The following is a 100191-nucleotide window of genomic DNA, read 5'->3' as shown; positions in this document are numbered from 1 at the left end:
TTCGCCGGCTAGCAGCTCCACTGCGCGCCGGCGAACGCTGTTCAGCTCGCGAATCGGCAGGATGACGTCGCCGCCCAGCTCCGTCTCCAGCTGCTCGAGCTGGAACAGCGTGCCGCCGAGACGGCCCAGTTGCTCCTCCAGGAGCGCCTGGTCCATCGGCCGTTTCTGTGCGACCTCGAGCAGTAGCTCCGAGTCGACCTGCACCGTCGTGCCCTTCTGCACATCCGTCCAGAAGGTCTTGAGCGGCTCGCCAGCTACACCGATGACGCGGACATGAACCGGGAATACCCGGTAAGGCTTGTCCGTCTCGAACGTCTGCCGCAGCCGCTTGTCCAGCGCCGGATCATTTGTCTTCCAGATCCGGTCCCCGACATGAACACGGCGCAGATCGATATCATTCCGCCCCGGCACAATATCAACGATCCAGCTCTCACCGGCTTCCCCTTCGATCTTCACACCCTTACGGCGCAAATCGTAGACACGTCCGCCCTCTTCCTTCTTGGTCGGATCACCGGCGTCGAAGACGATTCCGTCGCCGCGCTTCAGAGGTGCCTCCAGACGACAGACGACACCGTCACGTAGAATCCGCTCAACCCGTCCTAGATACACACCACGGCTCTTCGGAAAAGTTCCGTCCACCAGCTTCTTATTGTTCGTCCCTTCCAGGAAGCCATGGGTAAAGCCGCGGGAGAAGCTCTGCTGCAGCTCGCGCATTTCCTCCTTGGATGGAGTGCTATTATCCCCGTCAAAATACCGGTCAATCGCTTTCCGGTACTTGCTGACTACATTCGCTACATATTCTGGGCTCTTTAGTCGCCCTTCAATTTTAAAGGAAGTAACTCCTGCTTCAATCAGTTCAGGCATCAAATCAATCGCTGCCAAGTCTTTAGGAGAGAGCAAGTAAGCCACATCTCCCATCGGCTTCTGAACCCCGTCCACAATCAGGTCATACGGCAAACGGCAGGCTTGCGCGCATTCGCCGCGGTTGGCCGAGCGGCCGCCCCACATTTCCGAGGTCAGACATTGACCGGAATAGGACACACATAGTGCCCCGTGAACGAACACCTCCATCGGCAGCTTCGCCTGCTCGCCGATCTTCTGAATCTGCTGCAGATTGTTCTCGCGGCCTAGCACGACCCGCTCCAGGCCCCAAGGCTTTGTGAACTCTACCGCTTCCGGTGAAGTGATCGTCATTTGAGTAGACCCATGAATCGGAAAATCCGGCGACAGCTCGCGGATCATCTTCACCAAGCCCAAATCCTGTACAATCACCGCATCAACCCCAGCGTTGATACAGGCTTCAATCAATTCATGGGCATCTGCTAGCTCATTCTCGAATACTAGAATATTGAAGGTTAAGAACCCCTTCACCCCATAGCTATGCAGAAACGCCATAATCTCCGGTAATTCATCCATCCGGAAATTGTCCGCCCGCGCACGAGCATTAAATTTCTCCACTCCGAAGAAAATCGCATCCGCGCCGTTCGCAACGGCCGACCGCATGCAATCCCAGTCGCCGGCTGGTGCCAGCAGTTCTACATCCTGTCTTGTGATCGCTATCTTGCTCATTTATATCCTCCCGCATGAATCCTATTGACTCATCGCCATATGATTAATCCATCTATTCTTTAAATTTGAGATATCTAGAAGTGGATGTTCAAAAAGGGCAGTTTTTTCAGTGTACTTTTTGAACTACCTCTACAACCTAATTATTTTAACAGACTTCAACATAATACACTACCAACAATCCATTCCATCTACAGAGAAAAGAAAGATTCGTAATAGCTCCTACTGAAAAAAAGTACAGTTACATACAACTTTCACTTTTACGCTGCATTAGCAGCGGAAAGTACACTTTAATGAATGATCTTACCGCACCTGAAAAATCCATACCCGATATGAAATTCGGCGCCTATCCCCTCAACACGATTCTCGTTATATTTAGGGTAGCAGCATATGAAATCGTTTTACATTGTTACAGAACTAGAAGTTTCTTTCCTATCAGTTTATCCATGTTAACCCCAGTTGAAATCATGTGGAGGTGTCACCCGATGTATGCTAATGACGGAGAAGTAATTGGATATCTACGAGCCGATGGTCAGCGTCTGGCCAATGGACAAGGCGAGGAAATTCTGCTTCGTGGCGTAGGACTCGGCAATTGGCTGCTGCCAGAGGGATATATGTGGAAGTTCCCGCCGGACAATGCGGATCGGCCAAGACGGATCGAGAAATTGATCCGTGATCTGATCGGTGAAGAGGAGGCTGCCAGCTTCTGGACGGAATTCCGAGAGTGTTATATTACGGAGCAAGATGTAGCCCGTATGGCTGAGGAAGGGCTTAATTCTGTCCGGCTGCCGATCAATGCTCGCTTCCTGCTTGAAGAGGGCGAACCGGTTCGCTTCAAAGAGAGCTCGATCAGGCTCATCGACCAATTTATAGAATGGTGCAAGCAGTATAAGCTTTACGTCATTTTAGATCTGCACGGAGCCCCTGGAGGACAGACAGGCACGAATATCGATGACTGTGAGAACGACCAGCCGGAACTGTTCATTCAGGAGTCCTACCGCAGACAGACCGTTCAACTATGGAGAGAATTGGCCGACTGTTACAAGGATGAGTGGATCGTAGGGGGTTACGATCTGCTGAATGAGCCTTTGCCGAACTTTTTTAATCAATATAACGATATGCTCATGCCGCTCTATCAAGAGATTACCGCAGCGATCCGCGAAGTCGATCAGAAGCATCTCATTATTCTGGAAGGGGCACATTGGGCCACAGATTGGTCTGTATTTACGGAAATGTTCGATCGCAATATTCTGTTGCAATTCCATAAATATTGGAGCAGCATCGACACAGAGAGTATTGCGCCTTATCTGGATAAACGCCGTGAGTTCAACGTGCCAATCTATATGGGTGAAGGCGGTGAAAATACGTTAAGCTGGTATACTGGCGCGTTCGGATTGTATGAGGATCACCAGATTTCATGGAACTTCTGGACATGGAAGAAGCTCGATACCTTTAACTCGCCTTGCTCGATCAATAAACCGCAAGACTGGGAACTGATCCTCGACTACTTGCGTGGAGGCGAAAAACCGGACCGAGATAAGGCTAGGGTAATCCTCCGTGAATATCTAGACAACATCCGTTTCGATCACTGCCGATATCAGCCTCAGGTTCTTGGTGCGGTACAGCGCAAGCTGCCCCTGCGAATTCCTGCCGAATATTACGGCAACCAAGGCGAAGGCACTAGCTATACAGCTCCACAGCTTAAGCGGCCGAATGATAATCCATTCCGCCCTAACGACAAGATCCCTATTTCCTTCATTCAAAAAAGAGAAGGTTCGCCGAATTTTCATTTGAAGCCGGAGGAGGAATGGAAGGATGAAGAGCGACTGTGCATCGAGTTGATCGCTGGAGCTTCAGTGAGCTACCCGCTGCACTGCGATCGCCCTGGCGAATATGCCCTCTTCATTCGGAGCGCAATCCCGGAAGGAGCCGCTTCTTTGGACTTGCAGATTAATCAGGAGACTGGCATCTCCCTGTCATTTGCCCCATCAGGCTGGAAAGTCCATTCTTTGGAACAATCGATTCACGTTACAGAAGGCGATCTCACGCTTAAGCTGTATGCCTCTCATGGAACAATTCAGATCGACTGGATCGAATTCAGCATGAAATAACCTTTTTTCATCTGGATCATTACTTTTGGGCAACCCTCCTCCATCCAGATGCATTTAGAAACTCATGGACAAAATAAAGAAGCAAGGGCCCCCTTCCGGTTCCCCTGCTTCTTCTCATTTCACATCTGTCATGCCACATTGCCGTATGTACCTTAACTGAACCAAGCCTTGATCATAATTGCATCGGAGGCTAAAAAGACGAGCAAGCTGACAATCCCAAAGCCTATGGCGAATAAGTTCTTCTTCGGACGTTCCCGGAGCAACCGGATTACACCGATCAGAATAATCAGCGTGAACAATATCATAAAAATATCAAAACCGTTAAAGGTCGTTGTCGTCTCCCCCGCAGCTGCGAGTAACATAGCGTACCCTCCTCTGATCAATTCGCTTTTTTCCATCTCCTTATATGTTATCTTCCTCCTCGACTGGATGCAAGAGGAAAGACAAAAAAATGTTAAATTTTCCTGCTAAAATAGCTTGAAAATCGAGGAATTCGACCTCACTATATATCAAAGTTACTTGACAATCATTATTTTCTGCCTTTTATTCACTTAGTTATTTATGTTATTAACTATTCTTTATATAAAAGCGAGCAGGAGCGCTTCAAGCGCCGGGAATCGTCCCGGCGCTTGCGCATGTCTAACTATTGTAAGAAATCTTTCTTGTTCAGTGCATGATCGACGATACGAATTTCACTGATCCATCCGTTAAATACGCCGTCCAGCTTATTGGCATATTGGCTCGCGCCGATGATCCACGGTTTGCCAATCGTGGCGATGCCCTGCGGCTTCGTGTCGGGATTGCGCAATACTTCCACGCCGTCGATATACATCTTCGTCGATTGCCCGTTGTTTACCAGCGCGATATGGTGCCATCTGTCGTCTATTTCCCACGACCAACTCGTTTGCTCGCTTCCGTAATTGAGCGGGAAGGACGCCCATTGAATTTCCCGTAAGCTTGACACAGCTAACGTGGCTAGCGGAGCGTCGGCGTCGCCTCCTTTCTTCCCGACGTCTTGTCCGGTGCCGTACCGGCCCAGAATGCCCATCCAGGAATGCTTGTCGGCGTCAAAGTCAGGCCCAAGCTTCACGACCGCTTCAATCGTATATCCGTTCGGGAATGTCATTGCATTGATAGGTGCTTGATCGGATGTTTTCAAATACGAGCCTTTCTTTTGTGACTTGTTATTGAAGAAGCGAATGCCCGAATTGCTTTGCGGATTTTGCGCATTTCCTTTGTACCAGATCAGATCGCCTGGCTTGGCGTCGCCTTCGTCGATACGGTACAAGTCGTTGCCTTTGCCGGAAAGATCTTTGACCGCTGCCCCCTTGCCTGCCACAGCTTGCCCTTCAGCGGCCGAACGGTTCTCCATTTGCCAGTAAGCGACCGTACCTTCTACTTTTGGCACTTCTTTTTTGACGGAAATGATGGGCTGAAATCCGGAGAACCGTTCTTCAAAATCCATCGCGACTGTAAAATCGTTAAAATCGTCTACTAATTTCTCCTCATCAAACGCGGTTCTTTGTTTCTCCGGCATTCCCATGACCCATGGGGAGAAGGAGGATGTATGAATGCGGTTTTTCTCCATATCGAATTCAAGTGTTCGTAACAATCCGTTGCCGCCGTGAAAGGCGCTCTGATAATCAACGACCATCATAACGACGTCGTGACCTTTGTTGTTTTTCTTGACCGTATGAGCATAGCCATGATGATGACCGTTTACGGTGAGGAAGATTTGATCGTTCTTCGCGATCAGTTTGTCCCATAGAAATTGCCCGTGATCTGTCATAACGGCTGATTTTTTGTCATTGGAAATGTTCAGCAGTTGGTGAGTGAACACCATGACCGGGTACGTAGGATGTTTGTCGATTGCTTTTTGCGCCCACTTCAACGTCTCTTCGGATGCTCTCCAATCCAGGAAGAGTGCCATGTACTTTTTCCCGGACCCTTCAAAGACATAGTAGGAATTAAATCCGTTCTCCGAATGGCCGGTAAAACCCGGGATGTTCTTCATCCGATCTGTCGAAAAATAGTTCAAAAACGGTTCCTTGGCCAAATCCCGTTCGTTGTCGTATTGCTGCGAGTTGAGCACATCATGGTTTCCTGCCAAAAAACCGTATGGAAGCTTGGCTTTATCGAGTACTTTCATCGCCTCGTCGGCGTTGCGCCATTCGTATTCTTCATCGACACGATCGACCAAATCGCCTAAATGTGCGGTGAACACAATATTTTCTTTTTCCGCGTTCTTTGCGATCCAATTCGTTTGCGACAGCCAAAGCTCGTTTTTGTAGCGCGCATACTTTTGCGTATCCGGCAGTATGGCCATTTTGAAGCTATCTTCGCGATTTGACGAAGTGGCCGGACTTGCGGACGCTTGGAAGCCTGACAGCAGTCCCGCAATCATCGTCGCTGGCAACAGCAGCGAGAGCAATTTCTTGAATTTCTTTTTCATTCTGTCATATCCCTTCATCGATGTAATGTGATATGGACATTGTACGGAATGTATATTACCGGGATGTTAGGAGAGAAACGGATTTGTGTAAAGTATGGAGAATGCCTAACACTAGAAAAAGGGATCCTAGAACGATCCAGAGAAGCCCACTGGATTTGATATATTGAACATAGTCCGAGCTTGGCTCAGGCTCGTGTTTTACCTGCCAACTCTTATATAACAACCCCATGTGGGTTTGCGTATCCTCAATAGACCACACCAAAAGGGCGAATACAAACCATTTCTACAATCCAAAATCCAAATAAATGGTGTGCGCTGTAATGGACGTGCTTAAACAACTCAGAGCAGAGCGAGAACAGGAAGGGGCAGTAAAAAGCCTGTCGAAGGCTATTCTCTCCCCTCGGCAGGCTTCTGTAAAGCTGGAATCTATTCTAGTGCAGCTGCTGCGATCAATTCCTTGGTTCGTTCGGTATCACGCTTAAGAACGGGTCCCAGATAACGACCTGTATAAGACTCTTCTGTCTTAACGATGTCCTCCGGTGTGCCAGTAGCAATGATCGTTCCACCGCCGCTGCCGCCCTCAGGACCGAGGTCGATTAAATAATCGGCAGTCTTGATGACATCAAGATTATGCTCAATGACGAGAACCGTCTCTCCCGAGTCGACCAGTCGATGCAGCACCTTAAGCAATCGATCGATATCATCAACATGCAGACCCGTCGTCGGCTCATCGAGGATATAGATCGTTCTGCCTGTACTGCGGCGGTATAGCTCGGAAGCCAACTTCACGCGCTGCGCCTCACCACCGGATAGAGTTGTCGCTGGTTGGCCCAGATTAATATAGCCAAGCCCTACATCCATCAAGGTTTGCAGCTTGCGGTGAATCTTCGGAATGTTCTGGAAGAATTCCGTTGCATCCTCTACCGTCATCTCTAACACTTCGGCAATACTCTTGTTCTTATATTTAACTTCTAGTGTCTCCCGATTGTATCGCTTGCCTTTGCAGATTTCACAAGGCACGTAGACATCTGGCAGGAAGTGCATTTCAATCTTGATAATCCCGTCTCCGCGGCAAGCCTCACAGCGTCCGCCCTTAATATTGAAGCTGAACCGCCCCTTCTTATAGCCGCGGATCTTCGCTTCATTCGTCTGTGCATACAGGTCGCGAATATCGTCAAATACTCCTGTGTAGGTTGCCGGGTTGGAACGCGGTGTACGTCCGATCGGCGACTGATCGATATCGACGACTTTGTCGATATGCTCCAAGCCTTTCATCTCGCGATATTCCCCTGGTCTAACCCTCGCCTTATTCAAATCGCGGGCTAATGTCTTGTACAGGATCTCATTCACCAAGGTTGATTTACCTGATCCAGATACTCCAGTAACCGCAGTAAAGACGCCAATCGGGAACTTGACATTGATATTCTTCAGATTGTTCTCCTTCGCACCCTTTACTTCGAGCCAGCGTCCATTCGGCTTGCGGCGTTCAGCCGGAACCGCAATGAACTTCTTGCCGCTCAAATATTGTCCGGTCAGCGATTTTGGATCCGCCATCACTTCCGTAGGCGTTCCTTGAGAGATGACCTGTCCGCCATGAATACCGGCTCCGGGTCCAATATCGATAATATAGTCAGCCGCCAGCATCGTGTCTTCATCATGCTCGACAACAATCAGCGTGTTTCCGATATCACGCATATGGGCCAGCGTCGAGATCAGCCGGTCATTATCCCGCTGATGCAGACCGATACTCGGTTCATCAAGGATATAGAGCACGCCCATCAGACTGGAACCAATCTGTGTGGCCAGCCTGATCCGCTGTGCTTCTCCACCAGATAGCGTACCTGCGGCGCGGCTCATCGTCAGATAATCCAGCCCCACATTCACCAGGAAGCCAAGACGGCTGTTAATCTCTTTCAGAATTAGGTGGGCAATGGTCTTCTCTTTCTCGCTTAATTGCAAGCCATCAAAGAACTTTCGTGCTTCCCCAATCGATAGCGAGGTTACATAGGCCATATTCTGATCATTAATCGTTACGGCCAGACTTTCCTTCTTCAAGCGATGTCCCTTACAGGTTCCACATGGCTTCGAGCCCATGAAGGCTTCAATAAATTCACGAATCCCCTCCGAGGCTGTATCACGATAACGACGCTCGAGATTCGGAATGATCCCTTCGAAGGTAACCATCGCATCCTTGCTCATGCCGAAATCATTCTCATAACGGAAGCGGACTTTAATGTCGCCAGTACCATAGAGCAGCTTGTCCATCTGATCCTTCGTCAGCTCCGTTACGGGCACATCCTGTGGAATTTTGAAATGCTCACATACCGAACGCAGAAACTGCGGGTAATAGTTCGAAGTTCCGCCCGCCCAAGCTTCAAAGGCACCGTCTTCAATGCTCTTGGAACGATCAGGCACTAGCAAATCCGGGTCGATAATCATCTTCACCCCGAGGCCGTCACACTCTGGACAAGCACCAAACGGGCTATTGAAAGAGAACATCCGTGGCGACAGCTCTTCCATGCTGAAGCCGCAGATCGGGCAGGCGAAGTTAGAGCTGAAGCGCAGCTCCTCCTGACCAATAATATCAACGAGGATTTGACCACCTGACATTTTGAGCGCCGTCTCGATCGAGTCGGCCAGTCGGCTCCGAACATCTTCTTTAACGACGACCCGGTCGACAATGACCTCGATAGAGTGCTTCTTGTTCTTCTCCAGTTCTATCGTCTCAGATAGATCACGCTGCTCTCCGTCAACGCGTACACGAACGAAGCCCTGCTTGGAGATTTCGCTGAACAGACTCTTATGCTCACCCTTCTTGCCTGACACGACCGGAGCAAGAATTTGCAGTTTCGTCCGCTCCGGATACTGCATAATCCGGTCAACCATTTGTTCAACCGTCTGCGACGTAATTTCGATGCCATGTTCCGGACAATGCGGATGCCCGACACGAGCATACAACAGACGCAAATAATCATAAATCTCCGTTACGGTCCCCACAGTAGAACGTGGGTTGCGGCTCGTTGTCTTCTGATCGATGGAAATCGCCGGTGACAGCCCCTCGATGGAATCTACATCCGGCTTCTCCATTTGCCCGAGAAATTGCCGAGCGTAGGCCGATAGCGATTCGACATATCTGCGCTGACCCTCGGCATAAATCGTATCGAATGCCAGTGAAGATTTGCCAGAGCCGCTAAGCCCGGTCAGTACGACAAAGCGATCGCGTGGGATCGTAATGTCGATATTTTTCAAATTGTGCGCGCGTGCGCCCTTGATTACGATATTCTCACTTGCCAATAGGTTTCATCTCCTTGAACCATCTATATAATAGAGGAAGTTCAAAAATTCCGCTTTTGATCACGAAGTCATTTCAAGAAGTATATTCGACATCGAATCTTGAATTCACCCGGGCCTTCCGATGCTCACGTACCAACTACGTACGCTGCGCTTCTCAGTCCTTAGCTTCATCCAACCTTCTCGGTGCTGAAAATCGGCCTTTTTGAACATTACTATATAACAGCTTGCTACTCCGCCTTAAGCTCCAAAATCGCATCGCGCAGCTCAGCAGCTCGTTCAAACTGCAAGTTCTTCGCTGCTTCCTTCATTTCGGCCTCAAGCCGCTTGATCATCGACTCGCGATCGCGTTTGGACATCTTACCTTTGGCATCCGCCAAGTAATCCGATTTGCTCTCCGCCACTTTCGTAGCTTCGATCACATCTCTGACCTTCTTTCGGATCGTCTGCGGCGTGATACCATGCTTCTCATTATAAGCGATCTGGATACTGCGACGACGCTCTGTCTCCTTAATAGCTCGATCCATGGATTCCGTAATATGATCTCCATACATCAACACACGCCCATCTGAGTTCCGCGCCGCCCGGCCAATCGTCTGGATCAACGAGCGCTCGGAGCGCAGGAAGCCCTCCTTATCCGCATCGAGAATAGCCACCAGCGATACCTCAGGAAGATCCAGTCCCTCCCGAAGCAGGTTAATCCCAATTAGCACATGGAAGGTACCAAGTCGCAGATCGCGAAGAATGCTCATCCGCTCCAATGTCTTAATATCTGAATGAAGATAGCGTACCTTGATCCCGACTTCCTTCAGATAGTCAGTAAGGTCCTCGGCCATCTTCTTGGTTAACGTCGTAACCAGAACCCGTTCATCCTTATCAATCCGATCATTGATCTCCCCGATCAGATCATCGATTTGGCCCTTGGTCGGACGCACCTCGATTACCGGATCAAGCAGACCCGTCGGCCGGATAATCTGCTGCGTCATTGTATCGCAATGCTCCAGCTCATATGGACCTGGAGTCGCTGATACAAAGATCATTTGCCCGGCCTTTTCCTCAAATTCCTCGAATCGGAGGGGACGGTTATCCAATGCAGAAGGAAGCCGGAAGCCGTGGTCAACCAGCACATTCTTACGCGCCTGGTCCCCGTTATACATCGCCCGGATTTGCGGTAGCGTAACGTGCGACTCATCGACAACAATCAGCATATCGTCAGGGAAGTAATCCATCAAAGTATATGGCGTTGCTCCCCTTTCGCGGAAGGTCAGCGGCCCCGAATAGTTCTCAATCCCTGAGCAGAAGCCGACCTCCTTCATCATCTCGATGTCATACCGGGTACGCTGTTCAAGCCGCTGAGCCTCCAGCAGCTTGCCCTGTGAGCGAAGCAGCTCTAGCCGCTCCTCCAGCTCACGTTCGATATTGACAAGCGCCGCCTTCATCGTCTCCTCTTGGGTTACGAAGTGAGACGCCGGGAAAATAGCAACATGGTCCCTCTCCCCGATCAGTTCACCGGTCAGTACGTCAATTTCCGTGATCCGGTCGATCTCATCGCCGAAGAACTCTACTCTAATCGCTTGCTCCCCTTTGGAAGCCGGAAAAATCTCCAGCACATCCCCGCGTACACGGAACGTCCCGCGCACGAAGTTGATATCATTCCGCTGGTATTGGATATCTACAAGCCTGCTCAGAATCTGATTACGCGGCTTCTCCATCCCAATCCGGAGCGACAGAACGAGATCGCGGTACTCCATCGGCGAACCGAGGCCATATATACACGATACGCTCGCTACAATAATGACATCACGCCGCTCGAACAATGAGCTTGTCGCCGAGTGCCTTAATTTATCAATTTCTTCATTAATGCTGGAGTCTTTTTCAATATAGGTATCTGAGGAAGGAATGTACGCCTCCGGCTGGTAATAGTCGTAATAACTGACGAAGTAATCTACAGAGTTGTGAGGGAAAAATTCTTTGAATTCGCTCGCGAGCTGTGCCGCCAGCGTCTTGTTGTGAGCGATCACCAGTGTCGGCCTGTTCAGCCTCGCAATCGTGTTCGCTATAGTAAAGGTTTTGCCGGTACCTGTTGCACCTAACAACGTCTGATACTTTTTGCCTATCTTTACGCCTTCAACCAATTCCTCAACGGCCGTCGGCTGGTCCCCCTGCAGCTTATACTCGGAGACAACTTCAAATTTATTATCATTGAAGACAATATCGCTCATTGTCCAACATCACCTTTATCGTTAAAATGAAATACTAGAGGTTATCATTAGACAGCTTGTGACATATTTCAACCTTCCATAACACAATTCATCCCTAAAAATGTAAAATAGGAATGGATGTTCCCATACATTATAACTTTTTTGTGAATCAGATGCAAACGATAAGTAAGAAGAGGAGTGGATAGCAGGAGATGGATATTTCAACAGTTATCGGTATCATTGTCGGACTTGCCGCGCTGATCGGCGGGTTCATTTGGGAAGGGGGAGAATTAGGAGGTCTCATGCAGCTTACAGCTGCTTGCATCGTATTCGGAGGAACGCTTGCTGCGGTGTTGGTCAGTTTTCCCTTATCCAGGCTGAAGACGGTTCCACGCGCTCTGGCTATCGCCTTTGCTGCTAGAGGTACTGATCTAGCTGGATTAATTGATGACATCACCAGCATGTCGCATACGGCGAGACGCGAAGGTGTACTAGCTCTGGAGAAGAAAGCAGCCGAATATCCCGATCCCTTCCTCCGCGAGGGAGTCCAGCTCGTCGTTGATGGCACCGACCGGGCAATGGTAGAGCAGATTATGGAGCTTGAGCTGCAGGCTACGCATCATAAATATGAAGGCTATGCCAAAATATTCGAATCTGCTGGCGGATTTGCCCCTACGATGGGGATTATCGGTACGGTCATGGGTCTCATTCATGTTCTTGGCAGCTTGACTGAACCAACGGCATTGGGGCCGTCCATCGCTCTGGCTTTTACAGCTACATTATATGGTGTGGCGAGCGCCAACCTGATCTTCCTGCCGATCGCTTCAAAGATCAAATCGCGGGGTGAGGATGAAATACAGCGAATGGAAATGATGCTCGAAGGAATCCTGTCCATTCAGAACGGAGATCACCCTGTGCTGGTTCGACGCAAGCTGGAATCGTTCAGCACAGATTCTATCGCACCCAAGCAAGAAATGCCCGAGTTCAAGGAGATTGAACTATGAGACAGAGTCAGCATGAACGGAGCCGCAGATGGAAGAAAAGTAGTCAGAGTAGCGACTCCAAGGATCGCTGGATGATTACATACGCTGACTTGATTACCTTGCTGCTTATTTTCTTCGTCATCATGTATGGAATGAGCCGTCTCGATGTTGAGAAATATGAACTCGTTACTCAATCCTTGCAGCACACGTTCAGCAGCGGGAACTCCATCATTTCCGGTGGCAATGGGATTCTAGATGGTTCGCAAAGCCCCGATATACATAAGGAGCCAGGCCCCGGTTCTGCCAAGGCAGACCAGAGCAAACAGAACAGTGAGGAACCATTAAGCGAGCGCGAACTCGCCTTCCGTAAACAGGAGGAAGAACTGCAGGATCTGATGAAACGGATTGAAGTTTATGTAAAGGACAATCATCTGCAGGATCAAATCCACGTCGCCGATCTGCCAAAAGGAATCTCGATCACCCTGAGCGACCGCTTCCTGTTCGATACTGGCAAAGCGGAATTGAAGCAAGGCTCTGCCAAAACCATGGCCAAGCTGGCCAGCCTGTTCAAACAACTAGACACCGTGATTAGCATCGAGGGGCATACTGATAATCAGCCTATTGTCCGTGCCTCCAAGTTCAAGGACAACTGGGAACTCTCCGGCGAAAGAGCCTTGTCGGTGCTGCGTTTCTTCCTGGATAAGGAGAAGCTTGATCCACAGCATTTTCAATACGCCGGCTACGCTGACACCCGTCCTGCCGGTGACAACACTACAGCCGAGGGCAGACAAAAGAACCGCCGCGTTGAAATTACAGTATTGAGACAGCTACAGCAATAAGAAGAAAGCTTGGTGATAAGCCAAGCTTTTTGTCTTGTAGATCAATTGTTGAATAATAAAATAGGGAAAATTATGCACTGCATCATTTTTATAGGTATGATATAAGTCTGGATATAATCTACATTGAATATGGTGGTGAGAACATGACAGAAAACCTAAGTACGGAAAAAAAGGAAAAGACGGCATTAGTTGTCGAAGGCGGCGGAATGAGGGGTATATTCTCTACAGGAATTCTCGATGCATTCATCAAACAGGATTTCTACCCATTTAACCTATGTATCGGCGTTTCCGCGGGTTCTTCGAATGTCGCTGCCTATTTAGGCAGAATGTATCAGCGCAATTATAAAGTATTCACAGACTATTCACTCCGTCCGGAGTTCATCAGTATGAAGAAATTTGTACGCGGTGGCCATCTGATGGATATCGACTGGCTATGGGACATAACCCTGCGGGATATGCCTGTAGATGTGGATACTCTGTTCTCAGGCTCCGCTGAGTTCATTATCGGAGCCACCGAAGTGAATACGGGCAACTCGGTGTATTTGCAGCCGACCCAGCATAATTTTGATCAGTTAATGAAAGCTTCGAGCGCTATCCCCGTCATATACCGCGGCTTCGTTGAGGTGGATGGGGTAAAATATGTCGATGGTGGGGTTACCGATTCGATCCCTGTCATCGAGGCTTATCGCCGTGGCGCCACCAAAATTATGGTGCTGCGTTCCAGACCCCATGCTTATATGATGAGTAGCAGTAAAAACAATATGTTAACCCGATGGCATCTGCGTAAATATCCGGACCTGCTGCAAGCACTCAACAACCGTGCACATACTTACCAGGAAGCGATCGACTTCATGCGCAATCCTCCGAGCGATGTACAGGTTATCGAAGTGAATCCACCGGATTCCTTCAAGACAGAGCGTATGACCAAGGAGCTGCCTATACTGGAGCAAGACTATCAACTCGGTTATGACATAGGCGTCCAGCTCGCGCAGGATTGGGACAAGCAATCCTCCTGATGCTGCACTTCAACACAAAAGGCTGCGGCCGCTAACGCGGTGCCGCAGCCCTTATTTTGTCTTTAGCCGGCCGATGGCGGCTGAGACGCCTTGTCCCCGCCCCGACCAGCCGGGCGGCGCTTGCCGCGCGCGTCAGCTTCGCTGCGCCGCGGCCTCAGCAGCTGCAGCAGCGACAGCGGCTGCAGCCTAACAGCAATCGGCGCCTTGTCGTCAGGCGCCAGGATCACGCCGAGCTGATGATGCTCGCCGGCGTAAATCGCGCGCTGGAGAAACTTGATCTCACCTTTGAGATTAAGAACCTCCAGCTTGCAGAAGGCCGGATTCATCCGCAGCGCCGCATGCATCTCTTCCTTCGTTGGAACCGGCACGCCATTGACCTTGCGGATGGTCTCCCCGACCAGGATGCCCATCTCCTGCGCCGGACTGTCCGGCAGTACTGCGAGCACCTTCAAGCCTCCTGTCGGATTAACGAACAGTGGGCTCGATTCCTGCTCCTCGAAGCGGCTGTACCACACAAGTCCTTCATGCAATAAGAAGGACACCAGCGCTGCTGGTAGAACGATCCAGCTCCACCAATGGGACAGTAGTGCCAGCGCAAGCACAGCCAAGCCATAGAACAGTAGTCGATTCGAAGTTAATCGAGCCTTGACCTGAGGCAGCATCCCGCTCGTCATCTCCGAAAATCCGATAATGATCGGCAGGGCAACGAGACCGAACCCGTCCTGCCAGGCATCTCCACCAAACAGTGGCGTCCAGGGCAATACCCCTCCCGTTGTATGAGCAGGAATGAGCAAGAGCAGTGGAACTGGCCATAAGCTCTGCATCTGATAACCCCCGACCAGCTTGCCGCGCTTGCCTTCGAAGAACAATGGCCCTGCAAAGGAAGCACCCTGCCAGCGGACAAGCAGCCCTTCCGCTAAGTGCAGCAATCCGACAAGGCATAGCAGTGCCGGTATATTCAGCTCCCTAACCGTATGAATCACTTCGGCTCCAAAGCCGCTGCCTACAAATGAAGGGAATCGATCCAGGATAAACTGGATAACTCCTAGCAGACCGACGGAGTATGCCAGACATAAATATCTAACACGAACGAGCAGTAATACAATCGTTACCGCCCATATACATAAAATCCCCTCTATCGTTAACGTCATGCCGATAAACGCTGCAACAAGCGATACGACAATCCCCGCCAGCAAGCCTCCAAGCACTGTACGCCAAGTCTGAGTGAGCCAATTGTTCATCCGTACATGGAACAATCTGCGCTCCAATATAACTTGCCTGCGATAGAGCAAGAGCACCATAATAATCGAGATATAATAAAATGGCTGCAGAAACAATTGTCCTACGGCCCCGGCCAAATTCCACAATCCTTCAAGCACAAGATCCAATCGATCATCAACCCCTAACCATCATCTCAAAAGCTTGTTCCACTTTTAACTATAACAGAAAAAAAGAAGGCTGAAACTCAGCCTTCTTACTCATTCGACGCCACTGAAGTGATTTCCTTCTGGGCCTCCTGAATCGCTTGATTCATTTGATTATCATTCTTCGGATCACGGATTTGATCAATCAGACTGCTCTCAAGCGCCTCTGCTGTCTTGGCGTCAAGCACACCATTCGCCTTCAAGCCTTTGGCTGCTTGGAATTTCTCCAGTGCTGCCTCCGTCTTCTTGTCAAAATATCCGTCCTTGCGGCCCGGATCGTAACCTATCCCGCTTAACATCGTCTGAGCGCTCTTAATGTCTTCGCCCAGCATGTCGAATTTATATGTTTTCTCCTTATTAATCGGAGCGACCGAGAAGTAATCCGGCTGTGATACCGGGATGTCTGGCTCGATCCCTTTCTTGTGGATCCACTCGCCATTTGGCGTCAGCCATTTAGCAACCGTAATCTTCACCAGACTGCCGTCGCCCATCTCTTTGGAGAAGCTAGACTGAACAGTTCCTTTGCCATACGTCGTTTCTCCAAGCGATTTTGCCCCTGCTGATTCTTTGAGGGCACCCGCCAGAATTTCCGAGGCACTGGCACTGCCCTTGTTCGTAATGATAATCACCGGATAATTTTTACTCTTGCCTTGGGCAGAATTCATCTTTCTACGATTTTTATTCTTATCCTCGATTTGAAGAATGGCCTTTCCTTTCGGAACAAATTGCTCTGCCATCTTCTCAACGACCTGAAGCACGCCGCCCGGATTATTCCGCACATCGATGACTAGCGCCTTCATTCCCTGTTTCTCCAATGAAGCCAGTTCTTGCGTAAAGCGATCCGCCGTATTCATGGAGAATTCCGTAACCTCAATCACGCCAATATTCCCTTGCTTCATGCTGGAATAGACTGTTTCCAACGCAATATCATCACGGACAATCGAGAATTCCAGTTCATTTGCAGTTCCTGGACGCTTGACCTTTACTTTAGCCTTGGTCCCTTTTGGACCGCGAATCTTAGCAACGGCTTCATTCAAGCCAAGCCCTTCAAAGGATTCACCGTTGACCGAGAGCAGAATATCCTTCGGCTTGATGCCCGCTTGCTCCGCGGGAGAGCCTTTAATGGGAGATACGACGACAACCTTGCCGTCCTCCATCGATACCTCAGCACCAATTCCGGTAAAAGAACCTTCGATTTGTTCGGAGAACTGCTGCGCAGTCTCCGGCGCCATATAAGAGGTAAACGGATCGCCAAGCGCGTTCAGCATACCACCGATCGCTCCGTCCACCAGTTTGTTCCGATCAACGCCCTCTACGTAATTTTTTTCAACAAGATCCATAGCCGTCTCGATCTTCTTGATTCCGCTCTTGTTGCCTCCAAAAGCATCAGCAAAAATCCCGCTACTTACTGCATTCGAACCCGCAAAGGTCCACTGACCTGTTAAGGTAAGAGTCAGAATACTGCTGAGCAGCATGGCGACCACAACCATTAGAGCCACTGTACGTCCTTTGAACATCTTCTCTTCTTCACCGCCTATGTATCTTGAATAGAGTAGGTATTACATCATTTCCTTCAGGGAAGCAGTCCGCCAAACCGCTGTCTATCTTTTAGTGAGTGTTCAAAAAGTCCGGTTTTCAGCACCGAGAAGGTTGGATGAAAACCTCTTTTATTATATGCTCGGCTTGTACAGATTATTTACACACCACATGCTTGCCGCTCAAGAAGGAAAAACGGATACGCAAAGGTATCCGTCTCTTTGATATAACCTATTTTATTACAAATAAGGTGTCGGGTCTACCGGATTACCGTTAATACGAACCTCGAAATGAACGTGTGGCCCAGTGGCAACACCGGTCTGACCGACCTCCGCTATCTTCTCACCTTTTTTCACCGTATCTCCGACCTGGACCTTAGTCCCGCCAGTACGGATATGACCGTAAAGCGTCCAGACATTGTTGCCATGATCGATGACAACCGTATTTCCGTAGCCGCTCCACCATTCTGCGACGATGACGACACCGCCCTCAGCTGCATGAATATCGGTTCCTTCCGAAACAGCGAGGTCTACCCCTGTATGTGACTTAACCTTCCCCGTTACCGGATGTACCCGTGTGCCGTACCCGGAGGAGAGACGCGCCCCGTTCACTGGAACCATCATTGAGCCGCCATTTCCTGTGAATCCACCTGATGCCGAATAGGACACCTTCTTAGTTGTCGTCTTAGCTTTAACGATTTGAGCCGCTTTGATCTTCTTCTTCTCATTTTCAAGAGCGGAGCGCTTGGTTGCTAGTTCAACAAGCAATTTATTTTGCTCCTCGGTAATTTCTTCCTGTTGATCGATCTGATCGCTATATTTCGCAATCAATTGCTGCTTTTCTCTTTCTTTCTCTTCGAGAATGCTTCTGCGGTCCTCCGCTTGAGCATACAATGTCTTCACTTTGGCGTAATCCTGTTCAAGCTGTTGCTGCTGATCCTGGAGAAGCTCTTTGTCATGCTTATGTTCGTCCAACAGGACTTTGTCCTGATTCATGATCGCCTGCAGGGAATCAGCCCGCTGTAGAAAATCCGAGAAGCTGGTGGAGGACAGCAATACATCCAAATAAGAGACAGCACCATCGGTATACATGATACGAACCCTCGTATCCAGCAAGCCGGAGCGTTCCTCAATCCGCTGCTTCGTCTCGTCCAGCTTGTTCGCGGTATCCCGCAGATTCGCCTTCGTGTCCTCAATATCCATTGCAATATTAACCAATTCATTACTAACTGTATCGATTTGCGCTAGTACCTGCTTCAAATACGCCTGGTTCTTGTTCACATAGTGCTGTGCTTCCTGCTTCTTGTCAGCAGCTTTCTCCTGCTGAATTTTTGCCTGCTTCGCCTGCTGTTGAAGCTTCTTCAGTTCAGCATCGATCTGGCTGATCGTCTTAGATTTGGCATAACCCTCTGTGGGGTTCAACATCGTAGCGGCTATAGTGATAACGGCAATCACGGATATCCATTTCTTCAACTTATTTTCCCCGTCCTTCTCACAAATTAGATTAGCCTCTTCCCAAGCTCTTTCTCTTCTACACCTTGCTACGTCTAAACTTTCAAAAATTTACGAATGGACATGAGACTTCCCCAGATGCCTATCAGCAACCCAAGTCCGATCAGTAAGCCGCTAATCTGAAACGCGACCTGGTTGATCGGAACGAGTCGGAAGGCAAGGGTCATATCATCGGCTACCGCTTGCTCCAGCTCCTGATACCCAAAGATTAATACGCCCACCGTAATAACAGAGCCTATCAAGCCAATCAGTGCTCCCTCAATAAAGAAAGGCCAGCGAATGAAGGCGTTGGTCGCCCCAACCAGCTTCATAATCCCGATCTCACGACGCCTGGCCAGAATCGTCACCCTGATCGTGTTGGAGATGAGGAACATGGCCATTAACGCCAGTCCGGCTACGAAGATAAACCCGATGTTGCGGATTCCCCGCGTAATCTTGAACAGTTTCTCTGTCGTCCCTTTGCCATAGTTCACTTTGTAGATCGGCTTATCAGGATTATTGTCGTTGAGCGCTGTTATTTTGCTGGCAACGAACGGTGCCGTCGTTGGTTCGATCAATTTGATCTTGAACGTATCAGGGATCGGGTTCGTCTCATCGGTATAGCCCTCAAGCAGATCCTTCCCTTCCGCGCCCAGCTTCTCCTTGAACTCCTTGAGTCCTTCGGACTTCGGAATCAGGGTCACTTCGCTGACTTCCGGCATCGCCTTGACCTCTGCCGCCAGCTTGTCCCGCATGGCATTATCCACATTTGATTCCAAGAACACACTAATCTGAACCTGACCATCCGCATCATCTGCGAAGGAATTTATGTTAACAACAAGCATTATAAATACGCCTAGAATAAATAGAGAAACGATAATTGAAGTAATGGATGCCACCGACATCCAACCATTGCGGAACACATTCCGCGCCCCTTCACGAAACTGTCTTAAGAGGGTACTAAAACTCATATCCGTATTCCCCTCTCATCTCATCACGAACGATGTTGCCATGCTCAATAGCGATGACGCGCTTGCGCATCGTATTCACAATATCCTTATTGTGGGTCGCCATAACAATCGTCGTACCGCGAAAATTAATCTCATCTAATAACTGCATAATTCCCCATGATGTCTCCGGATCAAGATTCCCGGTTGGTTCGTCAGCAATGATAACCGACGGGTTGTTCACAATCGCCCTGGCGATCGCCACCCGCTGCTGCTCTCCCCCCGATAATTGGGATGGATCACGAGTTGCCTTATTTTTCAGACCGACCAATTCCAGCACCTCAGGTACCCGCTTGCGAATCACTTTCTTCGGGGCTTCGACAACTTCCATTGCAAAAGCGACATTCTCATATACATTCAGCTTGGGCAGCAGCCTGAAATCTTGGAAAATAACGCCGATATTTCGTCTGACATAAGGAATTTTGCGCTGTTTGAGCCTTCCGATATTAAAACCGTTTACAGAGATCTGCCCTTTCGTAGGCACTTCTTCCCGATATATAAGCTTCATAAAAGTCGATTTCCCCGCACCAGAGGGACCGACCAAATATACAAATTCATTGCGGTCGATTTTGACCGAGATACCCTTCAAAGCATGGGTCCCGTTAGAATATGTCTTCCAAACATCCTGCATTTCTATCACTTCATCACGTCCTAAGCCTTGATTCATATCTAGTTAGTTTGTACGCATAGTCAACTACTACAATTTCGACATCTTCTAGCCAAATCCTTTATAAGTTGAGCCAAATTTCTTCAGTTCGATAATTATTGTAACAAATATGTTACCATTTGAGTACCCGAAAGTTTCCATTATTTCAGCATATATATCATTAACAAGGTTGTACTATAGGTTTTTCCAGTGATGAAAAGGAGCGAATAATGGATAGAAAACGATTCATATTCTTCGTGGCGCCGTTGTTAATACTCAGTTGCATAACACTGTTTCTGTTGTTCTCACTGCAGCATTATGCTTATAGGGATACGATTCCGCCCGGAGTAGAGGTCGCCGGGATTCCTATGGGAGGAATGTCAGCTCATGAGGCGATACAAGTACTGGATAGGAAGCTGGCGGAGCTGGAGTTGGAGAAAGTCACATATTCTTTTCGCGACATTTCCCGTTCTGAGGTTCTATCCTGGAAAAACAGCGGCGTCACCTTCGACATACCTGATTTCCGCGCCGAGTTGACCACCCTAACAAATGGGAGTCTCTGGGATCGAATCCAGATCCGCAGTCGATTTCCTAAGCAATGGAGGTTACAGGCCCGTTACGATTTACAGCCGTTAAAATTACAATTCGGTCCGGAATGGGAGAAAGCTCATTTGGGCGTACCGGTAAATGCGACAAGAACGATCGGAGCGGATGACAGCATCCGTTATACGGCTGGAAAATCCGTGTACCGAATCGATTGGACCGTCTTCATGACGCTGATTCAAGCTGCCCTTCCAACTACACTGCCTTTGGATAAAATGGCCGATGGAGCCGCTGCAGGGGATCTTCGCGAAGAGTCAACCGACACTACTGGACATGATACTACAGCACATCCACGACAGAACTCTCGAGTTCCGACTCATCCCGTCACGATCTCTGTTCCACTAAGTAAGCTCCAACCAAGCGTTACCCTAGATAGCCTCAAGTCGCAGGGCATCACACGCAAAATCGCTGAATTCTCCACCGATCTTACGACGAGCGGCGAGGGACGTTTGCACAATGTCGACGCTGCCGCCCGCAGTATCGACGGTATGCTGCTATCGCCTGGCGGTACTTTCGACTATGCTAAGGTGATCGAATCCGCCGAGCAGGAGTATGGCTTCCAGGAAGCACCGGTCATCTTCGGCGGCAAGCTCGTCCCCGGTGTAGGCGGAGGCATCTGCCAGGTGTCCAGCACTCTCTACAACGCTGCCCTCCGGGCTGGGCTAGAAATTGTAGAGCGACGCAATCACACCCTGCCTGTCAGCTATGTCCCGAAGGGACAGGATGCCACTTTCGCTCAAGGATACATCAACTTCCGCTTCAAGAACACGACAGGGAAGTACCTGTTGATTCGCGCCAAGGTCAGCAACGGTCAGCTTGTAATCAAACTGTTCGGTACGCTTGCTGAAAATGTGACGTACAGCATCCAATCGAGAACAACCCGAACAATCGCGCCCACCAACAAATATATCAAGAACCCTTCGCTTCCTGTGGGCAGCCAAGAGATCATGCTTGAGGGCAAGCCAGGCTATGTTGTGGAGACGTATCGTCTCAAGCAGGTCGACGGCGTTACCGTCAGCCGGACTCTGCTGTCACGTGACACCTACCCGGCCCAGCCAGCTGTCATTGCTGTCCACGATGGAACAGAGAGAAGCGGCGATCCCCCGTCACAAATCCTAGAGGATGGGGTAGAGGGGCCAAGATTCCCTTGATCACCTTTCCGATTCATTCCATACAATTCAAAAAACCCGCTTCTTTCCACTATAAGAAAGGAAGCGGGGCATTCTTTGCCACCTGGTTGCTGTGTTATATTCATAATCTGCCGCGAAAAATTTAAGGAGAGCAATGGATAAGACCAAGTGTCCACCAGTTTGTGGAGGTTCTAAATAGGCGTTAGCCCAATCCGAACAATTCATTCCTGCATACATTGCATTAGCCCATTTTAGATAAGGAGTGAACTCGAATGACGTTTATGCCTCCATTTGGACCACCATCTGGTCCTCCATTTAGTCCACCATTGGGTCCACCATTTGGACCTGCACCTGGACCGCCTGGAACAGTTGGACCACAGGGACCAACTCTACCTCCTCCAGCTTTTGAGCCGACGATAACTGCTTTTGCAGTGGATCCGCGAGCTATTTCCCGCTGCTTGTTTCGAAACACCTTTATTTGGCTTAATAATGGGAATCGCTTCTGGTTCTATCCAACTTTTGTCGGAAATGTATCGGTTGCAGGCTTTAGGTGGACCGGTAGGTTTTGGTTAATCTCCGGAATTAGTTTAAGAGAAATCAGTTCATTTTCTTGTTTTTAGCCATCATCATCGCTCCCCAGGCCGCATCGTGCTCAGGCAAGATACAGGATAACCCGGGGTAACTTTCGGCTATCCTTTCTCTCAAGGATGACTGAATAAAGCTATTATGCAGCAGCACACTTCCGGCCAGCGCCAGATTACCCGACTGCAAACCAAGGCGCTCGGCGACGGGAGTGAGCAATTCAAATAACGCCTTGGCACTGTGCCGAGCTATGTTCAAGGCCGCCATATCACCGACAGAGCAAGCCTCGGACAGAATCGGTGCCAGCGCTGCAATATCCTTCTTTGTCCGCTGAGGGTCATAGACAAAGCTGATGACCTCATTGAGCGAACCATTAGGCAGCTGCAGCGTCTCATAAATCCGTTCACTGACTACTGTCGGAGGAATCCTCCCGTCGCTGGCCTGAACGAGCGCCTCAAGCAGCTGCCTGCCGATACTATAGCCGCTCCCTTCATCGTCAATTAGATGGCCGAAACCGCCGGTGCGATGGGTGCAGCCTTGCTCATTCCGTCCGTAGCAAATCGAGCCTGTTCCCGCGATGAGGATGATACCGTGCGGCTGGCTGAGTGCGCCATAGAGCGCCGTTTCATGATCGCCAGCTAGTGTCAGGCCGCCACGATATCCGGCATTGCGAATCGCAGCAGTTAGCCGCTCTGTTACTCCCGCAGCACTGATCCCAGCAGCGCCGAGACAGATATGTGCACAATGCTCCAGACTGCCGCAGACCATTCCAATCCTCGTAACGATCTCCTCGATATTTCGCTCTACAACTCTCTCATCCTGTCCATTATAGTTGATCGGACCCGACGTGAAGGTCTCAACCATCTGACCGCTCTCATCGGCAATAGCAACCTTTGTCTTCGTGCCTCCACCATCTAGGCCTGCGGCAAATCTCATGATGAATCACGCCTTTCTCTTCTATAGAGGTAATTCAAAAAGTCCACTTTTGATAAGAAAACCAATCGACGCCAATTCATGAATGAGCGACCGCGATTCAAAGGTAGGTTTTCTTGCGATATAGAATTTCATCAGCCACGCTGATAACTTATAAATTCTATATCTAACACGAAGTGAACCAGGAAGTAACCAAGGCATCGAATCTTAAATTCACCCGGGCCTTCCGGTGCTCACGTACTTAAAACGTACGCTCCGCTTCTTAGTTCCTAGCTTCATCCAACTGAAGCGTTTTGTAAAAACGCACATCGGAAGCATAAGCTTCGGTGCTGAAAACCGGACCTTTTGAACATTCAACTGTCGAACTCTAACGAAACTGGATATCGTTATTTAGGCCAAAAATGGCAGCTAATTATTTTAACGAAACTGGGTATCGCTATTGAAGCAAATTAGTGGTTAAAAGTCTGGATTTGTCCCGAATAACGATATGGTGTTTCGTTAGATTTTATTTACCGTTGTTTTTGAAGAAATAACGATCTGTAGTTTCGTTAGACATTAATTTGCCTAAAATTCCACTCCACGCACGAACTCATGAATAAAGATGATACTTTTGTTTTTCCCTGGCAAAATCCCGGCTCTCCTCACGGAACTTCTCTAGCATTTCAGTGAGCCCGGTCTCTTCCCGGTAGAGCTTGTCACCGCATAGTAGATCGATGAATGGACGCGATCCCTCCTTAACCGGAGGCAAATAAGAGAACTCTTCATAGTTCCGCTTCATGGTGTACATCAACGTCACGCCTGTCTCAACCGACCGGTATGAAAGTGTATCGGTCACATAAATCTGTATACCTGCGCAGAGCTCGCCTTGGAACTTCGAAGTCGTCGGCTTGAAGTATACGGGTCGAAAACGCACGCCCGGCAAACCTCTACTATTCATTTCATCAGCCAGGCGCTCAGCATCGATAAATGGCGCTCCAATGATCTCGAACGGGAACGTCGTCCCGCGTCCCTCCGACAGATTCGTGCCCTCAAACAAGCAAGTACCGGCGTATACCAGAGCTGTCTCAAAGCGCGGAATCCCCAATGAGGGATGAACCCAAATCTGTCCGGTCTGCGGGAAGAGCATGTTCCGTTCCCATCCCGCGCAAGGGATCACATGGAGCATCGCATTCCAGCCCTTCTGCTCATTCGCCATTCTCGCTACTTCTCCCGCGGTCAGACCATACCGGACACACAGTGGATAATTTCCGACAAAGGATTCATAACCCGGCTTGAGTACATTTCCCTCCACCGTCAGTCCGTCAAGCGGGTTCACGCGGTCCAACACAACGAATTCCTTGCCTGCCTTGGCACAATCCTCCAGAGCATATAGCATCGTATAAATAAACGTATAATAACGCACGCCCACATCTTGAATATCGTAAACAACCATATCCACCTGATTGAGCATATCCGTAGACATCCGTTTGGAATCCTTGCGATATAAGCTGTATACCGGAACGCCGGTCAACGGATCGGTATACGTCTCTACCATGGCCCCTGCCGCCTGATCCCCACGTACGCCATGCTCCGGCGAGAATAGAGCGGCTAGATTGAAATTGTCATGCAAAATTTGAATCGTGGATACGAACTCTGAAGTGATACCAGTCGGCGTCGTGATTAAGCCAATCCGTTTACCCTGAAACAGATGGGAGTAGCTCAGTATGCGGTTAATTCCGTTCTTAACCATAGCCTCCGCTCCTTTCGGCATCGAATCTTGAATTCAGCCGGGCAGGCCTCACGTACCCACTACGTACGCTGCGCTCCTTAGTCCCCAGCTTCATTCAACCTCCTCGGTGCAGAAAATCGACCTTTTTGAACACGCACTCATAGTTCTGATTTGATGATGCGCAAAGACTCCTCCGGGATCGTAAATGTCTCTGCATAGGTCTTACGCGCCTCGATGCCACGAACCCGGGCTAGATGCTTGTAATACTCCAAATAAGGGAAAGACTTGCTCCCCGTCACGAACCAATGCTGGGATACCGCCTTCACCCATAGATCATAGGCATCCTGATCGAAATCGATATAAACATACGGTGTATAGCCGACGGCATCCTCCCAATTTTCCGCATAGTACAGTCGTGAGGCAAAATGGGCAGGCTCGTGCCGCTGCATGGAAGCGAGACCTGCGAAGAAACGGGCGTCGTTCACAATCAAATGTGTCGTTCTGTGATCCTTATGCATGCTGTTCTTGAAATGAGTGATGATAATGTCCGGTTTAACGCGACGAATCACATCGCAGACACGATAGCGCATGTCCTCACTGTCGCTCAGCTCCCCATCAGGGATGTCGAATACGATCGACTCCCCGCCCAGCATATCTGCGAAGACCTTCGCTTCCCGAACCTTTTGCTCCCGGTATTCTCCCATGTTCTGTCCAGCCGGGACACCGCGCTCCCCTGCCGTAAGTGCCAGGGTAACGATTCGATCCCCCTTTAATGAATGGCTGGCAAGCACGCCTCCCGCCGTAAGCTCCATATCCCCCACATGACCGCCGATCGCCAGAATCGTTAGTGTCTTCCTGCTCATTTTCAGAACTCCCTTCTCATAATTGCGAACCGTTTGACTGTCTGAAAACCTGCTTTTTCATAAATGCGTTTAGCCGGATTATTGCTTCCAGTAAATAGAGACATATAGTCGGCCCCGATCTGCTGAAAAGCCTCGCACATTTTAAAGAACAGAATGCTGCCAAGACCGTGTCCCTCATGCTGGGGATGCACGCCAATGCCGATGAAGAAAGCCCGTCCGCTCGGCTCGCGAATGATCGGTCCGGCGAATCCCGCCGCATTTCCTTGATAGGCCGCTATCATGACTGGAATTCCCTGCGCCGCATAGCGTGGAATCTGTTCACGCCATAACGGATTGTCCAGCCCATCCAGCATCTCCGTTAGTCCCCCATGCTTCGAGAGATCAAGCAGCTCGACCCGATATCCATCCCCTTCGGCCTTACTCTTCTTGGCCTGGATTTCCTCCGGAATTCTAAACTCGGCAAGCGGCATATACATCCCGCACTCCTGTGCCCGCTCCACATACCCGTAGTTCAGCAGAAAATCCTGTAGCGCACTTCCCTCCGGCACTCCAGGAGCATTGTTATGTTCATGACCATCGGTTCCCGGAATGCTCCAGGGCAGCATCATCGGATTAAAAAACAGGCAATCCGCCTGCTTCTTGCCAAGCTGTTGAAAACGGATCTCCAAGGCTTCGACCATAAATCTGTAAGATTCATCGTTCTGAACAGCTCCATCTAACACGATACAGGTAATATAGCCTGCCTCCTTACCCAAGGGCAGATCATCCCCCGTACAACCGCAGGCAAAGCCCTGAACATGCCCTTCCTCATCAAGCATGACAAAGGTGGCTTCCCGGTCAAAATAAGCGTTTGATAAAAATAGATCAACGAAACTAGCTTCGGTTAATCTTCTATATCCGTCCCGCACCGCTTCCCTATTCCATAACTCAACGGTCTCAGCTATGAATCGATCATCCCATGTTGTGATCATGTTCTGATCCCCTCCGCTTCCATTGGACTTAATACTCCTTATAAATTTACGTTCAAACTACCCCTAAAATGGATAACTGATCTTGCCCATTATGACCGGTCTGCTTGCTCCGGTTGCCGCAGGCAAATTGTTCGGCTGCCTAGCCAGGGTGTAATCCGCCAGCAGCGCGAAGGCTACCGCCTCCTTGGCATCACTGCTTAGTCCAAGCTGCTCCTGAGTAAGCACCTGAACCCCAAGCGGTTCCATATCCGCCTGCAAATAACGAAGCAATACCGGATTATAGCTGCCCCCGCCGCCAACAATCAGCATGTCGGCCGGATAGCGCTCATGGACGTACCTTCGATACGCCTCTCTAATCGAACGTGCTGTTAACATCGTTACCGTCGCAACCAGATCCTCATCTGAGAGGCTATACTCCTGCTGATAGGCTAGCAATCTAGCAATATAGGCTGAGCCGAACAACTCTCTTCCGGTAGATTTAGGCAAGCTCTGGCTGTAGTAAGGCTCCTGCATCAACAGGTCAAGCAGCCGTTCGTGCGGATGGCCTTGTGAGGCTATAGCTCCCCCTGAATCCATCTTGCTCTTCCCGCCGCTCATATGCGTGACCAGGCCATCGATGAGCATATTGCCCGGCCCGGTATCGAAGGCAAATACGTCCTCTGGCGGACAGCCCGCCGGAAGCACCGTCATATTGCCGATTCCCCCGATATTTTGCAGCAGCAGCGTCCTTTTCTCTTCCCCATACAGCAAATGCTCCGTAAATGGTACAAGCGGAGCCCCTTGGCCACCTACCGCCATATCAGCCGGGCGAAAATCAGATACACAAGTAATCCCCGTTCTGGCCGCGATCACCGAGCCCTCGCCAATTTGCACCGTATAACGAAGTGCGTATTCCCCAATAATCTCATCTGTCGGATGATGATACAGTGTCTGACCATGCGAGCCGATGTGGGATATATCCTCCGGCGCCAAACCGGATTTAGCAATGACAGATAGAGCCGCTTCCGCGAACAGTTCTCCAAGCCAAACATTAAGGCGACCTACCCGATCCAGCGTGGCCTTCTTGACGTCGAACAGAGTAAATATTTCGTCTCGAACCTGAGTGGAGAAGGGGGTATTTTCAAAACCTAGAAGCTTGACCTCCGGTCTCGTCCCCGCAGCACCTGTAATCCTCACCACCGCCGCGTCGATGCCATCGACCGAGGTACCTGACATAAGTCCAACCGCATAACGTGTTGCCGGGCTTATCGACTGGGCCTCACCCATCTGTCCCGCAGCAAGTTCCGTCATCCGCCCTGAAGCTTGTGTTCTGTCCATTAGCCCTTCACCGCTCCCACGGTTACACCCTCAAGGAAGTACTTCTGCAGGCTGAAGAACAGGATGAACATCGGCAACGCCGAGATCGTTGCTCCGGCCATCATCGGCGCGAAATACGTCGTATTGGCAAAACGGAAGTTCTTGAGCCCCACCTGGATCGTCTGCATATCCATCGTATTCGTGACCAGGAACGGCCAGAAGAAGGTATTCCAGCTATCCATGAAAGTAAGAATGGCCGTAACCGCCATGACTGTCTTCGACAGCGGCACGATCACCTTCAAGAAAATTTGAAACTGATTACAGCCCTCCACCTTGGCGCATTCGATAATCTCGTTAGGAATAGAGGACATAAATTGTTTGGTTAAAAATATGCTATAGACGGTGACCAGCCCAGGCATGATCAGCGCCCTGTAAGTATTCTCGATCTGAAATATATTCACGATTAGAATGTAAAGCGGTACCTGGGTCACTTGATATGGAATCATCATGGCGCAGAGCAGAATGGAGAACAGGACGGCCCGGCCTTTGAAACGAATCTTCGCGAAGGCATAGCCTGCCATCGTGGCGAAAATCACGTTAGATACCGTAACGCTTCCTGCCACAATCAATGAGTTCAGCAGCCAACGATAGGAATGTTCACTGTAATCAAAAAAGAATTTATAGGATTCAAGGGATACTTTGGCTGGCCATAGAGAATAGTCCATAGCCCCCGCCTCAACGGGATCCCCGAATGAAGAGATAATCATGAAATAAATTGGAAATAACGTTGCGAGAGCAAACAGTAAGAGAAGAATCATGATGGATGTATTCCTGGTGTATTTAACCGTTTGCTTGCCGGTATGTTTCTTGTACAGAGCCATGTGTCATTCTCCTCCCCTATTAGTACTCGATATTTTTACCGAAGAATTTGAATTGAATGAAGGAAATACTGGCAATAATCGCAGCCAGAATTAGAGATTGCGCAGCCGCCTTGCCGAACTCGAAGTATTTAAACGCATTGTTGAAAATAAGCAGACCCACCATGGTTGTCGCATTGTCCGGTCCGCCCCCTGTCATCAGGTAAGCATTCTGGAACACCTGGAAGGAACCAATAACGCCGGTAACGAGCAAGAATAAGGTTGTCGGTTTGAGAAAAGGAATAACGATATACCAGAGCTTCTTGAGGAAATTCGCTCCGTCCAGATCGGCGGCCTCATAGTAACTCTCGTCAATCCCGAGGAGAGCGGCCAAATAGATGATAATGCTGGTGCCATGACTCGACAGCCAGGCCATCAATACGAGCGAGAACATCGCTGTGGAGCTGGACCCCAGCCAATTCAGGTTAGAGATGCCAAAAAAGCCCAGTAGCTTGTTCAAAATACCGCTTGGCATCGGATCAAAGATCCACAGCCAGACGACAGACAAAGCTACCCCGGAAGCAACCGCCGGCAAATAATAGATTGCTTTGAAAGCAGTCTGCGTCCGTTTCTTCAAAGGAAGAATTAGAATCGCTACTCCAAAGGACAGGAACAAGGTGACGGGGACTGTGAGTACGGTATATACAATCGTATTTTTAATAGACTTCCAGAACAGGGAATCTGAAAATGTATTGATATAGTTCTCAAATCCTATGAACACGGAGCCCAGCGGGCGGTATTCCTGGAAGCTGATGATGAAAGCACTGACCACGGGATAAGCCGTAAACATCGCATAGACAACAAGTGCCACGGCAATAAAGGCATAACCCCAAGCATTGTCGCCTCTCCATTTTCGTTTTTTGGCCACTTTTGCTGTTGTCGGTACTTTTGCTAATTGGCTCATATCTCTTAGCTCCTTTTCCAACCGTTTTGCCAAAATGACCCGGGTAGCCATTTGAATAACGGCTACCCGAGCTAAAAGAGGTTGTTCAAAAAGTCCACTTTTGATCACGAAGTTAATCAGGAAGCTATCCGGCATCGAATCTTGAATTCAGCCGGGTCTAAGCAGATGCTTACGAAGTCATGTTTCCTACGGAAACATCTCAGGTGCTCACGTACCCAAAACGTACGCTCCGCTCCTCAGACCCTAGCTTTATCCAACCTTCTCGGTGCTGAAAACCGGTCTTTTTGAACACGCATTATAAAGAATTAATCCTTCACAATGCCATCTTCTCCGAAGGTCTTGATGGCTGCAGCCTTCACGGCTTCATACATATCTTCCGGAGTTATCTCGTTCGCAAGTAAAGCCTGTAGCTTAGGAACAATGACTTCATCTTCCATTTTGATCGCTTTGGCACCAAGATCAGATGGAATATCTGGACGCGGCGGATTAGCATGTGAGAGAAGCTTCTCTACAGCTGCTACGTTGTCCGGATTACGGTCAATTGGCATGCTCGCAGCGGCATCTCTGGCGCTCTTCGTAATATGAGCAGCGAACAGATCATTGTTCGTCATCGCAGCAACCTTGCCACTGGCAAGGAAATATGCAGCCTTAACTACGTTGGCTTTATGCTCATCGGTCGGCTCCTTCTTGCCGCGGAATGTGACATATCCGTCCACTACCGTGCTGGAAATCGGCTCTTCACCTAAGAATGTAGGAACTGGCAATACGATATATTCTACTGGGATACTGCCGCTGACAGCGCTTCCATCATTGGCTTTGATTTTCTCGTTATTTTGTCTAGCATTGTTCTCGAACGTAGCAAGACCTTTACCCGTAATCATGGTCTGTCCTGTCAGAAACATATTCCAGCGTTTCCCTGCATCTACCGAGCTGAGCTCCTTCGGCATAGAGCCGTCATCGATCATTAGACGAACGTCCTTCAGTACTTCCAGGAAGTTTTTGCTCGTTAAGGCGTATTTCAAATCCTTCGTAAATGGAGCAGGCATACCCGCATTTTTGATGAGAATGTTCAAGTAGTCCTTGCCTGTAACGCCCGCGGTAGCAAACACGAACCCATAACGCTTCGTTGTATCGCCTTCCTTGACGACACCCTTCTTGATCGCTTCACGGAACTCATCAAAGGTCCAGCCGTTCTGCTGTACGTTCTTCCAGTCTATGCCCGCCTGTTCAAGGTATTCCTTGTTTCCGCCCAAAGCATGCACTTCCATATAAGCTGGGAAGCCGTACAGTCCATCAGCTCTCTTCATATACTCCAGCGGAATCTTATCATAGTCATTGACCATATCTGGCGTCGCTAAATCCGTAATATCCATCAGCATATTCTGCTGCAGATACTTCGAGATTCCTTCCGAGCCGATAAAGGCGATATCCGGAGGGCTTCCCGCATTCACCTGCGTATCGAGCTTCTGTGTCATATCTTCCCAGCTGGCTGGCTCAATTTTAAGCGTCAAATTTGGATAGAGCTCATTGAAGTCTTTCTCCATCTGTTGGAACATATCTTGGAAATTGCCCGATACCGGCGGAAGCAGCGCCGTAATCGTATCTTTTGCCTCCGAGTTCGTGTTGTTATTAGATTTGCCGGAATTCTCCGTCTTGTTAGTATTGGCAGCTGTATTGTCTTTGCCGGAATTGCCTTTATTGGAAGAACCACAAGCCGTTAATGCAGTCAAGGACATGGTTAGTGCCAAGACTAATGCCAACACACGCATTTTTCTCATAACAAAAATCCTCCCCCTGGAATTTCATACTAAACTACGCGATTTGTAGTACGAATGGCTAACTTCAAACTTCCTTCGCATTCCTGCAGCACCTGCTTGCCCTTCTCGGCATCCAGGCCCGTCTTGATCATCAGGATAGCCAGCTTGCAATTCATTGAAGCCTTATGCAGGTATTCACCGGCCGTGTCATCATCGACTCCCGCCGCAATTTTGATGATGCGGATAGAGCGGTCATAAAGCTTCTTGTTGCTAGCCCTCAAGTCCACCATCAAATTGTCGTATGTCTTCCCCAGTTTGACCATCGTGCATGTCGTAAGCATATTGAGCACAAGCTTCTGAGCAGTACCGGCCTTCAATCGGGTCGAACCCATGATCACTTCAGGACCTACTACAGGCGCGATACAAACATCGCAGACTGCTTCCAATCTGGAGCCCTTATTATTAACTACTCCGATCGTCGCCGCCCCTAGTTCGGCTGCCCTCTTCAGACCGGCAATAACGAAGCTGGCCGAGCCGCTGGCCGAGATGCCAACGACAGTATCACGCGCGGTTACGCCAACCCGCTCGATTAAGGCAATCCCCTCCTCTGTACTATCTTCAAATCCTTCAACAGCCACCCTTAAAGCCATATCGCCTCCGGCAATATACCCTTGCACTAGCGTTGGGTCTACTCCGAAAGTAGGTGGACATTCTGAGGCATCCAATACTCCCAATCTCCCAGAAGTACCTGCGCCTATATAAAACATTCTTCCACCATTCTTAAGCGAATGGTATAGAATATCCACCGCCTTCATGATTTGAGGAATTTCCGCTGCCACGGCAGCTGGAACCTTGGCATCCTCCTGATTAAGCAGATGAAGCATTTCTTCGGTTGTACATTCATCAATCATCTGTGTGTGGGGGTTGACTCTCTCTGTGGTCAGTCCTGCAAAGTATTGTTCCATAGCTGATCCCTTCTCCTCACTGATGGTCTCAATCTCCATTTCCTAGAGGTAGTTCAAAAAGTCCGTCAGACCCTAGTTTCATCAGCTGAAAGCGTTTTAAAAAAACACAATCGAAAGCAGAAACTTAGGTGCAGGAAACTGACCCTTTGAACTCTTACTCTTAGCTTAAGCTTAAATGAGCCATTACCTATCCGTCAATAGTTTTTGGAATAAAATTTTATTGTGTAATATTATTTTGTATTTTTAATTCAATATTTCAACAAAAAAAGAGACCATTTCTTATTTTTCTCCATCCAGAAAATGCACCCCTGACAGGCAGCAGGTCTTTCACAGGCTTAAGTGCCTCTTTCGTATGTGATTGGTTAGTATTAAGAGACGTTCGCCTCCAGCCAAAGGTGTTTATACTGAGAAACTGGGTATCGCAACCAGGAATTTGACGAAGCAGAGTTTTGCAGCAGTGTATTTCATTGCGGCTCATGGTGCGGTTTGTGGGGCGGTTTGTGGGGCGGTTTGTGGGGCGCTTGGCGTTTTCGTGCTTTGTGAACACGGTTATCGTTAGCTCGACATTATCGCACTTTGTGGCTTATGTTCGAGCTTGGCCTGGTCTATCGGACATTATTGACCGTTAGAGCCGATCCTTGGATACTCCCCCTTCTTACGGACACTTTTGTCCGTAAGAAGGGGGAAATACCGCAAAAAGGCCTTCTTTTTCCTTCTAACGGTCATAAATGTCCATTAAGACAACAAAATGGCCTTTTTCTTGTTCTAACGGTCATTTTTGACCAACTGATAGGTACAATAGCGCTGTTGTCCATTGTGAATAAGCAACACTTCCATTTTTACGAGTTTGTCTAAAATACGTCTCGCCTGTCTGTCAGATCGGTTCAGGTGCAAGGCGAGCTCTTCGGATCGGAAAGGCCGGATAACCCCACGAGCAAAGCGCAGGGCCTCTGCTTCAATCCAGCTAAGTGAAGAACTCGCCTGCAAGGACACATACTTACCGACAAAAGATAGCGCCATCTGCTGGATGACCTCTGGTTCTTCCTCAATCGACAAATAGGCGACAGGCAGGAACAACCAATCGTCCAATACCAGGTAAGCTTGTTTCTTGCACAAATCCCTAAACCGCCATGCTTCAATATCTCTCGCGTGAGACCGATATCCATGGACTTCGATGCAGCCTTTGGCGCCGCCGGGCATATAGGCCAGATCCAGATAACGATAGCGGCCGCCATAATCCCGAACTTCCCACTCCGCATGCAGATGGTCAAAGTTTCCTATAGTCGGGTACCATATCTTCCTCAAAAATTCCTTCGTACCGTGTCCAATTTCCTTTTGAAGCATCTCGCTTCTTCTCGGATTTTTTTCTGCAGCGAGTTGATCATTAAGCCATTAGTTCATTTTTGTCTCAAAACCACTCATAGTACCTCTTCCTTTCATCTGAAAATAAATAATGCCGCTTCGATCACAAGAATCGCAAACGATTCCGAATCAAAGCGGCATGTGCTTCACGCCATTTTCAATTTTGTCTCACACGCTTCACGAGCTAAACTGGCTTAAGCCTGAATTGCTCCCAGCGACTGCCTATTTCCGACTGCGATGCTTGCTGGCCAATATGTTATGCGTCTTCGTCAAATATTTCTTCACATTTTTGTATTCAGCGCTAGCTACGCCGGCGAACAGAATATCGATAATCGTCAGCATCGCAATCCTCGAGCCCATCGCTCCGCTGCGCATCGTAATCTCGGGAGTCGTAATGCCGAGCAGAATATCGGCCTTGTCCGCAAGCTCGCTCTTGCTGTACCGGGTTATGGCGATGGTCGATACATTGTTCTTCTTGGCGATCTCTAGCGTATCCAGAATCTCCACCGTATCTCCCGAATTCGAGACAAAGATAGCGACATCTCCCTTGCCGAGCAAGGTTGCTGCAGTGAGCTGGCTATGCCCGTCCGTATAAGCATGGCTCATTTTGTTGATCCGTGAAAATTTCTGTTCCCCATCCATGCAGATCAAGCCGGAGGCACCGATCCCGAAGAAGACGATGCGGTTACTCGAGCGCAGCACCTTGACCGCCCGGGCTACCTCATTTCGGTCAATCACGCTCAGCGTATCCTCAATCGATTTGATATTATTATGCGAAATATTCGAAATAATCGTGAATAGGTCATCACCCGGCTGAATATCGGTATAGACATCCTTCTGCTCCTCATCGATCGATCCCAGAGCAGCGGAGATGCTGACGATGAAATTCCGGTATCCGCTATACCCCATCGTCTTACAGAAGCGAAGCACAGAGGCGTCGCTCGTCTTGCTGAGCTGGGCCAGACTCTTGATAGAGAGGTGCGGAATTTCCTCCGTATTAGCCAGGATATACTCGGCCACCATTCTCTCTACCGGAGTCAGATTGTCCTTCATCTCACGAATTTTGATCAGAATATTATCATTAATCGCCATGTAATACTCCCCACTTACCTTGATTAATTTATATAGGTGGTTCAATAAGTCTGACTTTTTGAACACGCACTTATATAATTCATTCCTTTGCACCAACAGGTGGCAATACTTGCACCTATCTTAAGCGCTTTTTGGCTAGAAAACAAGCAGATAGAGGTGAATAATTGGTAAATTCTTTAATTATGTTGAAATTTTATTTCAAAAACATAATACATTATAACATTTATTTGCGGAATATTATTGTCGGAATTAAGAACGGGTGCTATAATGACGGCGATGATAGCAGCTGGAGTTCTATTCCAAAAGCATAGGAGGAGTTCAAATGACTCAGAAGCTAAAGATCTCCATTATTGGTTCCGGAAGTACCTATACCCCTGAACTTATCGAAGGTATTATCAAACGTAAAAATGTACTGCCCGTCAGCGAGCTGGTGTTCATGGATATTGATGCCCGTAAACTGGACATTGTAGGTCAGCTGTGCAAGCGCATGATCGAGGCTGAGCAGCTCCCCTGCCGGATCACGATGACACAGGATTTGGATGAAGCACTTCGGGATGCTGACTTTGTACTAGGGCAAATTCGTGTTGGCAAACTTCCCGCCAGAGTTCTGGATGAGAAGATCCCGCTTAAATATCATTTGATCGGCCAAGAGACCTGTGGAATCGGCGGGTTCTTCAAGGCTATGCGCACGATCCCTGCAATGCTACATATTGCAGAACGGATGAAGGAGTTATGCCCTAATGCTTGGCTGATCAACTTCTCGAACCCGGCTGGAATTATTACAGAGGCACTGCTGAATCATAGCGAGATCAAAATGCTGGGCCTGTGCAATGTTCCTTTTAACATGTTCAAAAGCATTCGTGAGACACTCCATTTGGAGCACCCCGAGTTCACCTATATTGGATTGAATCATCTGAGCTGGATTACTTCGATCAGACAGAACGGTATGGATTATCTTGAAGCAGCGCTTGATATGGGGCTAAACAGCGAAGCGATGAAGAATATTCCGTCCAGTGGCTTCAGCAAAGAGCTAATCCAGACGGTTGGCGCGATTCCTTCCTCCTATCTTGAATACTACTATTTCAAGAACAAGAAACTCAAGACCGTTCAAGAGAGCGAACTGTCTCGAGGCGAGAAATGTATGCAGATCGAGGAGGAATTGCTGCAAATCTACGCCGATTCCAAGCTGCACACTAAGCCAGAGCTACTGTCCTCCCGGGGCGGAGCCAATTATTCTGAAGTGGCTATCAGTCTAGTGGATGCCATTTACAATGATAAACAAGAGGTTCATGTCGTCAACCTGCTGAATCAAGGCGCGCTCGATTTCATGGAGGATAACGATGCTGTTGAGGTATGTGCGGTTATCGGCAAAGACGGTGCCAAGCCAATTAAAATCGAAAACTTCACCAATCGTCATATTATCGATTACATGCGTATGGTTAAAGCCTATGAACGCGAGACTGTCGCTGCTGCGGTCAGCGGAAGCGAAGATGCCGCTATGCGCGCGCTGCTGATGAATCCGCTCGTCGGCGATTACGACGCTGCCTACCATTGCTTCCAGGAGCTTAAGCAGGCTCATCAAGCCTATCTGCCGCAATTCTTCAAGGAAGACAGCAGCAGATGAACCAGGTCAACAAATACATTATAGGCGTCGACGGAGGCAACAGTAAAACGGATTATTATCTGTTCGATCTTCAAGGCAATTATATTGATCATCTTCGTACTGGTACTTGCAGCCATGAGCGCTTCCCCGATGCCTATGCCAGCACCTTCCGAATCATACGTCAGCATCTAGAGGAATTGCTTACTCCTCACGATCTGGAAGCTAATCTGCTTGCAGCTGCTGCTTTTGGCCTTGCCGGGGCGGACATTCCTGCCCAGAAGGAACAGCTCGGCGATGTGATCAAGCGGCTTGGCTTCAGCAATTATGCCGTGGACAATGATTCCTTCCTCGGTATTAAGGCTGGCAGTGAGAAGGGCTACGGCATCTGCTCCATCAATGGTTCGGGCATGTCTACCGGCGGCATAAGCAAATCTGGAGAGCGCCTGCAGGTCGGCGGCGTCGGCAGCGAGCTGTCCGGAGACGAAGCTGGCGGCTTCTATCTAGCCCGTAAAGTGCTGCGTACTGTGTACGACTCCTTCTACCGGATGGGTGAAGATACGGCTATGACCAAGCCAGTCATGGATCTCCTTCGGGTCAGCGATAAATCGAAATTTATCGAAGCCATGGTCGAAGGTACTGTGAAGCGGAATCTCCCGAATACGGAGCTAATGCAAATTTTGTTCACAGCTGCAGATCAGGGCGATGCCTCGGCTATCAACGTCATTGATCAGACGGCTGAACAATTGGCTCGCTCCAGCGCAGGCTGCTTGAACAATCTCAATTTCTCAGGGGAGACTGAGGTCGATATTGTACTCGCCGGTTCCGTCTGGATCAAAGCCGAGAGCCCACTTCTATTCGAGAAATACCAACAATATATGTCTCGTTGGGCTCCCTGCAATTGCCGCTACATCTTTCTACAGGTCCCTCCTGCAGCCGGAGCTATCCTATGGGCACTGGAGCTGTTCCATGGCCAGCCCGTACATTCAGCACTCCGCCATAAGGTAATCAGCAGCATTGAACAAGTGCAGGCAGGACAGGGCGTTCCGATAGAGCCATAATATATATGAATATGAACTATATATATAAGAGCCATCCTTAAGCAAGTAATAAACTCCTTAAGGATGGCTCCTTTCTATTTTATAAGTTATATATTTAATACTGGATTTATAGTAAAATTAATCCAACGTATTATTTAGATCTGTCTAACATTCCCGGAAGGCTGGTGCACCTACGTGTCTACTATTCGTATATCCAGAATCGTCAAAGAGACTAAGGTAGAAGGACCTGGACTGCGTTATGCGCTCTGGGTTCAAGGATGCCCGATTCGATGCGAGGGCTGCTTTAACCCCCATACCTGGGATATGAATGGCGGAGAAATTCGTAATATCGATGATATAGTTTGTGAAATTGAGGCGGTGCTTGGAACATCCCCCGAACTGGAAGGAATCACGCTCCTCGGCGGTGAGCCCTTTAGTCAGGCCTATGAACTGAGTGTTCTTGCTCGCAAGGTCAAGGGAATGGGTCTGTCCGTCGTAACCTTCTCCGGTTATGACTATGAGACGATTCGCCAATCGGGACATAACGGCTGGAGACGCTTGCTGCAGGAAACCGACCTACTGATTGACGGTCCCTTTATTCAAAGCTTGCATGACTTAAGCCGCCCCTGGATCGGTTCACGAAATCAGCAGTACCGCTTCCTCACGAACCGCTATAAAGAACTGGAAGCAAGTCTAACTTCTATAGATAATAAGCTGGAAATACGGCTGCATCCAGATGGTACGATTACCGCAAATGGAATGGCTCGAATCTCTGATTTGGAGCTTCTGCGGGAATTAGGTTATCAATCTAAGGAGGTTAAGGAATGAGTGTTGAAATTGTGCTTATCCCCGTTGCGATTGCATTGACGAAGGAAATTGCCGAAGGGATCTCTCGCAAACTAGAGAATAAAGATAATAGCATCCTGATTCTAGAGACCAGAATGAAAGATGAACTTCTCTTGAAGCAAGCCTTGGAAGACTGGGATTGCTCCTTTCGCTCTATCGATCATATTGAGGAAATTCCCTTTCCATCACAAGAATATGATGAAGTTATTTTTCTGCTCAACTCTACAGGCCGTTACTCCCTCGTACTTCCTCAAACTGCTGATCAGACCGCCTATGAAGAATGGCTCTCCAACGTTGAACATACCTACACTAATCTGCTGCAACAACAAGTTTATCAAACTTTGATCGAAAGAGCCCCTAGAAACGGATTAATCTTGGAACAAGAAGAAAGGCTGGCGGATCGATCGATCCAACTGACTTACATATTGAATAAATAAAGGAGATTAGCATGATCAAGACATATACCGATCGCGGAAGAGCCTGGGAAACCGTCAACAGCTGGTGGGTGCTTTTAACCTTCGCTCCTTTCGGTCTGGGCAGCTTTCTTTCTTTTTTGTATATCGGATTTAGGGTAAAGCATTGGCCTTGGCTCATTTACGGACTCATTTATTTGGGAGCTACGATTGCCGCCTTTTCACTTTCTGGAGGAATTAGCACAGCTATCGCTGTTTCTTCATGGATTATAAGTATAATACATGCTTTTAAGACTCGTTCCTCTTTCCTAATTCAACTCGATGTGTACAAGGCAAATGAAAAAGTGAGAGAACAACATAAAATGGACCGATTGAGACAGGAAGCTCAAGCAAAGTTTCAAATACCAGACAGTACAACACAATTCAAGCCACCTGTCCCCAAAGTGAAATCAGAGTCGGATGTGCGAAACTTCGCGGTGGATGACACCCAAAAAGAAAATCGGCAAGCAGAATCCGCCACTTCCGATGCATCTGATGCTCCTCCAACGAATACAACTCAAACCGGCAATGGGCGCCGAGTCGATTTCTAATAAGAAGGAGTGAATAGAATGACTACGACGAACGCAACCGAAAAAACGAAAAAACATCTGGCCAATTTGTTCCGGGCGAGATTCCCGTATCTTTACATCCAAACCTGGGAGGAAGATCGGGTCTTGTCCTTAATTCGTGATGTTGCACAGGATGCGGAGCTTATTAAAACAACGCGGGAAGTTATCCTATGGCGGGTGACGACCGGATTGATCGACGGGAAGGGTCAGTCTATGGGGGATACAAAGCTGCCTCTGAAGGCACTCGAATATATTGAGAAATATGATAAACCAAGTATTTTCGTCCTGCAGGATTTCCATGTGTTTTTTGGCAGCGAGTGGCGAGTCCCGGATTATCAAGTCATACGAAAGCTAAGGGATATGTTAACGAGCATCAAACAGAGCGAGCACCCCATCAACGTCATTTTTACCTCTCCGTTTTTAATACTTCCGGATGATTTACAAAAGGATGTGACGATCGTTGATTTTGAATTACCCTCATTTGAAGAGATCAAGAACTTGCTTGAAGAAATGATTCAAGTCAACGAGCAAAGCAGCCGGATTCAGATCAATCTGGATAACGAAGGGAAAGAGCGTTTGGCCAAGGCTGCCCTCGGCTTAACGCTTTCGGAAGCGGAAAATGCATTTGCACGAGCTATGGTTGAGGACGGTAGGCTTGATATTCACGATGTGGAAGTTGTTTTACAAGAAAAAGAGCAGATCATTAAAAAAACTGAAATTTTAGAATTTGTGCGCAGCGATTTGAAAATGGCTGATGTTGGTGGTCTGGAGAATTTGAAGCGCTGGTTGTCCAAACGCAACAAATCCTGGCTGGACTCGGCTCGAAAATATGGGCTGCCGGCTCCAAAAGGCGTACTGATCACCGGAGTTCCAGGTTGCGGCAAAAGCTTGATCAGCAAATCCATCAGTTCCATGTGGCAACTGCCTCTGCTTCGACTTGATATGGGGAAAATATTTAGAGGTATCGTTGGAAGCAGTGAAGAAAATATGCGAAAAGCGATCCGGACCGCGGAGGCCATCTCCCCTTCTATCCTCTGGATCGATGAGATCGAGAAAGGCTTCAGCGGTTACTCCGGAGGTTCAGATAGCGGCACTTCGGCCAGAGTTTTCGGACAATTCTTGACCTGGATGCAGGAGAAAACAAGCCCTGTGTTTGTCATTGCCACAGCTAACAACATCTCCGCCCTGCCTGGCGAACTGATGCGCAAAGGCCGGTTTGATGAAATATTTTTTGTGGACCTGCCTACCCTGCGTGAAAGAAAGGAAATTATGAGAGTTCATATATCGAAGCGATTAACGGATCCGGAAGTTTCTGGTGAGTTCGAGCTGACGGATGAAAGCTTGGACCTTTTGTCCTCCAAATGCGAAGGCTTTGTTGGTGCGGAAATCGAACAAATGGTCATAGATGCCTTGTTCGAGGCCTATGCTGAAAATTCAGCAGTTCGACTGGACCATTTTGAACGTGCCATTGTCAATACCGTACCATTATCAGTGACACTGGCGGAACAGATTCGCGGGATAAGAGATTGGGCAAATATCCGCGCAGTAACAGCTACTCCTAGGGAAGATCGGAAAGAGTATACAGATGAGGGTCTCGCTGTGCCGCCTGGCGCAATTCTTTCGAATATGGGCGAGTATGATGATGTTCGTCTCAAGCGCGGCGGAAGAACGGTGGATTTTTAAAGGGGGAGCATTATGGCGGAGAAGATCCAAATCCGTATCTATCCGGACGGCCGCGTAGAGGCGGAAACATTCAACATTCAGGGAGAGGAATGCACGGATGTTATTTCGCTGCTTGAGCAATTGCTGAATGCAGAAGTTCTAGAGACGACGCTTAAACCGGAATATTATGAAATAAATGAGACCATCATTCGTGAAAAATTGAAGTTGGAGGAATGAGTCATGTATTCGTCGAGTGAGATCCGTTCTGCGGCCAGAAAGACTTCTCAGGGAGAGGCAGATTTGAAGAAGACAGAGAGACAGCTAAGCTCTGATATTCAGGAAGCGTCTTCCTGGTGGAAAGGGACAGCCGGCTCAGCGTTTAAGGATGACTTCACGAGGCAGACCAAGAGCGAAATCACCCGGTTGTATGCAGAAATCCGGGATATCGAATCTGGGCTTGAACGATTGGCCCGCGAGGTTCAAATCGCAGATGAACGACGTCGGGCCGAAGAGGCTAGGAAGGCATTGGAGCTGCAAAAACAGCAGAAAGGTAAGAGATAAACAAACAAGGAGAGCGAAAATAATGCTAAATGAGAAACAATATCTACTGTTATGTGAATTGGCTGATACCGGATTACTGAATGCGCAGCGCTCCGGAAGTGTGATGGCAATTACCCGGAGCTTGCTGCCCGCTCTAACCCTTCGTAAGCAGGCTGATTTGGCCAAGGCTATTCTAGAGTGTTCAAACTTTGCCGATCTAGAGTTAGTGGAACAATCTAGTGATCGGTGCCATTTGGATCGAGCTCTATTTCTCAACAAAGAGCAGCAGCAATGCGTAATAGTCATATTTCAGTCGAAAGAATCGGAAGAGCCAGATACATATTCGTTCCTATTAGATACTATGGTTCATACCCTTCAGGAGGAATTGCCGCTTGGAGTTAACACGGTATTGACCGGACTTGGTCAGAACGGCTGGCATGCCGCTTTGATGGCAGAAATACTCGATGAGGAAGCTGTTGTTTTTGGTGCGCCAACTATAGAGGAGCTCCCGGGAAAAGCAGTCAACTATGTCGGAGAAAATGACCCGGTGGGAGATCATACTGAGAAAGTTGTATTTGTAAAGGAAGCAGATGATCTGGAAGATGAGGAGATCGTCCCTCTTTTTAGAAAGCATGCTTTTGACGAAAGCGGGAGAGCAATCGTATCAGAACAAAGCGAGTTCTCCCGATTCGTTAGTTGGTTCTATAACACATCCGGAACCATAGAGCCGGTGATCTGGAATTTCTTCTTTCCTGGAACAGAAGAAGATGAAGCAACTGTCCTTGCGGACCTTGGCGTTTATTCCGTATTCTTGAAGGTTGGCGAGCTTAACAATGAGAGGGTTCTTAGATCCATCGGGGACATCATGCGATATGTTGCAGGAAAACTGGAGTCCAATCGCAATCAACTCGCAGCTGAATTGGATAAACTGCCCGATGACGATTATGATAATCAGGTTTCAGAAACTGCGAATAACTTTGCAAAGCAGGCCGAAGATTTCATCATGCGCACGTTCGAAAGTGTCCAGACTATGTTTATGGGCGTCGCTCTATTCACCTTGGGACAGGAGTCGTTTGATACGAATCCTCTCATTGATAATTTTCATAGGCAGCTCCATGAATTATTGGACCAGGAATTAGAACGTGTAACAGACTGCCTAGATCAAGCAATCGCCCGTCGATTGGATCGCTTTTTTCAGCTCCCTTCATTCCATTTTGAGTGGTGAATCTAATGAATCAATGGGTGGGACGAATATTGCTGGTTGTTTTAGTAGGAACGATTATTATCTTAGGAGTTAGTGGATGTATGAATAAGAATAAGGAACAACAAACAGAGGAAAATAAACCAACCCCGGAAGTCATTAAAGAATGGGTTCTCACCCATTTGCAGGAGAAGTACGGTGAAGAATTCGTGCCAGTGTCTTTTAGCGGCAGTAGTTTCGCATATCCCTATAATCAAATGTATTTGTATCCCAAGAACGGAGCCAAATCGGATCGTTTTGAAGCTCGTATCGTGATTAATAAGGATGGGACTTACAATATTAGCGACGGATATTTTGGGATTTTGATCGCTCCTGAATATGCAAAGGTCGTTTCCGGATTCATAGGAGAAATATATAAAGATTTTAAGTTTTCCGTCGATTTTGGCGAAGGTGTACTTCCGGACCGTTTAAACAAGAATACGAAATTGGAAGAAACTTATAGTGAAAACGAATATTTCAAAGCACAAATCACGGTTTTTGTAAAAGAAGATTCGGCCAATGGCATCGATACCATGGATAGTTTAAAAAAAATTGCCGGAAAAATGATAGAAAAGAAACTGGTTGGGAACGTAATGATTTATATAGTTAAGAATGGAATGTTTGATTCTATTACGATGGAAACTTTGAATGAAGTAAATTCAATAAATAAGGGAGAGTATTTTTTATACGACTACAAGATTATTATGATAGGCAAGGATCTTAAGGTTTTCCACATGGAATAGGAGGTGGAGATAATATGGCTGAACTAAGTGAAAGTCAACTAATTCTATTAGACAATTTAATTTATTTGGATGATGTTGCAAATCGAAATGGTAAGAAAGCCAGTACCATTGTATATGATCTTTTAAATGACGGGCTAGACAAAAGCCGTACCAAAAAACGTCGATTCGGACAAGAATGCCACTGTTGTCTTCCGGGGCTAAGACTTCGAGCTGCATGACAACAGAACGGGCGGAAGTTTTTTAATAGTGAGATTCAAAAAGGCTTTGAAGATAGAAAACTCCAAATTAAAATTGTTGGGAGGAAGCTGATGAATCAATGGGTGGGACGAATATTACTCGTTGTTTTAGTAGGAACGATTATTATCTTAGGAGTGAGCGGATGTATGAGTAAGAATAAGGAACAACAAACAGAGGAAAATAAACCAACCCCGGAAGTCATTAAAGAATGGGTTCTCACCCATTTGCAGGAGAAGTACGGTGAAGAATTCGTGCCCGTGTCTTTTAGCGGCAGCAGTTTCGCATATCCCTATAATCAAATGTATTTGTACCCCAAGAACGGAGCCAAATCGGACCGTTTTGAAGCTCGTATCGTGATTAATAAGGATGGGACTTACGATATAAGCGATGGATATTTTGGGGTTTTAATCGCTCCGGAATATGCGAAGGTCGTTTCCGGCTTTATAGGAGAAATATATAAAGATTTCAAGTTTTCCGTCGATTTTGGCGAAGGCGTATTTCCAGACCGATTGAACAGAAATGTGAAGTTGGAAGAAATCTACAATGAAAATGAATTCTTCAACTCCGATATTACGGTTTTTGTAAAAGATGAATCGACCAAGGGAATCGACACCATTGATAGTTTAAGTAAGGTCGCTACGAAAATGATAGAAAAGAAATTGGTCGGGGACGTCTCCATTTATATTGTCAAGGATGAAAAGTTTGATTCTATAACGATGGAAGCCTTAAACGCGGTAAATGAGGACGAATACTTTATTGGAGATTATAACATCGTAATGATTGGTAAGGATTTGAAAATTTTGAAAATAAGGTAGTGAGGAGGTAGGGATTTGTCTGAACTAAAGGATAACCAGTTAATTCTTTTGGATAATTTGATATATCTCGATGATGTAGCAAATCGAAATAATAAAAAGGTTGAAGATATTGTAGATCATCTTTTGAAAGGCGGGCTAGACAAAAGCCGTACCGAAAAGGATGGTATCGTCAGCTACCCGGGTCAAATGACCAGAGAAGAATGGGTTACTGTACTGGAAGCCATTAAAAAAGATCCCCAGTTAATGAATTTAACATTGAAACATGGCCAAGTCGGAAACGTATACGACAAAAAAGGAAACATCATCGTTGATCAGAGGGGAAAACCTTTGGAAGTCGGCGCTCGTATGGCTACCTTCGTCGATTCGGACAAGAATGCCACTGTTGTCTTCCGGGGGACTGCCGGAGACTTTGAATGGTATGACAACGGTACAGGCGGATATTTATCCGACACCGATATGCAGAAGCAAGCTTTGAAGTATATTGAAAGCTTGCCCTATAACAACATTACGGTTACCGGTCACTCCAAAGGCGGCAACAAGGCTCAGTACGTAGGGATTCTTTCCGATAAGGTGGATCGGGTCCTTTCACTGGATGGGCAGGGTTTCTCGAAAGAATTCGTTGATAAGTACCAAGACTTGATAGACAAGAATGGGCATAAAATCATTTCTATCTCCGCGGAAGGTGATTACGTAAACTGCCTGCTGATACCTGTAGCGGGAAAATTCATTTATATTGACACCGAGTATCAAAAGGACTTTCTCAGGAACCATAGCCCAGGCATCGTGTTGGATGGAAACGGACAGTTGCGAGACGATGCCGAACAAGGGGCTATTCCAAAGCTCATTAACGACTTAACGATCTATTTAAACGCTCATATGCAAGAGCCGGATCGAAGCTATGCGATGGACGGACTATTGGCTTTGCTGCAAAACGGAGACGAAGGGTTTCAAAAAGTGAGCCAGGACCAGACCAATCAGAGCATCAAAATTGCGCTTCCTTATGTAGGGGATTATCTGTTGGAGAAAGCCGCTCAAGGCGGAAAGGATTTTGGAAAACTGCTGGCGGCCACTCTTGGAATGGCTGTGTTACCTGGGGAATATATGGATGACTTTATGCGTTATTTGAAAATCAATGCAGACAATTTTGGCTACCTACGTCAATTAAAGGCAGAAATCGGCGCCATCTTGGGTCCTATAATCCGCGAGAAGCTACAAGCCTTTGTATCGGATTTAGCAGCTAAAATTGAAAATAAAGCCAAGGAAATTGCAGCTAGCATTTCTGAGTTTGCCGGTAAGATCAAAGACGGCTGGGATGCGATGGTCCAAATGATTAATAACTTTATGTCTGACCTCAAAAATGCGGGTATGGCTGCCCTGGAGAAAATCAATCAATTTAAAGATAGGATGTTTCAAGGCATCAAAGATTTCGGAAATTGGGTTGCCGAAGGTACGAAAAAAGCGGCCGGCGCCGTCAAAAATGCCTGGAATAGTTCTGTCGATACGGTTAAAGGCTGGTTTGGAGTCGTTAAAGAAAAAACTACGAATGCAATCCATGGTCTGAAAGACGGGATAAAACGTACCGTCGATTTAACCAGATCCACATGGAATAAAGTTGTTGATGCATCGGTAACAAAAGCTAAGGAAATTGGCAATTGGCTGGTCACCAAGCTGGATCAGGCCCGGGATAAGATGAAGGAACTTGGATCCAAGATTAGCGCTACCTTTAATGCCTTTGTGGATAAGGTAAAAGAAGGTTGGGATAGACTCAAAAGTAGTATGAAGGCTTTGGCCGAAAAAGCCAAAAGTACTGCAGTCGAGGTTTATGAGAGCATTGCCCGGTTTGCTCAGACATTGAGCCAGACCGTAAAGAGCTTTTGTGATAAGCTAGTCTCCACCTATAAACGGGTTATGGAAGGTATAAAGAAATCCTGGAATACGCTCGTTGATAAGGTTACTAATCTATACAGCAATCTTAAAAATACAATCAGTCTGAAGGTTAATGAGTATAAAGAGAAAATAACAACGATGGTCACCTTGGCAAAGGGTAAAGTGGCCGACCTGGGCAAACAGGTTTACAAGGGCGTCAAGCAGTTTACAGGCAAAGTTGTAAAGGGATTGAGTAAAATTTCTGGCGGTCTTCTCATGGTCAGCGTAGATCGGCTCAACGATTTGCAGACGAAATTCAAACGAATGGATGACCAAATCGTGTCTACAACAGGGCGAATCATGACCGATGCGGAACGAATTGTCTCTGACATCTCGCGGACCTATAGCGAATCTAACGTGCAAAGCCAAATTCGTCAGCTTCAGAGGGCAATTGACGATGTCAGAAATCGTAGCAGACGGCTCGCTATAGAAATGCAGCGCAAAACACATTCCATAACCATAGCACGCGATCAGTATTTGAAAGTCGAACAACTGGTGAGAAGTGAGATCCGGGGATTGAATTGATTTGCAGTTCTGCATCTGCTTATTCCTTTGTTGTAGATTACAACAATACAGGAATGCAGATGTTTTTTCTTTCAGCGTAATTTAACTATTGATTGCAAAAGTTTTCATGTGCTAAGGTTATTTCAATATTTTAAATACATACATTTCATCCCGAATTTGGTATTACACATTCGGTGAATATCGGAAGGTGGCTTGCAGCAAGTATGAAATCCAATAAGGTTCTCTCTGATTCCAAGGCTCATCCGGGTCCCATTCACTCAACTGATAAGACTCAAGACTTAACTGCGACGAAGGCTGCAACTACTCTGCTCTTCATCGCAATTATGTTGACCGCTGCTACTCTTCGATCACCATTAACAGGCGTCGGATCGCTCATTACGCAAATCCAGGCCTCAACAGGACTGACGCATACGACAGCTGGCATGCTTACGACACTGCCGCTAATCGCCTTCGGTCTGTTCGCCCTGGTTGCACCGAAGCTCTCGAGCCGCTTCGGCATGGAGCTTACCCTGCTCGCTAGCACTGGGCTGCTAATCATCGGGATTCTGCTTCGCTCTATTCCGGGCATTTCCCCCTTATTCCTAGGCACAGCGTTAGCTGGTATCGCTATCGCCATATGCAATGTCCTGGTTCCTGGCTTGATCAAGCGTGATTTCCCACGGCAAATCGGAATGATGACCGGATTGTATTCATCATTCATGAATCTATGGGCCGCCATCGCCTCAGGCATCAGCATTCCGCTCTCGCTTACCTTTCTCGGCTGGCGCGGATCGCTGGCGATCTGGGTTGTGATCGCTCTGGCTGCGACATTAACCTGGCTGCCGCTATTGCGCCGTGCCAACCATGCCAAGGAGAAAGAAGCTGGTCGGGTACAGAACGGCGGCGCGCGGAGGCCAGTTCAAGTATGGCGTTCTCCCATTGCTTGGCTCGTTACCATCTATATGGGCTTCCAGTCCATCATGTTCTATGTCGGGGTATCCTGGCTGCCGGAAATTTTACACGAACAGGGTATGGATATGGCTAAGGCGGGCTGGATGCTCTCGCTCATGCAAATCCTAAGTATGATCGGTTCCTTCGTCATGCCGCTTCTCGCTACGCGATCGCAGGATCAGCGCTGGATCACCGCGGCTTCCTCCGCCTTCTTCCTGTTTGGCTTCGGCGGTGTATGGGTTGGCCCGCATAACCTGGCTCCGTTATACATCATGTTAATCGGGCTAGGATGCGGTACGACCTTCAGTCTGGTCATTACCTTCTTCTCGCTGCGTTCGCATACATCTGAACAAGCGGCGGCCATGTCAGGGATGGCTCAGTCGATCGGATATTTGCTAGCTGGTGTCGGCCCAACCCTGTTCGGCTTCATCCATGATGTCAGCGGCGGCTGGGATGTTCCGCTGGCTACGATCACTTTGATGTCCATCCTGACGATTATCTTCGGATATGCCGCCGGGCGTAAAGGCTATATCAGCCCAAAATAATAAACCAATAACAAAAAAGCTTCTTTTGTCCATGCAGCCACATCAGCTGAACTACTGACAAAAGAAGCCTTTTCTATCCTATTTCTATACAGACTATAATCCGACGTACCGGCTGTCTTCAATGATGGAATCCTTTAATCCGGTTGCCAACCTCGACTTCTCCGTTGAAACTTGTCTTGGCTGCGCGAAGAGATCCCTGCCGATCTTTATGTTGCCCGTCATCGCCAAACTGCCGCCCTGCAAATCTTCCGTCGTTCTGATCTCCCCCGTCGATTTAAGGCTTTCGGCGCGTCATTTCGCCTCCTGCACTATATCTATCCATCATAGCTACACCTGCTCCGCGCTGCGGACTGATGCTCTCGGATCAATCTCGCAGTGCTGCCTGTATTCTATTTGTTCAATCTCGCAGCCAGGTCCGATCTTTACGATATTTCCACGAACGATGGTGGCCCTCGTCTCCTCAAGCTCAACAATGTCACCTTCAATAGAATCTGCGGTCAGCCTCGCTGCTAGGGAAGACGACAGCAAACTTAGCAGTCTTCGCGGAGAGGCCAGCTTCCGCTTGACAACAATGCGCTCGCCGCCAATTTCACGCGCCTGACTGTTCCCCTCCAGGAGAATCTCTAATTCCCCGGCATTAATCATTCCGCCAGCGCGAATCTGACCATGAACCTTCAAGCTCTCGAACTCTGCATTCTCCCTCGTCTTCATTCCGCCGTCTACCTTGGCATGCTCACCAGCGATTTCCCCGCTTACCGTCAGCATTCCGTTGATGTCCATCTCAACGAATCTCACATGTCCATCCACCTTCAGCATACCGTCAACGCGTAGTTCACCACCGCGAATCGATTCGGAAGCGGAACCGGTTCCATTCATGCGTAATTTCCCTGCTTCAATAGACTTCTTCACTTTCAGCGTACCGTTAGATGTTAGTGAATCGCAGACAACATCGCCATTTATAGTTGCAAGCCCATCAGCTACGATCTTCCCATAGACTCCTCCAGCCACCTGGCCTATTCCATTAATTTTTAAATCCTTGAATCCATTCCCCATAAACTTAACCCTCACTCCCGTTAACAAGTAGTTTTAATTCTTCCGTGCACTGTGCTAGCGATAGATGGGCAACCCTCTTCACCCCGGGATCCATGTAGATCTCCTGATCATTGGGGATAAGAAGGAAGGCCGACACTCCCATTTTACGAATCAAGACAATTCCACATTCCATTCCCGCCATCCGCGGCAAATGCTCATTCAGGGCCTGAATCAATAACCGCCCTTCATCCAGCGCAATATCCCCGCTCTGAAGCCATCTATCCAACACATAAATGCTAAGCAGCTTATCGAACTCGAATATAATATGCTGCGCTGCAGGGTTAACCGTTTCAATATATAAATTTAGAGCAGATGATGTAACAATGTTCCGTTCCATAATCTCCCCCGCTGTCAATTGGATGTCTGCCAGATTTGGCGAGAATACATCGGCCAGTGCGTCCAGAGATAGATCATCCTTCATGTTCAGGATCTTGTCGATCCGCCGTATGATCTTGTCGCGCGGGAAGAAGGTCTCCTGTCCAGTGAAGGAAGATTTACGGAGGAACCACTGCTCGGGAATCAAGTTTTTACGCTTCCATCGATATAGCTGTCCATAGGATATTCCGGTCAAATCCAGCAGCTCTTTTTTGGATATTAAATCCTCACTCATACGTATACCCCTTTCTCACGAAAATAATGTAACATAACATTGTTACGTTGTAAAGTTACTAAACATCCCCTATTGCTCTCTCTCCGTTAAAATTGCAGTAAAAAAAGTCTCCAACGCATTTGTTAATACGTTAGAGACTTCTTCGATCATCTCATTCTATTCTTTATCGAACTTGAAATACTCCACCTTACTGTTCATTACCGTTGCTATCTTAGCTAGTCCCTCTGCCGCAGAAGCAATCTCCTGCATCGAGGCCAGCTGCTGCTCCGTTGCCGCTGTAACACTCTGGAAAGCATCCTGGCTCTTGGCCGACGTATCGGCAATTCGAGCAACCGAAGCGGTCACCTGATCCGCGCTGGCCGACATCTGTTCGGTAATCGCTGATACATCTTGAATCTGCTCTATAATCAGCTTGGTTGAATGCTCGATTTGACGGAATGCGATCTGGGCATCATCCGTAACCGTCATGCCGAGTTCTACATTCGTAACGACATCTTGACTCATTTTCGTATAGGCTTGATCCGTTAATTCAGTCATCATCGTCAGACTATTGCGGATTTTCTCAACGGTCACCTTAGACTGCTCCGCTAGCTTGCGAACCTCTCCAGCTACAACAGCGAAGCCTCTTCCTTCCTCGCCCGCTCTCGCCGCTTCAATAGAGGCGTTCAAAGCCAGTAGATTTGTCTTTACGGCAATGTCGGACACCGCAGCACTCATATCAGTAACCTGCGAGCTAATCTCCGTCATTTTACGAATCAGCTCAGCCGATTCAGCGGTGGAACGATGTATTTCATTCATCTGCGCAGCAACGATCGATACTTTTTCGCTACCGCTTTGAATGTCCTGCTCTGTCTGCGAGGATGAGCTCGCAATTTGATTGGATGCCTCAGCGATTCTATAAATACCTTGAGACATCTCCTCCATCGCTCTGGCCCCTTCCGCTGAAGAGACTGCCTGTGCTTCCGCACCCACAGACGCCTCTTGAACGAGGTCGACGACATGCTCCACCGCCTTGGAGTTATGCTCCGTGCTGGCTGTCAGCTCTTCACTAGATGCCGCGAGCTGGCTAGAGAAATCGGCGACACTACCAATAATCTCCCTTATCGTGCCCACCATGTTGTTATAGTTGGCGGATAGTTGGCCCACTTCATCCTTACTGCTTACAGCGACCTCTTCGTTTAAATAGCCGTTGCTGACCCGTTTTGAAGACAGGTTCAGCCGTTCAATCGGCCGAGTAACTGCACGAACGACGAAATATAACAGCCCAAGCCCGATGACGAGGGACAATCCTGATACAATCAGCGAATTCCAGAATATCGGCATTGCGGCTTTTTTTATCTCATCCTCTTCCATCACTCCGACGATTTTGAATCCTGTCCATGAATTGGTCAGGAAATAGGCCCGCTGTGGTCTCCCACTAACTGGACTAGTATAGTCAAGCATTCCTGATCCAGCCGCCTGAATCTCATTCACATAGTCACCTTCGACCTCTTCACCAATCTCTATTGTCGGAGATGCTACAATCCTATTTGTCCGGTCTATGATATAAAGAAATCCATCTTTCCCCAACTCTACTTTCCCAACCATCTCATTGATCTTTGCCAGATCCAGAGAGACCGTCAATGCGCCTTGTCCATTGGCCAGGGAGTGACTAATGTATAAGTTATAATGCCCCGTCGTCGCCGAACGAAACGGATCGATAATAACGGTCTGCCCGGGATTCTCCATCGTAGCCTTATACCAATCTCTCTCTCGTGGATCATAGTCCTGTTTGCCAGGGTCCGGAGCTTTCATCCAAGCGCCATTATTATTGCCGACAACAATGTTTTCAAGATCCGGGTGTTTATCAATAAAGAGCTCAAGCAGACGTCTTAGTTCAGGTGATCTGTTGTCAATCTGCTTCGAATCTATCTCCATCACCAGTTGTTCCAAATTATAGACCTGCGCCTCAATAACACGATCTATGGTATCGCTGAATTGAGTTGCACTGATCTTCATATTCTTATCCGTCTCTACCTGCAGCTGTCGCTTGGCACTCTCAAAGCTGCTATAGGCAATCAGAACGTTAGGTATGATAAACATAACAGCGAACAATAAGAATAGTCGATTACGTAAAGTGCGTATTTCTACCAAAGAGTATAAACGTTTGATAATTCCCTTCAAGAAAGTTCCCCCTATAATTTAATGATAAGCTCAAAAGTGATATCCCCCCTCCTATCTCCTGAAAATATGTTATTCCGATGCTGTATTTTAACTAGAAGTTTTCACATGATTTTGCAGGGTATATTGCAAGATATCCCTATCTTCGACATATTTCGAACATTTTTTAATATATCTCGAAAATTTTCATGAAAATTTAATAATCTTTTTCAAGGTACTGCAAAACAGCCTTATTATTTACAGAAATACTATGTATTGAAACCCCCTAAACTCATCATCTAATCCCATACAACAACAAAAAACCATCGTACCCCTATAAGGATACGATGGTTCAAGAAGTTCAGCTTATGTTCATTATTTGCTCTTCTCTGTATATTCAACAACCCAATCGGCCGTTGCCGCGAGTTTTGCCTCCGCACGCCCGATTGCTGCCGCTACCTGACTGGAGGCTGTCCCACCGTATACATTACGGGCATTGACTACAGCCTCAGGTTGCAGTACATCGTAGATGCTCTCATCGAACAAGGAAGAGAATTGCTTGAATTCCTCCAGCGTCAGATCGAGCAGGAACTTGTTATTTTGAATACAATACAGCACGGTCTTCCCGATCACCTCATGGGCTTGGCGAAAAGGCATGCCTTTGTTGGCCAGGAAATCCGCAATATCGGTCGCGTTGGAGAAATCCTTGTTAACTGCATCGCGCATCTGCCCACTGTTCACCTTCATCGTAGCCATCATGGGAGCGAACAGCTTGAGCGCCCCTTGCAGCGTCTCGACCGTATCGAACATGCCTTCCTTGTCCTCCTGCATGTCCTTGTTATAAGCCAGCGGCAGTGATTTGAGGACGGTTAGGAGTCCCATCAAGTTCCCATAGACCCGCCCAGTCTTTCCGCGTACCAGTTCAGGCACATCCGGATTCTTCTTCTGCGGCATAATGCTGCTGCCGGTGCAGAAGGCGTCATCCAGCTCAACAAACCGGAACTCTGTGCTGCTCCACAGAACCAGTTCCTCACTCAAACGCGACAAATGCATCATCAGGATCGAAGCATCAGCCAGGAATTCAATGATGAAGTCGCGATCGCTGACCGCGTCCAGGCTGTTCTCATAGACGCTGTCAAAGTGGAGCTGCTCGGCGACATAGTGACGATCGATCGGGAAAGTCGTCCCAGCCAATGCTCCCGCACCAAGAGGAAGCACATTAATGCGCCGGTAGCTATCCTGCAGACGCTCAATATCCCGTTGGAACATCGAGACATACGCCATTAAATGATGTGCGAACAGTATCGGTTGAGCACGCTGCAGATGCGTGTACCCTGGCAGAATCGTCTCCCGGTTCGCCCGGGCCTGCTCCAGCAGAGCTTCCTGCAGATCATGCAGCAAGCCTACGAATTCTACCACCCGCTTGCGCAGATATAGATGCATATCCGTTGCGACCTGATCATTCCGACTGCGTCCGGTATGCAGCTTACCGCCTACAGAACCGATCTCATCGATCAACTGCTTCTCGATATTCATATGAATGTCTTCATTTTCAATAGAATACTCCACTTCCCCGCGCCGAATCTGGCCGAGTACCGTATGAAGTCCCTCTTTGATCTTCTCGACATCCTCTTCCGGAAGAATTCCGCATTTGCCCAGCATGCTGACATGTGCCAGACTTCCCTGCACATCTTCCTCTGCCAGCAGCTTATCAAAGCCGATCGATGCCGTGTACTGTTCAACCAGCCTGTTCGTCTGCTTCGTGAAACGTCCGCCCCACAGTTTGCTCACCTGACTCCACTCCTTATCCTGTAATCTATGTCGCCATATAAATAAATGATGAGAAAATAGCCATTATCCTGCAATAGGTGCTGATTTACAACTATTCACGCCTGTTATGAGCTCCCTAAAGCATATAACTGCGTTTATACACTTATTTGGGTCGAAACCTCCTTAAATCGACGCTAAATTGAAAAATAGTTGTAAATTAACAACTATTTTTGCTATTGTAGCAATTTCCGTCCAAATAAGTGAGCTATTGCAACTATTATTAAGTTATTTATTATTTTGCTCTACTCCGGAGTTTACCTTCAGACGAAGGGCATTCAGATGTATAAAGCCTGTAGCATCCCCTTGATCATAAGCCTGGGTAGGATCGGCTTCCATCGTAGCAATATTCGGATTGTAGAGACTTACTGGGCTCTTCACGCCAGCGGCAATAATATTGCCTTTATACAGTTTCACACGCACTGTACCTGCTACATTCTTCTGACTCTCCGTTACCAACGCTTGCAGCGCGAGACGCTCCGGTGCGAACCAGAAGCCGTTGTATACGAGCGTGCTATAGCGGGTGATCAGGCTGTCACGCAGATTCATTACTTCGCGGTCCATCGTCAACGACTCCATCTTACGATGTGCTGTGAACAGAATCGTTCCGCCTGGTGTCTCATATACGCCACGGCTCTTCATACCTACGAAGCGGTTCTCTACCATATCCACACGGCCGATGCCATGCTTGCCGCCAAGCTCGTTCAGCTTCTCCATAACGCCTAATGGGCTAAGCTGCTTACCGTTTATAGCTACGCAATTGCCTTGCTCGAAATCCAGTTCAACATATTCTGCTTGATCCGGAGCATCCTCCGGCGAGACGCTGAGCAGGTACATATCCTTATTTTCAGGTGCAGCCGCATCGAACCATGGGTCCTCCAGCACGCCGCTCTCATAGCTGATATGCAGCAAGTTACGGTCCATCGAATATGGCTTCGCCGCCGATGCAGTAACCGGGATTCCATTTGCTTCAGCATATTCGATCATCTCTGCCCGGCCCGGGAAACGATCACGGAACTCATTCAGACGCCATGGTGCAATTACAGCGATCTCCGGTGCAATTGCAGCCGCCGCCAGTTCAAATCTTACTTGGTCGTTCCCTTTGCCTGTCGCTCCATGTGCAATTGCTGTTGCTCCCTCTTTACGTGCGATCTCTACCATCCGTTTCGCAATCAGTGGACGAGCGATACTCGTACCGAGCAAGTACTGCCCTTCATACAACGCTCCGGACTGGAACATCGGATAAATAAAGTCCTTGGCGAACTCTTCCTGAAGGTCATCGATATACACCTTGGAAGCACCGGTGGCAAGCGCCTTGGCCTCAAGCCCGTCCAGTTCCTCCTTCTGACCGATATCCGCCGTAAAAGCGATGATCTCCGCATCGTAAGTTTCTTTTAACCATTTCAATATAACGGAAGTATCCAGCCCTCCGGAATACGCCAACACGATTTTTTGCTTCGCCATAGTTCCTCTTCCTCTCTAGTACTATATAAGTTGAAATTTTCCGAACATTTCACCCGTTGCAGACATCCAGTCTATTAATAGTTCAACTTATATAGTATTTTTATTTATCCCATTAACGCTGCCATCAGCGCCTTCTGTGCATGTAGACGGTTCTCTGCCTGATCAAAAATAATCGAATGCTTGCCGTCAATGACGCCCTCGCTGACTTCTTCCCCGCGGTGGGCAGGCAGACAGTGCATAAATACATAATCATCCTTGGCATAAGACGCCAACTGTTCATTCACCTGATAATCTTTAAAAGCAAGTTCGCGCTGCTTCTGTTCTTCCTCGAAGCCCATGCTCGCCCACACATCTGAATAGATCACATCCGCATCCTGAACAGCAGCCTTCGGATCACGAACCACTTCAATGATCGCCCCCGTCGCCTTGGCGAACTCCTGTGCTTGCTGAACCACCGCCGCATCGGGCTCATAGCCCTCCGGACTCGATACACTGACATGCACGCCCAGCTTTGCTCCGCCGACCATAAGGGAATGGGCCATATTGTTGCCATCGCCGACATAAGCGAGCTTGATGCCCTGCAGTTTTCCCTTATGCTCATAGATCGTCTGATAGTCCGCCAACACCTGGCAAGGATGGGCCAGATCGCTTAGTCCGTTGATCACCGGGATTGAAGCGTACTTGGCCAAGTCAACGACCTTGTCATGTCCGAAGGTCCGAATCATGATGCCGTCCAAATAACGGGACATGACACCGGCTGTATCCCCGATTGTCTCCCCACGGCCGAGCTGGATATCATTCTTGCTGAGGAACAGCGCATGTCCCCCCAGTTGATACGTACCGACTTCAAAGGATACACGCGTCCGAGTCGAAGATTTCTCAAAAATCAAACCGACTGTTTTCCCTTTCAGTGGCTCGTATACTTCTCCGTTCTTCTGCTTGCGCTTCAGCTCAATAGCCAAATCGATCAAATATTGAATCTCCTCGGTGGAGTAATCATCCATTTCCAAAAAATCACGACCGTGCAAATTAAAAGTTTTATCCGTCAATGGCTGAGTCAGGCTCATAATTTTGCTTCCTCCTTGCTCGTATGTGTTGTAATGATAGCAGCCAGTGTGTCCACTGCCTGATCGATCTCCTCATGGCTCACGTGCAGATTCGGCAGCAGCCGAATGACGTTAGGGCCCGCGGTTACGAATAACAGCTTATTCTTCTGGCCAGCGGCAACAAGCTCAGCAACAGGCTCTGCACACTCAATTCCGATCAGCAGACCCATGCCGCGAATATCCTTCACAAATGGCTGCCCGTCAAGCACCGCCTTCAAGCGCTCAACTAGATAGGCTCCAGCCTCCGCTGCCTTCTGAGGGGTATTCTCTTCCTTCATTGTCTCTAGCGTTGCAATCACCGACGCTGCTGCTACTGGATTGCCGCCGAAGGTCGATGCATGGCTCCCTGGGGAGAACGCCTCACGCAAATATTCCTTGGCAAGCATCGCCCCTGCCGGCAGTCCACTGGCGATTCCTTTGGCCGCTGTAAAAATATCCGGCTCGATGCCATATTGCTGATGAGCGAACCAGGAACCCGTACGTCCCATTCCTGTCTGAACCTCATCGATAATAAGCAGCAGTCCCTGCTCCTGACAGAGCTTGGATAGCTCCTGTACGAATTCAGGCTCTACTGGATAGACACCGCCTTCGGCCTGGATCATCTCGATCATAATCGCCGCCGTATGCGGGCCAATCGCCGCCTGCAGCGCATCCATATCATACAGAGGTACAGTCTTGAAACCTGCCGGAAGCGGGAGGAAGCCATCCTTCACCTTCTGCTGTCCGGTCGCCGTCAAGGTTGCCAGCGTACGTCCGTGGAAGGATTGCTCGAACGTGATCACTTCATAACGGTCCACGCCCTTGATCTTCTGCTGATAACGACGAGCCAGCTTGATCGCTGCCTCATTCGCTTCAGCTCCACTGTTACAGAAGAACACGGCATCCGCGCAACTGACCTCGGTCAGCATTCGCGCCGCCTGCTCCTGCTGCGGAATCTGGAACAGGTTCGAGACATGCCACAGCTCGTCGAGCTGCTCCTTCACCTTCTGCTTCACCTTCTCCGGGGCATGCCCGAGGTTGGTTACCGCCAGTCCACTCATGAAATCGAGATAACGATTGCCTTGATCATCCCATAGCCAACTGCCGTGGCCTTTGACCAAATTAATGGGATAACGCGAATAAGTCGGAAAAAGTGCGCTTTGTGCCATGTTTATTCAACTCCTATCATTTAATGGTGATTAGCCCATGCGTACGATCCGTGTGCCGATCTTCTCACCGGATAATACCCGGCCTAAAATTCCCGGCTCACTGCCGTCCACAATAACAACCTCGTCTACTTTCCCCTGGATGCAAGCAATCGCAGCCCGTACCTTCGGGATCATACCTCCGTAGATTTCTCCAGTCAGAATCATATCCTCGATCTGCTGTACGGTAACCGTCTCAAGCACACGCTTCTCTCCACCTGTGTTCTTAAGGATTCCTGGAACATCCGTAACAACGATCATCTGGTGTACGCCCAGTACAGAGGCGACAGCCCCCGCTGCCGTATCCGCATTAATGTTGTAACGGCTGCCATCCGTTCCTACACCAACAGGTGCAATCACTGGCATGTATCCGAGCTTCAGCACACCTTCGATCAGTTCTGCATTCACATCGGTCACATCACCGACCAAACCAACCTCTGCGGCCGCCTGCACCGGCTTAGCAGTAATCAATCCGCCATCGACTCCCGACATCCCGAGCGCTTTGCCGCCCGATTGAGCGATACGCCGTACTACCTTCTTGTTAATGCTTCCGGCAAGCACCATCTCCACCACGTCCAATACTTCCTCGGAAGTATAACGGAGACCATTCACAAAGTGAGTCTCGATCCCCAGCTTGTTCAAATTGTCGGAGATCGCTGGTCCGCCTCCATGCACAATAACAGGCTGTACGCCTTCGGCCTGCAGCTTCGCCAGATCACTGTAGAAAGAATCCGGTAATTCCTCAAGCGTGCTGCCGCCGCACTTCATCACAAACGTACCTTTCTCCCATTTCTGATTGACCAAGAGCTCGTTCCCCTCCAAAGCTGTCTCCATGTAGGATGAACCTCCTTCTGATAGATTGATAGAAAATATAATATAAAGTACGTGTTCAAAAAGTGGACTTTTTGAACTACCTCATTAAGTGCGGTATGCCGCGTTGATTCGTACGTAGTCGTAAGTCAGGTCACATCCCCAAGCAGTTGCATGGCCTGGGCCGTTATGAAGCTCGACATGAATGACAACCGTGTCGCCCTTCAAATATTCCAGCGCCTCTTCCTCGTCGAATGCCACTGGCTGTGAACCGGACAACACGAGGATATCCCCGAGCTGGATATCGACGGTGTCCGGATTCACTGGTTCACCGGCACGTCCCACCGCCGCAATAATCCGTCCCCAGTTGGCATCGGCGCCAAATACCGCCGACTTTACAAGGCTGGAGCCGATCACCGTCTTGGCAATAGCTTGAGCTGACAGATCAGTGACCGCTCCGCTCACCGTTACCTCGACGAGACGAGTTGCCCCTTCACCGTCGCGGGCAATCGCCTGAGCCAGCGTCTGGCACACATAGCGGAAGGCAGCTGCGAAGTTATCCCAATCAGGATGCTCCGGCGCCAGCTCCGTATTGCCGGCCAGACCACTGGCCATGGCAATCAGCATGTCGTTCGTGCTCGTATCTCCATCCACGGTAATCATATTAAACGTTACATCCGTCGTCTCACCCAACAGGCTTTGCAGTGCCTTCGGTGAAATCGCCGCATCCGTTGTCACAAAAGCAAGCATCGTCGCCATATTCGGGTGGATCATCCCCGAACCCTTGGCCGCTCCGCCAATTGTCACTTCATGGCCGTCCACAGTAATCGTTACACAGGACTCCTTCTTCACCAGATCCGTCGTCAGTATTGCTTGCGCAAATTGGTCAGCGCCTTCATCGCCCACCGACAGCGCTGCTGGCAGGCCCGCAATCCCGCGGGCCACGCGGTCCATCGGCAGCAATTCGCCGATGACGCCGGTGGAAGCGACGGCCACCTCGCCGGCGGCGAGCCCGAAGGCGTCCGCGGCTGCCGCGCGCATCGCATAAGCATCGGCCTCGCCCTGGCGGCCGGTGCAGGCATTGGCGTTGCCGCTGTTCACGACCACAGCTCGCAGCTGACCGTTATTGGACGCGATCGATTCCCGCGTCACCTTCAGCGGTGCAGCCTGGAACACATTGGTCGTGTAGACCGCCGCCGCCGTCGCCGGCACTTCACAATATATCGCGCCAAGATCATTGCGCGATGTCTTCTTCAGGCCGCAATGCAGTCCGCCGGCCTGAAACCCCTTCGGCGAAGTAATCGAGCCTGCCGGAACAATCTGAAATAAACTAACCACTCCCATGACGATCCTCTCCATTTCCTGAATCCTGTTTATCTGATAAACTGTTAAGCTGCTGAATTACTGTACTGCCAAATGTTGTCGGTAACCCCCCGTATTTCCCCCGAATAACGATATGGTGTTTCGTTAAAATATGCTTGCCGCTGTTTTTGGGAAAATAGCGATCTGTAGTTCCCTTAGAGCATCGCCCTCTGAACTTTTATGGATATACAGGACTAAGCTTAAGTCCGGTCGTCTCGTCCCAACCCATCATCAGGTTCAAATTCTGTATCGCCTGACCGGCAGCACCTTTGACAACATTATCCGTCACAGCAATAATCGTGACCCTTCCAGTCCGCTCATCCACAGAAAATCCGATATCGCAATAATTCGAGCCGAATACTTCCTTCGTTGCCGGCCACTTGCCCGCTTCACGGATCCGTACGAATGGTCTTCCAGCGTAAAATTCGCGATACAACGATACAAGTCCTTCTTCTGTATAATCCCCCTGCAATTTTGCATACATTGTGCTCATAATTCCTCTTGTCATCGGCACCAGATGCGTTGTAAAGGTCACCGTTACCGGATTACCAGCAGCGAGGGACAGCTCCTGTTCTATTTCAGGAATATGCTGATGCTTATTTACTTTATATACTTTCATATTTTCATTCATTTCTGCATAATGTGTTGTCAGGCTCGTTCCCCGTCCTGCACCAGATACGCCCGACTTGGCATCGATAATAATGCTTGCCGGATCAATCCAGCCTGCGTTAAGAGCAGGAATTAGTCCAAGGAGTGTCGTAGTAGAATAGCAGCCGGGATTAGAGATGAAGCTAGAACCGATCACGAGGTCTCCATTAATCTCGCATAATCCGTAGATGGCTTTATCAAGCCATTTCTGTTCCGCTGCTTCATGCTTATACCACGCTTCATATTCCGATCTGTCCTTAATCCGAAAATCACCCGACAGGTCGATGACGCGAAGCCCTACTTCAAGAAGCTGTGGTACCAGCTTGCTGCTGACTCCTGAAGGAGTTGCTGTAAACACTACGTCCGCTTTCTCTGCAATTTCCTGAGGGTCAACACCGTCCAAATTCTGTACCATCAGCTCTGACAAATGCGGGAATCCATCAGCAATCGGTTCGCCTGCGCTGGAGGATGAAATCACCGATACAATCTCTACATGCGGATGTCCCATTAAAAAACGAATCAGCTCCACGCCTCCATAGCCCGTGGAACCAATGATGGCCACCTTCACTTTTACAGTTTCCACCCTTTATCCCCTCTTCCCATCGCTTAGTATCTATAAGATCAAATGTATAAATCCGTAATTAATATGTATTATTATACGGTCGTACTTATATAAATACAACCATTAATTATTTTAATCTGACGGATAAAAAAATAAGCACCCTCTTGGATTGAATACCGTTAGAGGATGCTTGCTTCTTCAATATGTAGTTTGTCCTGCTTCTATTATTGTGCTACCCATTTATCCCTCAACCCGTTTGAAGCCTTCTCCTAGCACCTCATGGGCATTCGTAATGATCACAAAGGCACTTGGGTCAAGCGACTGCACCAGCGTCTTAAGACTTGTTACCTCGCTCTGGCCAACGACGACCATGAGCACAGTACGCTCTTCCCCTGTATATCCGCCACGGGCATCCAGCTTGGTCAAGCCCCGGTCCAAATGCTTCAGCACCGCCTCGGATATTTCATCCGTCTTGTCGGCGATGATGTAGGCCACCTTCGTATAATTGAAGCCCAGCTCGATCATGTCAATGATCTTGCCGGTAATATATAGACCGATGAGTGCGTATAACGCCTTCTCTGGGGACAGAACAAACATCGCCAATAATATAACCATGCCGTCCATCATCACGACACATACCGATAAGTTCAGCCGGGTGAGCTTCTGGATAATCTGTGCCAGCGTCGACAGTCCCCCGGTTGATCCACGTCCCCGGAAGACAATCCCAAGACCAACCCCAACACCAATGCCACCGTAGAGAGATGCTAACAGCAGATCTGTCGTTGGAACAGACCAGTCCTTCGTCATGAAGACGAAGAGCGGCAATACAATCGTACCCAGCAAGGAGCGGATAGCATAGTTGCGTCCCAGTACCAGATAGCCTGCAATAAATAAGGGAATATTAAGTGCCCACTGTGTATATGCTGGCTCAATGCCGAACACCGACTGAATAATAACTGAGATGCCGGAAACTCCGCCTGATGCGATATTGCTTGGCAATAGAAATAGATTGAAGGCCAGAGCCGTAATAAAAGAGCCTACAATAATCATGACCGTATCGACGGTATGGCGAATCGGCCCATCTACCGGAAAATATTCGTTAAGCCTTCGTTTGCGGGTTGTTGACGACACCCCAGTTCCTCCTTAGCTATGATCTCAAAAAAAATCCTACACACCGGGAGAGCCGGCGGACGAGATGTACCCGTAGCTTTCTCTCCCCAGCTCTACCATGACATGTGTAGGATTCGATCTTCACAATCGTTATTGGGCTTCAGTTCGGATCTGACTCCGTAAATAACCGTCGATAAATGCGTCCAGATCGCCGTCCATTACAGCGCCCACATTTCCGGTCTCTACCGAGGTGCGATGATCCTTGACCATGCTGTAAGGGTGGAATACGTACGAACGAATTTGGCTGCCCCAGGCGATATCCGATTGCTCGCCGCGGATCTCATCCAGCTCTTTTTGCTGTTCCTCCAACTTACGCTCATAGAGCTTGGAGCGGAGCATGGTCATAGCGCGCTCACGGTTCTTGATCTGCGAGCGTTCGTTCTGACACGTTACGACGATCCCGGTCGGCAAGTGAGTAATCCGCACCGCAGAGTCAGTCGTGTTAATATGCTGACCGCCCGCGCCACTCGCCCGGTACGTATCGATCTTGAGATCCTCGGTGCGAATCTCAATATCTACATCATCGGTTATTTCCGGTACCACGTCGCAAGAGACGAAGGAGGTATGTCTACGGCCAGAGGAATCAAATGGAGATATGCGAACCAACCGGTGCACACCCTTCTCTGCTTTTAGATATCCATAGGCATTATAGCCCTTGATCAACAGCGTGACACTCTTGATTCCAGCTTCATCCCCCGGTAAGTAGTCAAGCGTCTCAACCTTGAAGCCGCGCTTCTCCGCCCACCGCGTATACATCCGCAGCAGCATGGAGCCCCAGTCCTGAGATTCTGTCCCCCCAGCACCCGGATGCAGCTCAAGAATCGCATTCATCTTATCATATGGCTCACTCAGCAGCAGTTGAAGCTCGAAATCTTCCATCTTCTTCAATAGTGCACTTACAGAGGTACTGATCTCTGACAATAATGCCTCGTCATTCTCCTCTTCAGCCAACTCGGCCATCATCTCGATGTCGTCATACTCCTGCTGCAATGTATTATATTGATCGACAGAGGACTTTACTGCGTTCATCTCCGCGATTAACGCCTGGGCCTTGTCATTGTCATCCCAGAAGTCCGGTGCCGCCATCTTCTCCTCGTAATTCGCGATCATCTCCTGCTTCAGGTCTAAGTCAAAGAGACCCCCTAAGATTAGTTAGTCGCGTAGCTATCTCTCTCATATCATGCTTTACACTTGGATCGATCATGCTGTTCAATCACCTTCCTGTATAAGAGGTTGTTCAAAAAGTCCGCTTTTGATAAGAAAACCGTACTTTTTGAACACGCACTATAAGTATTTACGCTCATTTTATACATTTCTAGGGCGAATCACAATAGGACACCCCATTAAAAAAGAAAAAACGGGGAGCTTCCATTCACGGAAGCTCCCCGCTGTCAATTATGCGTTCTGTCCGTGGCAGTGTTTGTATTTCTTACCGCTGCCGCAAGGGCACAGATCGTTGCGTCCTACTTGGTCGCTGCGCTTCACCGGACGTTTCTCTGCCGGTTCGCCGCTAGTGGAGATTTTGTCCTCATCCACAACTGCTTGGCGCTCCTGGTTCGTCTCGATTTGCGCCTTCATAATATAAGTCGCAACCTCTTCCTGGATCGATGCAATCATCCCATTGAACATCTCGTAGCCTTCGAATTGGTACTCACGCAGTGGATCCGTACCGCCGTATGCACGCAGGTGGATACCTTGACGCAATTGGTCCATCGCATCGATATGGTCCATCCATTTGCTATCTACAGCACGCAGAGCGATAACTTTCTCGAACTCACGCACCAGTTCAGGACCAATCGCTTGCTCACGAGCATCATATTTCGCCATGACCTTCTCGAAGATGAACTCAACCATTTCGTCGGCCTCTTTGCCCCATAGATCATCTCGGGTTACCGCGCCTTCATCAAGCATCTTCGAATTCATGTAATCGGCAATCTCTTGCAGTTCCCAGTTCTCCGGAATGTCATCCGCGGTATGAACCGTAACAACACGCTCGATGACCGGTTTAATCATATCCACTACAATTTGCTTAACATTCTCTGATTCAAGCAACTCTCGGCGTTGCTTATAAATAATCTCACGTTGCTGATTCATCACGTCGTCATATTGCAATACGACTTTACGCACGTCGAAGTTGTTGCCTTCAACCCGCTTCTGGGCGGATTCAACCGCACGCGTAATCATCTTGCTCTCGATCGGCTGATCCTCTTCGAAGCCAAGACGCTCCATCATGTTCATGACGTTATCGGCCCCGAACCGCTTCATCAATTCATCGCCAAGCGATAAATAGAACTGCGTCGAGCCCGGATCGCCTTGACGTCCGGCACGACCACGAAGCTGGTTATCGATCCGGCGTGATTCATGACGCTCTGTACCAATAATATGCAAACCGCCAACGTCGGATACACCTTCACCAAGCAAAATGTCAGTACCACGACCCGCCATGTTCGTGGCAATCGTAACGGAGCCTGGCTCACCCGCACGGGAGATGATCTCAGCTTCTTCAGCATGGTACTTCGCGTTCAACACTTTATGAGGAACACCCTTGCGCTTCAGCATCTCGGAGAGAAGCTCGGAGTTCTCAATCGACACCGTACCTACCAGAATTGGCTGGTTCTTCTTATGACGCTCTACGATTTGATCTACAACCGCTTTGAACTTGCCTTCTTCGCTCTTGTAGACAACGTCTGGCATATCGACGCGCTGATTCGGACGGTTCGTCGGTACTTGGAGCACCTCAAGTCCGTAAATCTTCTTGAATTCCTCTTCCTCAGTCTTCGCTGTACCAGTCATACCAGCCAGCTTGCGATACATCCGGAAATAGTTCTGGAAAGTAATTGTAGCGAGCGTCATGCTCTCATTCTGAACCTCGATGCCTTCCTTCGCTTCAATCGCCTGGTGCAATCCATCGCTATAACGACGGCCTTGCATAATCCGACCTGTGAATTCATCGACGATCAGCACTTCATCTTCAGTCACGACATAATCCACGTCACGGCGCATAATGACATTCGCCTTCAGCGCTTGAGTAACATGGTGGTTCAGCAAGATGTTACTATGATCATATAAATTCTCGATACCGAAAGCTTTTTCTGCCTTTGCAACCCCTTTTTCAGTAAGGGCTACGGCTTTTACTTTGATATCAACGGTGTAATCCTCTTCACGCTCCAGCTTCTTCACAAATCGATCAGCAAAATAGTAAAGCTCCGTCGACTTCTCAGCTTGTCCAGAAATGATCAGCGGAGTACGTGCTTCGTCAATCAGAATCGAGTCGACTTCGTCGATGATGCAATAGTAAAGCGGACGTTGTACCATTTGCTCTTTGTAAAGGACCATATTGTCGCGCAAATAGTCAAAGCCGAACTCATTATTCGTACCATAAGTAATATCGCAAGCATAAGCAGCCTGTTTATCCTCATGCTCCATACCGTTCAGGTTAATGCCAACAGTCATACCGAGGAAGTTATAGACCTGCCCCATTTGCTCGCTATCCCGTTGCGCCAAATAATCGTTGACCGTAACGACGTGCACGCCTTTGCCTAGCAGTGCATTCAAATAAACCGGTAGGGTTCCGACCAGCGTCTTCCCTTCACCGGTTTTCATCTCCGCAATTCTTCCTTCATGCAAAGCCATACCGCCGATCAACTGCACGTCATAGTGACGCAGACCAAGCGTTCTCTTGGAAGCTTCTCTTACTGTAGCAAAAGCTTCTGGAAGCACTTCTTCCAGAGTCTCACCCTTCTCGATCCGTTCACGAAACTCTGCCGTCTTCCCTTTCAATTGTTCGTCCGATAAAGCTACGAAATCAGGTTCCAATTTATTGATAATATCTACCGTCTTCATAAGACGTTTAACGTCACGTTCATTCGTGTCGCCAAATATCTTCTTCACTAATCCCAGCATGATTTACCCCTTTCACGCATATACAGATGATTTGCCTAAATTGTAACAGTTTGTAATCAATGCCGCAACACACGACATCACCGTAGAACATCAGCAATTTGCTCCTATATGAATAAAGAGCCCTATCCGCTAAGCGGATAAAGGCTCGTTCCTTTTACTTCAATTGAAAGAATTACCATTTGCATTCCAACAATCGTCATGAATGGATACGAATTGCTAAAGCTATTCTTGCTCGATTAATCCATACTTGCCATCGTTCCGTCTGTATACCACATTGGTCTCATTCGTCTCAATGTTAGCAAATACGAAGAAATTGTGGCCTACCATATTCATTTGCAAAATAGCTTCTTCCACATCCATCGGTTTCAGATTGAACTTCTTCGTCCGGACGACTTCTAGCTCGTCTTCTTCTGCCTCACGAGCAGATCCGTTCACTGGACCTTCGACAAATAAATTCTTCAGACCGCTCTCCTGACGGAATTTACGGTTGATCTTCGTCTTATGCTTACGGATTTGGCGTTCCAGCTTGTCCACGACCCCATCGATCGATGCATACATATCATCGCTGCGATGTTCGGCACGGAGCACTACGCCGGTAAGAGGAATTGTGACTTCGACTACATGCAAGCCTCGTACAACACTCAGCGTTACACTACCACCCGTAGTTGGCGGTACATCAAAATACTTGTCAAGTCGGCTGAGCTTCTTATCTACGTATTCTCGCAATGCTTCAGTCACTTCAATTTGTTGTCCTCGAATACTATAATTCATAGGGCACTCCTCCTTTGACTTTGCACCTTTATTATACCACACATATTAACCCAATGTAAAAAATGTAAAAGGCAAGTTAATGGCGAATTCATGGACGGCTGGACAATAAAAAAACCCTGGTTGCCCAGGGTCTGATTGCTAGCGAATCTCTAATTGTTAACCATCATACATTATATATGTAGGTCGGCTTGAATGATGCCGGATGATTATAATTTGATTACGTTAGCCGCTTGTGGTCCGCGTGCTCCGTCAACGATTTCGAATTCTACGGATTGACCTTCTTCCAAAGTCTTGAAGCCTTCGGATTGAATAGCGGAGAAGTGTACGAATACGTCTGTTCCTTCTTCAGTTTCGATGAAACCGTATCCTTTTTCTGCGTTAAACCATTTTACTTTACCTTGCATGCACTAACATTCCCTTCATTATCAAGTAAGAGTCGGTCCTTTCGAACAAGCCCTCACTTTTGACTATACCACCCAAACTTAACCAGTGTCAATTACCAAAGAAAAGGTTTTACTGTAAAAATAATGTATGACTTAATTCAAATTAGAGTAAACAGAGTCTACTATTATTTTTTAAGATAGTACGAATATACTTTATTTATTGCAGCGATTACATCTAGAACATCTTGATCCGACATCTTAGGAAATAGTGGCAACGTAATTGCTGAAGCATAGTATCGTTCAGCATTAGGGCAAATTCCTGTATCATAACCTAAATGTTGATAATAAGGTTGCTGATAAATTGGAATGTAATGTACATGTACTCCTATGCCTTCAGAACGGAGAGCCTCGAACCAGTCACGACGATCTCCATTAAAATACTCCGGCAGCCAGCGTGTCACATATAAATGCCAGCTTGATGATGCTTCATTATGTTGCTTAGGAATAACTATGCCTGGCAGCTCGGACAGCTTCTGATCGTAAATTGCAGCAATATCTCTCCTGCGTGCTACGAATTGATCCAACTTGTTCATCTGACTAACGCCTAGCGCAGCTTGTAAGTCGGTCATTCGATAGTTATAGCCAAGAGCCTGCATTTCATAATACCAAGGTCCGTCATTTTTAAGTAACTGTTTTGAATCCCTCGTCATCCCGTGGCTGCGGAACAACAAAAGCTTATGATAATATTCTTCGTTACTGGTAGTTATTATGCCGCCTTCTCCTGTTGTCACCTGCTTAACAGGATGGAAGCTGAACATCGTCATATCGGCCCAAGCACCAACCTTCCTACCTGCAAACTCAGATCCTAAAGATTGAGCACCATCTTCGATAAGCACCAGGCTATGATCACGCGCGAGCATTGAGATTCTATCCATCTCTGCTGGCTGCCCCGTAAGGTCAACGGCAATAATAGCCTTGGTACGCTCAGTTATCTTCGCCTCTATTTCCACAGGCGAGATATTATAGGTATCCATGTCAATATCAGCAAATACCGGCGTTCCCCCCTGGTAAAGAACACAGTTGCTGCTGGCCAGAAAAGTAATCGGTGTGGTTATTACTTCATCCCCTTCACCGATTCCTGCAGCAAAACATGCTCCATGGAGTGCAGCCGTTCCGTTAGTAAAGGCCACTGCGTACTTAGCTCCTACATAAAGGGCTACTTTAGCTTCAAAAGCCTCAATCGCCGGTCCCTGCGTAATAAAATCACTCTTCAGTACTTCTACAACAGCTTCAATGTCTTGTTCATCAAGCCATTGTTGCCCATAAGGCAGCATGGTGGATCGAATAGGCTCGGAAGGTGTTGGATAAGCATGATCCGACATCTTGTTCATCTCCTTATTATGTTTGACGCCTGCTGTTAGGCGAGACCCCCAGAACGGATCCACTCCGTTGTACGGAGGATCCCCTCCTCCAGCGTAATCTCTGGCTCCCAGTCCAGAAGACGGTTCGCTTTGCGGGAATCGCACAGCAACCTCTGAATTTCACTCTGCGGGTGAATGTGCTCAACATGCTTAATCCTGGAAGGGTCCCCTACTATTTTCAGGGCCAAGTCATTAACAGATATATCTCGTCCAAGACCCGCATTCACGATCTCGCCATCCACTGCATCCGAAAAACCAGCAGCCACTACAAAGCGTGCACAGTCCTCAACGTATAAAAGGTCTCGAGTTTGCGTGCCTTCTCCATAAATATTGAGATCTTTGCCAGACAGATGATTATTGATAAATATAGCTACAACGCCGCCTTCGCCACCTGTCTTTTGAAATGGTCCATAGGTATTAAACGGCCTTATCACAACAGTAGGCAGCCCATAAGCATAATAATAGGAAAGCACCATATTCTCGGCAGCTACTTTGGCCCCGGCATATGGAGATGCGGGCTTCGTAGGATGGAGTTCGCTGATGCCATTCTCATCATTGCAACGGTCATAGACCATGCAAGTACTCATGAATACAACCTTGGTCTTATGCTCGCGGCATTGCTCTAAAATATAAAAGGTCCCGATCGTATCATTATTAAAAGTAGTCCGTGGATCATCAATCGAATCCTGGACATTAATAGAAGCACCAAGATGATAACAGATACTGAACTTATGTTTGGTAAACAATTCTTCTAAAAGAGCTTCATCCAGGATCGTTCCTTTAATGAACTGTTTAAAACCAGGATGGCTGCGAAATTCGTCAAGATTTTCTTCCCGCCCGTTAGACAAGTCATCGAGAATCCAAACATAATGGCCTTCATCAAGCAGCCTCTTAGCCACCCAACGGCCTATAAAACCGGCTCCGCCGGTAAGTAGGATATTCATAAACAAACCCCTTCCCTTTCGAAATGAAACTGTCACCCCATTTTATGGCCTTAGATCAATTCCCATGTAATAGGCGTACCTTTGGAAGCATCTCTACCTATTTTTCTGCCTAGCAATTGATCCAAATATTTCGTAGGCAACCCCATTCCTGGGCGGATCGCCTTCACATTCTCACGTGTGAAAACATCACCTTGCTTCATATCTTGAGAGATATATAATGAGCGGCGGTGCTTCATAGATTGAATTTCACCTTCCGTCGAAGCTCCATAGACTACATGACCAAGGGATTGCCAAGCACGTTCCGACTCAACTACTAATGCCGTCATCTCTTCAGGCTCCAAAGAGAACGCTGAATCCACCCCACCGTCAGCTCTTCTCAGTGTAAAATGCTTCTCAATCACGGTAGCTCCTAGAGCTACACTTGCCACGGACACACCGACTCCCATAGTATGGTCAGAAATACCCACCTGACAATTAAATAACTGTTCCATATGAGGAATCGTCAAGATATTCGTATTTTCAGGAGATGCCGGATAAGTGCTTGTACACTTCAGAAGAACGATATCCTTCGCTCCAGCCTCTTTCGCAGCTCGTACCGTCTCGTCTAATTCAGCAATAGAAGCCATTCCTGTAGAGATAATAATAGGTTTGCCTGTAGCAGCAACTTTGCGGATTAATTGGATATCTGTATTTTCAAAAGAAGCAATTTTGTAAGCCGGCACATCAAGTGACTCCAAGAAATCAACTGCCGTCTCATCAAATGGAGTACTGAACGCCAGAATCCCCAATTCTTTACACTTCTTGAAAATGGGCTCATGCCATTCCCAAGGGGTGTATGCCTCTTGATACAGGCGATATAATGAGCTGCCCTTCCATAGGCTATTCGGGTCTTCAATGAAGAAATCCCCATCATGGATATCCAGTGTCATCGTATCCGCTGTATAAGTCTGCAGCTTAAGTGCATCCACTCCAGCCTTCGCAGCAGCATCTACAATTGCCAGCGCCCGCTCCAGCGAATGGTTATGATTCCCCGACATCTCAGCGATTACAAAAGGTTTATGATCTTTGCCAACCCAGCGGTTGCCGATTTGGAATTGCATGAAAAATCTCCTTCTTCCATAGTTCATCTAAGGTTCTTATTGTTATATCCGCTTCGAACTCATTTGATTTTTGAATGGCAGCAAATCCACCCCTAAGTATTCTAATGGTTTTAAACCCTAAAGGCTTGATACCGACAAAATCCTTATTAGGATTATCTCCTATATAGACAACATCCGACGGCTTAACATTCTCTTTGGCACAAATCTGCATAAAGCAATAAGGCGATGGCTTTTCATTTTTAATTCCAAACCTCCGAGAAATGAAGCATTTCCGTATAGCAGGATGATCGTATAAACCGAGTGCTATTAATTTACGATATTGGACCCACTTGTTCCCATCAGTAACAATATATAATGGAGACCCCATCTCTCGTAGTAACTCCAAACACCTAGTGGCATCCTCATAGAGATGAATTTGTGGTTCATGGCAACGGTATACCCGAAGACACTCTCTAACAGTTACCTTTGAGTACTTTCCATAGTGATGCAACAATCTATCAAAGACTTGGCCACGTCCCTCGGACTCAAGCACACTGATCATTATCTTAATACTCTCGTCAGTTGGGAGATCAAATTGCTCTCTAAGATACATAGCTACAGCACGAAATCCACTGTGTACATAAGTTATTTCGTCGTACAGCGTATCATCAAGATCAAACACAACTACTTTCATTGAATAAGATCCTCTGCATAACGTACTAAGCGCTTCTCCCTGGCTGCCCGAACAAAGGGATATTCCTCCAGATCATTGCCCGCTGCCTCAAGAAAAAACCAATAGAAACTATCCAAACCAGCTTCGACACTTAATCTCGAAGCACCGCCGAATCGGGAATTGCATTCGATAAAGTGGTATCCACCCGCTTGATCAATTATAACTTGGAAGATTGCATGCCCGTATAAACCTAATTTTTCAGCAAACTCAGCACACTGACGTTCTAGAACCTCATCGCGAAATGTCGTCGTTATTTGAGATTCCCCGTTAACCACGAGTTCTCGCTTACGGGCTATAGCCGCTTTGCACTTACCATTCATTTGTACATAAACATCGATACTTACTTCTTCTCCTGAAATATACGGCTGAAATATGGGTTGTTCCAATGTCTGCGCATGGCTTAACGCCTCTTGTTCATTCAATTTTAATCCAATTGACTCCGAGCCAGCTCCATACCGTTCTTTTACAGTAAAGGAGGAAGCTTTTAAGTCATCTATTTGCTCTTCAGTAGGAATGACCGGAAATCCAAGTTCTAGACCCCGTTGATAAAATAATAATTTATCCAGGCAAGTCTCAACCGCTTCTGAATCCGACACCATCACGTGAATACCTTTATCTTGTAGTTCTTGCTTATAACCTGAAAAGAATTTAAGTTCACCATCCCTTGTAGGAATTATATATTTAATATTCCGTTCAATACATGTATCTAATAAACGTTCATAGCTTAGTTGGTCAAGTCGCGGCATCTGCCAAAAAGAGTCGGTAAAATAACGTCCAATTGCATTAGGGTTACTGTCTCCACTTATAATCTGGAACGACTGACCGAACTTTTGTATCCCTTTAGTTACACATTTTATTAATGGGACTTTTTTTGAAGCACTTGTTACAAGAGCTGCCCTTGTATCCACAGGTTGCAACATAGTCTCCCTCAAATCTCTATAGTGAGCAATTAATTCTGGTATAGTATCCTCTATCTGCCTTGCTGGTTTCCAACCAGTTAATGCTTCAAACTGGGTCATATCCGCTTGAGAAGCTTCATAAGGAATATCACTGCTGCCTTCTATTATTTTCATACTAGGAAAATGTGTCTTTAGTACATCCAATACTTCTTCTACTCTTCGAGCATTCTCATTCCCAAGATTCACTACACCAGTTGCCTCACTAGCCGCTAGTCTAAATAAACCCTCGGCTACATCACCTGCGTATATATAGTCGAACATTCCTTTTTTACGATACACTTGGATCGTCTCATCGTTGAGTAAAGCCTGAATCCACCTGGAAATAATATCTCTTGAATTTTTGCCGTATACTCTATATATTCGAGCTGAGGCAGTAGTATAATGGCAGGCTGAATGCTGTTGCAAGAAACGCAGTTCAATTTCATGCATCAGCTTGGCAGCCCCACATAAATTTCGAGGATAGATAGGAGCATTTTCTACTAAGCTTGTTGCCGAAGCCGCAGCTTCACCAAATTGATATAATTCCGGATTATAAATCAGATAACTCGAAGCGAATACCACTCTTTCCAGAGAAGGACAATCTTTAAGACAATCCATAAGATGATGACTTAAGTTCATATTGTGGCGCTCATTTTCGCCCCAGAAATCATAACTCTCTTCTGAACGTTCGAAGGTAGCAGCCAAGTGAAAGAAATACTGTGGAGAAAACTCTATTAATTCATCTCTCGTAATCTCATTCAAATCGCCTTGGCGATAACGAATAGACTTTGGCCAATGTTTGGGTCTTGGCTTCAAGTCACCTACAAAAATCGTAGCCCCAACGTCAATAAGTTTATTTATTAACTCATTGCCTATAACCCCTGCTCCCCCACTAACAAAGACTCGTTTACCCTTCAACATGTTCAAAATTCCCCTTTATACATCCATGTAATAAAGAATCAATAAATCGGCCATCAATCAGCACATGTTCTTTCATTCGACCTTCATAAAGAAAACCGTTATTTTCTAATATTTTTATATGTAACGGCCGTATATCGAATGTTTCTGTATACAGCCGATTAAGTTCTAAATCATTAAACGCCACTCTTCTCATCAATCTCAAAAAGGTGGAGAAATCTTCTTTATATTGCTCAATATTGGCTTCCTTACTTCGATCCGTTTTTACTAGATATGAAATTTCAGCCCTTTTATTCATCCAATCGATGTTGGTTAGTCCACCGTATCCAATCAGTTCTTCATTCCAAAAGAAACTAAACAAAATAATACGGGTAGTTGGATTACTGAAGGAAGGCAAAATTACATTAGAAAAATATCTTAACTGATCTTCATCTGTAAGCAAATGGTTCTGTCGTAATACATCCATTTGTTCATTACGCCATTGCTTAATAACAAGCATATCCTCTTCACGAATAGAGGTAACTTTATATGGTCCTTGGGTATAGTATTGCTGTTTCAAATGTATATAGCTCATTAGTTTTCTAGCCCCTATACTGAACTAATTCGATATAAACGAAAGAGCCGCTGTATATCGTTATTCTCCTAATCTTTTCTGATGAACACTCGAATTGATTTTGATTAATTCCGGTTTTTTCTCTAGAAGCTTACATATATCTTCCCAATAAAAAACACTTCCGTGGTACAATTCATCATATATTCTCGAGATTAATTGCCAATCTTCATCCGTATCCAATGTTAATCTGTATTTCGATTGATCCAATTTATTCGCATAAGCATAAACCTTAAATTGCTCCTGATGCTGATAAATATAAGGTGTAACATGCTCGAACTCATATTCTTTCGTCGCTTGTTCAAAGGTTTGTTCTAGTGAATTAAAGCTAAACACTTCTGTGTCTAGCCCCCGAGGAAATGTACCACTCAATCCACTACTAACATAATCATAGTCATGGTTCAGGAAACACTGTATAACTTTGTCGGATATGATAGGATCTAACAACGGACAATCCGAAGTAATGCGTACAACTGCATCAGCATTTGCTTGTTTGGCTGCCTCGTAATAACGGCTTAAAACATGATCCTTGCTGCCTCGATAAACAGTAACTCCATATCTCAAAGCCTCTTCACAAATCTTAACATCTTCTTCTTCAACAGTTGTCACGACTATGATTTGATCAATAGATAGTATAGCCTTACATCTAGTGATGACATGACCTAACACTGTTTGATCCCCAAGCATCTTCATTACCTTGCCAGGTAAACGCGTCGACCCCATGCGAGCTTGGATGATTGCTGTGATGTTATGATACTCTCTTTGTTTCATCTTGTTCTCCTGTTGGTTTTTAAATTAATTATTGAATCCCCATTTTAAATAAGAGCGAGCATAATCAAGCATATATTCTTCAAATGTATAGCTCAGTCCATCCGTTGAAATATGAAAAGGATACTTGTGAGACTGATCTATAAAACTCAGCCCCAGTTGCTTAATTACACTAGGATATATAGGAACAACAAGGTCATTAAGAGAATCTATGACCAATGAATTAATGTTAGTGTTATAGGAATCCAATAATCTCAATATTCTTATTGCAACTTCTCTTATAACCCAGTAAGTGGGATGATTTACAGTATAAAATAAATACTTATCCTTATAATTGTCTTTAAGATAATCTGAAATAGTAACATCCAAGCCTGATTCTCTTCGAGCCAATTCTTCTAAGGAACTCTCTGTATTTTTTTCTAGTTCCTCACTTGAATAATAATCATTGTTCCCTAGCATTCTAACTAAATTCTGTAGTTCACCTTCACTAAATTTAGAATCATAAATTGCCTCTATAATATTTCGATCACCATATGGAAATCGACCGTATGGAGATCTCTTAGAAATATGCTGTGGAAAATACCCTTGAAAGTAACTGTTAGGTATACTCAAGGTTTCACATTTTGGAGAGAGACACTTTAAAATATAATCAGTAGACATCTGCTCGCCTAAGTATGAAGGACTTACCTTTTGATATATAAATAAATCGATCTCTGACAATAACTTATCACTCCAATAATCTGGTGAAAAGTCATTAATAAAAGCCTTCTCATATACTACATAGGTTTGATTGAATAACTCAGAACTTCGTAGATATTGCGTAAGAAAAGGGAGTTGACAATTCCCATATAGCAAGACTTTTTTTCTATCATCTTTATAGAAATGCTCATCATTATTCACATAATCTCTCACATGCATAAAATGAACGTTTTTTTTAAATCCAAAACCCTCTAATTGCCGACTAATCGCAGGGTAATATGTGCTACAAATCAGAATAAGCAGGTCGTCTGGTTCTGAACATAATTCTTGTGGAGATTTAATAGGATATCCATTAAACTCCCCTCCCCACTTACTACTATCGTTATCAACACAGTACTTAATTTTGGCATGTCTTAGGCTGCCAAATTTACTGTTAGCATAGCTGCCTGTACCAAATATGACGATTTCTTTTTCCATAGACCCACCATCTTTATAATTACCGTATATTTCAATTAGTAGCTTTGCTTTTTTCTAATTCAAAGACCATTTCATTTATAGGAGAAGATCCAACCGGATAATAGGTTACGCCGGCATCTTTAATTTGCTTAACATTAAATACATTTCTTCCGTCAATGAGGATCGGTTCTTCCATTTGTTTTGCAAAAACTTTTAAATCAATTTGTTTGAAAATATCCCATTCTGTCAACAAGCAGACTGCATCAGAACTAGCAACAGCATCCCATTCATTCTCAGCCCAGAAAATGTTGGCATGGTCTACATAAGACCGGAAGTTCCCCATTGCTACAGGATCGTATAAACGAAGCATGCAACCGGATTTTAATAAATAATTTGTAATTTCAAATGCCGGAGATTCTCTAACATCATCCGTACCCGGCTTAAAAGCAAGTCCCCAAATGGCGATCGTCTTACCTTTTAATTCCCCGAGAGCATACTTTAATTTTCTAATCACGCCCATACGTTGCATCTGATTTACTTCAACAACTGACTTTAACAATTTAAAATCATAATCAGCATTACCTGCTAATTGTATAAGGGCCTTAGTATCTTTTGGAAAACAAGAGCCTCCATAGCCAATGCCAGCATTTAAAAAATCCTTCCCAATTCGCTTATCCAGTCCCATTCCTCTTGAGACCTCTCTAATATCTGCTCCTAATCTCTCACATATATTAGCTATTTCATTAATAAACGAAATTTTTGTTGCTAAAAATGCATTGGAAGCGTATTTAATCATCTCTGCACTACGTAATTCTGTAATTACAAACGGTGCATTTAATGGCTTATGGAGTTCAACTATTCTATCAATAGCATTCTGGCTTTCTCCCCCAATAATGATTCGATCAGGATTGAAAGTATCATTTACTGCTGAACCCTCTCTAAGGAATTCTGGAACAGAAACAATATCGAACTCAACCTCAGTAACTTCTTTCATTACTTGCTTTATTCTATTATTAGTTCCTACTGGTACCGTGCTTTTTATAGCTATTACTGTATAGTTCTCTATTAGGGCAGCTATTTCTCGCGCTGCAAATTCAATGTAACGCAGATCAGCTTCCCCATTTGGTAATGGTGGCGTACCTACCGCGATAATGACGATTTCTGAGTCCTTAATCCCTCGCTTCAAATCAGTTGTAAAATAAAGTCTTTCTTGCTGCACGTTTCGATCAACTAATTGCTGAAGCCCGGGTTCATATATAGGGATACCCCCATTCTCCAGGACTTTAATTTTATGAGCATCCTTATCGACACATACAACTTCATTGCCAAGCTCCGCATAACATACACCTGAAACAAGTCCTACATAGCCAGTACCAATAACAGTAATTTTCATGTCCTTCCGCCCTCTCATAAGTAACAACATAATGTACAAGGCTAATTCTTATTCATCTGACTAGTGCTAAACAAGTTTATAATGCTTACTATGTACAACTTGTTCGCGCAGTGGTCTTTCAGTAAGCTTTAATTTATTTATTTCCCCTCGTTCTAAATGTTCTAAATTCTTCACAGCATCTTGATACTCAGGTTGTATACTTAGCGCTTCGATAAGTAATCCCTTAGCCTGCTCGTAATTTGAATCTATCATAAAACCTATAACACTAAGGTTATTTAATACGGCTGCATTTGATGTATGTTCATACAATAGGCAAAAAACTCTCAAACTCTCTAGAAGCTCTCCGAGTTTGAAATAACTAATGGCTAAAGCAAAATAACCTTCTAAAGAAAATGGTTTCCCTTCCAGTAACTCTACCACTTTTCCCGGTTCTTCTCTCCAAGCATAAGCGGCAGCTACAGCAACACTGGCTTCAAATTCTCCATGTCTTTGAGCTAATTCAACATATAACTTTTGAAGATCAAGTCGACTAAGAATTGTTTTTACAGATTGATTGGATATATATCCATTACTAGAGATGTTATTCTCGTGAACTCGATAGCTCGTTAAAGATTGGTTTACTACTTTAAATTTATAACCCTTTAAACAAAGTCTCAAAAACAATTCAAAGTCCTCTGCATTGGGCAATGAAGTATCGAAGACTAGATCCTTTTGCCTTCTCAGCATAGATAAACCAATCCACAAATGATTCCGTTTTAATAAATGAAGAACAACATTGGCATTCGATAATTCACAAGGATAACCTTTATTTCTAGATAGTGATCTTCCATTACGGTCAATCATTCTGCAATCATTAAAAATCATGTCAACATCATTCTCAATGAATTCTCTATATAAGACTTCCATTCGATTTATATGTTGAATATCATCAGCATCTGCCAACATAAGTATATTAGAGCGACTATTTTGGATTGCTGTATTCCTAGCAGCAGCTGCCCCGAGGTTGACTTTATGCCTAATAAAAGTAATTTTATCAGGGTATTTCTCCGAAAATGATCGTATTATATCTGGAGTCGCATCATTACTACAATCATCCACTATAACAAATTCAAAATCCTGAAATGTTTGATTCAATACACTTTCAATAGCTGCCGTAATATACTCCTCACAGTTATATGCAGGCATAATAACAGATACCTTTGGCATTACCTCATCACCTGATTATTTCATGATAATAAAGTCACGATTCTTTACTAACCCTTTTTTCTGCAATTGTTCAGAAATTTCATATGAATAAATGGATGCAATTACTATGAAATCACCTTCAGTTATATCGTTTGGTCCTTTTATTTCCAAACCTTGAAGAGATTCTCCCCATTTTTGAGTATCATTATCCAGAAATAATACTGGCTCTATGTCATTCTTCTTCAATATATTTAATATATTCGTACCTAACGATCCTGCGCCAAAAATCAAACATCTTCTACTCCCTATAATGCTTTCAAAAGTATCCTGAATCCTTTGTGGATCATATGAAGGAACAAACAAATGGTTCATTCTATCTATTTGTTTCTTATTTCTCTCAAAAACTCGCTTTTGCAAATCACTTAGTGTAATCGATCGATCCAGATTTTCTTTTAAATATAGTTTATCTTCATTAAGAAACATTCCCTGCCACTCTTCAATATGCTTATTTACTGTTGGATGCTTCTCAAGCAAATATTTGAACGCTTCAATATGTTTTTGACGTTTACTGAAGAATTGTTGTTCATCTTTAACAAGGTCATGATAAATTACCGGTATTGGTGAATACATGTGTTTTCTTTTATCTGAGTCTTTTTCTAGCAGTCTCAATGCTAATTCTAATCCTCCGTGCCCGTAACGAATCTGGTCATCCCATCCGCCAACTTCAAAGAAATGACTTGCTAGGTAGGATGCATTCCCTTCCAAACTAACAAAAGCCGGGAATGATTTCTGTCCCCAATAATAAACATTTTGACGTTCATTAAGTGGATTATCCGTTTTACACAAATAGACCCCCCTAACAGAAACAACATCATAGTTATCAAATATCGCAAGATGGGAACTGACGAAATCAATATCTGGTATTCCATCATCCTCAAGGAACAATAAAATAGGGGCAGTAGCAAATACGGAACCTATATTTCGGGCTAAATATGCGCCTGTATTCTGATTCAAACGTATGTAAATATCAACGTAAGGTTTCAATTCTAAAAATTCATTGTCTTTACCGCCGTTATCAACAAAGATCAATTCGAAATTCTGTTCAGATCGTTGTTGCTGTAAAATTCGGAAGCTCTCAAGCGTGTCCCTATGTAGTCTCCATGAGATAACAATAATCGATATTCGAGGTTGAGCAGTACTCTCTTTAATATACTCAACGTGTTCAAAATACTTATCATATAAGGGCATTTTATAATCCCATTGTTTTTGATGTAATATATCTAAAAACATATCCCTCCGCCCTCCTTTAAATAACAATTAAGAAATCTTCGTTTTTCCTATACCCCATCTTCTCCAATTGTTCTGATATTTCAAAAAACCATGAAGAAGCTATTAAAATAAAATGCTCCTTTGTTAAACTAGATGGTTTTATAATAGGGATACCCGATTTTATATCTCCGCATTTGGATAAATCATTATCAATAAAATATTTAACATCAATTCCTTGTCTCAACAAGTTTTCATATACTCTTCCCCCATATTCTCCTGCTCCAAAAATGGAAATCCTTCGTTTTTCTTGAAATTTATTAATTATCTCTTTTATTTTTTGGGTTTCATGCAAAAAAGCTTTTCCGTTCATATATGATAATAAATTCGCTTCATTTCTTCTTTTAACCCTTTCCTTAAGATCGTCATATTCTTTCTGTAAGTTGGAATCACTCTTCCACAAATCAGTCTCTTTTAGCGTGGAAACATTTCCTTCAAGTTCAAGCCATAGCTCATCATATTTGTTCCATACCGAATATTTTCGAGATAGATAATCAAAGGATCGTTTTTGTTGAATCAATTTTTCTTTTAGACGCTCATGATTGGATGCATAATCATGATAGATAATGCTGATTGGGGAATATATCTGTTTCGAAATATCAGGAGAATACTCCCATATTTTGATGGATAGAGCTTTTCCTTCTCCCCCATATTTAATATCATCATCCCAACCACCAACTTCAAAAAACACTTTAGCATTATAAGAAGTATTTCCTTCTAGATTTGCGTAAAAAGGGAAAAAATGTTCTCCCCGAAAGTAATGTGTTTGTTTCTCGTTTAGTAGGTTATTGGTAAGTGGTAAGCAAACCCCTCTTACCGAATGGGCATTAAATTTTAAATGTGAACATAAATGTGAAGCAATTAGCTCTTCGTCTGGAATACCATCATCCTCCAAAAACAATATGACTGGAGAGCTTGAAAATGCTGCACCTATATTCCTTGAGATACTAACTCCTGTATTTTGATTTAATCTAATGTAATTATCTACAAATGAGTAAAAATCAGAAAATTCATTTATTTTACTTCCATTATCAACAAAAATAACTTCTATATTATAATTTTCTTTTTGTTGAAAAAGTTTCTTCAAAGTGATTATAGTATTTGGGTGTAATCTCCAAGAAATTATTATTACCGAAATTTGTGGATTAAAGACAGTGTTGATTATTTTGACATACTCAAAGAAACTTTTATAAGATTCAAATTTATATGTCCAACTCTTCTGCATAAGTACTTCTTTTAACTTCAGTTCCATTTGGATTCTCTCCTACTATGGATTAGCGTTTGCCTATTCCCGATATAAAATGTTCAAATTCTTCAAAACCATATGACTCAAGTTGAACTTTTATTTCATCGTAGTACATACTAGCAATTATTATGAAAATATTATCTTTTTCTTCTGATAATAGTGCAGAAGGAGGAAAAATTGTTATATCGTATATTTGTTTATTCCACATAGATGGATTATTATCCACAAAATATGTCAAATTATATTTTTTTACTTTATCAAATATCTTTACACAGGCGTTACCTGTGCCAAATATAACAATTTTTCTAGAATTCATTTTTATTTGCTCGGGAGGAACATAGTCATACCATTCACTCTTTTTTTGATATTTTACGTAATCATTTGCATTGGGATGATCACACAAATAGTGCCACGGTTTATTGTTTCCACCTGCAAAATGAACAATTGCTGGATTATTTACTGCTTCAGTAAATTCTTTTTCACTATAGTAAATAGAAGGGAAGTCTTTTAATATATACTTAGGTCTTTGATTCCATCTTTGCGGTATTGTTAAAATCGGATATGCACTTAGAACAACGTTAAAAGCATCTTGATCATGAAGACTAATATTATAGGAGTTTCCCTCCAAATATTTATAAGCCTTCTCGGATATATTATTTTCCCTCCATAGATCTAAATTTATTAACATCACACCAGAATTGAAATAACTAACATTTTTATCCAATTTTAGTTCTTCGTGCCTTGTAAATTCAGGTTCAAGAACTGCGGCTAAATTATGATCTGATACATCAACTTTCCATAATTCTTCAATATCATCAAGAATAATAAGATCACAATCCAAAAAAATCACCTTATTGCATTTAATTGGAACCAATTCAGGTATCGATAATTTGTAATAAGCCGCATGGCTCATATTATTTTTAAGTGCAAATGAAGAATATTTTTGTTTATTTACATTTAAAAATTCAATAGAATTATTATATTTCTTAACGGTTCTTGCCAATTTTTCTTTATTGAAATCTGAAATCCCACCATCTATGATATAAAAAAGTAAGTTTTTAGCTTTGGTATTTTCTAATAAAGATGTGAACATAACTCCTAAATGTTGAGCATATTTATCATCACAAACACTTATAATATTCATAGTACCTCCCATAAATATAACTTGTGATCTATGAATCTCCATTTAATGATTGCTTAGAGAGTTTAAGTGAGATTCCATAAGAATAGACTTCATTTCGATTGTTTTTGAAATCAAAATATTTTTTATATTTATCAGGAAGAAAAACTCCGCAATTGTTAGAGTCTACCCCATAGATATTCTTATGAAGTCTCTCAGGAAGAGCATCATAAATAGCATCCACTGTTGTAGATATTGCTTCATCATATTTCGATTTAAAATCATGCCAGACAACTATCGTATGCTCTGGATCGATTTTTCCGAAAATACGTTTTGTATCAGATTTTATACCTGAATAAGAATGATCAGCATCAATAAATACCAAATCTATGCAATCACTAATTCTACTATAATCAAAGCTTTTTGAATTTTCGCAAAAGTGTATAATATTCCCCCTATTTTTTGAAAAATATCTACTAAAATTATTTTTTCCCCAAAAATCAAGGAAACTTCCGGATAACTCCTCATCTGGTAATGATATACTGTAGCATTTTTTAGCAACTGCAGCAATTAAAGCTATACTTTCTCCAGACCATGTACCCACCTCTAAATAAGTTGAAAAATTGAATTTGATTACTAAACCTTTTAAGAAAAGATAATCCAAAATATTAGATCCACCTCTAAGTAATGTTACTTGTTCTAACTCTAATGGCGAAATGGTTTCTAAAAAAGCCCCTAAATTTAAAATTGGCATTTTTAATTTGTACTTTTCACTATTCTGAAGAGCTATATTAGTCAATTTGTAGTCAAAAAAACTGTAATGCCTTATTCCCATCTCACGCAGTTGGTGTGCAATTTCATTTTTGAAGCTGCTTGTGATAATAATCATTGGTCTTTCTTTTAATTCATTAATTTGATTAGGTGATATTACTTTTACACCATTGAATTGGCTACCCCATTTTTGGGGATCATTATCAACAAATGAAACCACATTAAACTGATCCTTTAATGCAGTATAAGCTACTTGCCCCAAACTTGAGGCTCCAAATAATATTATTGAATCTTTCATAATTAACTCCCTTTACTAAAAGATTATTATTACTCTATCTATTCTTTAAAATAAGATCAGTATGATACGTTTCATTACCATTTAATTTAGAGAAAAGGTATTCTTTATCTATTTTGTTCACAAACCCATTCTCGAAAATATAAACACTAAAATTTTCATATAAATAATCTAAGTAACCTATAATACTTGTTTTGTTTTCATTTAAAAACTTGTTATCAATTTCAATATAACCCTGAAAGGATGATACACGATTCAAAATATTTTTCATTCCAAGTAGAACCTCATACTCGAAACCTTCTACATCAACTTTAAATAGAATTTTTTTCCCTTCTAGATCTACCTGATTAAATAAATCATCAATTGCTACTGAAGGTATTTCAACTATTTCGCAATCATCCAAATTGGATTTTTTCATTTGACTCGAAGTTCCAGACGATTTTTTATCAATATAGAAACACTTACTAGTCTCTGTTTTTTCTGAAGCAATTGAGTTAATTATTTTAATTTGATGTTGGTTTGGATGAACAAGCCGCGAAGCCTCAATATACGGTATTAATTTTGGATTCGCCTCTATACCATATATTTGTGTTTTCTTTTGGTAAGTAGCCGAGAAGATGGCTTCTCCATAATTTACTCCAACATCAATTACAATATCGGGTAAATAATCCTTCACTGAATCATTCCAATAATTCTCCAATCTTTGTTGAGCAGATTGAGTTTTAGTTAATAATGAAAAAACCCTATAATCTGAGAGATTTACGATTACTTTATTATCTCCAAGTTTAATTAAAATTGGATATTCACTTTTCCATTCACGTTGTCTCCCAAAAAAATCTTCATTTTCTATGAAGCCTTCTGAGATTAACAGTTCACTAATTTCATTAAAATAAGAACTAGCAATGAATACTACGAAAGTTCCCTTTTCTTCATTTTTTAAATAACGCGGTGACACAACATTCTTTCCACAAAATTTTGTATCCCATTTCCGCTCGTCATTGTCTACAAAACTATCCACTTCTAGTTGGTATTTCGCTAATGAATTGAAAGCAGTCTCTCCTGCCTTTGAAGCTCCAAATATAATAATTTTTCTGTCATTTAAAAGCTTCATTGTATATCCCCCATTATTGTGTATATATCATAGGATAGAATTATAACTAAACCATTTTTTCATTTTACTTTTTGTTATTACTTGATTCTCGTCTGGATATGGCTTCTCAGAACAAGAGATAAAAGATAATGTATTCGGGGGATTAGCATTACCAAATTGAGGTAGTATTATAAACATGTCATCAGTTTCGCGCGCTACTCTTACTTCATCATCCGTTAATAATTCTTCAAACCGTTTCTCCCCAGGACGTAAACCGATTTCTTCAATGGATATATACTCAGTGATATCATAAGTTGATTTAATCTCCTCAATGACAACTTCCGCCAAATCTCCCATTCTTACTAAAGGCATCTTAAGAACAAACACTTCTCCACCAGCAGCTAATTTATTTGCTTTTAGTATCAACTCAATTGCCTGACCCGGCGTCATCATATAACGCAACATATTCGGATCTGTAAGTGTAATTTTACGTTGCTCCAAAATCTGTTTTTTAAATAAGGGAATTACAGATCCCCTAGATCCCATTACATTACCAAACCTAACAGAAGAAAAAATGGTAGACTTTGAACCTTTATGAAACTCCGCTGCTGATATTAGCCGTTCAGCAGTTAGTTTGGTCGCTCCATAAGTATTTGTCGGAGAAATTGCTTTATCGGTACTTGTAAACAAAACTTTCATTACCCTATTTTCAAGAGCTGCTTGAATCACATGTTGTGTCCCCATCACATTTGTTTGAACCGCTTCAAAAGGATTGTACTCACAAGCTGGGACGTGTTTCATAGCCGCACAATGGAATACATAATCGATCCCCTCCATCGCACGAATTAATCTCTGCTGATCTCGAACATCACCTATTAAAAACCGCAATTTAGATGAGTACCCACTGAGATCTTGAGCCATTTCAAACTGTTTGTACTCATCCCTGCTAAAGATGCGTATTACTTCAGGCTCTTCCTGTAGTAATCGTCTGGTTAAATTCTGGCCGATTGTTCCAGTGCCCCCAGTGATCAATATCTTCTTTCCTTTGTACATGCTACTCATTAGATGCACCTCCATTAACCCTCGGACTCGAACTGCTCTAGCCGTTCCATTGATTGAATTAATATGCTCCTTAATTCTGGGGTAAAATCTAACATTTCTTCTACCAGAACGCCCAAATGCTGAACAATGAGTTTTGCTTTATCAATCGTGTCCTTTGTCTCAACAATTGCCGGTACAAATTTCAAATAATCATTTATATAATGTGACAACCCAAAAGAATATAAAACTGTAAAAGCATCTTGTCTTGTAATCCATTGCCACAATTCATTTACTTCAACTAATTTTTGATTGATTTGTTTGGGATTTCGGATTTTACAATTATTTTCTAAACTTTGAATACCTCTTGTAATAATTCCTAATTTTTTATCTAAATCTTCTACTTGCTTAATTAGATATCTTATTTTGTTGAAAGTTATCGTATATTCATTTTCTTGATAAGAAAGCAATTGATTATTTACCAAATCTCTTATATCAAAATCACTTATTGAAAGTTGCTCTAGCTGTGGAAGTAATTCCTCTATAACAATCCACTCTGTCCCTTCAATCACGGCTCCACCTTTAGAAGTATTAATTACTTTAACTCCTTCTAGAGCCAATGTTTTAATATTCATTTCGATATTTTTACGTGTAATTACCATTATTTCTGTTGTTAAGTTCCGCCCACCGTCTACATTAGCTACCCACTCATCAGCTTTGTCTAGGACACGTTGAATAATAGCCTCGGTGTGGTGATTCACACCAGAACTATAAAACTGATTATTGGGATAAGAAAGATCTTGCCCCATCAGGATAATTTCGTCTGCTCCCAGAAAAGCAGCTACTTGAAGCGCAGTGCCAGTCACTGAAGCAGTTGGGTGGAAACAAGGCACATCTTGAGCATTAGGTAATACATATTCACTTACCGGATCATCTTCGAACCTTGCATAGACCATCTGATCTTTATAAATATCTAGAATCTTATAATGAATCTGAGTAACAAAGAGTATGGGGGAGCAATTTGTATCAATTTTCTCAAACGCACGGTAGTTGGCAATACCACCATCCATTGCAATTACTAGATCCGGGTTTATTCCGAAATGCTGTAATGCTTGTATGCTTGAACCTGCGGCAATAATGAAACATTTGCCTTTCAATTTGTTCAAATGATGGATGTCCTGCTCCAACGATGGGCCGGAACCAACGATTATCGCCTTCATACCTTTCCACTGATCCTTAAGAAACGCAAGGGAAGGGTACTTAATTGTGTACGGTAAGTTAAACAATATATTCTGTATCCATTGTGTATTGAATTTCTCATGAGTTTGTTGATTAGAAGACTCGTTAGCTACTGCGCCTTGAATTTGATTCTTTAATCGAATCAATGACTCGCTATACATTCGTTGATAGACTGGAGCAATAATAACTGATAACGTACCTAACATTCTGGTGGATATATAATGTGCCAGCTCAGCCATTACAAATTCGTGATCTCCAACGGCAACCATCTTTACTCGATCATCGCTGAAAATCGGACGAATATCACGTAACCTAACCATTTGATTAAATATTTGAATATCTGGTTCACAATAGATGATTTGCTTCACTTCCGTTTGCTGTAAGACTGATTCCATAAAGTATCCCAAACCAGCTCCAAACAACAACACGCTCTCATTTTTGTGGATATCTTCCTTAACGGTTGAGATCCACTTTTCAGCTTCGGATTGAGCATTATATTTGCTATGTAAAGACAGAAGTTTACCTTTGTGGTTAATCAGTATATTAGGCTCACCCGTTTTTGTTTCTACCATTTCATAGGTGTTATCTTCCGATAAATTATCAATGACCTTAATCAATTCAGGATACTTCTCTTTTAGAAATATAAGATTATCCTCAAATACACTCATGACAATTCACTCTTCTGCTTTCTATTTTGAAATTTCTGAAGTAAAGGTATCAATTCATATTGAATCAAATCGCCAACACTAACGAAATCCTCTTGTTGCACATTATCGTAGATTTGAGTAATGATCGCCTCAAGAGGTTCCATAACTTGGGAAAGGTATGGAGGTGCGATTCCATCTTCATTAAACAATGTCTGGTTAAACTCAAAAGCCTTCACGATCCACCCTAAACCCTCAATGAACTGAGCAAATAGATTCTGTTGTTGCTGCATCATTTCTCCGTACAACTGATCAGTAACATCCTGTGCTGCAGGAATAAATCGCTCCAAATAATCATCTATAGATTGTTCAGTATCTTGGATACTTTCTAATCTCGACAATGTCTGAATATTCACTTCTTGTATTTGACTTACATTCAAAAGTAAATACTGCTCATAATTGTCATATAAAATATTGCCATCGATCTCCACAAAATGGATCAATCGCTGCTGATTGAAAATGTCACTTGTTGCTTGTTTCCACCAGCGATCTAGCTCTTCTATAGTAGCAATGATTATTTGCTCCTGTTGTTGATCAACCTTCACCTTCATCACTGTTCACGTCCTTAATTAATATAATTAATATATCGGAATATTCCAGTGTTAATTGTATAGGTAAAATAAAGCAAAAAGGCTCCCTAAAGGGAGCCTTCAATAGCAACAGAATAATTATTATCCGAGCAATTTAAGAACGGATTGTGGAGCAGAGTTAGCTTGAGCCAACATAGCTGTACCTGCTTGAACCAAGATTTGGTTCTTAGTGAAAGCAGTCATTTCAGTAGCCATATCAGCGTCACGAATACGGGATTCGGAAGCGGACAGGTTCTCTACCATTACGCCCAAGTTGTTAACTGTGTGCTCCAAACGGTTTTGAACAGCACCGAATGTAGCGCGTTGTGTAGAAACTTGGCTGATTGCAGATTTAACCGCAGAAATTGCGGCATTTGCATTTGTTGCATCATCTCCAGTAACATCAAGTTTGGACAAACCGCCAGTAATCGATTTGCCAAGATCTGAAGGTGTTAAAGAAGCTAACTGGACAGAAATTGTAGTACTCGCATCCGATCCAATTTGGAATGTTACCTTATCACTGCTATTCAGCAAATTAATACCATTGAAATTTACTGTAGCAGCAATGTTACTGATCTCTCCAACCAGTTCATCAACTTCTAATTGGATCTTAGCGCGGTCAGTAGCATCATAAGTACCGTTCGCAGCTTGGTTAGCCAATGTGTTCAAACGTTGCAGCATGGAGTGAACTTCTGTGAGTGCACCTTCAGCTGTTTGAATCAAGGAAATACCATCTTGAGCGTTGCGTTGTGCTTGAGTCAAGCCGTTAATTTGGAAACGCATCTTTTCAGAGATTGCCAAACCAGCAGCGTCGTCAGCAGCGCGGTTGATACGGAAACCGGAAGACAATTTCTCCATTGTCTTACCCATTTGTGTGTTGTTGAAGTTCAGGTTGCGGTTAGCGTTCAACGCGCCAACGTTCGTGTTAATAAACATTCCCATTCTAATCATCCTCCATGATTGGTTTGTACTAGGCTACATCCTTGTGGCCTAATTATTATATCGGCAGAGAATGGTACAACTTTATACCTAAAATCCAAAAAAAATTATTTTTTTTCGTCGAAGTATAAAGAGTTATGTCCTCTGCGATCGAAACCATAATAAGCATTCATTAGCAGCTTCTGATCTTTAACATTCTTCAAATTGCCGCCGGCTTCATTGATTGAATCTTTCAATTCCTTTTCAGTCATGGATAGAATCAATGCTATCTGCTCCATTTTTTCCACTAGATTAGTATCAGAGTGATCGGGTACCCCATCTTCCTGATTAGCCTTCTCTATTTGAGCAATGAGAATATCCCATTCTGAAGATAGACGAGCATACTCTTCTTCATTTTGTTCTGACTCAGAATTCGTCAGCAAGGCATATTGTTCTCTAGCACAATCCAACAATTTACTATAAAGCTCATGATGTTTTGTTGTGTATGAAGAATTACCCAAGGCTAACTTCCTTTCCGATCTGCTCCCAAGCAGACTGTAATTCTTTCAATATAACAATGGCTTCAGCAATAAGGCTCTTGTCTTTATGCATATTGGCCTGTACAAGCCGGTCAATGATATACAGATAAATGTTTTTAAGATTCTGCGCTAACTCACCGCCATCTCGCTCGTTCAGAGAAGTCATTAATTCATAAACAATATCCTGCGTTTTCTGAATATACTTATTCGTATCTGCTACATTACCTTCCTCGATCGATTGTTCTGCCCGAGAAGCAAATTGTACAGCACCGTTGTATAACATCAATGTCAGACGATGGGGAGAAGCCGTCTCGTACTTGTTCTTCTGATAGCTTTGATAAGCAGACATATTCTGTAGAGCCATGAATCCTTCATCTCCCATTAAGAGTTAGATTTACTGCTTGCAATCATAGAATTGAGCTGCGTTGTCATCCAACTCTGTTGACTTTGTAATTTTGACAATGCCACTTCCATTGCCGTGAACTTCTTGTTTAAGGCATCTTCTTTTAATATTAATCTCTCATTCATACTTTCCATTTGATCTGTTATAAAGTCAATTTGACTTTGATAACCGTCCATTTTCATCTGAATGAGGCCGTTAACACTTGTCCAATCCTTCAGACGGTCCTTGGCAACGACGCCTAACCCATTATCTCCACGGAATAATTCTTCGACCGCTACTGGGTCCTCAGCGATCTTCTCTTTAAATAACTCCTTGTCAAAAGAGATTTTTCCTGTCATCAGCGCTGCTGAAGTTACACCTTTATCGATTTCCAAACCAATTTGGCTTAGCAACTTAAAACCATCGCTATTACCATTCGCTCCTACACTGCTTACAATCCCATATAACTCATTCTGTAGATCTCTAAGTAGCGAATCACCCTGCAAATTGGTTTTGAAATTTTTGTATTCGCCGTTGGCGTCTTTTTCATTAGTTATCTTCTTCGTATTCTCTTTTATAATATCAATAACTTCATTATAAGCTTTAACGAATGCGTCTATTTTGGAAGTTATCTTATCAACATCTTGCTTAACTTCTACACTTACTGTAGATTTCTCTGCAAGTAACTGAAAAGTCATACCAGGAACAGCAGCCTTGATCGTATTACTAGAGCTGGTTATCTTTACTCCATTAACAATTAATTCAGCATTCTGGGCGGGTTGACCAGCATTGTTATCAACCGAAAAAAGAGTAGAGTTTGACAAGTCTGTCGTTATTTCATGATCCTCGCCTGACTCTTTTGCAGTTAAAACCAAGCTTTTTTCCCCTGGCTTTGTTTGAATGACTGAGGCCTGTACGCCCGAATCAGACTTGTTAATAGCACTAGCAATCTCAACAAGCGCCTCGCTAGTAGTTTTCCCATCCAATTCTAGATCAGAAAATTTAATCTCTTTTCCATTTACTTTAATTACATTATCTTTGTATGTCTCAAAGTCAAAAGAAGCATCTTTGCCATCGCTTCCAAGAACAGATATCGAATTCATTGCAATTACATGAGGCTTAGCCAATTGCGATACTTCAATGGTGTAGTTCCCGCTAATCGCATTATCGCCTACGGTTACCGCCACCTTAGAAGGATCAGAGCTTGTACCGCCGTTCACCTTGAACGAATCCAAATCGGACAAATTCGTAGCTGCATCTCTCAAAGTTTTCAGCTTCAAATTGATATTGTTAAAGACTGATTTATTGTTATCAATATTTGTTTTCTTGACTTGAAGGTTGTTATACGGGATTTTCTCGATGCCCATCAGTTTAGTGATTAGCGTAGCCGTATCCAAACCCGAAGCCAAACCAGGTAAACTTACTCCCATCATTCTCACTGCCTTTCATTAAATTTTCTTATCCATGAACATTCCTATCATTTCTTTCATCTTTAGAGAAAGATCAATCAGAAACTCGGGCGGCAAGCTTGAGACGACTTCTTTCGTCTCCATATCGATAATTTCAACGTATAGTTGAGCTGCTTCATCATTGTATTTGAATTGCAACTGCTTGCCGGATGTAGCAATCGAATGATTCAGCTTTTTGACTTGTTCCTCGAGATCCTGTTTCTCCACATCCGTGAGTGCATTGTAATCCAATTTCTGAGTTTGCATTCCTGTTGTCAGGGAATTCGAGCCCATACTTTCTTTTAATTTGGACTCACTTAAGCTCTTTACCATTGAATCATTTCCACGAATTTGGCTAATACTCATTTCAACCCCACCTAAACTTAAAATATTTTACAATTTAAAGTTTTTAAGCAAGCTAAGAATCTGCTCTGGTTGAATGACACTCGATTGCTCCTTCGCTGCTATATTCTCTGCGGCTATTCCCGCATAAAGCTCCTGTCTTAAAATCTGAATGTCCTTTGGCGCCACAAACCCTAACTTAATTTGGTCTCCCTCAATTCCCAGAATCTGAACCTGGATTTGGTCTCCAATCATTACGGATTCGCCAATCTTCCGTTTTAGAACAAGCATGCGCTACTCTCCTTTCCGTTGAAGGAGATGACGTATCGGAAGATCTTGATCATGTATGATGAACTGACAAGCTTGTCTTGAGGACGGAGCCAGCAAAATTGGCGCCTTAAGATTCAAATAGAGCTGATCTTCTTGTATGTTAACGATCAATAATACCAATATTTCCTCTGGATTCTGTACTTGCAGTAGTTCAACAACTTCGTCGTTAATTTCAAAATGATAATCCTTTACTGTCTCATAAGCTGGTATGGTGATAAAGCTGACATCCTCATTAAGAGCATGCAGGAGATGAAATGGTGTGTCCTCAAGCGGAATCAATGCATACTCATGAATCGAAGAAACGCCGATAACTCCTAGTTCTAAATGATAAATCTGGTTGTCTGTAACCTCCAGGGCACCGTAAGACTTGCTCTCGATCAATCTAGTTCCAATATCATTCCCTTGATGACTCATTTCGGAAGGGCTCCTCTCGCTTCAATGTGAATCTCCGGAGGGTAAATGCGAAAATCTATATAAACTCCCTGCCTCGGAAGAGCCTCGACGGTGACTTCCTTCTGACCTTTTCGCATGTATCTCTCATGTGCAATATGCCCGAACACATTCTTCTCTCCAGAAGAAATATTAGCGATTCTATCGCCCTCCTGTGCCTTGGCAGCAATATTCTGTAATGTGATCATTTTCGACTCGCTAGTGATTTCCTTCATTAACGAACCGGGCCTCTTTAGCCCCAAATCATCGAACACGCTTGTCCAATCTGTTTCTAGCTCTGGTGATGTAAGGCGGACAGAAAGCTCCGCTGGCCTATACATTCCCCAATCGCTAGATAATATCGGTCCAATCTCCGGCATTTCTGTCCCTCCTCATAAATACGATGTAAATTAAGATTATCTTATGAAATCAATGAGTGAGGTTTGCATAATTCGTGCTCCTGTCGATAGAGCTGCTTGCAGAACATTCTCCTTCATTTTCAAATTCATGATTGCCTCTGGGAAATCTACGTCCGCTACATTGGATCTTTGTTCACTCAGGCTCACCTGATCGTTGGTAATCCGGTTCTGCATTAATTCAAAACGGTTCATTCGCGCCCCGATCTCCGACCAACTGATATTCAATCTATCAGCAGCCGCATCAATCTTCTCAACGCTCGCTGAGATGCCCGACACGTTATTGGTCTCCAGCGCATGAATCAGATCATCCAGCGCCTTGAACGTGTTATCAGTACCGGCTTGGCCGAATATGACTTCACCAGTAATACTTACTGGCACCTTCACGGCAGGACTGACATTCAGGTAAAACAAACCAGAATCTGTCTGTTCATTCGCCGCTCCATCTACCGTATAAGGGACCTGGTCTGTCTTCTGTCCGTTAAATAAGTACTTTCCGTTATACGTACTATTGCCGATAGTAACCATCTGCTCTTTAAGCTGCCGGATCTCGGATGCAACCGTCTTTCTCTGCTCTGCATCATAGGTTCCGTTACTAGCTTGAAGCGCAAGAGTTCGTACCCGTTTCAGTACATCCGAGCTTTGCTGCAGCAACGAGTCCATAGTAGAGAGAATCTCGTATCCCGTATTGGCATTGGACAGGAAGACATCACTTCTGGCCAAGTCCGTGTCGTAGCGCATTTGGTAGGTTACGCCGACGGGATTGTCGCTAGGCTTGTTGATTCTTTGTCCTGTCGCTAATTGCTGTTGACCTTGCGTCATCGAGGTATTAATATTCCTTAGGTTTTTCAGCAGTTGCAGATTTTGCATTGATCCTGTTACGCGCATCTTAGTATATCCCTCCTAATTACCGGCCTACTACGCCCATTTGGTTAATAACTCGGTCAAGCATTTCGTCTACGGCCGTCATATTGCGAGCAGCCGCGTTATAAGCTTGCTGGAAGCGAATCATATCCGCGAACTCCTCGTCGAGCGATACCCCGCTTACCGATTGTCTCTGAATTTGCAGATTATCAGCCAGGCTCTGCTGATTCTCGAAGTTTCGCTCTGTGTTACTAGCCCGAATACCCAAGTCTCCGACAAGGGCGCGGAAATAGTCATCCGTTGAGCCTTTGGATAATGAAGTCAATTCAGCAGGGAATGTGAACAAAGCGTCTCGTAAACTGGTTAGGGCATTAGCAATATCACTGTTACCACGAATCGCTACATTTACACCGTTCTTACTTTCAAATTTAGACGAAGCCGCTATTTTATTCGTATCCTTAAGAATCTCTGGATTCACCTTGATATCATCAATCGTAAAGCTGCCGCTATTGGATACGAAGAATGGAATACCTGAAGTAGTTGGTTCTGTCAGTGTATACCCGAGCTCATGCAGACCATTGAAGCCCTTAACCATAATCTCCATAGGTGAAGCAATTTGTGAGCCGGCCGGAATATTCTGCCCAGCCGTCACAACTGTACCATCCGACAAAGTAACATCATTCAGTGCAGTCATATTATTGGAAGTCACATAACCATTGCTTAAAGTGACTTTAACATCACCCGTTGCCAGTGTGCTGACCATGGCATTCAGCTGATCCCGGATCAACTGAGTCTCTTGCAGCGAGGCATTGTATCCGTTCAATTGTCCGGCTGTTGCAGTAGCCGCATTAGCTGCCGTAAGATACGCAGCCGGTTCGTCCCCTCCATCCAGCAACTGCACCCCTGCAGCTGTGATGCTAACGACGCCTACTTCGTTCTCGGTATACTGAACATCAACAATCGTAGATAGCTTATCGATCAACAAATCCCGCTGGTCCCGATAATCATTCGCATGATCGCCGAAGCTCTCATTGTCACGAATAAGCACATTCAGACGAGCGATGTTATCGATAATGTTGTTCGCCTCTTGTACTTTCTTATCAATACTTGAATTGATATCATTCGTCAGATTCGTCAGTGACTCACCGACATGCTGCAGCGTATCCACCAGGTTACTAGCCGCTCCAGCGACAGCAACACGGGCACTCAGCAAGGAAGGGTCACTGTTCAACGTCTCCCAAGAATTCCAGAAATCGTCCATGACTTTACTGAGTCCGCTGCCCGAAGGCTCGTTCAGAATATTCTGGATAGACACCATAGTCGAATTCAATACTTCCCAAGAACCCAGATATTGATTCTCACGACGGAACTGGGTATCCAAGAAACTGTCACGAATCCGTGTAATACTCCCGTACTCTACGCCAGTACCGATTTGTCCAGGCTGCTGGCTCTTGGTCATTCCCATCGCCCAGATCGGTCTGGCTTCTGTCTGGTTGACCCTCTGACGGCTATAGCCATCTGTACTCGCATTCGAAATGTTATGTCCTAGCGTCTGCATTGAAGTTGTATTTACGAACAATGCGCGCTTGCTTGTCTCTATTCCGTGAAAAGTGGAGGTCATGATCATTCTCCTTTAATTAAAGCTTGATTTGTTATGTTCTGATATCGAAATTGCTACGAGATGAAGTTTTCTTCTCCTGACTTTGCGGGGGTGCATAGGTACTCTCCTCATCGAACCCGCCAGACATCAAATTCAGAGAAAATTCGATAAATTGGAGTGATTGTCCAATCAACTCTTGGTTCAATTCATTGGCTCGTTTGAGCTTCTCAAGTTGTCCGCCGATCCGCTGCTGGCTGGAAGCAAGTTTCTGCTTCTCTTCAGGATCAAACACTAAGCGGAGAATATCCGTAATTGTAAGCTCCAGCCTTGATTTGATCCCCTTGGACTGCAAAAACTGCTGTGCAGAGGATTGAATCTGTTCTTCTCTGGACTGAATTCCTTTGACTAATTTTGATTCTCTCGACAAGACCTGGACCAAATCATCGTAATTATTCGCAATAATGGCCGCTTTCTTCTGCTGCATGATATCGAGCAAAACATCGTACTGCTCACTTAGATCATCCAACGAACCAATCAACACTTCAATCTCTGACATAGCTGCCCCCTAGTTCTCGGTGTAAGACTTAAAGTATGGAAGTAGCTTCTCAGCAAGCTTGCCGGCGTCGACGTGGTAAGTTCCTGTGGAGACCTGCTCCTTCAGTTCCTCGATCCGCTTCATACGTTCCGGCGACTGAGCGCTCTCCTGGGCTTTCAATAACTCCATACCTTCTGTGGAGATGGATAATTCGTCTTTACGCCGCGATTTATGATCTAATCCTTTACGCCCGGCTTCGTACTGACGTTGATAGTTATTTATGGCGCCTACCCGTCCGGTATCATTGATTTTCATGGGCTTCACCTTTCTTTCCAAATAAAAAAACCGATAATCTTTAATAAGTTTATCGGCGTAAGTTCGTACTTATTTTATAGCGAACCATTGGTTTATAAAGAATATTATGCCATAATATCAGGGTTTTCAGCGTTCTGGCGCCCGAAATTTGTCGACGACCCCATATGCGCCTCCATTACGACGATCCTCCTGATTAGCGGCCTTGGCCTCTTCTTCTCTGGTCGCCGCGCTTATGTCACGGGCCAGACGGTTCCGGCAGCTATCACACATATTGCCTTCATAGATCAAGACTCCGCACACTTCACACGGATACATCATATTCGGGTTATTCGCAATCGAGATGCGACCCTCTTTAATGAATTTCGTAATTTGCCTGGTTGTGACACCTGTAGCCTCAGATAACTCAATCATCGTGGCTGACTTATGTTCACGCAAATATTCGAGACATTTCTCGTATTCCGCCTCAATATCTTTCATGCAAGAAGGACAGAGGTCTCTGAAATTTTTGGCAAACAACCTTCCACAACGCGGACAATTCCCAAGATTCATATCCATCTCTTTCTCTTCCCTTCAGAAATCATCATCTGATGTTAGATTACATGATCAGACAAGTTTCGTCCATCCCTTTCTCTCACTCCTCTTCCAGAAAATAAACACTTCGCCCTTTCTAGCCAACTTTCTATGAACGTGCCCAGGTCAAGCAATAAATCTCAGCGAGATGCCCCAGATCTCGGAAAATATTGTGCAGTACCGAAGCGCAAGTATCCAGGGTACTTCCTGTGGTATACACATCATCAATTAGCAGTAGACGGACGGGACGCTGGGCTAAATGCTTGGATAGCAGATATTCCTCTAACTTACCTACGGAATCGGGCAACGGTTCAAACACTCCATTCAAATCCATGAGCCTTTGCCTTCTGTTTCTGGAGCTCTGCTTCTCAGTATGCCGGGAACGCCTAAGCATATCTAATACCGGAGCTCTAGCTCCCCTTGCCGCTCCATGAGCTAGAGTTCTAGATTGATTGAAGCCCCGCTCCAGCATACGTTCCTCACTCACGGGAACAAATGTGACTATATCGAAAGGATGCTTCGGAGCTGCAGATTTCACTCTTAACTCCTCGACCATGGCCCTCATCGCATAATTCATCATCTGAGCCAGCAGCGGCCCCAGCGATTCATTTCCCCTGAACTTATATTGCGCCAGCCATTCGCGCATCGCTGCATTATATTGAACCGCACTCCGGTTCATTAGAAAGTTCCTCGCCCCCTGACCAGCTCTGCTGCAATCTGGGCATCCGACCGCTCTTCCACAGACAGGGCAACGGGGTGCAGTAATCCAGTGAATCAGCTTATAGCATGCAGTACAAATTTGTGAAAAGCCTTTGACCCCACAGCCTCCAGCACGAATCATTTTCCCACAGGTCAGACAGCTTCCAACGGAGGGAGCCAACCATTGATGCACCGGAGTGATTAAAATGTCCTTCCAAGACATATCTTCACCTCATTTTGCGAAAACAAATGATATTTCTTATGTACATATAAACATGTGAGGCACCCACCTACATTTTCAGAAGGCTGGCTGTCTTGTCTTTCGAGATAACTGTAAATCATACAACTAAATTCGGCCCTTCTCCACGTAAGGGGAAAATAGTTGGAAAAGGTGCATTTAAATCTGCTATAACCCCTATGTTCGCTCAAATGCAGGAAATCTAGCTGTATAGAATCCAACTATTCTTCTGCCGCCCTCTCTTATTCGAAATATAAGTGTACTTAATACAACTATTCATAGATTTTGGTTCTCTTCCGTCAATAAACGGCTTGGTGGTCAATTTGATATCTCCTCCATCAGACGGAGTAGAATGATCAAGTGCTGTAACACGGTCAATGGTGCGTTAGGATCCAGCAGCTGAAGCTATGTGAATCGCTGCTATGAATGTAGGAAACCTTTTTTGTGGGCTATGGTATTCATAGAACGGATTTGGCGCACCGCTCCACGCTGCGACCGGGTCCATTCTGGTGAGGCGAACCAGACCTTTCCTGCCGGATCATCCTTCGATCTGCCAGCCCGACCTGCCATCTGGACGAGCGAGGCTTCATCGAACAGATCGCTGTCCGCATCCAAAATAAAGACATCACTCTTCGGTACAGTAACCCCCCGTTCCAAAATCGTAGTAGTGACTAACATACGTGTCTTAGCCGCCCGGAAATCAAGCACCTTCTCTGCACGCATTTCATCCTGCGATGAAGTGCCTTCAATCGGTATGCCCGAGAAGCGTCTCCTGAGTAGTCCGGTTAAAGAATCGATATGCCGAATGCGGGACACGAATATAAAGATCTGCGCCCCTCGTTGAATCGATTGTTCTAAAGAAGCCGCTAGAGAAGAGGGAAGAGAACGGCGCCGAAGACAACCCTCCACCGATTCAATTCGGATCCGGCGCGGCACGGGCAGTGGATGACCATGGAACCGTGCTGGAACTTTGGCATGTGCCAATCTGCCTTGACGAACTTCCCGTTGCATTTGTGAAGGCGGAGTGGCCGACAAGAAGATGAATCGTCCTGTGTCTTTGCAGGATTCTTTGGCGGCAAAGGCCAGCATCGGATCATTGTGATAAGGGAATGCATCCAACTCATCGATGATGACGAGATCAAATGCATGATAGAAGCGCATGAGCTGATGCGTTGTAGCCAGTATGAGTCTGGCTTCTTCCCAGCGCTGCGTGCTTCCGCCGTAGAGAACGGCGATCTTCTCCTCTGGAAAGGCTTTGCTAATCCGCGGCGCCAATTCCAATACGACATCCCGTCGCGGTGTAGCTACAAGCACTTTGCCGCCAGTGCTCAGTGTGTAGTTAATGAGCGGGAATATCATCTCGGTCTTGCCCGCTCCGGTCACGGCCCAGAGCAGGAAGCGAGGAAGGGAGCGTTCCCTGCTCTGTAACAGGCCGCCTGGACGCTGTGCATAGCGAGGGGCCGGTTCGGCTGGCGCGCCCTGCGGCTGCGCCAGGAACTGCAGCGCAGCTGATGCCGCATCTCGCTGCGCGGGGCTCAGCCCCCACCGGTCTAGCAGGGACCTGGTAGGGGGCCCTCCCGTGCCGCCCGCCGGAGGCGGCACGGCTTCAGCGCTGCCGCGCAGCAGCAGCGCACAAGATCGGCTGCGCCCCAAGGCGAGGCAGGCCTCGCAATAGGCG

General features: G+C 45.6%; 89 protein-coding genes. 19 read left to right on the top strand and 70 right to left on the bottom strand.

The features are described from left to right. The coding region (locus ABD014_RS03645; protein WP_343857589.1) for a peptidase U32 family protein at nt 1-1569 on the bottom strand (1569 nt) is incomplete at its 3' end. Between the two features lie 482 nt (nt 1570-2051). On the opposite strand from ABD014_RS03645, the gene ABD014_RS03640 reads away from it, so the two are divergent. Further along, nucleotides 2052-3677 (top strand): cellulase family glycosylhydrolase, encoded by a 1626-nt coding sequence (locus ABD014_RS03640; protein ID WP_343857587.1) that lies wholly within the window; start codon nt 2052-2054, stop codon nt 3675-3677. A gap of 152 nt (nt 3678-3829) precedes the next feature. Here the strand turns inward: ABD014_RS03640 and ABD014_RS03635 are convergent, their stop codons facing one another. The 4 genes from ABD014_RS03635 to uvrB form a co-directional block, all read right to left on the bottom strand. Further along, nucleotides 3830-4039 carry a DUF2759 family protein gene (locus tag ABD014_RS03635; protein ID WP_343857585.1) on the bottom strand — a complete coding sequence of 70 codons (210 nt, stop codon included), beginning with the start codon at nt 4037-4039 and terminating at the stop codon, nt 3830-3832. Between the two features lie 281 nt (nt 4040-4320). Beyond that, a complete protein-coding gene (locus ABD014_RS03630; protein WP_343857583.1) occupies nt 4321-6129 on the bottom strand; it encodes a LamG-like jellyroll fold domain-containing protein in 1809 nt (602 codons plus the stop codon). A 426-nt stretch (nt 6130-6555) separates the two neighbouring features. Further along, a complete protein-coding gene (gene uvrA / locus ABD014_RS03625; protein ID WP_343857580.1) occupies nt 6556-9423 on the bottom strand; it encodes an excinuclease ABC subunit UvrA in 2868 nt (955 codons plus the stop codon). A gap of 227 nt (nt 9424-9650) precedes the next feature. After that, the gene (gene uvrB, locus ABD014_RS03620; RefSeq protein ID WP_343857578.1) at nt 9651-11642 is read right to left on the bottom strand and encodes an excinuclease ABC subunit UvrB; all 1992 of its coding nucleotides are present in this window, start codon (nt 11640-11642) and stop codon (nt 9651-9653) included. Between the two features lie 191 nt (nt 11643-11833). Between uvrB and ABD014_RS03615 the strand changes: the two genes are divergently transcribed. The 3 genes from ABD014_RS03615 to ABD014_RS03605 all read left to right on the top strand — a co-directional run bounded on the left by ABD014_RS03615 (nt 11834) and on the right by ABD014_RS03605 (nt 14459). Further along, nucleotides 11834-12625, top strand: a complete 792-nt coding sequence (locus ABD014_RS03615; RefSeq protein WP_343857576.1) for a flagellar motor protein — start codon at nt 11834-11836, stop codon at nt 12623-12625. Next, nucleotides 12622-13443 (top strand): flagellar motor protein MotB, encoded by an 822-nt coding sequence (locus tag ABD014_RS03610; RefSeq protein ID WP_343857574.1) that lies wholly within the window; start codon nt 12622-12624, stop codon nt 13441-13443. The genes ABD014_RS03615 and ABD014_RS03610 overlap by 4 nt, the downstream gene beginning before the upstream one ends. Nucleotides 13444-13586: 143 nt before the next feature. Continuing rightward, a complete protein-coding gene (locus tag ABD014_RS03605) occupies nt 13587-14459 on the top strand; it encodes a patatin-like phospholipase family protein (RefSeq protein ID WP_343857572.1) in 873 nt (290 codons plus the stop codon). Between the two features lie 62 nt (nt 14460-14521). On the opposite strand, the gene ABD014_RS03600 is transcribed toward ABD014_RS03605, so the two are convergent. The 5 genes from ABD014_RS03600 to ftsE all read right to left on the bottom strand — a co-directional run bounded on the left by ABD014_RS03600 (nt 14522) and on the right by ftsE (nt 20556). Further along, entirely contained in the window at nt 14522-15847 is a 1326-nt protein-coding gene (locus ABD014_RS03600) for a PDZ domain-containing protein (protein WP_343857570.1), read from the bottom strand. Between the two features lie 86 nt (nt 15848-15933). Further along, on the bottom strand, nt 15934-17400 hold the full coding sequence (locus ABD014_RS03595; RefSeq protein WP_343857568.1) for a S41 family peptidase: 1467 nt from the start codon (nt 17398-17400) through the stop codon (nt 15934-15936). A gap of 258 nt (nt 17401-17658) precedes the next feature. Continuing rightward, entirely contained in the window at nt 17659-18891 is a 1233-nt protein-coding gene (locus tag ABD014_RS03590; protein WP_343857565.1) for a murein hydrolase activator EnvC family protein, read from the bottom strand. 74 nt (nt 18892-18965) lie between these two features. Further along, nucleotides 18966-19880 (bottom strand): permease-like cell division protein FtsX, encoded by a 915-nt coding sequence (gene ftsX / locus ABD014_RS03585; RefSeq protein WP_343857563.1) that lies wholly within the window; start codon nt 19878-19880, stop codon nt 18966-18968. Further along, complete coding sequence (gene ftsE, locus ABD014_RS03580) at nt 19870-20556, bottom strand: cell division ATP-binding protein FtsE (protein WP_251414326.1); 687 nt, start codon at nt 20554-20556, stop codon at nt 19870-19872. Before ftsE ends, ftsX begins: the two co-directional genes overlap by 11 nt. A gap of 236 nt (nt 20557-20792) precedes the next feature. On the opposite strand from ftsE, the gene ABD014_RS03575 reads away from it, so the two are divergent. Next, the gene (locus tag ABD014_RS03575; protein ID WP_343857556.1) at nt 20793-22316 is read left to right on the top strand and encodes a VanW family protein; all 1524 of its coding nucleotides are present in this window, start codon (nt 20793-20795) and stop codon (nt 22314-22316) included. 576 nt (nt 22317-22892) lie between these two features. Here the strand turns inward: ABD014_RS03575 and ABD014_RS03570 are convergent. From ABD014_RS03570 to ABD014_RS03520, 11 genes are all read right to left on the bottom strand, one after another. Further along, nucleotides 22893-23813 (bottom strand): N-acetylglucosamine kinase, encoded by a 921-nt coding sequence (locus ABD014_RS03570; RefSeq protein WP_343857554.1) that lies wholly within the window; start codon nt 23811-23813, stop codon nt 22893-22895. Nucleotides 23814-24399: 586 nt separating this feature from the next. Further along, a complete protein-coding gene (locus ABD014_RS03565) occupies nt 24400-25539 on the bottom strand; it encodes an exo-beta-N-acetylmuramidase NamZ family protein (RefSeq protein ID WP_343857552.1) in 1140 nt (379 codons plus the stop codon). Between the two features lie 137 nt (nt 25540-25676). After that, nucleotides 25677-26381 carry a PIG-L deacetylase family protein gene (locus tag ABD014_RS03560; protein ID WP_343857549.1) on the bottom strand — a complete coding sequence of 235 codons (705 nt, stop codon included), beginning with the start codon at nt 26379-26381 and terminating at the stop codon, nt 25677-25679. A gap of 2 nt (nt 26382-26383) precedes the next feature. Then, complete coding sequence (locus ABD014_RS03555) at nt 26384-27352, bottom strand: GNAT family N-acetyltransferase (RefSeq protein ID WP_343857547.1); 969 nt, start codon at nt 27350-27352, stop codon at nt 26384-26386. 63 nt (nt 27353-27415) lie between these two features. Then, complete coding sequence (locus ABD014_RS03550) at nt 27416-28669, bottom strand: anhydro-N-acetylmuramic acid kinase (RefSeq protein WP_343857544.1); 1254 nt, start codon at nt 28667-28669, stop codon at nt 27416-27418. Next, on the bottom strand, nt 28669-29529 hold the full coding sequence (locus ABD014_RS03545) for a carbohydrate ABC transporter permease (protein WP_343857541.1): 861 nt from the start codon (nt 29527-29529) through the stop codon (nt 28669-28671). Before ABD014_RS03545 ends, ABD014_RS03550 begins: the two co-directional genes overlap by 1 nt. A 19-nt stretch (nt 29530-29548) precedes the next feature. Continuing rightward, nucleotides 29549-30469 (bottom strand): carbohydrate ABC transporter permease, encoded by a 921-nt coding sequence (locus ABD014_RS03540; RefSeq protein WP_343857538.1) that lies wholly within the window; start codon nt 30467-30469, stop codon nt 29549-29551. A 305-nt stretch (nt 30470-30774) separates the two neighbouring features. Beyond that, on the bottom strand, nt 30775-32247 hold the full coding sequence (locus ABD014_RS03535) for an ABC transporter substrate-binding protein (protein WP_343857534.1): 1473 nt from the start codon (nt 32245-32247) through the stop codon (nt 30775-30777). Nucleotides 32248-32276: 29 nt separating this feature from the next. Continuing rightward, complete coding sequence (gene murQ, locus ABD014_RS03530) at nt 32277-33191, bottom strand: N-acetylmuramic acid 6-phosphate etherase (protein ID WP_343857531.1); 915 nt, start codon at nt 33189-33191, stop codon at nt 32277-32279. A gap of 765 nt (nt 33192-33956) precedes the next feature. Next, nucleotides 33957-34535 carry a transcriptional regulator gene (locus tag ABD014_RS03525; RefSeq protein WP_343857528.1) on the bottom strand — a complete coding sequence of 193 codons (579 nt, stop codon included), beginning with the start codon at nt 34533-34535 and terminating at the stop codon, nt 33957-33959. 240 nt (nt 34536-34775) lie between these two features. Beyond that, nucleotides 34776-35645 (bottom strand): MurR/RpiR family transcriptional regulator, encoded by an 870-nt coding sequence (locus tag ABD014_RS03520; protein ID WP_068779000.1) that lies wholly within the window; start codon nt 35643-35645, stop codon nt 34776-34778. A 322-nt stretch (nt 35646-35967) separates the two neighbouring features. Here ABD014_RS03520 and ABD014_RS03515 point away from each other — a divergent pair, with 322 nt between their 5' ends. The 14 genes from ABD014_RS03515 to ABD014_RS03450 all read left to right on the top strand — a co-directional run bounded on the left by ABD014_RS03515 (nt 35968) and on the right by ABD014_RS03450 (nt 49315). Next, on the top strand, nt 35968-37269 hold the full coding sequence (locus ABD014_RS03515; protein WP_343857522.1) for a 6-phospho-beta-glucosidase: 1302 nt from the start codon (nt 35968-35970) through the stop codon (nt 37267-37269). Continuing rightward, nucleotides 37266-38306, top strand: a complete 1041-nt coding sequence (locus ABD014_RS03510; RefSeq protein WP_343857518.1) for an N-acetylglucosamine kinase — start codon at nt 37266-37268, stop codon at nt 38304-38306. Before ABD014_RS03515 ends, ABD014_RS03510 begins: the two co-directional genes overlap by 4 nt. Nucleotides 38307-38480: 174 nt before the next feature. After that, on the top strand, nt 38481-39113 hold the full coding sequence (locus ABD014_RS03505) for a 4Fe-4S single cluster domain-containing protein (RefSeq protein WP_343857515.1): 633 nt from the start codon (nt 38481-38483) through the stop codon (nt 39111-39113). After that, nucleotides 39110-39568 carry a hypothetical protein gene (locus ABD014_RS03500; RefSeq protein WP_343857513.1) on the top strand — a complete coding sequence of 153 codons (459 nt, stop codon included), beginning with the start codon at nt 39110-39112 and terminating at the stop codon, nt 39566-39568. The genes ABD014_RS03505 and ABD014_RS03500 overlap by 4 nt, the downstream gene beginning before the upstream one ends. 11 nt (nt 39569-39579) lie before the next feature. After that, nucleotides 39580-40134, top strand: coding sequence for a hypothetical protein (locus tag ABD014_RS03495; RefSeq protein ID WP_343857510.1), 555 nt, complete (start codon nt 39580-39582; stop codon nt 40132-40134). Between the two features lie 18 nt (nt 40135-40152). Then, a complete protein-coding gene (locus ABD014_RS03490) occupies nt 40153-41835 on the top strand; it encodes an AAA family ATPase (RefSeq protein ID WP_343857506.1) in 1683 nt (560 codons plus the stop codon). A 12-nt stretch (nt 41836-41847) separates the two neighbouring features. Beyond that, a complete protein-coding gene (locus tag ABD014_RS03485; RefSeq protein WP_343857503.1) occupies nt 41848-42051 on the top strand; it encodes a DUF2997 domain-containing protein in 204 nt (67 codons plus the stop codon). Nucleotides 42052-42054: 3 nt separating this feature from the next. After that, nucleotides 42055-42375, top strand: coding sequence for a WXG100 family type VII secretion target (locus ABD014_RS03480; RefSeq protein WP_343857500.1), 321 nt, complete (start codon nt 42055-42057; stop codon nt 42373-42375). A gap of 22 nt (nt 42376-42397) precedes the next feature. Beyond that, nucleotides 42398-43579 (top strand): hypothetical protein, encoded by a 1182-nt coding sequence (locus tag ABD014_RS03475; protein WP_343857498.1) that lies wholly within the window; start codon nt 42398-42400, stop codon nt 43577-43579. Between the two features lie 5 nt (nt 43580-43584). After that, nucleotides 43585-44337 (top strand): hypothetical protein, encoded by a 753-nt coding sequence (locus ABD014_RS03470; RefSeq protein ID WP_343857496.1) that lies wholly within the window; start codon nt 43585-43587, stop codon nt 44335-44337. A 14-nt stretch (nt 44338-44351) separates the two neighbouring features. Beyond that, nucleotides 44352-44555 (top strand): hypothetical protein, encoded by a 204-nt coding sequence (locus ABD014_RS03465; protein ID WP_343857494.1) that lies wholly within the window; start codon nt 44352-44354, stop codon nt 44553-44555. Nucleotides 44556-44645: 90 nt separating this feature from the next. Next, nucleotides 44646-45389, top strand: coding sequence for a hypothetical protein (locus tag ABD014_RS03460; protein ID WP_343857492.1), 744 nt, complete (start codon nt 44646-44648; stop codon nt 45387-45389). Nucleotides 45390-45404: 15 nt separating this feature from the next. Beyond that, nucleotides 45405-47840 carry an Mbeg1-like protein gene (locus tag ABD014_RS03455; protein WP_343857489.1) on the top strand — a complete coding sequence of 812 codons (2436 nt, stop codon included), beginning with the start codon at nt 45405-45407 and terminating at the stop codon, nt 47838-47840. A 203-nt stretch (nt 47841-48043) separates the two neighbouring features. Then, nucleotides 48044-49315: a CynX/NimT family MFS transporter gene (locus tag ABD014_RS03450; protein WP_343857487.1), complete on the top strand. Its 1272-nt coding sequence runs from the start codon at nt 48044-48046 to the stop codon at nt 49313-49315. A gap of 93 nt (nt 49316-49408) precedes the next feature. Here the strand turns inward: ABD014_RS03450 and ABD014_RS03445 are convergent, their stop codons facing one another. The 49 genes from ABD014_RS03445 to ABD014_RS03205 all read right to left on the bottom strand — a co-directional run. Further along, a complete protein-coding gene (locus tag ABD014_RS03445; RefSeq protein WP_343857484.1) occupies nt 49409-49537 on the bottom strand; it encodes a hypothetical protein in 129 nt (42 codons plus the stop codon). Nucleotides 49538-49642: 105 nt separating this feature from the next. Continuing rightward, nucleotides 49643-50368: a hypothetical protein gene (locus tag ABD014_RS03440; RefSeq protein ID WP_343857482.1), complete on the bottom strand. Its 726-nt coding sequence runs from the start codon at nt 50366-50368 to the stop codon at nt 49643-49645. 4 nt (nt 50369-50372) lie between these two features. Further along, the gene (locus ABD014_RS03435; protein WP_343857479.1) at nt 50373-51017 is read right to left on the bottom strand and encodes a YhbD family protein; all 645 of its coding nucleotides are present in this window, start codon (nt 51015-51017) and stop codon (nt 50373-50375) included. A 156-nt stretch (nt 51018-51173) separates the two neighbouring features. Beyond that, nucleotides 51174-53180 (bottom strand): methyl-accepting chemotaxis protein, encoded by a 2007-nt coding sequence (locus ABD014_RS03430; RefSeq protein WP_343857476.1) that lies wholly within the window; start codon nt 53178-53180, stop codon nt 51174-51176. Nucleotides 53181-53531: 351 nt separating this feature from the next. Further along, nucleotides 53532-54947 carry an argininosuccinate lyase gene (gene argH / locus ABD014_RS03425; RefSeq protein WP_343857474.1) on the bottom strand — a complete coding sequence of 472 codons (1416 nt, stop codon included), beginning with the start codon at nt 54945-54947 and terminating at the stop codon, nt 53532-53534. 264 nt (nt 54948-55211) lie between these two features. After that, a complete protein-coding gene (locus tag ABD014_RS03420) occupies nt 55212-56447 on the bottom strand; it encodes an argininosuccinate synthase (RefSeq protein WP_343857472.1) in 1236 nt (411 codons plus the stop codon). 104 nt (nt 56448-56551) lie between these two features. Next, entirely contained in the window at nt 56552-57514 is a 963-nt protein-coding gene (argF, locus tag ABD014_RS03415) for an ornithine carbamoyltransferase (protein ID WP_343857469.1), read from the bottom strand. Continuing rightward, complete coding sequence (gene argD, locus ABD014_RS03410) at nt 57511-58701, bottom strand: acetylornithine transaminase (protein WP_343857466.1); 1191 nt, start codon at nt 58699-58701, stop codon at nt 57511-57513. The genes argF and argD overlap by 4 nt, the downstream gene beginning before the upstream one ends. Nucleotides 58702-58731: 30 nt before the next feature. Beyond that, nucleotides 58732-59571: an acetylglutamate kinase gene (gene argB, locus ABD014_RS03405; protein WP_343857464.1), complete on the bottom strand. Its 840-nt coding sequence runs from the start codon at nt 59569-59571 to the stop codon at nt 58732-58734. An 84-nt stretch (nt 59572-59655) separates the two neighbouring features. Next, entirely contained in the window at nt 59656-60891 is a 1236-nt protein-coding gene (gene argJ, locus ABD014_RS03400) for a bifunctional glutamate N-acetyltransferase/amino-acid acetyltransferase ArgJ (protein ID WP_343857462.1), read from the bottom strand. 196 nt (nt 60892-61087) lie between these two features. Next, complete coding sequence (gene argC / locus ABD014_RS03395; protein WP_343857459.1) at nt 61088-62140, bottom strand: N-acetyl-gamma-glutamyl-phosphate reductase; 1053 nt, start codon at nt 62138-62140, stop codon at nt 61088-61090. A 219-nt stretch (nt 62141-62359) separates the two neighbouring features. After that, a complete protein-coding gene (locus tag ABD014_RS03390; RefSeq protein WP_343857456.1) occupies nt 62360-63250 on the bottom strand; it encodes a YitT family protein in 891 nt (296 codons plus the stop codon). 129 nt (nt 63251-63379) lie between these two features. After that, nucleotides 63380-64493, bottom strand: a protein-coding gene (prfB, locus tag ABD014_RS03385) for a peptide chain release factor 2 (RefSeq protein ID WP_343857454.1) whose coding sequence is annotated in 2 segments (ribosomal slippage) — nt 63380-64420 and nt 64422-64493 — 1113 coding nt in all. Because the reading frame shifts where the segments join, the coding sequence is not laid out codon by codon here. Between the two features lie 191 nt (nt 64494-64684). Further along, nucleotides 64685-67192: a preprotein translocase subunit SecA gene (secA, locus tag ABD014_RS03380; RefSeq protein ID WP_343857452.1), complete on the bottom strand. Its 2508-nt coding sequence runs from the start codon at nt 67190-67192 to the stop codon at nt 64685-64687. A gap of 222 nt (nt 67193-67414) precedes the next feature. Further along, nucleotides 67415-67963, bottom strand: a complete 549-nt coding sequence (gene hpf, locus ABD014_RS03375; protein WP_068778982.1) for a ribosome hibernation-promoting factor, HPF/YfiA family — start codon at nt 67961-67963, stop codon at nt 67415-67417. A gap of 206 nt (nt 67964-68169) precedes the next feature. Next, on the bottom strand, nt 68170-68367 hold the full coding sequence (locus tag ABD014_RS03370; protein ID WP_068778981.1) for a cold shock domain-containing protein: 198 nt from the start codon (nt 68365-68367) through the stop codon (nt 68170-68172). Nucleotides 68368-68531: 164 nt separating this feature from the next. After that, the gene (gene pseC, locus ABD014_RS03365; protein WP_343857448.1) at nt 68532-69728 is read right to left on the bottom strand and encodes a UDP-4-amino-4,6-dideoxy-N-acetyl-beta-L-altrosamine transaminase; all 1197 of its coding nucleotides are present in this window, start codon (nt 69726-69728) and stop codon (nt 68532-68534) included. Nucleotides 69729-69763: 35 nt separating this feature from the next. Beyond that, a complete protein-coding gene (locus tag ABD014_RS03360; RefSeq protein WP_343857445.1) occupies nt 69764-70711 on the bottom strand; it encodes a dTDP-glucose 4,6-dehydratase in 948 nt (315 codons plus the stop codon). A 50-nt stretch (nt 70712-70761) separates the two neighbouring features. After that, nucleotides 70762-71811, bottom strand: a complete 1050-nt coding sequence (gene pseI / locus ABD014_RS03355; protein ID WP_343857442.1) for a pseudaminic acid synthase — start codon at nt 71809-71811, stop codon at nt 70762-70764. Further along, nucleotides 71768-72484, bottom strand: coding sequence for an HAD family hydrolase (locus tag ABD014_RS03350; protein ID WP_343857439.1), 717 nt, complete (start codon nt 72482-72484; stop codon nt 71768-71770). The genes pseI and ABD014_RS03350 overlap by 44 nt, the downstream gene beginning before the upstream one ends. After that, complete coding sequence (locus tag ABD014_RS03345; protein ID WP_343857437.1) at nt 72481-74382, bottom strand: NAD-dependent epimerase/dehydratase family protein; 1902 nt, start codon at nt 74380-74382, stop codon at nt 72481-72483. Before ABD014_RS03345 ends, ABD014_RS03350 begins: the two co-directional genes overlap by 4 nt. Then, a complete protein-coding gene (locus ABD014_RS03340) occupies nt 74369-74953 on the bottom strand; it encodes a GNAT family N-acetyltransferase (protein WP_343857435.1) in 585 nt (194 codons plus the stop codon). Before ABD014_RS03340 ends, ABD014_RS03345 begins: the two co-directional genes overlap by 14 nt. A 60-nt stretch (nt 74954-75013) precedes the next feature. Continuing rightward, nucleotides 75014-75760 (bottom strand): cytidylyltransferase domain-containing protein, encoded by a 747-nt coding sequence (locus ABD014_RS03335; RefSeq protein ID WP_343857433.1) that lies wholly within the window; start codon nt 75758-75760, stop codon nt 75014-75016. A 24-nt stretch (nt 75761-75784) separates the two neighbouring features. After that, on the bottom strand, nt 75785-76933 hold the full coding sequence (locus ABD014_RS03330; protein ID WP_343857431.1) for a WcbI family polysaccharide biosynthesis putative acetyltransferase: 1149 nt from the start codon (nt 76931-76933) through the stop codon (nt 75785-75787). Nucleotides 76934-76964: 31 nt separating this feature from the next. Continuing rightward, a complete protein-coding gene (locus ABD014_RS03325; RefSeq protein WP_343857429.1) occupies nt 76965-78305 on the bottom strand; it encodes a UDP-glucose dehydrogenase family protein in 1341 nt (446 codons plus the stop codon). 66 nt (nt 78306-78371) lie between these two features. After that, nucleotides 78372-79511 carry a glycosyltransferase gene (locus ABD014_RS03320; protein ID WP_343857427.1) on the bottom strand — a complete coding sequence of 380 codons (1140 nt, stop codon included), beginning with the start codon at nt 79509-79511 and terminating at the stop codon, nt 78372-78374. Nucleotides 79512-79526: 15 nt separating this feature from the next. Next, entirely contained in the window at nt 79527-80780 is a 1254-nt protein-coding gene (locus ABD014_RS03315; protein ID WP_343857425.1) for a glycosyltransferase, read from the bottom strand. Between the two features lie 16 nt (nt 80781-80796). Then, entirely contained in the window at nt 80797-82068 is a 1272-nt protein-coding gene (locus ABD014_RS03310) for a glycosyltransferase (protein WP_343857423.1), read from the bottom strand. Nucleotides 82069-82090: 22 nt separating this feature from the next. After that, nucleotides 82091-83206 carry a glycosyltransferase gene (locus tag ABD014_RS03305; RefSeq protein WP_343857421.1) on the bottom strand — a complete coding sequence of 372 codons (1116 nt, stop codon included), beginning with the start codon at nt 83204-83206 and terminating at the stop codon, nt 82091-82093. Between the two features lie 28 nt (nt 83207-83234). Further along, complete coding sequence (locus ABD014_RS03300) at nt 83235-84251, bottom strand: class I SAM-dependent methyltransferase (RefSeq protein WP_343857417.1); 1017 nt, start codon at nt 84249-84251, stop codon at nt 83235-83237. Nucleotides 84252-84285: 34 nt separating this feature from the next. Further along, nucleotides 84286-85359: an FkbM family methyltransferase gene (locus tag ABD014_RS03295; RefSeq protein WP_343857415.1), complete on the bottom strand. Its 1074-nt coding sequence runs from the start codon at nt 85357-85359 to the stop codon at nt 84286-84288. Nucleotides 85360-85386: 27 nt separating this feature from the next. Further along, nucleotides 85387-86400: a UDP-N-acetylglucosamine 4,6-dehydratase family protein gene (locus ABD014_RS03290; protein WP_343857412.1), complete on the bottom strand. Its 1014-nt coding sequence runs from the start codon at nt 86398-86400 to the stop codon at nt 85387-85389. A gap of 14 nt (nt 86401-86414) precedes the next feature. Continuing rightward, the gene (locus ABD014_RS03285; protein ID WP_343857410.1) at nt 86415-88283 is read right to left on the bottom strand and encodes a motility associated factor glycosyltransferase family protein; all 1869 of its coding nucleotides are present in this window, start codon (nt 88281-88283) and stop codon (nt 86415-86417) included. Then, nucleotides 88280-88870: a hypothetical protein gene (locus ABD014_RS03280; RefSeq protein WP_343857408.1), complete on the bottom strand. Its 591-nt coding sequence runs from the start codon at nt 88868-88870 to the stop codon at nt 88280-88282. The genes ABD014_RS03285 and ABD014_RS03280 overlap by 4 nt, the downstream gene beginning before the upstream one ends. A 120-nt stretch (nt 88871-88990) precedes the next feature. Beyond that, nucleotides 88991-89830, bottom strand: coding sequence for a flagellin N-terminal helical domain-containing protein (locus tag ABD014_RS03275; RefSeq protein WP_343857405.1), 840 nt, complete (start codon nt 89828-89830; stop codon nt 88991-88993). Nucleotides 89831-89934: 104 nt separating this feature from the next. Beyond that, nucleotides 89935-90327 (bottom strand): hypothetical protein, encoded by a 393-nt coding sequence (locus tag ABD014_RS03270; RefSeq protein ID WP_343857403.1) that lies wholly within the window; start codon nt 90325-90327, stop codon nt 89935-89937. Next, nucleotides 90320-90709, bottom strand: coding sequence for a flagellar export chaperone FliS (gene fliS, locus ABD014_RS03265; protein WP_343857400.1), 390 nt, complete (start codon nt 90707-90709; stop codon nt 90320-90322). The genes ABD014_RS03270 and fliS overlap by 8 nt, the downstream gene beginning before the upstream one ends. Before the next feature lie 17 nt (nt 90710-90726). Further along, entirely contained in the window at nt 90727-92160 is a 1434-nt protein-coding gene (gene fliD / locus ABD014_RS03260; protein ID WP_343857398.1) for a flagellar filament capping protein FliD, read from the bottom strand. A gap of 15 nt (nt 92161-92175) precedes the next feature. Then, a complete protein-coding gene (locus ABD014_RS03255) occupies nt 92176-92541 on the bottom strand; it encodes a flagellar protein FlaG (RefSeq protein ID WP_343857396.1) in 366 nt (121 codons plus the stop codon). A gap of 27 nt (nt 92542-92568) precedes the next feature. Beyond that, on the bottom strand, nt 92569-92808 hold the full coding sequence (gene csrA, locus ABD014_RS03250) for a carbon storage regulator CsrA (RefSeq protein WP_127003275.1): 240 nt from the start codon (nt 92806-92808) through the stop codon (nt 92569-92571). A 3-nt stretch (nt 92809-92811) separates the two neighbouring features. Continuing rightward, nucleotides 92812-93261 carry a flagellar assembly protein FliW gene (gene fliW, locus ABD014_RS03245; RefSeq protein WP_343857390.1) on the bottom strand — a complete coding sequence of 150 codons (450 nt, stop codon included), beginning with the start codon at nt 93259-93261 and terminating at the stop codon, nt 92812-92814. Further along, complete coding sequence (locus ABD014_RS03240; protein WP_343857388.1) at nt 93258-93656, bottom strand: DUF6470 family protein; 399 nt, start codon at nt 93654-93656, stop codon at nt 93258-93260. Before ABD014_RS03240 ends, fliW begins: the two co-directional genes overlap by 4 nt. A gap of 36 nt (nt 93657-93692) precedes the next feature. Then, complete coding sequence (flgL, locus tag ABD014_RS03235; protein WP_343857385.1) at nt 93693-94580, bottom strand: flagellar hook-associated protein FlgL; 888 nt, start codon at nt 94578-94580, stop codon at nt 93693-93695. 19 nt (nt 94581-94599) lie between these two features. Continuing rightward, complete coding sequence (gene flgK / locus ABD014_RS03230; RefSeq protein WP_343857382.1) at nt 94600-96177, bottom strand: flagellar hook-associated protein FlgK; 1578 nt, start codon at nt 96175-96177, stop codon at nt 94600-94602. A gap of 31 nt (nt 96178-96208) precedes the next feature. Beyond that, nucleotides 96209-96712 carry a flagellar protein FlgN gene (locus ABD014_RS03225; RefSeq protein WP_343857380.1) on the bottom strand — a complete coding sequence of 168 codons (504 nt, stop codon included), beginning with the start codon at nt 96710-96712 and terminating at the stop codon, nt 96209-96211. 9 nt (nt 96713-96721) lie between these two features. Further along, entirely contained in the window at nt 96722-97006 is a 285-nt protein-coding gene (gene flgM / locus ABD014_RS03220; protein WP_343857378.1) for a flagellar biosynthesis anti-sigma factor FlgM, read from the bottom strand. A 126-nt stretch (nt 97007-97132) separates the two neighbouring features. Next, a complete protein-coding gene (locus tag ABD014_RS03215) occupies nt 97133-97555 on the bottom strand; it encodes a TIGR03826 family flagellar region protein (RefSeq protein WP_343857665.1) in 423 nt (140 codons plus the stop codon). A 130-nt stretch (nt 97556-97685) separates the two neighbouring features. Then, nucleotides 97686-98498: a ComFC family protein gene (locus tag ABD014_RS03210; RefSeq protein ID WP_343857374.1), complete on the bottom strand. Its 813-nt coding sequence runs from the start codon at nt 98496-98498 to the stop codon at nt 97686-97688. 435 nt (nt 98499-98933) lie between these two features. Beyond that, nucleotides 98934-100191: ATP-dependent helicase ComFA (locus ABD014_RS03205; protein ID WP_343857372.1), on the bottom strand; the 1258-nt coding region annotated here is incomplete at its 5' end.

Source organism: Paenibacillus motobuensis (assembly GCF_039521865.1).
GTDB classification, from domain to species: Bacteria; Bacillota; Bacilli; order Paenibacillales; family Paenibacillaceae; genus Fontibacillus; species Fontibacillus motobuensis.
Note: the sequence above shows the minus strand (reverse complement) of the source record. Positions and strands in the feature narration are given on the sequence as shown.

What these genes read in the sequence shown, in the direction of transcription:
- ABD014_RS03640 (WP_343857587.1), top strand. Translation starts at nt 2,052, where the DNA reads ATGTATGCTAATGACGGAGAAGTAATTGGATATCTACGAGCCGATGGT.
- ABD014_RS03635 (WP_343857585.1), bottom strand. Translation starts at nt 4,039, where the DNA reads ATGTTACTCGCAGCTGCGGGGGAGACGACAACGACCTTTAACGGTTTT.
- ABD014_RS03630 (WP_343857583.1), bottom strand. Translation starts at nt 6,129, where the DNA reads ATGAAAAAGAAATTCAAGAAATTGCTCTCGCTGCTGTTGCCAGCGACG.
- uvrB (WP_343857578.1), bottom strand. Translation starts at nt 11,642, where the DNA reads ATGAGCGATATTGTCTTCAATGATAATAAATTTGAAGTTGTCTCCGAG.
- ABD014_RS03615 (WP_343857576.1), top strand. Translation starts at nt 11,834, where the DNA reads ATGGATATTTCAACAGTTATCGGTATCATTGTCGGACTTGCCGCGCTG.
- ABD014_RS03610 (WP_343857574.1), top strand. Translation starts at nt 12,622, where the DNA reads ATGAGACAGAGTCAGCATGAACGGAGCCGCAGATGGAAGAAAAGTAGT.
- ABD014_RS03605 (WP_343857572.1), top strand. Translation starts at nt 13,587, where the DNA reads ATGACAGAAAACCTAAGTACGGAAAAAAAGGAAAAGACGGCATTAGTT.
- ABD014_RS03595 (WP_343857568.1), bottom strand. Translation starts at nt 17,400, where the DNA reads ATGTTCAAAGGACGTACAGTGGCTCTAATGGTTGTGGTCGCCATGCTG.
- ftsX (WP_343857563.1), bottom strand. Translation starts at nt 19,880, where the DNA reads ATGAGTTTTAGTACCCTCTTAAGACAGTTTCGTGAAGGGGCGCGGAAT.
- ABD014_RS03575 (WP_343857556.1), top strand. Translation starts at nt 20,793, where the DNA reads ATGGATAGAAAACGATTCATATTCTTCGTGGCGCCGTTGTTAATACTC.
- ABD014_RS03570 (WP_343857554.1), bottom strand. Translation starts at nt 23,813, where the DNA reads ATGAGATTTGCCGCAGGCCTAGATGGTGGAGGCACGAAGACAAAGGTT.
- ABD014_RS03565 (WP_343857552.1), bottom strand. Translation starts at nt 25,539, where the DNA reads ATGGTTAAGAACGGAATTAACCGCATACTGAGCTACTCCCATCTGTTT.
- ABD014_RS03560 (WP_343857549.1), bottom strand. Translation starts at nt 26,381, where the DNA reads ATGAGCAGGAAGACACTAACGATTCTGGCGATCGGCGGTCATGTGGGG.
- ABD014_RS03555 (WP_343857547.1), bottom strand. Translation starts at nt 27,352, where the DNA reads ATGATCACAACATGGGATGATCGATTCATAGCTGAGACCGTTGAGTTA.
- ABD014_RS03550 (WP_343857544.1), bottom strand. Translation starts at nt 28,669, where the DNA reads ATGGACAGAACACAAGCTTCAGGGCGGATGACGGAACTTGCTGCGGGA.
- ABD014_RS03545 (WP_343857541.1), bottom strand. Translation starts at nt 29,529, where the DNA reads ATGGCTCTGTACAAGAAACATACCGGCAAGCAAACGGTTAAATACACC.
- ABD014_RS03540 (WP_343857538.1), bottom strand. Translation starts at nt 30,469, where the DNA reads ATGAGCCAATTAGCAAAAGTACCGACAACAGCAAAAGTGGCCAAAAAA.
- ABD014_RS03535 (WP_343857534.1), bottom strand. Translation starts at nt 32,247, where the DNA reads ATGAGAAAAATGCGTGTGTTGGCATTAGTCTTGGCACTAACCATGTCC.
- murQ (WP_343857531.1), bottom strand. Translation starts at nt 33,191, where the DNA reads ATGGAACAATACTTTGCAGGACTGACCACAGAGAGAGTCAACCCCCAC.
- ABD014_RS03525 (WP_343857528.1), bottom strand. Translation starts at nt 34,535, where the DNA reads ATGCTTCAAAAGGAAATTGGACACGGTACGAAGGAATTTTTGAGGAAG.
- ABD014_RS03520 (WP_068779000.1), bottom strand. Translation starts at nt 35,645, where the DNA reads ATGGCGATTAATGATAATATTCTGATCAAAATTCGTGAGATGAAGGAC.
- ABD014_RS03515 (WP_343857522.1), top strand. Translation starts at nt 35,968, where the DNA reads ATGACTCAGAAGCTAAAGATCTCCATTATTGGTTCCGGAAGTACCTAT.
- ABD014_RS03510 (WP_343857518.1), top strand. Translation starts at nt 37,266, where the DNA reads ATGAACCAGGTCAACAAATACATTATAGGCGTCGACGGAGGCAACAGT.
- ABD014_RS03500 (WP_343857513.1), top strand. Translation starts at nt 39,110, where the DNA reads ATGAGTGTTGAAATTGTGCTTATCCCCGTTGCGATTGCATTGACGAAG.
- ABD014_RS03495 (WP_343857510.1), top strand. Translation starts at nt 39,580, where the DNA reads ATGATCAAGACATATACCGATCGCGGAAGAGCCTGGGAAACCGTCAAC.
- ABD014_RS03490 (WP_343857506.1), top strand. Translation starts at nt 40,153, where the DNA reads ATGACTACGACGAACGCAACCGAAAAAACGAAAAAACATCTGGCCAAT.
- ABD014_RS03485 (WP_343857503.1), top strand. Translation starts at nt 41,848, where the DNA reads ATGGCGGAGAAGATCCAAATCCGTATCTATCCGGACGGCCGCGTAGAG.
- ABD014_RS03480 (WP_343857500.1), top strand. Translation starts at nt 42,055, where the DNA reads ATGTATTCGTCGAGTGAGATCCGTTCTGCGGCCAGAAAGACTTCTCAG.
- ABD014_RS03475 (WP_343857498.1), top strand. Translation starts at nt 42,398, where the DNA reads ATGCTAAATGAGAAACAATATCTACTGTTATGTGAATTGGCTGATACC.
- ABD014_RS03470 (WP_343857496.1), top strand. Translation starts at nt 43,585, where the DNA reads ATGAATCAATGGGTGGGACGAATATTGCTGGTTGTTTTAGTAGGAACG.
- ABD014_RS03465 (WP_343857494.1), top strand. Translation starts at nt 44,352, where the DNA reads ATGGCTGAACTAAGTGAAAGTCAACTAATTCTATTAGACAATTTAATT.
- ABD014_RS03460 (WP_343857492.1), top strand. Translation starts at nt 44,646, where the DNA reads ATGAATCAATGGGTGGGACGAATATTACTCGTTGTTTTAGTAGGAACG.
- ABD014_RS03450 (WP_343857487.1), top strand. Translation starts at nt 48,044, where the DNA reads ATGAAATCCAATAAGGTTCTCTCTGATTCCAAGGCTCATCCGGGTCCC.
- ABD014_RS03445 (WP_343857484.1), bottom strand. Translation starts at nt 49,537, where the DNA reads ATGACGGGCAACATAAAGATCGGCAGGGATCTCTTCGCGCAGCCAAGA.
- ABD014_RS03440 (WP_343857482.1), bottom strand. Translation starts at nt 50,368, where the DNA reads ATGGGGAATGGATTCAAGGATTTAAAAATTAATGGAATAGGCCAGGTG.
- ABD014_RS03435 (WP_343857479.1), bottom strand. Translation starts at nt 51,017, where the DNA reads ATGAGTGAGGATTTAATATCCAAAAAAGAGCTGCTGGATTTGACCGGA.
- ABD014_RS03420 (WP_343857472.1), bottom strand. Translation starts at nt 56,447, where the DNA reads ATGGCGAAGCAAAAAATCGTGTTGGCGTATTCCGGAGGGCTGGATACT.
- argF (WP_343857469.1), bottom strand. Translation starts at nt 57,514, where the DNA reads ATGAGCCTGACTCAGCCATTGACGGATAAAACTTTTAATTTGCACGGT.
- argD (WP_343857466.1), bottom strand. Translation starts at nt 58,701, where the DNA reads ATGGCACAAAGCGCACTTTTTCCGACTTATTCGCGTTATCCCATTAAT.
- argB (WP_343857464.1), bottom strand. Translation starts at nt 59,571, where the DNA reads ATGGAGACAGCTTTGGAGGGGAACGAGCTCTTGGTCAATCAGAAATGG.
- argJ (WP_343857462.1), bottom strand. Translation starts at nt 60,891, where the DNA reads ATGGGAGTGGTTAGTTTATTTCAGATTGTTCCGGCAGGCTCGATTACT.
- secA (WP_343857452.1), bottom strand. Translation starts at nt 67,192, where the DNA reads ATGCTGGGATTAGTGAAGAAGATATTTGGCGACACGAATGAACGTGAC.
- hpf (WP_068778982.1), bottom strand. Translation starts at nt 67,963, where the DNA reads ATGAATTATAGTATTCGAGGACAACAAATTGAAGTGACTGAAGCATTG.
- ABD014_RS03370 (WP_068778981.1), bottom strand. Translation starts at nt 68,367, where the DNA reads ATGCAAGGTAAAGTAAAATGGTTTAACGCAGAAAAAGGATACGGTTTC.
- pseC (WP_343857448.1), bottom strand. Translation starts at nt 69,728, where the DNA reads ATGTCGGATCATGCTTATCCAACACCTTCCGAGCCTATTCGATCCACC.
- ABD014_RS03360 (WP_343857445.1), bottom strand. Translation starts at nt 70,711, where the DNA reads ATGAATATCCTACTTACCGGCGGAGCCGGTTTTATAGGCCGTTGGGTG.
- pseI (WP_343857442.1), bottom strand. Translation starts at nt 71,811, where the DNA reads ATGCAATTCCAAATCGGCAACCGCTGGGTTGGCAAAGATCATAAACCT.
- ABD014_RS03350 (WP_343857439.1), bottom strand. Translation starts at nt 72,484, where the DNA reads ATGAAAGTAGTTGTGTTTGATCTTGATGATACGCTGTACGACGAAATA.
- ABD014_RS03345 (WP_343857437.1), bottom strand. Translation starts at nt 74,382, where the DNA reads ATGTTGAAGGGTAAACGAGTCTTTGTTAGTGGGGGAGCAGGGGTTATA.
- ABD014_RS03340 (WP_343857435.1), bottom strand. Translation starts at nt 74,953, where the DNA reads ATGAGCTATATACATTTGAAACAGCAATACTATACCCAAGGACCATAT.
- ABD014_RS03335 (WP_343857433.1), bottom strand. Translation starts at nt 75,760, where the DNA reads ATGAAACAAAGAGAGTATCATAACATCACAGCAATCATCCAAGCTCGC.
- ABD014_RS03330 (WP_343857431.1), bottom strand. Translation starts at nt 76,933, where the DNA reads ATGGAAAAAGAAATCGTCATATTTGGTACAGGCAGCTATGCTAACAGT.
- ABD014_RS03325 (WP_343857429.1), bottom strand. Translation starts at nt 78,305, where the DNA reads ATGAAAATTACTGTTATTGGTACTGGCTATGTAGGACTTGTTTCAGGT.
- ABD014_RS03320 (WP_343857427.1), bottom strand. Translation starts at nt 79,511, where the DNA reads ATGCCAAAGGTATCTGTTATTATGCCTGCATATAACTGTGAGGAGTAT.
- ABD014_RS03315 (WP_343857425.1), bottom strand. Translation starts at nt 80,780, where the DNA reads ATGTTTTTAGATATATTACATCAAAAACAATGGGATTATAAAATGCCC.
- ABD014_RS03310 (WP_343857423.1), bottom strand. Translation starts at nt 82,068, where the DNA reads ATGGAACTGAAGTTAAAAGAAGTACTTATGCAGAAGAGTTGGACATAT.
- ABD014_RS03305 (WP_343857421.1), bottom strand. Translation starts at nt 83,206, where the DNA reads ATGAATATTATAAGTGTTTGTGATGATAAATATGCTCAACATTTAGGA.
- ABD014_RS03300 (WP_343857417.1), bottom strand. Translation starts at nt 84,251, where the DNA reads ATGAAAGATTCAATAATATTATTTGGAGCCTCAAGTTTGGGGCAAGTA.
- ABD014_RS03295 (WP_343857415.1), bottom strand. Translation starts at nt 85,359, where the DNA reads ATGAAGCTTTTAAATGACAGAAAAATTATTATATTTGGAGCTTCAAAG.
- ABD014_RS03290 (WP_343857412.1), bottom strand. Translation starts at nt 86,400, where the DNA reads ATGAGTAGCATGTACAAAGGAAAGAAGATATTGATCACTGGGGGCACT.
- ABD014_RS03285 (WP_343857410.1), bottom strand. Translation starts at nt 88,283, where the DNA reads ATGAGTGTATTTGAGGATAATCTTATATTTCTAAAAGAGAAGTATCCT.
- ABD014_RS03280 (WP_343857408.1), bottom strand. Translation starts at nt 88,870, where the DNA reads ATGAAGGTGAAGGTTGATCAACAACAGGAGCAAATAATCATTGCTACT.
- ABD014_RS03275 (WP_343857405.1), bottom strand. Translation starts at nt 89,830, where the DNA reads ATGGGAATGTTTATTAACACGAACGTTGGCGCGTTGAACGCTAACCGC.
- fliS (WP_343857400.1), bottom strand. Translation starts at nt 90,709, where the DNA reads ATGGCTCTACAGAATATGTCTGCTTATCAAAGCTATCAGAAGAACAAG.
- fliD (WP_343857398.1), bottom strand. Translation starts at nt 92,160, where the DNA reads ATGATGGGAGTAAGTTTACCTGGTTTGGCTTCGGGTTTGGATACGGCT.
- ABD014_RS03255 (WP_343857396.1), bottom strand. Translation starts at nt 92,541, where the DNA reads ATGAGTATTAGCCAAATTCGTGGAAATGATTCAATGGTAAAGAGCTTA.
- csrA (WP_127003275.1), bottom strand. Translation starts at nt 92,808, where the DNA reads ATGCTTGTTCTAAAACGGAAGATTGGCGAATCCGTAATGATTGGAGAC.
- fliW (WP_343857390.1), bottom strand. Translation starts at nt 93,261, where the DNA reads ATGAGTCATCAAGGGAATGATATTGGAACTAGATTGATCGAGAGCAAG.
- ABD014_RS03240 (WP_343857388.1), bottom strand. Translation starts at nt 93,656, where the DNA reads ATGCCGGAGATTGGACCGATATTATCTAGCGATTGGGGAATGTATAGG.
- flgL (WP_343857385.1), bottom strand. Translation starts at nt 94,580, where the DNA reads ATGCGCGTAACAGGATCAATGCAAAATCTGCAACTGCTGAAAAACCTA.
- flgK (WP_343857382.1), bottom strand. Translation starts at nt 96,177, where the DNA reads ATGACCTCCACTTTTCACGGAATAGAGACAAGCAAGCGCGCATTGTTC.
- ABD014_RS03225 (WP_343857380.1), bottom strand. Translation starts at nt 96,712, where the DNA reads ATGTCAGAGATTGAAGTGTTGATTGGTTCGTTGGATGATCTAAGTGAG.
- flgM (WP_343857378.1), bottom strand. Translation starts at nt 97,006, where the DNA reads ATGAAAATCAATGATACCGGACGGGTAGGCGCCATAAATAACTATCAA.
- ABD014_RS03215 (WP_343857665.1), bottom strand. Translation starts at nt 97,555, where the DNA reads ATGAATCTTGGGAATTGTCCGCGTTGTGGAAGGTTGTTTGCCAAAAAT.
- ABD014_RS03210 (WP_343857374.1), bottom strand. Translation starts at nt 98,498, where the DNA reads ATGTCTTGGAAGGACATTTTAATCACTCCGGTGCATCAATGGTTGGCT.